Below are 112,824 nucleotides of genomic sequence, written 5' to 3' on the forward strand. Positions count from 1 at the left end.
ACGCCCGGTTACATTCCGAACCCGGAAGCTAAGCCTTACAGCGCCGATGGTACTGCAGGGGGGACCCTGTGGGAGAGTAGGACGCCGCCGAACAATCTTTGGAGGACCCCTGGTCACCAGCGTTCAGCTGGGACCAGGGGTCCTTTCGCTTTTCCCGTACAGAAGACAGGAGTCACCGATGTCCGCCAACTCTCCCGACGAGCGCCCGGAGCGCGATCAGCGCCGCCGGGACGGTGGTGACCGCGGTGACCGTGGCGGGTACCGTGGAGGACCGCGCCGTGGTGACGACCGCGGTGGCTACGGACGGCGTGACGACGACCGTGGTTACGGACGGCGTGACGACCGTGGTGGTTTCCGTCGTGACGACAGGCCCGAGCGGGGCGAGCGGTCCGATCGGGGCGAGCGCGGGGATCGTGGCGGCTTCCGCCGCGACGACCGGCGAGAAGGTGACCGTGGGAGCTACGGCCGTCGTGACGACCGTGACCGCGGCTTCCGCCGCGAGGGCGACCGCCCCGCCTACCGTCGCGACGACCGCCGGGACGACCGCCGCGACTTCGAGCGCGGCGAGCGCCGTGACGATCGGGGCGAGCGCCGCGACGACCGCCGCGACTTCGAGCGCGGCGAGCGCCGCGACGACCGCGGTGGCTACGGCCGTCGTGACGACGACCGTGGTTACGGACGGCGTGACGACCGTGGTGGTTTCCGTCGTGACGACAGGCCCGAGCGGGGCGAGCGGTCCGATCGGGGCGAGCGCGGGGATCGTGGCGGCTTCCGCCGCGACGACCGGCGAGAAGGTGACCGTGGGAGCTACGGCCGTCGTGACGACCGTGACCGCGGCTTCCGCCGCGAGGGCGACCGCCCCGCTTACCGTCGCGACGACCGCCGGGACGACCGCCGTGATGACCGCCGCGACTTCCGCCGCGAGGGCGACCGCCCCGCCTACCGTCGCGACGACCGCCGGGACGACCGCCGGGACGACCGCCGTGACGACCGCCGTGACGACCGCCGTGACGACCGCCGTGATGACCGCCGCGACTTCGACCGCGGCTTCCGCCGCGAGGGCGACCGCCCCACCTACCGCCGCGACGACCGCCGGGACCACCGGAGGGACGACCGTCGCGATGACCGCCGTGACTTCGAGCGGGGCGACCGCCGCGACGACCGCGGCGGCTTCCGTGGCCGTGACGACCGTGGTGGGCGCGGCCCGCGTCGCGACGACCGGGGCGGACGCCCGGGTGGTTTCCGAGGCCGTGACGACCGGCGCGGCGGCGAACGTTTCCGCGACGACCGGGACCGGGACCGTGAGCCGATCAAGCGGCTGCCGATCCCGGAGGATGTCACCGGCGAGGAGATCGACAAGGACGTACGGCAGGAACTGCAGAGCCTGCCCAAGACGCTTGCCGAGGACGTCGCCAAGAACCTGGTGATGGTCGCTCGGCTCATCGACGAGGACCCCGAGGCCGCCTACGGCTACTCCAGGGTGGCGCTGCGGCTGGCGTCCCGTGTCGCCGCCGTACGGGAGGCGGCCGGGTTCGCCGCGTACGCGAATCAGAAGTACGGCGAGGCGCTCGCCGAGTTCCGGGCCGCCCGACGGATGACCGGGAACGTGGACCTGTGGCCCGTCATGGCCGACTGCGAGCGCGGTCTCGGACGGCCCGAGAAGGCGCTGGACATGGCCGGGGCGCCAGAGGTGCACAAGCTCGACAAGGCCGGGCAGGTGGAGATGCGGCTCGTCGCGGCCGGCGCCCGGCGCGACATGGGTCAGCTGGATGCGGCCATCGTGACGCTGCAGAGCCCCGAACTGGCCGCCGGCTCGGTCCAGGCGTGGACCGCGCGGCTGCGGTACGCCTACGCCGACGCGCTGCTCGCCGTCGGCCGGGAGTCCGAGGCACGGGAGTGGTTCGCCAAGGCCGTCGAGGCCGACCGGGACGGCAGCACCGACGCTTCCGACCGGCTGGCCGAACTGGACGGCGTGGAGTTCACCGACGCCCTCGACGAGAGCGACGACAACGGCGAGAGCGGCCAGACGGGCGGGAGCGGCAACGCCGAAGCGGCCGGCCAGGACTGACGGACACCGCCAGCCGTCACTGGCAGAGGGCGGGCCCCGACATCCGGGGCCCGCCCTTCGCCGTTTCAGAGGTCCAGGGCCCTCAGTACCAGTCCCGACGCCGGCTTGGGGCCGAACGACGTCGACTTGCGGGGCATCGTGACACCCTGGCGGGCCAGGTCGCGGACGACCTCCTCGCGGACCGGGTGCATCAGGACGGCCGTACCGCCGTCGCGTTCGGCCTTCTCCACGGTGGCGACCGTGTCGTGGATGTAGGCGATGTGGGCCGGGGAGTCCTCGGGGACGTGCCAGACGTGCTCGAGGAGCGTGGCGTGCAGGACGGTCGCGTCGAGGGTGCGCCAGGCGGCGGGGTGCTCCGCCGGGATCGTGCGGGCCAGCAGGGCAGGGTCCGGGCGGTCCACGAGATGGAAGGCGCCGTCGCCGGCGAACAGGAAGGCGTTGCCCTCGCAGGCCGCGTCCGCGAGCGCCTCCAGCGCGTCCGCCAGGGGCATGTCCAGACGCCGTACGCGGAACAGGCCGTCCAGGGCGGACAACGCGTCGGCGACCGGCAGGCCGTGCAGCAGGCGGTGGATGGCGCGTACCCGGAGCGGGTAGCGGGCCGTGTCGACGAGGAGGACCAGACCGTAGTCCCAGGCGCTGGGGGAGGGGTGTTCGGCGCGCAGCCGGCGGTAGGTCGCCCAGCGGTGATGCCCGTCGGCGATCAGGGCTTGGTGCCGGGCCAGGTCCTCCTGGACGCGCGCGAGGTCGGCCGGGTCGGTGATCGCCCACAGGCGGTGGCTGAAGCCGTCCTCGGTGGTCGTCGACAGCAGCGGCGGCCGTTCGGCGACGCGTTCGATGATCATGGTGGTGGCGGCGGTCGAGCCGTCGCCGCGGTAGGTGAGCAGCAGCGGTTCGAGATTGGCGCTGGTCGCGCGCATCAGGGCGGCGCGGTCGGCGACCACGTGCGGCATGACGTCCTCGTGCGGCAGCACCACGCCCTCCGCCGGCTCCGACACGCGCAGCGCGCCGATCAGTCCACGTTGCAGCATGCCGTCGCCGTCGCGCTGCTCGTAGACGTACAGGGCCGGTTCCGGGTCGGCGGCCAGGACGCCCTCGGAGAGCCAGCGGCGCAGGGTTTCCGCCGCCTGCTTGTTGCGGGCACTGGGCGTGCCGGCCTGCGGCAGAATCAGCCGGACGATGTTGTACGGATCGGCCGACTGGAGGTGGTGCAGGCCGTCGGGCCGAACGACGACGTCGTACGGCGGAGACGTCACAGCGGCCAGGCTGCCGACCCGGTCGGGGTCGTAGCGCAGGCCGCGGAACGGGGTGAGTTCGAGGCCCGGGCGCGTTGTCGCCGGTGGGGGACCTGCTGTGTTCATCCCGGCATCGTACGTGTGTCAGTGGGGTGGGGGATGATCGGGGAAAACGGGTGTCATGAGGAGAGATGCGGAATGAGGCAGGGCGTCAGGACGAGGCCCGAGGGCAGTGCACAGGCCCTGAGCGAGGCGTACGACACGGCCCTGCTCGACCTGGACGGGGTGGTCTACGCGGGCGGCCACGCGATCGCGCACGCGGTCGACTCGCTGGGCACCGCCCGCGCGGGCGGGATGCATCTGGCGTACGTCACCAACAACGCCCTGCGCACCCCCGCCGCCGTGGCCGCGCACCTCACCGAGCTGGGCATACGGGCGGAGGCGGCCGATGTGGTCACCTCCGCGCAGGCGGTGGCGCGGCTGATCGCGGACCAGGTGCCGCAGGGGGCGCGCGTGCTGGTGATCGGCGGTGAGGGGCTGCGCACGGCGCTGCGCGAGCGCGGGCTGGAACCAGTGGAGTCGGCCGACGACGACCCGGCGGCGGTGGTGCAGGGCTACGGCGGTCCGGGACTGCCGTGGGGGCGTTTCGCGGAGGCGTGCTACGCCATCGCGCGCGGGGTGCCCTGGTTCGCCTCCAACACCGATCTGACGATTCCGAGCGCACGCGGGATCGCGCCGGGCAACGGCGCGGCGGTCGAGGTCGTCCGGATCGCCACGGGCGCGGAGCCGCAGGTGGCGGGCAAGCCGCTGCCGCCCATGCACCGCGAGACGATCCTGCGCACCGGCGCCGAGCGGCCGCTGGTGGTCGGGGACCGGCTGGACACCGACATCGAGGGCGCGTTCAACGGCGGGGTCGACTCGCTGCTCGTCCTGACCGGGGTGACCGACGGCGCGCGGCTGCTCGCCGCGCCCCCTCAGCACCGGCCGACGTATGTCGACGCGGATCTGCGCGGGCTGCTCACCGGGCAGCCGGGAATCACTCGTGAGGGTGACGGTTTCCGGTGCGGTGGGTGGACGGCGACGGCGAACACCAGCCTTGAGCTGCACGGCGACGGGGAGGCACTGGACGGGCTCCGCGCGCTGTGCGCGGCCGCGTGGACGGCGGGCGGCGAGAACGCGTGCGCGCTGGACGGGGGGAAGGCGCTGGCCCGGCTGGGGCTGTGAATCCGGTGGAACATCGGGAACCGTCGAACCGCTGGAGAGGGTAGGCTAACCTAACCTCGTGTTGGTCGACAGTCCCCCCGAAGAGCGCGCGGCGGCCGCCGCCGCGCCCCCAACCCGCCGAGGCCTGCGAGCCGTTGGGCTCCTCGTCTCCGTCGTGCTCCTGCTGCTCGTCGCCCTGGCGAGCATCGCGATCGGAGCGAAGGAGCTGTCCCTGGCCCAGGTCTGGCACGGCCTGTTCCAGGACTCGGGGACGTACGGCGACGTCGTGGTCGGCGAGCGGCTGTCCCGTACCGTCCTCGGCCTGCTCGCCGGATCGGCGCTCGGGCTGGCCGGGGCCGTGCTCCAGGCGCTGACCCGCAACCCGCTGGCCGATCCGGGCATCCTCGGCCTCAACGCGGGCGCGTCCGCCGCAGTCGTCACCGCCATCACCTTCCTGGGCGTGACCAGCATGAGCGGCTACGTCTGGTTCGCCTTCCTCGGCGCCGCGGCCGTGGGCGCCCTGGTGTGGTTCCTCGGCGGCAGCCGGGGCGCCACGCCCGTACGCCTCGCGCTCGCCGGCACCGCGATCGGGGCCGCGCTGTACGGTTACGTCCAGGCCGTGATGATCATGGACGGGGCTGCGCTGGGCAGGATGCGGTTCTGGACCGTGGGTTCGCTCGCCTCCGCCACGGCGGCGACCGTCACCCAGGTGCTCCCGTTCTTCGCGGCCGGCACGGTCGTCGCCCTGCTGCTGGCCCGGCCGCTCAACGCCATGGCCATGGGCGACGACACCGCCCGCGCCCTGGGCACCGACCTGAACCGCACCCGGGCGCTCGCCATGCTCGCCGCGACCGTGCTGTGCGGGGCCGCGACCGCCGCCTGCGGGCCGATCGTCTTCGTCGGGCTGATGGTCCCGCACGTCGTGCGTTCCTTCACCGGGCCCGACCTGCGCTGGGTCCTGCCCTACGCCACGGTCCTGTCCCCCGTGCTGCTGCTCGGCGCCGACGTCGTAGGACGGATCGTCGCCCGGCCCGCCGAGCTCCAGGTCGGCGTCGTCACCGCGCTCATCGGCGGCCCGGTATTCATCCTGCTCGTACGGCGGCGAAGGACGGCCCAGCTGTGAAGACCACCCGCACCGCCCGCCCCGTACGGGCCCTGCGCACCCCGGGCGGGCTGTCCCTGCGCCTGGACGGCCGCACGTGCGCGGTCGTCGCCCTGCTGGTGCTGGCCGCGCTCACGGCGAGCGTCGTGCTGATCGGCACCGGAGACTTCCCGATCCCGGCCTCCGACGTGCTGCGGACGCTCGTCGGCCAGGGCGGTCAGGGACAGGAGTTCGTCGTCCGCGAACTGCGGCTGCCGCGCGTCCTCGTCGGGCTCCTGGTCGGCGCCTGTCTCGGCGTCGGCGGCGCGCTGTTCCAGTCCGTCTCCCGCAATCCGCTGGGCAGCCCGGACGTGCTCGGCCTCTCCCAGGGCGCGGCCGCCGGCGCGCTCACCGTCATCGTCCTGTTCTCGGGCGGCGCCACCGCGGTCACCCTGGGCGCGCTCGTGGGCGGCCTGGTCACCGGCGCGGCCATCTACCTGCTGGCCTGGAAGCAGGGCGTGCACGGGTACCGGCTGGTCCTGGTCGGCATCGGCGTCTCCGCGGTGGTCACCGCCGTCAACGGCTACCTGATCACCAAGGCCGACTTCGTGGACGCGGCCCGCGCGGTGGTATGGATGACCGGTTCGCTGAACGGGCGCGACTGGACGCAGGTCGGGCCGCTGGCCGCCCTGTGCGCCGCGGTCCTCCCGGTTGTCCTCGCCAACGCGCGCGCCCTGCGGATGCTGGAGATGGGCGACGACGTCTCCTACGCCCTCGGGGTGCGTGTCGAACGCGTACGGCTGCTGCTGATGGGCTGTGCCGTCCTGCTGGTCGCCGCCGCCACCGCGGCCGCCGGCCCCGTGAGCTTCGTGGCTCTGACCGCGCCGCAGCTCGCCCGGCGCCTGACCCTCCCCCGCTGCCTGAACGGCGCGGGAGGTGCCCCCACCCCGGGCCCCAACCTGGTGCCCTCCCTGTGCATGGGCGCCGCCCTGCTGGTCACCGCCGACCTGGCCGCGCAGCGGGCCTTCGGCGCCGACAAGCTGCCGGTCGGTGTGGTCACCGGCGTGCTCGGCGGGGTCTACCTGCTGTGGCTGCTGGTCACCGAGCGAAGGGCCGGGCGGATATGAGCGCCCGCAGCAACGCAGTGAGCAACCGAAGGAGCACCGTGAACCGCCTGTCCGCCGACAACGTCACCCTCGCCTACGACCAGCGCGTCATCGCCGAGCAGCTGTCGGTGGAGATACCCGACGACTCCTTCACGGTGATCGTCGGCCCCAACGCGTGCGGCAAGTCCACGCTGCTGCGGGCGCTGTCGCGGATGCTCAAGCCCAGCCGGGGCCGGGTGCTGCTCGACGGACAGGCCATCCAGTCGATGCCCGCCAAGAAGGTCGCCCGGACGCTCGGCCTGCTGCCGCAGTCCTCGATCGCGCCCGACGGGATCACCGTCGCCGACCTCGTGGGCCGCGGCCGCTACCCGCACCAGGGGATCCTGCGCCAGTGGTCCGCCGAGGACGAGCGGGTCGTGCGCGAGTCCATGGAGCGGACCGGGGTCGCCCAGCTCGCCGAGCGGTACGTCGACGAGCTGTCGGGCGGCCAGCGGCAGCGCGTGTGGATCGCCATGGCCCTGGCCCAGCAGACGCCGCTGCTGCTACTCGACGAGCCGACGACGTACCTGGACATCCAGCACCAGATCGACGTCCTCGACCTGTGCGCCGAACTGCACGAGGAGCAGGGGCGCACGCTCGTCGCCGTGCTGCACGACCTCAACCACGCCGCCCGCTACGCCACCCACCTCGTCGCCCTGCGCGGCGGCCGGGTCATCGCCCAGGGCGCGCCGAACGACGTCGTCACCGCCGAGCTGGTGGAGGAGGTGTTCGGACTGCGCTGCCAGGTCATCGACGACCCGGAGACCGGCACGCCGCTGGTGGTGCCCGCGGCGCGTGCGGCCCGCGCGCGCGTGGCGGCGCACGCCACGGCCGCCGGCCCGGCCGCTACAGAAGCTTCGTGAGCCGCATCAGGTCGAACAGGCTCGCCTGGAGCTTCACCCGCCCCGACCCCCAGGCCTTGGCGAACGCCAGCTCCCCGCCGACCAGCGCGACCAGGTCGTCGCCGGTCATGGCGAGCCGGATCTCGGTCTTCTTGGGCGGCGGGCCCTTAACGGTGTCCCGCACCTCTATCCGGCCGTCGACGAGACGGCCCAGGAAGGTGACGTCGAGATCCTTGATGTGGCAGCTCACCGAGCGGTCCAGGGCCGCCGCCTCGCGGACGCCCCCTTCCGCTTCCGCCATGGTGTCGGAGAGTCTTTCGAGTGCGCTGCGGCACTCCTCGATCGTTGCCATCACCACCGACGTTACCCCAGGGCTTCGCGGTAGCGTCTGGGCATGAGCGACTCTGTGACCGGGACGGAGGTCCGGGAGGAAGCGGTGGATCCCGAGGGGGAGGCTTCACGGCCCGGCGGCGAGGCGGCCGACGCGACCGGCGAGCACGACCCCGCCGCCCCCGCCCCGCTGCTAGTGCCCCGCACCCCCACCGGCGACGCCCGCGTCGACGCGGCCCTGGAACGGCTCGGCGACGCCGACCACCTCGCCACGGACGGACACCTCGAGGTGTACGAGGATGTACACGGGGGGCTGCGCGACGCGCTCATCGCGCTCGACGCCCGTCCGGGACCTCCGGCGCCCCCCGCGCAGTCACCGCCGTACCGACACAGGAGCTGAACCGAACGTGGCAGGAGTCGCACGCCGCCGTCTCGACGCGGAGCTGGTCCGCCGGAAGCTCGCACGCTCGCGCGAGCACGCCGGCCAGCTGATCGCCGCCGGGCGGGTCACCGTCGGCAAGACCGTCGCGACCAAGTCCGCCACACAGGTGGAGACCGCCGCCGCCATCGTCGTCGCCGCCGACGACAGCGACCCCGACTACGTCTCCCGGGGCGGGCACAAGCTGGCCGGCGCGCTGAAGGCCTTCGTGCCGCGGGGGCTGGCCGTCGAGGGTCGGCGGGCACTGGACGCCGGCGCGTCCACCGGAGGCTTCACCGACGTGCTGCTGCGCGCGGGCGCCGCACACGTCGTCGCCGTCGACGTCGGATACGGACAACTCGCCTGGTCTCTGCAGAGCGATGAACGCGTCACCGTCAAGGACCGTACGAACGTACGCGAGTTGACGCTCGAAGCGATCGATGGGGAGCCTGTGGACCTTGTCGTGGGGGATCTGTCCTTCATCCCGCTCGGTCTGGTGCTGCCCGCCCTGGTGCGGTGCGCGAAGCCGGACGCCGACCTGGTGATGATGGTCAAGCCGCAGTTCGAGGTGGGGAAGGAGCGGCTGGGCAGCGGGGGTGTCGTACGCAGTCCGCAGTTGCGGGCGGAGGCCGTGCGGAGCGTGGCCGGGAAGGCGTGGGAACTGGGGCTGGGGGTCGAAGGCGTCACGGCCAGTCCGCTGCCCGGGCCCTCCGGGAACGTCGAATACTTTCTGTGGCTGCGTGCCGGGGCGCCCGCCCTGGACCCGGCCGATGTTGACCGCGCAGTGGCGGAGGGGCCGCGTTGACACAGACTCGAACCGTTTTCCTGCTGGCCCACACCGGGCGGCCGGCCGCCATCCGCAGTGCCGAGCTCGTGGTCAAGGGGCTGTTGCGGTCCGGCATCGGCGTACGCGTCCTGGAGGCGGAGGCACGCGACCTGCCGCTGCCGGACGAGGTGGAGCTCGTCAAGGAGGCCACCCCGCGGTGTCTCGACGGGTGCGAGCTGCTCATCGTGCTGGGCGGTGACGGCACGCTGCTGCGCGGCGCGGAGTTCGCCCGCGCCTCGGGGGTGCCGATGCTCGGGGTCAACCTCGGGCGGGTCGGGTTCCTCGCCGAGGCCGAGCGGGACGACCTCGACAAGGTCGTCGACCGGGTGGTCAGCAAGGCGTACGAGGTCGAGGAGCGCATGACCGTCGACGTGGTCGTGCATCGCAACGGGGACATCGTGCACACCGACTGGGCGCTGAACGAGGCGGCCGTGCAGAAGGTGTCCGCCGAGCGGATGCTGGAGATCGTGCTCGAGATCGACGGGCGCCCGGTGACCGGGTTCGGCTGCGACGGCATCGTCTGCGCCACCCCCACCGGGTCCACCGCGTACGCCTTCTCCGCCGGCGGGCCCGTGGTGTGGCCGGAGGTCGAGGCGCTGCTGATGGTGCCGATCTCCGCGCACGCGCTGTTCGCCAAGCCGCTGGTGACGTCGCCCGACTCCGTCCTGGCCGTCGAGGTGCTGCCGCACGTTCCGCCGGGTGTGCTGTGGTGCGACGGGCGGCGCACGGTCGAACTGCCGCCGGGCGCGCGCGTGGAGGTACGCCGCGGGGCGGTACCGGTCCGGCTGGCCCGCCTGCACCACGCGTCGTTCACGGACCGCCTGGTCGCCAAGTTCGCGCTGCCGGTCTCGGGGTGGCGCGGGGCGCCGCACTAGGTGTATTGCCCCGAGAGGTTAGGGACACCGGTGACGGCCTGCCCCCTCCACGGGTGGGGCGGCTCCAGGGATGGGGCGGCTTCGTGTTGGGGCGGCGTCGCACAACGCGACCAAAACCTCGTATGGTCGTGGTCGTGTTGGAGGAGATGCGGATACGGTCACTCGGAGTGATTGACGACGCGGTCGTCGAGCTGTCGCCGGGGTTCACCGCCGTCACCGGTGAGACGGGTGCGGGCAAGACCATGGTGGTCACCAGTCTGGGACTGCTGCTGGGCGGACGCGCGGATCCGGCGCTGGTGCGGATCGGCGCAGGGAAGGCGGTCGTGGAGGGCCGGGTCACCGTACCCGCGGACGCCTCCGCCGCCGTACGGGCCGAGGAGGCCGGCGCCGAGTTCGACGACGGGGCGCTGCTGATCAGCCGTACCGTCTCCGCCGAGGGCCGCTCCCGGGCGCACCTGGGCGGGCGGAGCGTACCGGTGGGGCTGCTCGCCGAACTCGCCGACGAACTGGTGGCCGTGCACGGGCAGACCGACCAGCAGGGGCTGCTCAAGCTGTCCCGGCAGCGGCAGGCGCTCGACCGGTACGCGGGCGACGCCGTCGCCGTGCCGCTGGCCAAGTACGCCGAGGCCTACCGCCGGCTCCGCGTGGTGACCGCGGAGCTGGACGAGATCACCACGCGTGCGCGTGAGCGGGCCCGGGAGGCCGACATGCTGCGCTACGGCCTCGACGAGATCGCCGGGGTCGAACCACGGGCCGGGGAGGACACCGAGCTGGCCGAGGAGGCGGAGCGGCTCGGCCACGCCGAGGCGCTGTCCTCCGCCGCGACGGCCGCGCACGCCGCTCTCGCGGGCAATCCGGAGGACCCCGAGGGCATCGACGCGGCCACCCTCGTCGCGGGCGCCCAGCGGGCCCTGGAGGCCGTGCGGTCGCACGATCCGGCCCTGGCCGCGCTCGCCGACCGCATCGGCGAGATCGGCATCCTGCTCGGCGACGTGGCCGGGGAGCTGGCGGGGTACGCCGACGACCTGGACGCCGATCCGCTGCGGCTGGCGGCGGTGGAGGAGCGGCGGGCCGCGCTCGGCGCGCTGACCCGCAAGTACGGCGAGTACGAGAAGGGCGTCGCCGCCGTGCTCGCCTGGGCCGAGCGGAGCGCCGCCCGCCTCACCGAGCTGGACGGCGACGACGAGCGGATCGGGGAGCTGACCGCGGAGCGGGACGCGCTGCGCACCGAACTGGGCGGTCTGGCCCAGGCGTTGACGGACGCCCGCACGGAGGCCGCGGAGCGGTTCGCCGCCGCCGTGACGGCCGAACTGGCCTCGCTGGCCATGCCGCACGCGCGCGTGTCGTTCGACATCCGGCAGGCCGAGGACCCCGAGGGCGTCGAGGTCGGCGGCCGTACGGTCGCCTGCGGGCCGACCGGCGCCGACGAGGTCGAACTGCTCCTCGCCCCGCATCCCGGGGCGCCGCCCCGGCCGATCGCCAAGGGCGCCTCCGGCGGTGAGCTGTCGCGCGTGATGCTGGCCGTCGAGGTCGTCTTCGCCGGGACGGATCCGGTGCCGACGTATCTGTTCGACGAGGTCGACGCGGGCGTCGGCGGCAAGGCGGCCGTGGAGATCGGGCGGCGCCTGGCCCGGCTGGCGAAGCGCGCGCAGGTCGTCGTCGTCACCCACCTGCCCCAGGTGGCCGCCTTCGCCGACCGGCAACTGCTGGTGGAGAAGACCAACGACGGCTCGGTGACCCGGTCGGGCGTGAAGGTGCTCGAGGGCGAGGACCGCGTCCGGGAGCTGTCCCGGATGCTGGCCGGCCAGGAGGACTCGCAGACGGCCCGGGCACACGCCGAGGAACTGCTCGCCGCGGCCCGGGCGGACGTCTAGGAAGCGCGTAGGGTGACGGGATGATCGTCCGTGCCGCCACCTCGCGCACCCAGCCCGCCACTCCCGCCCGGCCCGGCCCCGCCGGACTTCGCGCCGCGACGCCGGCCGGGCGCGAGTGCCGGGCACGGAAGAGTCACGCGGGGCGGTCCGTCGGGCCGTGGGCCGGGCCGGCGAAGGCCGAGGCAGCCGAGCGTGCAGAGCGCGGTACCGACCCGTTGGTTTCACTCCTGTGAGTGATCCGGGGTCAAGCCGGCGTACCGTCCCCGCAGGCGCCCGGCACCCCGTGCCGACCCGGAACACTCGTACGTACTGGCATCCTTGGACGCCGGGGGCAGTACGCCGGGACAGCACGTGCGGCTTTGTCCCCCGGCTCGATACCTTCAGTACGTTTCCCCGTGTCCGCCCGACGCCGAACCAGGAGCCCCGGCCGCGTGAGCCCCGTGAGCAGCCACGTATCGCACGGTCAGTCGACGCTGCGCACCGTGCAGGTGCTGGGCGGAGGCAGCGCCGGCAGCAGCGCGCACGTGCGGTCGCTGGCCGCGGGGCTGGTCGCCCGGGGCGTGCGGGTGACGGTGTGCGCCCCCGCCGAGGCCGACCGCGCCTACTCGTTCACCGGAGTCGGCGCCCAGCACGTGCACGTGCCGCGCAGCAGTGACCCGGTGTCCGTGGCCGCGCTGCGCACGGTCTGCGCGAACGCCGACCTGGTGCACGCGCACGGGCTGCACGCCTCCTTCCGCGCGGTGCTGGCGCTCAGCGGCCGCAGCACGCCCCTGGTGGTCACCTGGCACAACCACGCGCACGCCGAAGGGGCTCGCGCGCACCTGCTGCGGCTGCTGGAGCGCCGTGTGGTCAAGGCCGCCACCGTCGTGCTCGGCACCACCTCCGAACTCGTCGACCGGGCCCGCGGCAGCGGCGCGCGGGACGCCCGGCTCGCCGCCGTCGCGGTGCCCCGGCCGGCCGCCGGATACGAGCACCCGGACCGTCCGCGCTCCAAGGTGCGGGCCGAACTCGGCGCCACCGACCGGCCGTTGCTCATCACCGTCGCCTCCCTGGACCCGGGTCGCGGCCATGAACTGCTGCTGGACGCGGCCCGTGCCTGGCGCCTGCTGGAACCCGTGCCGTTGCTCGTCGTCGCGGGAGAGGGGCCACTGCGTACGGAGCTCCAGCGGCGGATCGAGGACGAGGAGCTGCCGGTCCGGCTGCTCGGGCGGCGCGACGACGTCGGCGAGCTGCTCGCCGCCGCCGACCTGGCGCTGCTGCCCAGGAGCTGGGAGGCCCGCTCCGTCCTCGCCCAGGAGGCGCTGCACGCGCGGGTGCCGCTCGTCGCGGCGCGGACCGGCGGCATCCCCGAACTCGTGGGCGACGCGGCCGAACTGGTACCGGACCAGGACGTGGAGGCGTTCACCGGTGCCGTCATACGGCTGCTCGGCGACCCCGAACGCCGCGAGGCGCTGCGGGACTCGGGCACCCGGCAGGCCGCCACCTGGCCCACCGAGGACGACACGGTCGCCCAGGTGCTCAGCGTCTACGACGAGTTGACCCGGCCGCGGCCGCTGACCTGACGCTCAGGGCACGTGCCGGCGGGCCCGCAGGGCCAGGCTCAGGGCCAGGACGGTCTGCGGATCGTCGAGGTCGGTGCCCAGCAACTCCCCGATCCGGGCCAGGCGGTTGTAGAGCGTCTGCCGGTTCAGGTGCAGCTCGCGGGCGGTCTCCGCCTTGCGGCCCGCGTGCGCCAGATACGTCTGAAGGGTGGGCAGCAGCGGCGGCTTCGAGCGCCGGTCGTGGTCCCGCAGCGGGCCGATCGCACGGTCCACGAAGGCCGCCAGGTCGGGATGGTCGCGCAGCCGCCACAGCAGCAGGTCGATGTCGAGGCGGCGGGCGTCGTACCAGGGCCGGTCCGGCAGTCCCTGCGCAGCCGTCGCCGCCTCGGCCGCGTGCCGCAGGCCCGCCGAGGCGGCCGCCCAGCCGCCCGCCACACCGACCACCACCACCTCCGGCTGCCCGCCCGGCCGCCGCATCCCGGCCCGCTCGACACCCGCCCGCAGCGCCGCCGCGACCCGGTCCGCGACGGTGGGCCGCTCCGCCTCCGAGCGCAGCCCGACCAGCAGCGGCACCCGCCCCTCGACCGGCCGCACGCCCAGCAGCACGGGCACGCCCACCGAGGCCAGTTCCTCGGCGACCGCGCGGGCCAGCACGGCCCAGCCCCCGCCGCTGGCGACCGCGCTCGGCCGGGCGGTGCCCCCGGCGGACGCGAGTGCGTCGCCGAGCCGCATCACCACGGGCAGCAGCGGGCTGTTGCCAGGTTTGAAACCGAGGACCCGGGCCTGCGCGGGTGCGTCCTCGGCGGCGATACGCCCCTCGGCGAGGTCGGTGAGGAAGTCGCCGCGGCCGCGCGCCGCCAGCTCCTCCTCCTGGCGGGCCTGCATCAGCACCACGGCCAGGAGGCCCGCCGCCCGCTCGGCGGCCATGCGGTGCACCGGGGCCAGCGGCGAGCGGACCGGCAGCAGCACGAGCCGGGCGCGCACCGAGCCGGTGCCGGGGCCGCCGCCGGGCACGTCCACGACGACCGAACCGGCCGGCGGCGCGGCGTCCTTGCGCTGGCCGCGCAGTCCTTCCCACACCTGAAGCGGATCGGCGCCCTCCGGGCCGGAGCCGGCCGCGTACAGCAACTGCCCGTCCGGGGTCTCCAGGAAGACCGGATTGCCCGCGAAGTCGGCCAGGATGCCGAGCACCTGCGGCACTCCGCCGCCGCCGAGCAGTGCCTGAGTGCAGCGGCGGTGCACCTCCTCGGCCTGCTGGAGCAGCGCGTAGTGGCCGTTGACGATCTCCGTGTGGATCTCCTCGGTGACCGCCACGAACGGCACCTCGCGGTGCAGCTGGACGAGGGGGAGTCCGGCGGCCCGTGCGGTCTCGACGAGGGCGGCGGGCAGGCGGGTGAAGCGCGGGCCCAGCTCCACCACCAGGGCCGCGATGCCGCGGTCGGCGAGGGTGCGCACGAAGGCGCGCTGGTCCGCGGGGCGGGTGCCGAGGCCGTAGCCGGTGGTCAGCAGGAGTTCGCCGCCCTTGAGGAGGGAGGCGATGTTGGGGACCTCGCCGGCGTGCACCCAGCGGACGGTGCGGGTCAGCTTGTCGGCGCCGGCGAGTACCTCGGGGAGGCCGCTGCGGAGGCCGGGCAGTTCGAGGGCGCGCCGGACGGTGATGCCGGTGCCCTCGGTGTCGAATCTGCGGTCCATGAAGCGGACGCTACCCGTGCCCGCGACGTGGCGGCAGCGTCGGGTGGCCGGAGCGGTCCGGCCACCGTGAGCTGGGGTGACCACCGGGCGGGCGCGCTCGCCCGCCCGGCGCCGGGTCAGCCTCCGTAGGCGCCGCTCGCCGTCAGGCGCAGGGCCGTGTCGATCAGCGGCACATGGCTGAAGGCCTGGGGGAAGTTGCCCACCTGGCGCTGGCGGCGGGGGTCCCACTCCTCGGCGAGGAGGCCCAGGTCGTTGCGGAGCGACAGGAGCTTGTCGAAGAGCTTGCGCGCCTCGTCCACGCGGCCGATCATCGCCAGGTCGTCGGCCATCCAGAAGGAGCAGGCGAGGAAGGCGCCCTCGTCGCCGGGCAGGCCGTCGACGCCCGCGTGGTCGCCGTCGGTCGGGTAGCGCAGGATGAACCCGTCCGCGGTGGACAGCTCGCGCTGGATCGCCTCGATGGTGCCGATGACCCGCTTGTCGTCCGGCGGCAGGAAGCCCATCTGCGGGATGAGCAGCAAGGACGCGTCCAGCTCCTGCGAGCCGTAGGACTGCGTGAACGTGTTGCGCTCCTTGTCGTAACCCTTCTCGCACACCTCGCGGTGGATGTCGTCGCGCAGCACCTTCCAGCGCTCCAGCGGGCCGTCCGCCTCACCGGACTCGATGAGCTTGATGGTGCGGTCGACGGCGACCCACGCCATGACCTTGGAGTGCACGAAGTGGCGGCGCGGCCCGCGCACCTCCCAGATGCCCTCGTCCGGCTCCTGCCAGTGCTTCTCCAGGTACTGGATCAGCTTGAGCTGGAGCAGGGAGGCGTAGTCGTTGCGGGCCAGGCCGGTCATGTGGCCCAGGTGCAGTGCCTCGGTGACCTCGCCGTAGACGTCCAGCTGGAGCTGGTGCGCGGCGCCGTTGCCCACCCGGACGGGCGCGGAGTTCTCGTAGCCGGGCAGCCAGTCCAGCTCCGCCTCGCCGAGCTCGCGCTCGCCAGCGATGCCGTACATGATCTGAAGGTTGTCCGGATCGCCGGCGACGGCCCGCAGCAGCCACTCGCGCCAGGCGCGGGCCTCCTCGCGGTAGCCGGTGCGCAGCAGCGAGGACAGGGTGATCGCCGCGTCGCGCAGCCACGTGTAGCGGTAGTCCCAGTTGCGCACACCACCGATGTCCTCCGGCAGGGAGGTGGTGGGGGCCGCCACGATGCCGCCGGTCGGGGCGTAGGTCAGGGCCTTGAGCGTGATCAGGCTGCGGACCACGGCCTCGCGGTAGGGGCCGTGGTACGTGCAGTGCCCGACCCACTCGCGCCAGAACTCCTCCGTCGCCTCCAGCGACTGCTCCGGCTCCGGCAGCGGCGGCGGCTCCTTGTGCGAGGGCTGCCAGGAGATCGTGAACGCGATCCGGTCACCGGGAGCGACGGTGAAGTCCGCGTACGTGGTCAGCGACTTGCCGTAGGTCTTCACCGATGTGTCGAACCACACGGAGTCCGGACCCGCCACCGCCACCGTGCGCCCCTCGTGCCGGTGCACCCACGGCACGACCCGGCCGTAGGAGAAGCGCATGCGCAGCGTCGAGCGCATCGGCACCCGGCCGGTGACGCCCTCCACGATGCGGATCACCTGCGGGGCGCCGTCGCGCGGGGGCATGAAATCGGTCACGCGGACCGTGCCGCGCGGGGTGTCCCACTCGGATTCCAGGATCAGCGAGTCGCCGCGGTAGCTGCGCCGGGCCGCCGCGGGCGGCTGTGTTCCGGCCGCGGACGCCGGGCCGATCCGCCAGAAACCGTGCTCCTCGGTACCCAGCAGGCCGGCGAAGATGGCATGCGAGTCGAAGCGGGGCAGGCACAGCCAGTCGACCGTCCCGTCCCGGCAGACCAGGGCAGCGGTCTGCATGTCTCCGATGAGTGCGTAGTCTTCGATGCGCCCGGCCACGTGCAACTCCAGTCGAACGGCCACGTCACACCCCGCGAAGGGGCTGTCGCTAGTGCGGTCAAGGGGTGGTTGTAATGCGTCGTCGAGCGGTGGGGGAACCGCCGGTCGGCCGCGGGGGCAGAACGACAACCCTTTCTCAACGAACTGACGAGCTCTTGTTGTTCCGGGTCATACGGACGGGGGTGGTGCCGTGTTGCCGGCCGGGCTCCTCAGCGAGTGTCCGAGCAGGATACGACGCACGTAGATGATCTGCGTGCCGCTCCGGGCAACCCGGGTGCGCCGAACGAGTGAGCCATGGGTGAGGGACCTGTGAGTGGTACGCGCACGTGTCGGGGCGTGCGCGGAGCGTGGCCGGGAGCCACGCCCGTCAGGCGCTGATACCCTGGTAGCCCGTGGACCGGTGGGCTCGAAACCCCCGAACCGCAGCGACGGCGCCTCAGCCGGACACCCGGGTTCCCCGGACCGGCCAGCCGTACCGCACGACAGACCGCGACCACGGGAGCCCCCTCTTGGCCATGCCGCCCGCTGCTTTCCGAAACAGCACAGCCACGACGACCAAGCACATCTTCGTCACCGGGGGTGTCGCCTCCTCGCTCGGCAAGGGCCTCACCGCCTCCAGCCTGGGCATGCTGCTGAAGGCCCGGGGCCTGCGCGTCGTGATGCAGAAGCTCGACCCGTACCTCAACGTCGACCCGGGCACGATGAACCCCTTCCAGCACGGTGAGGTGTTCGTCACCAACGACGGCGCCGAGACCGACCTGGACATCGGCCACTACGAGCGCTTCCTCGACCGCGACCTGGACGGCTCCGCCAACGTCACCACCGGCCAGGTGTACTCCACGGTCATCGCCAAGGAGCGGCGCGGCGAGTACCTGGGCGACACGGTGCAGGTCATCCCGCACATCACCAACGAGATCAAGCACCGCATCCGGCGCATGGCCACCGACGAGGTGGACGTCGTCATCACCGAGGTCGGCGGCACGGTCGGCGACATCGAGTCGCTGCCGTTCCTGGAGACCGTCCGCCAGGTCCGCCACGAGGTCGGCCGGGACAACGTCTTCGTCGTGCACATCTCCCTGCTTCCCTACATCGGTCCCTCCGGGGAGCTGAAGACCAAGCCGACCCAGCACTCGGTCGCCGCGCTGCGCAACATCGGTATCCAGCCGGACGCGATCGTGCTGCGCTGCGACCGCGAGGTGCCCACCGCGATCAAGCGCAAGATCTCCCTGATGTGCGACGTCGACGAGGCGGCCGTGGTCGCCTGCCCCGACGCCCGGTCGATCTACGACATCCCGAAGGTCGTGCACGCCGAGGGCCTGGACGCCTACGTCGTGCGCAAGCTGGACCTGCCCTTCCGCGACGTGGACTGGACGACCTGGGACGACCTGCTGGACCGCGTCCACAATCCCGACCACGAGATCACCCTGGCCCTGGTCGGCAAGTACATCGACCTGCCCGACGCCTACCTGTCGGTGACCGAGGCGCTGCGCGCGGGCGGCTTCGCCAACAAGGCCCGGGTGAAGATCAAGTGGGTCACCTCCGACGACTGCAAGACCGCGGCCGGCGCCGAGCAGCAACTCGCCGGCGTCGACGGCATCTGCATCCCGGGCGGCTTCGGCGACCGCGGCGTGCTCGGCAAGGTCGGCGCCATCCGCTACGCCCGCGAGAACGGGATCCCGCTGCTGGGCCTGTGCCTGGGCCTGCAGTGCATCGTGATCGAGGCCGCCCGCAACCTCGCCGGTGTCGCGGACGCCAACTCCACCGAGTTCGACCCGGCCACCGGCCACCCGGTGATCTCCACCATGGCCGAGCAGCTGGACATCGTCGCCGGCGAGGGCGACATGGGCGGCACCATGCGGCTCGGCATGTACCCGGCGAAGCTGGCCGAGGGCTCGATCGTGCGCGAGGTCTATGACGGCAAGGAGTACGTCGAGGAGCGCCACCGCCACCGCTACGAGGTGAACAACGCCTACCGCGCCGAGCTGGAGAAGAAGGCGGGCATCGTCTTCTCCGGCACCTCCCCGGACGGCAAGCTCGTCGAGTACGTGGAGTACCCGCGCGAGGTCCATCCCTACCTGGTCGCCACCCAGGCGCACCCGGAGCTGCGCTCGCGCCCGACGCGTCCGCACCCGCTGTTCGCGGGCCTGGTGAAGGCCGCCGTCGAGCGGAAGAATTCCAAGTAGCACACCCGGTTGTACGGTTGCGGGGGTGCGTACCGTCGAAGGTGCGCACCCCCGCTTCTGTTTGCGCACGTCGGAAAGGTCAGGGGCATGACGATCAAGGACATCCCGGAGGACTGGGAGATCCGGGCCACCAGCACCCCGTTCGTCGGTGGCAAGACCTCGATCCGCACCGACGACGTGGTCATGCCCGACGGCTCCGTGGTCACCCGGGACTACCAGGTGCATCCGGGTTCCGTGGCCGTCCTCGCCCTCGACGAGGAGGACCGGGTGCTGCTGATCCGCCAGTACCGCCACCCGGTGCGGCAGCGGCTGTGGGAGATCCCGGCGGGCCTGCTCGACGTGCCCGGCGAGAACCCGCTGCACGCCGCCCAGCGCGAGCTGTACGAGGAGGCCCACGTCAAGGCCGAGGACTGGCGGGTGCTGACCGACGTCTACACCACCCCGGGCGGCTGCGACGAGGCCGTGCGGATCTTCCTCGCCCGGGGCCTGTCCGAGGCGGTCGGCGAGCGCTTCGCGGCGGAGCACGAGGAGACCGACATGGAGCACGCGCGGATGCCGGTGGACGAACTGGTCCGGGGTGTGCTCGCGGGCGAACTGCACAACAACTGCCTGGTGGTGGGCGTCCTGTCGCTGGTCGCCGCGCGCCAGGGGGAGGGGCTGGACGCGCTGCGCCCGGCCGAGGCGCCCTGGCCGGCGCGCCCCTTCGCGTCCTGAACGCACCACCGACCCGCGCGGTGTGACCATCGCCTGATCCGATCGGGCGACGTGTCCGCCCTGCTCCGCACGGTACGTCGCAGAGCGTGAACTAGGCTCTGGAAGCGCCCGGACCGGAGTCCCGGCGGGCTTGCACGTGCGGTGGGACGGGAGTGTGGCCCGTGACGGATCAGGCGGTGGACGCAGGCGGCGTGAACCTGTCCGGCGGGGATCGGTCCCCCGCGGCCGTGAAGAGCCTCTTCCTGGGCCGCACATGGGAGTTGAAGGAGCTGTGCGCCGACATCGAGCGGGCCGGCCTCGACACCCTGGCCGGCCGCAAGGAGCCACGCGCGCGTGTACTGCTGATCGCGGGCAGGCCCGGCTCCGGCCGTACGGCGCTCGCCGAGCAGCTGGTGGAGCAGGTCGCGCAGCGTTACCCCGGCGGTGTGCTGCGCGCGGGGCTCTCCGAGCCCGACGGCACCCCCGTGCCGGTCGAGGCCGTCGCCCGTGACCTGCTCACCGCCCTCGATCTGCCGACCCCGCCCGGCGCCGCCGAGGACGACCTGACCGAGGCCCTGCGCACCGCGCTCGCCGGGCGCCGGGCGCTGCTCCTGCTCGACGACGCGGCCGGCGCGGACCAGGTCGACGCGCTGCTGCCGGAGAACGCCGACTGCCTGCTCGTCGCCGTCTCCCGGGGCCCGCTCACCGGGATCGCCGACGTCCGCCCGTGCACCCTGGGCGGCCTGGACACCAAGTCCGGCGTGGAGCTGCTGGCGCAGCGCATCGACCCGGTGCGCATCACCGTCGACCCGCGCGCCGCCGAGAGCCTGGTCGAGGTCTGCCAGGGCCAGCCCGCGGCGCTGACCCTGGCCGGCGGCTGGCTCGCCGCCCACCCCCAGGCGGCCGTCGCCGACCTCGCCAAGCACTTGCGCGCCGACCCCGACGAGGGCTCCGTCCTCGCCCGGGTGCTGCGGTTCGTGCACGGCACCCTGCCGGGCCCGGCCGCCCGGCTGCTGCGCCTGCTCTCCCTCGCCCCGGCCGGTGACGTCGACCCGCAGACCGCCTCCGCGCTCGCCGGCTGCTCGGTCGAGGCCGCCCGCGGCTTCCTCGACGACTTCGCCGAGCTGGGCGTGCTGCGCGCCGTCCCCTCGCCGCTGCCGTGCTACGAGGTCCCCGGCTGCCTGCACCCGCTGCTGACGGAGCTCGCCGAGCGCCAGGACCGACCCGCCGAGCTACGGCTCGCCCGCGCCCGGATGCTGGAGCGGACCGTGCGGCTGCTCCAGTCCTGCCGGGCGATCACCGAGACCGACAGCCCCGAGACCAGGGAGAAGCTGAGGAGCCTGCCTCCCGGGCTGCGCTTCGCCACTCCGCGGGCCGCCGAGAAGTGGCTGCGCGCCCGCAGGCCCGCCCTGCTCGCCGCGGCCCGGCTCGCCGTCGCCGACGGCGAACTGGACACCCTGGCCCGCCGCTTGATGTCCCAGTTGGTGCGTGCCATGGTGGCGCACATCGGCACCCAGGCCGCCGCCGCCGACCTCTACGGCATCCACCGGCTCGTCCTGGACGTGGCCGAGCGGCGCGGGCTGCCCCGGGAGAAGGCCGCCGCCCTGCTGAACCTCGCCGACCTGGACGCCCGCACCGGGCGTACGGCGGGGGCGCTGGCCCGCTACCGGGCCGCGCTGGACGCCGGACGGGAGGCCGACGACCCATATGCGATCAGCCGCGCCATGGAATCCGTAGGCAGCGCCCACCAGGAGCTCGGGGACTACGACCGGGCTGCCGACTGGTTCGGCCGGGCCCTGGCGCAGCGGCTCGCGCGCGAGGAGCGCGAGGACGCCGCCCGCCTCTACGGCCGCATCGCCACCGCGCACACCTACACGGGCCGCTACGGCGAGGCCCTGCGCAACTGGCGGGCGGCCGCCGCCGTGCACCGCAAGGCGGGCGATGTCGCCGCCCACGCACGGGCGTTGAGCGAGCTGGCGCGCGTCCAGGAGTACGCCGGGCGGCCCGAGGACTGCCTGCGCACCTGCCAGGAGGCGGTCGAGTGGGCCCGCCGCGCCGAGGACGTACGGCTCCAGGCGGCGCTCCAGCTGCGGCTCGCCGACACCCTGGAGCGGCTGGGCGATGCGACCACGGCGGCCCTGCACCGCGGAACGGCCCGGCGCCTGCTCGGCGACGAGGTCCCTGCGGCCGAGGACGGCGGCCCGGAGGGACCCTTGACGGAAGAAGACGCCGATGCCTGCGAAATCCGTAGTGCACCCACTGAAGATTGATGCAATGAAAGGCTAGACAGACAGACGGCCTTCATTAGACTGGTTCTGCCGCTCGTTCTCCTGCGGTGTCGCCTGGTATGCCCCCGCATGCCGGGGTACGTCTGATATTGCCCCACATTCTCTGAGCCAAGGACCGTGATCGACGTGAAGGTCGGCATCCCCCGCGAAGTCAAGAACAACGAGTTCCGGGTGGCCATCACCCCCGCCGGCGTGCACGAACTCGTGCGTAACGGCCACCAGGTCGTCGTCGAGCGGAACGCGGGCGTCGGCTCCTCGATCCCGGACGAGGAGTACGTGGCCGCCGGCGCCCAGATCCTCGAGACCGCGGACGAGGTCTGGGCCGGCGCCGACATGGTGCTGAAGGTCAAGGAGCCGATCGCCGAGGAGTACCACCGCCTCCGCAAGGACCAGATCCTCTTCACCTACCTGCACCTGGCCGCATCCAAGGAGTGCACGGACGCCCTGCTGCAGTCCGGCACCACGGCGATCGCCTACGAGACCGTCGAACTCCCGAACCGCGCGCTGCCGCTGCTCGCCCCGATGTCCGAGGTCGCGGGCCGCCTCGCGCCGCAGGTCGGCGCCTACCACCTGATGCGCGCCGTGGGCGGCCGCGGTGTGCTGCCGGGCGGCGTCCCGGGCGTGCCGGCCGGTGAGGCGGTCGTCATCGGCGGTGGCGTCTCCGGCTGGAACGCCGCGCAGATCGCCATCGGGCTGGGCTTCCACGTGACCCTGCTCGACAAGGACATCAACAAGCTCAAGGAGGCGGACCGGATCTTCGGCACGAAGATCAAGACCGTCGTCTCCAACGCCTTCGAGCTGGAGAAGGCCTGCCTGGAGGCCGACCTCGTCGTCGGCGCCGTGCTCGTCCCGGGCGCCAAGGCCCCGAAGCTGGTCAGCAACGAGCTGGTGTCCCGGATGAAGGCCGGAAGTGTCCTTGTCGACATCGCGATCGACCAGGGCGGCTGCTTCGAGGACTCCCACCCGACCACGCACGCCGAGCCGACCTTCAAGGTCCACGAGTCGGTGTTCTACTGCGTCGCCAACATGCCGGGCGCGGTGCCCAACACCTCCACCTACGCGCTGACCAACGCCACGCTGCCGTACATCGTCGAACTCGCCAACCGCGGCTGGGCGGAGGCGCTGCGCCGTGACCCGGCGCTGGCCAAGGGCCTCAACACCCATGACGGCAAGGTCGTTTACCGCGAGGTCGCGGAGGCGCACGGCCTGGAGCACGTCGCGCTGGAGTCCCTGCTCGGCTGAGCGGGTCGCCAAGTCGCCAAGGTGTGAAAGGCGATACGTCAACACGTGTCGTCAACCTCGCACGACCGGCCGGACCTTGTCCCACAAGGTCCGGCCGGATGTGTGTATGGTCACTTCGCCGCACTCGGTCAACTCGCCTCGAACGCAACCATTCGACCGATTCACGCACCGGTGAAACCTGCCGTGCGACGGTCGTACGCCCTTGACAGAGGGATGTTCCATTACCGACACATCGGGCCGGGTCCGGCGGATTGTGTTGCTGCGGACCGCCGACACGCCATAGAGTCGCCAATCGTCGGCATGGTGCCACGCTGACCTGTCTAGAAGTTCCCTGGTCACCAAGGAGGTAAGACGACTTGTGAATGAGTCGACATTTTCTCCCGGGGGTGGTCAACCAGGAATGCCTGCGCCGGGCCAGGGCCCCACGCGGCTCGAGGCTGTCGGCTCCGTCGCTGTGCGCACCTTCGCAGCCCACCAGAGTCACCGGACATCAGGAGTGACTCAGCCAGCACCCCCAAGCATGGATGGCCATCACGTGAACGCCATGGCCGGCGACGGAAGTGGCGCGCCCCACAACCACTTCGCCGACTACGACGAACTGCCCGACGGGCACTTCTACGACCCCGACGCCGAGTACGAGCCCGACCCCGAGTACGCGGCCACGCTCGCGCCCGACGCGGCCCGCCAGCGCCGTGAACGCATCGGCCCGACCGGACGCCCGCTGCCGTACTTCCCGATCCCTGGTCCGCTGACCGACCACGGCCCCGCGAAGATCATCGCGATGTGCAACCAGAAGGGTGGCGTCGGCAAGACCACGTCGACCATCAACCTGGGTGCCGCGCTCGCGGAGTACGGCCGCCGGGTGCTGCTCGTGGACTTCGACCCGCAGGGCGCGCTGTCGGTGGGTCTCGGCGTCAACCCCATGGAGCTCGACCTCACCGTCTACAACCTGCTCATGGAGCGGGGCATGTCCGCGGACGAGGTCCTGCTGAAGACGGCGGTCCCCAACATGGACCTGCTGCCCAGCAACATCGACCTGTCGGCCGCCGAGGTCCAGCTCGTGAGCGAGGTCGCCCGAGAGTCGACGCTTCAGCGCGCGCTGAAGCCGCTGATGGACGACTACGACTACATCGTCATCGACTGCCAGCCCTCGCTCGGCCTGCTCACCGTCAACGCCCTCACGGCCGCCCACAAGGTGATCGTGCCGCTGGAGTGCGAGTTCTTCGCGCTGCGCGGTGTGGCACTGCTGACCGAGACCATCGAGAAGGTCCAGGAGCGCCTCAACCCGGAGCTGGAGCTCGACGGGATCCTGGCCACGATGTACGACTCGCGCACCGTGCACAGCCGTGAGGTGCTCGCGCGTGTCGTCGAGGCGTTCGACGACCACGTTTACCACACGGTCATCGGACGCACGGTCCGCTTCCCGGAGACCACGGTCGCCGGTGAGCCGATCACCACGTACGCCTCCAACTCCGTCGGTGCCGCCGCCTACCGCCAGCTCGCCAGGGAGGTGCTCGCCCGGTGTCACGCCGAGTGAGTCTGCCGGGGGCCGACGAACTGTTCCGTACGACAGGGGGAATGGCGCTCCAGCCGTCCACTCCCCGACGCCAGGCAGGCGGCGAGGCCCGGGTGCCCGCCCCCGCGGCGGAGGGCGACACGGCCGCCTCGGCGGAGGACGCGCCGCAGTCGGTGCCCGCGCAGGGCGGCGACGGAGAGGGCGCGGAGCACGTGGCGGTCGAGGCGGGACCGACGGACGCGGGCGAGTCCCGCAGCCGGTCCACGACCGCGGAGCGCCCGGCGCGGCGCTCGGCGGCGGCGCAGGAAGGTTCTGCCGCCGCGCAGCCGCGCAAGCGGGGCCGGGGCGCGGCGCGCCGGCCCAGCGGACGGGAACGGCACGACGAGAAGATCACCGTGTACGTTTCCGCCGAGGAGCTCATGGACCTCGAGCACGCCCGTCTGGTGCTCCGCGGCGAGCACGGACTCGCCGTGGACCGCGGGCGCGTCGTCCGCGAGGCGGTCGCCGTGGTGCTGGCCGACCTGGAGTCCCGGGGCGAGGCGAGCATCCTGGTACGGCGGCTGCGCGGCCGTTAGCCGTCCGCGCGGGCGGTAAGCGGTAGCCTGCGACGGCCATGACCTCGAACGACGCTCCCACCCCCACCGGCCGCAGACGCGCCCTCGGCCGCGGCCCGGGAACGGCATCCCCCTCCCCGGCTCACCCACCCGCACCGCCCGCGGACGAGCGTCCCGAACCACCGGCCGCGTCCCCGGAGCCCACGCCCGCAGCCGCGGCTGCCGAGCCCCCGGCGGATCTCCCCGGGGGAGGGCCGGCGGTCCCGGTCGCCGAAGAGGCCGCCGAGCCCGCGATCGGCGTCGCCGAGGGCGTGACGGCCGAGCCAGGCGGCTCGACCATGCCCCGCGCCGGTTCGGACCGCGGCGGCTCCGGCGCGCCCATCCCGGAGGCCGGCCCGGTGGCCGGAGCTGCTTCGCGGCCGGAGGCCGCAGGCGGTTCCCGAACGGAAGCCGCGGAAGCCGATGAGGGGCGCCGGGCGGAGGCCGCGCCGGGGCCTGGAGCTCCTTCCCAGTCGGCGGTCGCATCCGATTCGCGGGCCAAGGCCCGCGTTGCCCTCGGACCAGAGGGCGGTGGAAGGCGCCGGGCGGAGACTGTGCCGGGGCCTGCGGCTTCCACGCAGTCGGCGGTCGCAGGGGCGGAGGCTCGTGCCTCTTTCGCGGCGGAAGCCGATGAGGGGCGCCGGGCGGAGGCCGCGCCGCGGCCCGGGGCTGTGGTCGATGTGGGGCCGCGGTCGGCGGGGGCCGACGACGGGGCCGGTGGGACCGGGGACGGGGCTGTCGGTGACGGGGTGTTCAAGGTTCGGCTGGCCAACTTCGAGGGGCCCTTCGATCTGCTGCTCCAGTTGATCTCGAAGCACAAGCTCGATGTCACCGAGGTGGCCCTGTCCAAGGTCACCGACGAGTTCATGGGGCACATCCGGGCCATGGGGCCCGACTGGGACCTTGACCAGACGACCGAGTTCCTGGTCGTGGCCGCCACCCTGCTCGACCTCAAGGCGGCCCGGCTGCTGCCCGCGGCCGAGGTGGAGGACGAGGCCGACCTGGCACTGCTCGAAGCACGCGACCTGCTGTTCGCCCGGCTGCTCCAGTACCGCGCGTACAAGCAGATCGCCGACATCTTCAGCCACCGGCTGGACGAGGAGGGCCGACGCCACCCCCGTACCGTCGGGCTGGAGCCCCACCACGCCGAGCTGCTGCCCGAGGTCGTCATCAGCATCGGCGCGGCGCGCTTCGCCGAACTCGCGGTCAAGGCGATGCAGCCCAAGCCCAAGCCGCAGGTGTACGTCGACCACATCCACGCGCCGCTGGTCAGCGTGCAGGAGCAGGCGGGAATCGTGATCGCCCGGCTGCGGGAGCTCGGTGAGGCGGGCTTCCGGGAGCTGGTGGCGGACACCGACGACACGCTCACCGTCGTGGCGCGCTTCCTCGCCCTGCTGGAGCTGTACCGCGAGAAGGCCGTGGCCCTGGACCAGGAGACCGCCCTCGGCGAGCTGATCGTGCGCTGGACCGGCGGGGACGGGGACGAGACGCCCACGGTGACGGACGAGTTCGACCGCCCGCCCGAGGTGACGGAGGAGCCCGAGGAGCCCAAGGAGGAGAAGAAGGCGTGAGCGAGGAGACCACCGACCCGTCCGCGGGCCCGGCCACCGTCGCCGGCCTCGACCTCAAGCCGGCCCTGGAGGCCGTCCTCATGGTCGTGGACGAGCCCGCGACCGAGGAGCACCTGGCGAAGATCCTTCAACGGTCCCGCCGGCAGATCGCGGACGCGTTGCGCGAACTGGCCGACGAGTACACCGTGCAGGGACGCGGCTTCGAGCTGCGGCTGATCGCCGGCGGCTGGCGTTTCTACACCCGTCCCGAGTACGCGGCCGCCGTCGAGGGCTTTGTGCTGGACGGCCAGCAGGCCCGGCTCACCCAGGCCGCCCTGGAGACCCTCGCCGTGGTCGCCTACCGCCAGCCGGTCAGCCGCAGCCGCGTCTCGGCCGTCCGCGGAGTCAACTGCGACGGCGTCATGCGCACCCTGCTCCAGCGCGGTCTGGTCGAGGAGGCGGGCGCGGAACCCGAAACAGGTGCGATCCTGTACAGGACGACGAACTACTTCCTGGAGCGGATGGGCCTGCGCGGTCTGGACGAACTCCCGGAGCTCGCGCCCTTCCTCCCGGAGGCGGAGGCGATCGAGGCCGAGACCCAGGAGGGCGTACCGTCGTTCGACCCGGACGCTCCCGATGACGCGCCGGGCGCAGACGGCGACCACACGACGAACACGACGACGGAACTTTGATGCGAAGCAGCGGCAGCGGCAGGAACGGCGGGCGCGGCAACCACCGCGGTGCCGGCAACAACAGGGACGAGCGGCAGGGGCAGGGCCGCCCCCGCAAGCCCCGACCCGAGGAGCGCCGCTACGACGTCGGCCCCGGCGCGACGAAGGACGGCCCCAAGTCCGGGCGCGGCGGATCCGCGCGCGGTGGCGCCAAGGGCGGCCCCAACCAGTCCCAGCAGCGCGGCCGTACGGCTCCGGCCCGCTCCCGCGAGTACGAGACGCGGATCGAGGAGCGCAACCGCGAGCGGTACGCCGGCAAGAAGGACGTCAAGCTGCCCAAGACCTTCCCGGGCGCCGAGCAGGAGGGCGAGCGACTGCAGAAGGTGCTCGCCCGCGCGGGATACGGTTCGCGGCGCGCCTGCGAGGAGCTGATCGAGCAGGCCCGGGTCGAGGTCAACGGCGAGATCGTCCTGGAGCAGGGCCGCCGGGTCGACCCGGAGAAGGACGAGGTCAAGGTCGACGGACTGACCGTGGCCACGCAGTCGTACCAGTTCTTCTCGCTGAACAAGCCCGCCGGTGTCGTCTCCACCATGGAGGACCCGGAGGGCCGCCAGTGCCTCGGTGACTACGTCACCAACCGCGAGACGCGCCTCTTCCACGTCGGCCGGCTCGACACCGAGACCGAGGGCGTGATCCTGCTCACCAACCACGGCGAGCTGGCGCACCGGCTGACCCACCCGAAGTACGGCGTGCGCAAGACCTACCTCGCGCACATCGTCGGCCCCATCCCGCGGGACCTGGGCAAGAAGCTCAAGGACGGCATCCAGCTGGAGGACGGCTACGCGCGCGCGGACCACTTCCGGGTCGTAGAGCAGACCGGCAAGAACTACCTCGTGGAGGTCACCCTCCACGAGGGCCGCAAGCACATCGTGCGCCGCATGCTCGCCGCCGCGGGCTTCCCGGTCGACAAACTCGTCCGCACCGCCTTCGGCCCCATCACCCTGGGCGACCAGAAGTCCGGCTGGCTCCGCCGCCTGTCGAACACCGAGGTCGGCATGCTGATGAACGAGGTCGACCTCTAGTCCCTCCAGGCCCTTCAGGCCCCTCCAGGTGGCCCCGGCCGCGTCCGGGCGGACGGCTCAGACGCCTCCCTGGCAGGCCGACGCGTGGCGGACACGGCGCAGGAAGTCCGCCACGCGTCGGTGATCGGGCTCCGCGGGGAGCGGGGTGCGGTCGGCGGCCCGTTCGGTCTCGGCGGCCAGGCGGGCCATCCAGGACTCGACCTCGGGCCACGGGACCTCGCCCCGCCTCACCTTCAGGAGCGGTTCGCGCCGGTCGCCGACATCGACCGTCAGCGTGCCCGTGCGCAGCAGGTCGCGGGCGCTGGTCAGCAGGCGCAGCAGGTGCATCGCGTGCTTCCAGCGCGGGGCGCCGTGCGTGCGGACATCGGCCTCGAGCTTCCTGCGCTGACTCAGCGCGTAGCGGGTGAACGTCTCGCACACCTGCCGGGAGAGGAACGCGCCGCGCAGGGACAGCAGTTCGCGGCCGGTGTGGTCCACGTGCTCCACCAGGGGCGAGTGCAGGCATTCCAGGACGCTGGGGTTCGCGCGCAGCGCCAGCGCGCAGAAGCGCTCCAGCTCCCAGCTGAACTGCTCATCGAGGGGCCCCTCCACATGCGTCGGCGGCTTCTCGAAGCTCCAGAACAGGGGAGTGGGCGCGACGAACACGCCCCTGCGGTCCGTGTCGCTCTCGTCCGTCGCCAGCCCAAAGGCCCGCGACCCCATGACACAGGCGTAGATGGTGTGGTCACGCACCAGGTCCTCGGGCTGCATGCCCGGGAGCGTACGCGGATCCTCACAGCAGGTGGATGGAATTTCCCTCCACCTTGATCTGCTTGGCGTCCAGCGGGCGGACCGATGGCCCCTGGGCCACCGAGCCGTCGGCGATGCGGAAACTGCTGCCGTGGCAGGGGCAGTCGATCATGCCGTTGGCGACCTTGCCCACCGTGCAGCCCTGGTGCGAGCAGATCGCCGAGAAGGCCTTGAACTCACCCTTCTTCGGCTGGGTGACCACGACCTTCTGCTCCGCGAAGACCTTGCCCCCGCCTTCCGGGATATCGGCCGTGCTCGCCAGCACCGGCCCGGCGGTGGTCCCCTCCGTGGCGCCGGCGGCCGCCGAGGGGTGGGACGTCGCCGAGGGGGAGGTCTCCGAGGCAGGTGACGCCTCGGAGTTGCTGCTGCTGTTGGTGCCGCAGCCGGCCGCCACGAGCGCCACCGCACTCGTGGCGAGAACCGTGCGCCGCGTCGAGCCCTGGGTCATGTCATCACTCCGGGGGTTCCGGGGGAGGGGGAGGAGCTCCGAACGGAGCAGCAGCATCTTCGCATCGAATGCGGTGAAGTCGAAGCAAATCGTGTCAGCGCGCGATAAACCACCCGTTTCCCCTGTCGTCTCAGCGGGCGGGCGCCGCCCACTCCTCCCACGCGGTCTGACCAGTGCCCCGGCAGGCGACGTTCGCCCCGTCGCGACGCCCGGCACGCTCCCCCCGAGCTCTTCGAGCAGGGGGGAGACCCCCACTCGCCGCACCGGGCGAAAGCCCAAGTACGTCCAGTACGAGGACTTTCGGCCGGCACTCCCCCGAGCTCTTCGAGCAGGGGACCCCCAGAGCACGCACCGGACGCCGCTCCTTGACGGGCGAACGTTGCCTGCCGCGGCACTAGGCTGGATGTCCGAGACCCGATTCACCTCAGCAAGGAGCAGCGCCGTGGCGGTACGAGCGGTCCGGGGGGCCGTCCAACTTCAGCGGGACGAGGCCGGCCACATGGACGAGCAGGTCGGGGCCCTGCTCACCGCCGTCCTGGAGCGGAACGGCCTGACCGCCGACGACCTGATCAGCATCTGGTTCACGGCCACCGCCGATCTGCACAGCGACTTCCCGGCCGCCGCGGCCCGCAAGCTCGGCATCGTCGACGTACCGCTGATCTGCGCCCAGGAACTGGACATCGAGGGCGCCATGCCCCGCGTCGTCCGCGTCCTCGCGCACATCGAGTCCGACCTGCCGCGCGCCGAGATCGCGCACGTCTACCTCGGCGCGGCGGCCGCCCTGCGCAAGGACATCGCCCAGTGAGAAACGCACTCGTGATCGGCACCGGGCTGATCGGCACCTCCGCCGCCCTGGCCCTCGCCCAGCGCGGGGTGGTCGTGCACCTCTCCGACCACGACCCGGAGCAGGCCCGCACGGCGGCGGCGCTCGGCGCCGGCACGGACGAGGCCCCGGACGGCCCGGTCGACCTCGCCATCGTCGCCGCGCCGCCGGCGCACGTGGCGGGAGTACTCGCCGACGCCATGCGCCGGGGCGTGGCCCGCGGCTACCTGGACGTGGCCAGCGTCAAGGGCGGCCCGCGCCGTGAGCTTGAGTCGATGGGCCTGGACCTGTCCGCCTACATCGGCACGCACCCCATGTCGGGCCGCGAGAAGTCGGGTCCGCTGGCGGCGACCGGTGACCTCTTCGAGGGCCGCCCCTGGGTGCTCACCCCCACCCGGGACACCGACACCGAGGTCCTCAACCTCGCCCTGGAGCTCGTCTCGCACTGCCGGGCCGTCCCGGTCGTCATGGACGCCGACGCCCACGACCGTGCCGTGGCCCTCGTCTCCCACATGCCCCACCTGGTCTCCAGCCTGGTCGCCGCGCGCCTGAAGAACGCCGAGGAGGCGGCCGTACGGCTGTGCGGGCAGGGCATCAGGGACGTGACCCGGATCGCGGCCTCCGACCCGCGGATGTGGATCGACATCCTGTCCGCCAACCCGGGACCGGTCGTCGATCTGCTCTCCGACATCTCCACCGACCTGGAGGAGGCCGTGCAGGCCCTGCGCGCCCTCCAGTCCTCCGACGAGGCCAAGCGCCGCGAGGGCGCCGCAGGCATCGAGGACGTGCTGCGGCGGGGCAACGCCGGCCAGGTCCGGGTCCCCGGCAAGCACGGGTCCGCGCCGCGGGTGTACGAGGTCGTCGCGGTCCTCATCGACGACCAGCCCGGCCAACTCGCCCGCATCTTCGCGGACGCGGGGCTGGCCGGGGTCAACATCGAGGACGTGCGCATCGAGCACGCCACCGGGCAGCAGGCAGGTCTGGTGCAGCTCATGGTCGAGCCGAAGGCGGCACCGGTCCTCACCTCCGCCCTGCGGGAACGGGGCTGGGCCATCCGCCAGTAAGAGGGCGTCCGGGAAGCCAGTAACCTTGTGCGGGGCGCCCTCGCGCCCCGCACACCACCCGCCACCCTTCACCAGGAAGGTGCCCCGCTGTGGAAAACGGCGCCGCCCGGACCGCCCAGCCCGTGATCGTCGCCATCGACGGCCCCTCCGGCACGGGCAAGTCGAGCACATCGAAGGCCGTGGCCGCGCAGCTCGGCCTGAGCTACCTGGACACCGGTGCCCAGTACCGGGCGATCACCTGGTGGATGGTGACCAACGGGATCGACATGGACGACCCCACCGCGATCGCCGCGGTGGCCGGCAAGCCCGAGATCGTCTCCGGCACCGACCCCGCCCACCCGACGATCACCGTCGACGGCGTGGACGTGGCCGGACCGATCCGCACCCAGGAGATCACCGCCAAGGTCAGCGCGGTCAGCGCCGTACCGGAGGTGCGGACCCGGATCACCGAGCTCCAGCGCTCGCTGGCCATGTCCACCGAGACCGGGATCGTCGTCGAGGGCCGCGACATCGGCACCACCGTGCTGCCCGACGCCGACCTGAAGATCTTCCTCACCGCCTCCCCGGAGGCCCGCGCCGCCCGGCGCAGCGGCGAACTCAAGGGCGCCGACGTCCACACCACCCGCGAGGCCCTGATCAAGCGGGACGCGGCCGACTCCAGCCGCAAGACCTCCCCGCTGGCCAAGGCCGGCGACGCGGTCGAGGTGGACACCACCGAGCTGACGCTGGCACAGGTCATCGAGTGCGTGGTCACCCTCGTCGAGGAGAAGCGGGCCGCGAAGTGAGCCGTCCGGCGGAGCCTGCGGCAAGCCCTCCGTCGGAGCGCGGTGCCGACGTCGGCCGGCGGATCGGCGTCGGGCTGATGTACGGACTGTGGCGCCCGCGCGTGCTGGGTGCCTGGAAGGTGCCCGCCACCGGCCCGTTGATCCTCGCGGTCAACCACGCGCACAACGTCGACGGCCCGATGGTCATGGGCGTGGCACCCCGGCCGGTGCACTTCCTGATCAAGAAGGAGGCGTTCGTCGGCCCGCTCGGCTCCTTCCTGACCGGCATCGGCCAGCTTCAGGTGGACCGGCACGCAGCCGACCGTTCGGCGATCACGCGGGCGCTCGGCGTACTGAAGCAGGGCGGCGTCCTCGGAATCTTCCCCGAGGGCACCCGCGGCGAGGGCGACTTCGCCTCCCTGCGGGCCGGGCTCGCCTACTTCGCGGTCCGCAGCGGTGCCCCGATCGTCCCGGTGGCCGTGCTGGGAAGTTCCGAGCAGCGCGGACGGTTGATAAAGGGGCTGCCTCCGCTGCGCCACCGGGTCGACGTCGTCTTCGGCGACCCGTTCGAAGCCAGCGGCGACGGCGGGCGGCGCACGCGCGGGGCCCTCGACGAGGCGACCGAGCGCATCCAGAAGCAGCTCACCGGCCACCTGGAAAACGCCAGGCGACTGACCGGGCGCTAGGCGACACTTGAGTAGTGGATCACCGCGAACCGGTGGTGGTTCACCGATCACCACGATGAACGACGAGGTACGGACTTCATGAACGACGACATCCAGCCCGACGGCTCGGCCGAGCACGAGTACGAGCACGGGGCGCTCGGCGAGGCCGAGTACGCGGAGTTCATGGAGCTCGCCGCGGAAGAGGGCTTCGACATCGCGGACATCGAGGGCGCCATCGAGGCCGCCGGACACGGCCCGTTGCCCGTCCTCGCCGTCGTCGGCCGCCCCAATGTCGGCAAGTCGACTCTGGTGAACCGCATCATCGGCCGCCGCGAGGCGGTCGTCGAGGACAAGCCGGGCGTCACCCGCGACCGCGTCACCTACGAGGCCGAGTGGGCGGGCCGCCGTTTCAAGGTCGTCGACACCGGCGGCTGGGAGCAGGACGTCCTCGGCATCGACGCCTCCGTGGCCGCGCAGGCCGAGTACGCCATCGAGGCCGCCGACGCGGTGGTGTTCGTCGTCGACGCCAAGGTCGGCGCCACCGACACCGACGAGGCCGTCGTACGGCTCCTGCGCAAGGCGGGCAAGCCGGTGGTGCTGTGCGCCAACAAGGTCGACGGCCCGAGCGGCGAGGCGGACGCCGCGTACCTGTGGTCGCTCGGTCTCGGCGAACCGCACCCGGTCTCGGCGCTGCACGGCCGCGGTACCGGCGACATGCTGGACCGCGTCCTGGAGGTGCTCCCCGACGCGCCGCGCGAGACGTTCGGCGGGGGCGGCATCGGCGGACCGCGCCGCGTGGCCCTGATCGGCCGCCCGAACGTCGGCAAGTCCTCGCTGCTGAACAAGGTGGCTGGCGAGGAGCGCGTCGTCGTCAACGAACTGGCCGGCACCACCCGCGACCCGGTCGACGAGCTGATCGAACTGGGCGGCAAGACCTGGAAGTTCGTCGACACCGCCGGCATCCGCAAGCGTGTCCACCTCCAGCAGGGCGCCGACTACTACGCCTCGCTGCGCACCGCGGCCGCCGTCGAGAAGGCGGAGGTCGCCGTCATCCTGATCGACGCCTCCGAGTCCGTCTCGGTGCAGGACCAGCGGATCATCACCATGGCCGTGGAGGCGGGCCGCGCGCTCGTCATCGCCTACAACAAGTGGGACACCCTCGACGAGGAGCGCCGCTACTACCTGGAGCGGGAGATCGAGACCGACCTCGGGCAGATCGCGTGGGCCCCGCGCGTCAACGTCTCGGCGCGCACCGGACGGCACGTGGAGAAGCTGGTCCCGGCGATCGAGACGGCGCTGGCCGGCTGGGAGACCCGGGTGCCGACCGGCCGCCTCAACGCCTTCCTCGGCGAGCTGGTCGCCGCCCACCCGCACCCGATCCGGGGCGGCAAACAGCCGCGCATCCTGTTCGGCACCCAGGCCGGCACCAAGCCGCCGCGGTTCGTGCTGTTCGCCTCCGGGTTCATCGAGGCCGGCTACCGGCGGTTCATCGAGCGACGGCTGCGTGAGGAGTTCGGCTTCGACGGGACGCCGATCCACATCTCGGTGCGGGTGCGCGAGAAGCGCGGCGCGAAGAGGAAGTAGCGGCGACGGCGAAGGGGCGGCCCCGAACAGGGGCCGCCCCTTCGCCGTCGAGCGGATCAGATTCCTCGGCGCGGAGCGGGCGGCAGGGCCGCCGGAACGTGGTGCATCCCGGTCTCCTGCCGCCCGATCGTCCCGACCCGCTGCCACTGCGACTGCTGCCGGCCCGTGACATGGCGGGTGCTGTAGGCCCCCAGGCTGTAGGCGCCGTACACGGTGGAACCCGTGTCGTGCGGCAGGTTCCCGAAGGCTACGAAGCCGAGATCCTCCTCGCCGCTGCGGTCGCCGGGCAGGGTCCGGTAGGACTTGACGTACTCGGCGTAGAGCGCGTCGTAGATCGGCGTGGCCGATGGGCCGCCGTGAGGATCCTGGGGCGCCCGCGCGGAGGGGATCGGCGGGTAGGACTGGCGGCGGGGAACGTCATATGCGTGCACGTATCTCCAAACGACCCCGAACCGGAAGAGATGCGGCTCAGGTCCCGGCGAGCGGCAGCGTCGCCGCGACCAGCCTTCCGCCCGCCGCGGCCTTGTCCAGCGCGTCCCGCAGCAGGTCCTCCCGCGGCTGACGGCCGATGGACCCGACCGGCGCGGCGAACATGATCACCTGCTGGTGCTTGTTGGCGGCCGCCCGCCAGCCGTCGGTGACCTGGAGCGGCTGGTGTGCCTGCCACCAGGCCACCGGCTGCCCGCCGTTGCCCTGGGGCTGGAGGACGGCGTGCAGCTGACCCGTGGCGAGCAGCACCGACCAGCCGTGCAGCACGGGTGGCACGCCGGCGAGTTCGGTCACCGGGACGTAGCCCTGCTCGATGAGCAGCGGCAGGAACTCGTCGCCGGTGCCGAGCGAGCCCGGCCGCATGATGGGCGCGGTCGGCTCGACGACCAGGGCGGGGTGCAACTCCCCTGCGATCAGGACGAGTCCGCTGGTCACCCCGAGCACGGCCTGCTCCGGCACCACCTTCTGGGGCACGGCCTGCTCAGCCGCGCTCCACTGGGGCGGGGCCTGCTCAGCCGCGCTCCACTGGGGCGGGGCCTGCTCCGGCACCCTGCCGGAGGGGTTCGTGTCCGCGTTGATGGAGCGGACCGCGCCCCGCAGCTGCTCCTCGGTGACCTGGACGACCTGGGAGGGCAGGCAGGTGGCGTGGGCGAAGGCGAGGACGGCGGTCTCGTCCCCGACGAACAGGACGGTGCTGGTCCGCTCCTGTTCGGAGTCGCCGGGGGTGCGGCAGGACGTGCAGTCGTAACTGCCCGGGGCGTTCTGTCCGGCGAGCAGCCGGTCGGCTTCTTCGTCGCCGATCTCGGCGCGTACGGCGTCGCTGACGTCGAGCATGCGCGGCACGGGTGGCTCCCTCGGGATGCGGTGCGTGGCGGAGCCGGGTGGCTCCCGGCCCATGAACCAGGAGGGACCCGGCTCATGAAGAAGACAACGGGCGATCTGTGGCGGGAGTCACGCCCTCCGGCGAACGGAATCCAACCATCCCGTGCGGAGGGTGACGTCCGGTGCGGAATCCGGCACTCACGGTCAACTCCCCGCAACTGCAACGGGGTTGGGTGGGTGAAGTGAGTCACAGATCGTCGGTGTCGGTGGTCGAAAAATCAGGAAATCAGCGAATGAAGTGGGTGGCCGAAAAGAGACGATACCACCGGTAACGGCGAACTGGCCTGGCAGAACGGGCAGTTGGTTGATCCGGGCTCCGCCCGCTCCTTACATTCCTCAGCCGTGTGCAGCGAGCACCGCTCGGGTACGTCCGCCGACCGCACCGGGCCGAGCACGGCTCGGCACGACCTCGTGCGGCGGACGGGGCGAGCGCGCCGACCGCGTCCACGCGCGGCGGGCGCGCCCCGCCTGGGGGACCCCGAGTCCTTCGAGAGGGATCCATATGTCCGAATGTGCCGACAAGAGCCACGACACCACGCGCGACAACGCCCGCAGGGGACGGACGACGGCGGCTCTCGCCGGGGCGGCCCTGCTCGCCCCGCTCGGGCTGCTGGCCGCCACCGGCAACGCCCACGCGGCGGACGGCGGCGTGTGGGACCGCATCGCCCGGTGCGAGAGCGGCGGCGACTGGCACATCAACACCGGCAACGGCTACTACGGCGGGCTCCAGTTCGCCGCCGGCACCTGGCGCGCCCACGGCGGCACGGCCTACGCGCCCACCGCCGACCGGGCCTCCAGGGCCCAGCAGATCGCCGTCGCCACCAGGGTCCAGCAGGCCCAGGGCTGGGGCGCGTGGCCGGTCTGCTCGGCCCGGGCCGGGGCGTACGGCAGCGCACCCGCGGCCGGATCGGGTACGGCGAGGACGGCGACGACCGGATCGGCGCACAGCACACACAAGCCGGCGAACAAGCCGGTCCAGGAGGGCGGTCGGCAGAAGGCACGGGAGGCGGCTACGCCGCCGCGGCCGTCGACGGCGCCGGCGCGCGAGGCGGGCCACACGAACCGCGGTGCCTCCCACGGCGAGTACACCGTGCGCGCGGGCGACACGCTGAGCGGTATCGCCGCCCGGCACGGGACCACCTGGCAGTGGCTCCACTCCGTCAACAGGTCCGTCATCGGCGATGATCCCGACCTGATCGTGCCCGGTCAGCGCCTCCAGCTCTGAGCCGCTCCGGCCCACACCACGGATAGCGGGCCCCGTCCGGTCCGCCGACCGGGCGGGGCCTGCCGCCGTCCGGCCAGGCGCTCACGCGGGCGGCGGAACCGGAATTCCCATGCCGTGTCAGCTCCGGGAACCGCCGCGGATTCTGAATGTGCGCGCGCCCCGGCGAGGTTCGGAAACGCTTCTCACGGCGCATTCGGCCGGAGTTTCCCGGGCGGTGTTCCGGCCGGTGGGAATTGCGTTCGCACGACCGCGGAAGAGGGGCGGAACCGCCCATACGTGTGACGGAGTGACACCCTTCCGGAGGCCCGGGCCTGTGACAGTAATGTGACAGGAGGGGGTGGAGTGACCCCAGTGAGGCCACGTGCCGGGGCGGGCTTTCCCCGCAGCGGGCCGGCACCTAGCGTGGCGGTATGGCACCGATTCCCACTCCGCCGGCGGAACCCCAGGACAACCCCGACGCATACGTCGGCCTCGAGGCCGGACAGGCCGAACGGCTCGCGCGCGAACGGGGCTGGAGCACGGTCCGGTCACTGCCGCCGGGCGCGATCATCACCATGGAGTACTTGTTCGGACGGCTGAACTTCGAGGTCAGGGACGGCCGCGTGGCACGGGCCTGGAAGGGCTGAACCGCCGCCGGGGCTCCCGGCCCCCGCGGCGGCCCGTCGTCAACTGCCCGTCAGGGGCGGGCCGCCGAGGCCGTGCCGCGCGGGACGCGGTCGGGGTGCGGCGGTCTGCGGCTCCCGGCCGGGGTGACCGGAGTGCGGTCAGAACGGCTCGTGTGCCGGCCCGGGGCGAGGTGGGGCGGTGTCCGGGACGTGCGTCCGGCGCCCACCGTCTCGCGGGCCGCCGGGGTCTCGTCCGATACGGAGGCGCGTGGGGTGAGCACGACGGGGGCGCCGACGGGTGCGGCGGGTGCGGCGGGTGCGGGCACCGGTGTCCGGCGGCCGAGACGGGCGCGCCAGCGGTCGCGCAGGTCGAACAGGGCGACCTCGGCCCGGGCGATCAGCGGCTCGAACCACGGCAGCGCCAGCAGGATCAGCAGCCCCGCGGCCCAGCCGAGGAGCACGTCGCTCAGCCAGTGCGTACCCAGGTAGACCGTGGTCAGGCCGACGCCGAGCGCCGTCACCGCGGACAGCGCCGACAGCCAGCGGCGCGCTCTCGGGGTGGAGGCCAGATAGGCCAGGATGCCCCAGGTCACCACGGCGTTGGCGGTGTGGCCGCTGGGGAATATATCGCCGCCCAGGCCCATCTCGTTCGAGCCGATGACGGTCGCGTAGTGCGGTCCCAGACGCCCCATGCCGATCTTCGCGGCGCCGACCGTGACGTTGAGCAGCAGCAGCGAGGTGGCGAGGGTCAGCAGCGGGCGCAGCGTGTGCTGCCGCCACGACCGCCAGCCCAGCCACGCGGAGACCATCACGGCCGTGGGGCCGCGCTGGCCGAGCACCACGTAGTAGTCGAGGAACGCGTGGATCTGCGGCCACTGCTGGTACGGCCGGAAGAACATGACCTGCCAGTCGAGCCGGACCAGCCACGAGGTGGTGACCACGGCCCAGACGATCGACAGGTAGAAGGCCAGGGTCGCCGAGAAGAGCACGAACCGGTGGCGGCTCATTCGCGGCGTGTCGATGTGCGCCGGCCGTTGCGGCTCACGGTCCAGCCTGGCGAACACCCGGTCCAGGCGGGTGAGGGTTCGTTCGGTACGCACCCAATCGACGTTACAGCGAGTGAGCTGTGTTCCCGGACGAAGCACGTGTTTTGTGATGACGACGTGATGTGGGATTGCTCTCAACGGGGCTTTATATTCACGGAATCCGCAATCACGGCCGAACCCGTCCGGCATTTCCTTTGATCATTCCGCTGGACACTTATGCGGCGCTTATGAATGCGTTAACCGAACGCCCGGATGGAATTCCGTGCGCCCTCGGCCGGTCGGAGCCGGTCACGGGGGACCGGAGCCGTTCAGCCAGAACGCCCCGTAGAGCGCCGAGGCCACCGCGACGCCGCCCACGATCAGCGCCGACCGGGCCACGCGCGGCCGGGCGAGGGCCGACGCGAGCGGCAGCAGCAGCGGGAAGGCGGGCAGCAGCAGACGCGGCTTGGAGCCGAAGTAGCTCGACGCGCACAGGGCGAGTGCGGTCACGACACCCGAGTACACCAGCAGCGCGAGCGGCTGCCGCTGCCGTACGCCCGTGACGTACAGCCAGATGACCCCGGCGGTCCCGGCGATCAGCCCGATCCCGGCGAGGGCCGAGGGGAAGGACGTGAACTTGTCGGCGACGAAGCGGGCGAAGGCGTACCCGCCGTCGAAGCCGTTGCGCCAGCCGGCCTGGACGTCGAGGTACCCGAAGGGTCCCTTGCCGGTGCGGTGGCCGACCCACAGGACGTAACCGGCGGCGCCGAGCGGGGCGAGCGCCATGCCGAGCAGGCGGCGGGCGGTGGCGTGTCCGGGGACGGCCGGGGCGCGGCGCGCGTCCCGTGCGCCGTCCGCCGCCATCGCGCTCCGGCCTCCCGCGAACGAGGCGAGGGCCGCGGCCCACACCGCCGCGACCACCGCGAGACCCACCGGCCGGGTCAGTCCCGCCAGCAGGGCCAGGGTGCCCGCCGTCACCCAGCGGCCGGTGAGCACGGCGTACAGCGCCCAGGCGGCGAGCGCCGTGAACAGCGACTCGCTGTAGGCCATCGACTGCACGATCCCGACCGGCAGCACCGCCCACAGCAGCGCGGCCCAGACGCCGACCCGGGGGCCGTACACGTGGTCGGCCACCGCGAAGATCCCCCAGGCCGCGGCGAGCGAGGCCGACAGGCTGACGGCGAAGCCCGCGTCGGCGTACGACAGCGGGCTCACCGCGGCGAGCAGCCGCTCCAGCCAGGGCAGCAGCGGGAAGAAGGCCAGGTTCGAGTGCACGTCCCCGTTCGGCAGGCGTACCTCGTAGCCGTAGCCGAGCCCGGCCACCCCGGCGTACCAGAGCGAGTCCCAGCGGGCGGTCAGCAGCGTGTACCAGCTCTTGCCGCGCTGGGCACTCCACAGCGCCAGGGTGATCAGGCCCAGAGCGCGCACGGAGGCATACCCGAGGAGCGCCGGGGCAGCCCGGCGCAGGGCCCCGGCACGTGCCACTGCCACGTGCGTCGCAAGATCGTTCACGGACTCGATTATCGGCGCTGCCGGGAACCGGAACGGCCACCGGGGCACGCTCACAGGCGACTGACAGGGGACTCACGGCAAAGGGAGTGGCGTACGCCACACGGGTTGAGCGCGTGCTCTGAGAGGTGAGCCACGCGTCATCCGGGCGAATGCGCGTACTCTGACGTGTCACTCGCATGTCGTCGCGCAGGTCGGGAGCCACCGCTCCGCTCCGCTCCGGCCGAGCCGCGGGGAGTCCCCACTCCGCGGGCCGCCGAACGCGAGGGCTCATCTGGGAGGTACGTACATGTCCGGGACGACCGCGGCCGGCGACCGGCTGCGCCGTCGGGCGGCCGGGGCCGGTGCCAACCGCTGGGTCGTCCTGGTCGTCCTCTGCGTCAGCCTGCTGCTGGTGGCGGTGGACGCGACCGTGCTGCACGTGGCGGTGCCCGCGGTCACCGAGGACCTCAGGCCCGGCGCCATCGAACTGCTCTGGATCGTCGACACCTATCCCCTTGTCTGCGCGTCGCTGCTGATCCTGTTCGGCACGCTCGGCGACCGGGTGGGCCGCAGACGGATCCTGCTGCTGGGCTACGCCCTCTTCGGCATCGCCTCCGCCGTGGCGGCCTTCGCCCCCAACCCCCAGATGCTGATCTCCGCGCGGGCGCTGCTCGGCGTCGGCGGCGCGATGATCATGCCGGCCACGCTGTCGCTCCTGCGGCAGGTGTTCCCGGACCGGCGCGAGCGGGCGCTGGCGATCGGGATCTGGAGCGCGGTCGCCGCGGTGGGCGCGGCGGTCGGGCCGCTGCTCGGCGGCTTCCTGCTCGAGCACTTCTGGTGGGGGTCGGTCTTCCTCGTCAACATCCCGCTGATGCTGGTCAGCCTGCCGGTGGGCCGGTTGCTGCTGCCCGAGTCGACCGGCGACCGGGACGGGCCCTGGGACGTGGTCGGCGCGTTGCTGGCGGCGGCCGGACTGTTCGGTGTGGTGCTGGGCGTGAAGCGGCTCGGCGGCGGGGAGACGGCGCTGAGCGCGCTCACCGTGGGGCCGCTGGTGGTCGGCACGGCGCTGCTGGTGATGTTCGTACGGCGGCAGCGGCGGCGGACGCATCCGCTGGTGGACCTCAGGATGTTCGCGCGCCCGGCGTTCAGCACGTCGGTGGGCTGCATCGTGCTGGCCATGCTGGCGCTGGTCGGGCTCGAACTGATCGCGGCTCAGTACCTGCAACTGGTGCTCGGGCTGTCGCCGCTCGCCACGGGGCTGCGGCTGCTGCCGCTGACGTTCGCCGCGATGGCGGCCGGACTGACCGGGGCGCGGATGCTGCGCAGGCTCGGGCCGCGACGAATGGTGTGCTTCGGGTTCTGCGTGACCGCCGCCGCGGTGGTGGTGCTCACGGCGATGGGCGGCCGGGACAACCCGGGGCTGCTCCTCGCCGGCTTCGCGCTGCTCGGCTTCGGCCTGGAGATGACGCTGTTCGGGGCGTACGAGTCGATGCTGAGCGAGGCGCCGCCGGCGCAGGCGGGCGGAGCGGCGGCGATCGGGGAGACGTCGTACCAGTTGGGCGCGGGGATGGGCATCGCCCTGCTGGGCACGGTGATGAACGCGGCGTACACGCCCGGGCTCGCCGATGTGCCGGGGGTGCCCGCGAAGGCGTCCGGAGCGGCGGCGCACTCGCTGGGGGAGGCGTACGGGGTCGCCGAACAGCTCGGCGGGCCGGTCGGGGCCGCCCTGCGGCGGGCGGCCCGGGACGCCTTCGTGCACGGGCTGCATGTGACGCTGCTGGTGAGTGCGGGGCTGTTGCTGCTGGGGGCGGTGATGGCGCTGCGGCTGCCGCGGGTGATGCACTGTGAGGAGCCGGCGGTCGAACTGCCCGCGCAGCGGGAGGCCGAGCGGCCGCGCGTCTCGGCGTGAGCGCCCTTCCTCTCCCGCGGCGGTGCCGCGGGAGAGGAGCACGCTGGACGTGGGCGGCTCCGCGTCGTAACGTCGGGCCGGAGTCGCACAACTAGCGGTGCTAGGTTTCAGTTGCCGTTGCCGGAGGGTGTCCTCATGTCCTCGCAGTCGTCCCCGTTGCCCCCGTTCGACCCCGCCGACCCCCTCGGGATCGACGACCTGCTGGACCCGGAGGACCTGGCCGTCCGCGACACCATGCGGCAGTGGGCCGCCGACCGCGTTCTGCCCCATGTCGCCGAGTGGTACGAGAAGGGCGAGCTGCCCGTCATCCGGGAACTGTCCCGCGAGCTCGGGACCATCGGCGCCCTCGGCATGTCCCTGACCGGATACGGCTGCGCGGGTGCCACCGCCGTCCAGTACGGGCTCGCCTGCCTGGAGCTCGAGGCCGCCGACTCCGGCATCCGGTCCCTGGTCTCCGTGCAGGGCTCGCTCGCCATGTACGCCGTCCACCGGTTCGGAAGCGAGGAGCAGAAGCAGAGGTGGCTGCCCCCCATGGCCGCCGGCGAGGTGATCGGCTGCTTCGGGCTCACCGAGCCCGACCACGGCTCCGACCCCGCCTCGATGCGCACCCACGCCAAGCGTGACGGCACCGACTGGATCCTCAACGGCCGCAAGATGTGGATCACCAACGGCTCCGTGGCCGGCGTCGCCGTCGTCTGGGCGCAGACCGAGGACGGCATCCGCGGCTTCCTCGTGCCGGCCGGCACCCGCGGGTTCTCCGCCCCCGAGATCAAGCACAAGTGGTCCCTGCGGGCGAGCGTCACCAGCGAGCTGGTCCTGGACGAGGTACGGCTGCCCGCCGACGCCGTACTGCCGGAGGCCACCGGGCTGCGCGGACCGCTCGGCTGTCTGTCACACGCCCGCTACGGCATCGTCTGGGGCGCCATGGGCGCGGCCCGCTCCAGCTTCGAGGCCGCCCTCGACTACGCGACGACGCGCGAACAGTTCGGCAGGCCCATCGGTGGCTTCCAGCTCACCCAGGCCAAGCTCGCCGACATGGCGGTCGAACTGCACAAGGGGATTCTGCTCGCCCACCACCTGGGGCGGCGCATGGACGCCGGCCGCCTGCGTCCCGAGCAGGTCAGCTTCGGCAAGCTCAACAACGTACGAGAGGCGATCGAGATCTGCCGCACGGCGCGGACGATTCTCGGGGCGAACGGGATCTCCCTGGAGTATCCCGTGATGCGCCACGCGACCAACCTCGAGTCGGTGCTCACCTACGAGGGCACCGTCGAGATGCACCAGCTCGTGCTGGGCAAGGCGCTCACCGGGCTCGACGCCTTCCGGTGAGCCCCGGACGGGGCAGGGCCGGTGAACGGCCCTGCCTCAGCTCTGGTTGAAGAACCCGTCGGAGCGGTGCACCGCCGGGTCCCCGTTGACGATCTCGGTGTCGGCCGGGGACAGCAGGAACACCCGGGTGGACACGCGGTCGATGGAGCCGCGAAGACCGAAGACGAGCCCGGCCGCGAAGTCGACCACGCGCTTGGCGTCGGAGGATTCCATGGCTGTCAGGTTCATGATGACGGGCACGCCCTCCCGGAACAGCTCGCCGATGGCGCGGGCGTCCCGGAAGCTGTCCGGGGTCACCGTGCCGATCCGGCGGCCCTTGTCCTCTGCCGTGTCCGTCGCCACCTTCACCCGGGGATCGGTGACCCAGGCGTCCCCGGACTCGGTCCCCTCCGTGTAGTCGTCGTCGTAGTAGCGCTCGTCATCGTTGTCGTCGACGAGGCCGAGCCACGCACTCGCCTTGCGTACCGATCCCATGGACGCCTCCTCTCACAGCGGTCTTTTCTGCATTCCGCATCCCTATGGTCATCCATGATGCTGACAACGCGCCAAGTGAACAGACGCCGCACGGGGGGTTTGTGACGGTACTGGTGCACGGCGAATACGTCGAGAGCCCGTGTGCCCCAAGGGTTCTGCCGTACACGGCTGCTGACGGGGAGTGAAATATGATTGTCCTCGGCACATGGGTGATGGACGGTGCGTACGGGTGAACGAAGTGGTCGGTACGATGCCGCGACTCAACGTCCTGCACACCAAGGGGGATGGTCGTGTTCGGAATCGTCAGGCCCTGCCGCCACCGGCTCGGGGAAAGGCTCGGCGCCGAGTGGATGGCCCACTTGTGCGGGCTGTGTCTGGCCCTGCGTGGTGACCACGGGCAGTTCGCGCGGATCGTGACGAACTATGACGGGCTGCTCATCTCGGTCCTGACGGAGGCTCAGGTCGAGAAAGCCGGCCGGGCCGGTGGCCTGCGGCGCACCGCCGGGCCGTGCCCGCTGCGCGGGATGCGCGCCGCCTCCGTCGCCCTGGGCGAGGGGCCGCGACTCGCGGCGGCCGTCTCGCTGGTGCTGGCCTCGGCCAAGGTGCGCGACCACGTCGCCGACGGCGACGGACTGCTGGCGCGCCGGCCGGTGGCGCTCGCCGCGCGCCGGGTCGCCGACAACTGGAGCCGGGCGGGCGCCCGTACCGGGGCCGGTGTCGGATTCGACACCGCCGTCCTCCTGGACGCGGTGGACCGGCAGACCGGCATCGAGGCGCTCGCGGGCCCCGGGACGCCGATCCTGGTCGTCACCGAGCCGACCGAGACCGCGACCGCCGCGGCCTTCGCGCACACCGCGGTCCTCGCCGCGCGGCCGGGCAACGCGGCTCCGCTCGCCGAGGCCGGGCGCCTGTTCGGGCGGCTCGCGCACCTTCTGGACGCCGTGGAGGACCGCGAGTCCGACGCCGCCACCGGCGCCTGGAATCCGCTCACCGCCACCAGAACGCCGCTCGGCGAGGCACGCCGGCTCGCCGACGACGCGGTGCATGGCATCCGGCTCGCCCTGCGCGAGGTGGAGTTCAGCGACGGACAACTCGTCCATCGACTGCTCGTGCACGAACTCCGGCGCTCCGTCGACCGCGCCTTCGGTACTGGGTCCTGCGGGCACGCGCCCGAGGAGGCCTTCGGCCCGCCGCAGGGGCCGTACGCCCCGCAGGCTCCGTACGATCCGAACCATCCCGACCACCCGTACGCCGGGGGCGGTGAGCCGCCGCGGCCCGGCGGGCGCGGATTCTGGGCGGGGTGCGCGGCGGCCGTCGGGCTGTGCTGCACCTGCAAGGTGTGCTGCGCCAACGAGTTCGAGGGTCCGTGGTCGCGCAAGAAGCGCTCGGGCTGCTGCAACTGCGACTGCTCGTGGTGCGAAGGCTGCGACTGCTGCGAAGGGTGCGAGTGCTGCGACGGCTGCTCGTGCTGCGACTGTTGACCGGGGCCGCGGCCGGCCGCCCACGGGCTACGGGTCCGGGCGGTGGGCGGCGGGGTTTGGCCGCCGGGCCGCGCATGGAAGGGCTCATCTCATGATGGACCTATCCGACCAGTGGAAGCAGGGGTGCGGGCACCGTACCGAGACGGTGCCCGCGCCCCGCGCCCCGCTCGCCCGGACCCGCGCGTACGGGCTCGGGGACTATTCGGAGCGTCGAATTCCGGACATCCCCCGAGCCTGGACGGCCGAGGGCGAAGCGGGCGCGGTCACCGCTGCCGAGGCGGACGAACCGACCGTCGGTGAGCGGCCTTTCGGCGGCCGGATGCGGCTCGCCGCCGGCGCCGGACCGGCGTCGGCCCCCCGGGCCGACCTGGGCGAGTGCCCGGCCGGACGGCGCCGCGAGGGCATATGGGGTGCGGGGGCCACGACGTCGTGACAGCGCCGGGAGGGCGCGCCCGGCCGAGGCCGTCTTCCCGCCGATGACCGCACGTCAATTCGACCTGATCACGCACAGTTCACTCGAAGCGCTCATGGTCGCACGGCCGAAAGGCGCCCTTGTGCCGACCGGTCGTTCGGCCGAATACTCCCCCACAGCGCTTGTCAGGGGCACAGCATGTTCGGAATCCGAACAGTCGTCCCCTGACTGCGCCTCACGGGCCCCGACCCCACGCGGGCCCCCGACTTCCTTTGTGGAGGAACGAAAAGTGAGGATCAAGCGCACCACCCCCCGCGGCGGCATCACGAGACGGACCCGGCTGATCGCCATCGCCTCCGGCCTCGTGGCCGCAGCCGCGTTCGCGGTGCCCAGCGCGAACGCGTCCGACACCCCCACCACCTTCAGCGCGGCCCAGCTCGCCAAGACGAGCGACTCCGTGCTCAAGGCCGACATCCCGGGTACGGCCTGGGCGGTCGACAGCAAGACCAACCGGGTTGTCGTCACCGTCGACAGCACGGTCTCCCAGGCCGAGATCGCCCGGATCAAGCAGCAGGCGGGGGAAAACTCCGGCGCCCTGACCATCAAGCGCACCCCGGGCAAGTTCACCAAGCTGATCTCCGGCGGCGACGCCATCTATGCGAGTAGCTGGCGCTGCTCGCTGGGCTTCAACGTCCAGGACAGCAGCGGCAACTACTACTTCCTGACCGCCGGCCACTGCACCGACGGCGCGGGCACCTGGTGGTCGAACTCCTCGCACTCGACCACGCTCGGCAGCACCGCCGGCTCCTCCTTCCCCGGCAACGACTACGGCATCGTGCGCTACACCAACAGTTCGGTGACCAAGTCGGGCACCGTCGGCAGCGTGGACATCACCAGGGCGGCCACGCCGTCCGTCGGCACATACGTCACCCGGCGCGGCTCCACGACCGGCATCCACAGCGGCTACGTCCAGGCGCTCAACGCCACGGTCAACTACGGCGGCGGGGACATCGTCTACGGCCTCATCCAGACGAACGTCTGCGCCGAGCCCGGCGACTCCGGCGGCCCGCTGTACTCCACCAACGGCACCGCCTACGGTCTGACCTCCGGCGGCAGCGGGAACTGCTCCTCCGGCGGCACGACCTTCTTCCAGCCGGTCACCGAGGCGCTGAGCGTCTACGGCGTCCACGTCTACTGAGGTTCCCCCGCCGGGCCGTGATCCACACGGCCCGGCATCCGCCCCGCGCTCGACAGCGAAGAGCCCCCGTACGCAACCGGCGTGCGGGGGCTCGCCCTTGGGTGCGGCGCGGGTTACGGTCGAAGGACCGTGAGCCGGCGCGCCCGCGTCGGATTGGGGGGCCGTGATGATCGAGGAACTGGTGACGGCGGGGGTGGCGCTCGCGGCCGCCGGAGCGGTGGGCCTGATGGCGGCGGCGCGGGTCGTCAAGCAGTACGAGCGGGGCGTGGTGTTCCGCCTCGGCAGGCTGCGTCCGCAGGTGCGCGGCCCGGGGCTCACGCTGATCGTCCCGTTCGTGGACCGGCTCCACAAGGTCAGCATGCAGATCGTGACGATGCCCGTGCCGGCGCAGGAGGGCATCACCCGGGACAACGTGACGGTGCGTGTGGACGCGGTCGTCTACTTCAAGGTGACCTCGCCGGCCGAGGCGCTGGTCCAGGTGGAGGACTACCGCTTCGCGGTCTCGCAGATGGCGCAGACCTCGCTGAGGTCCATCATCGGCAAGAGCGAACTGGACGATCTGCTGTCCGACCGCGAGAAGCTGAACCAGGGCCTGGAGCTGATGATCGACAGCCCGGCCGTGGAGTGGGGCGTCACGATCGACCGGGTGGAGATCAAGGACGTGTCGCTGCCCGAGACGATGAAGCGGTCCATGGCCCGGCAGGCGGAGGCCGACCGTGAGCGCCGGGCGCGGGTCATCAACGCGGACGCGGAGCTCCAGGCGTCCAAGAAGCTGGCCGAGGCCGCCCAGCAGATGGCCGACACGCCCGCCGCGCTGCAACTGCGGCTGCTCCAGACGGTGACCGCGGTCGCCGCCGAGAAGAACTCCACCCTCGTTCTGCCCTTCCCGGTCGAGCTGCTGCGGTTCCTGGAGAAGGCGCAGCAGCAACTGCCCGCCGCGGCGGCCCCGGCGTCCGAGCCCCGGGTGGATCCCGCGCCCGGGGGGTCGAGTTCGAGCCAGGGCTAGACCTCGCGGAACGTGGGCAGGTCGTCCGCACCTGGTGTTTGCGCTGTGAATGTTGCGTGAACGCCTCTGTGGTGACTTTGGACGGCAGGCCGATACGCAGGGGGAGTACGCCGGTTGACGTACACGCGTCCAGAGCTCGACCTTGTGTGCTCCCTGGGGGCATCGGAATAGTGGGCGCCGTTCAACCGCCTTCCGGCTCGTCGGGCCCCCAACTGCCTCGCGGGCCGATCCCCCCACAGGAGGACGTCAGTTGAAGCATCGACGCATACCCGGACGCCGTGCGGCCGCGGCGGGTGCGGGCATCGCCGCCCTGATCGCCGCGGGAGTCACCTTCCAGAGTGCGAACGCCAGTGAACCCGCGAAGGCCCCCGAGGTCCGGACCCTTTCGTCCGCGGCGGCCGGAAAGCTCGCCTCGACGCTCGTGCGGGACCTCGGCGCCGACGCCGCGGGCACGTACTACGACGCCAAGACGAAGAGCCTCGTGGTGAACGTGCTCGACGCGAGCACCGCCGAGACCGTCGAGCGGGCGGGCGCCACGGCGAGAGTCGTGCGGAACTCCCTCGCCGAACTGGCCGGCGCCCGCACCACGCTGGAGAAGGGCGCGGCCATCCCCGGCACCTCGTGGACTACGGACCCCGTGACCAACAAGGTCGTCGTCACCGCCGACGGGACGGTCTCCGGGGCCGAGTGGGCCACGCTGAGCGAGGTCGTCGACGGGCTCGGCGCCAAGGCCGAACTCAGGCGGTCAAAGGGGGAGTTCAAGCCCTTTGTCGCGGGCGGTGACGCGATCACCGGCGCAGGCGGCCGCTGCTCGCTCGGCTTCAACGTGGTCAAGGACGGCCAGCCGTACTTCCTCACCGCCGGCCACTGCACGGAGGCGATCTCCACCTGGTCGGACGCCGGCGGCGCGGTGATCGGCGAGAACGAGCGGTCCAGCTTCCCGGGCGACGACTTCGGTCTGGTCAGGTACACCGCGGGCGTCGACCACCCGAGCGCGGTGAACCTCTACAACGGTTCGACGCAGACGATCACCAGGGCGGGCGAGGCGACCGTCGGCGAGAAGGTGACCCGCAGCGGCTCGACGACCCAGGTGCACAGCGGTACGGTCACCGGTCTGAACGCCACCGTGAACTACTCCGAGGGCACGGTCAGCGGCCTGATCCAGACCGATGTGTGCGCCGAGCCCGGTGACAGCGGCGGCTCCCTGTTCGACGGCGACACCGCGATCGGCCTGACCTCCGGTGGCAGCGGCGACTGCGCCTCGGGCGGTGTGACCTTCTTCCAGCCGGTCACCGAGGCCCTCTCGGCGACCGGAGCCCAGATCGGCTGACTCCCGGCCCGGCCTCCCCGAAGCCGACGAAAGCCCCGCCCTCGCGAGGGCGGGGCTTTCGTGTGGCCGTCGCGTCCCTCGCACTCCGGGCGCCGGGTGTTTGCGCAGGTGGGACACGCTCGAACGGATGTCGCACAGACGTTCGGAAATTGGTTTATGGTGGGGGTGGGAGAGATGGGAACGGATGTTCGATAGCTTAGAGTGCGGGAGGTGCGGATGCCGGACTTCACGCATCTGCACACCGTCTCCGGGTTCTCCCTGCGCTACGGCGCCTCGCACCCGGAGCGGCTGGCCGAGCGCGCCGCGGAGCGGGGCATGGACGCGCTCGCGCTCACCGACCGCGACACCCTGGCCGGCTCGGTCCGCTTCGCCAAGGCCTGCGCGGCGGCGGGTGTCCGCCCGCTGTTCGGCGTGGAGCTGGTGGTGGAGACCGCGGAGCCCGTACGGCGGGACCGGCGCCGTACCCCCGTGCGCGGAGGCGCCTTCGTCGACGAGTCGGCTCCCCGCGCCACCTTCCTCGCCCGCGCCGGCGCCCGCGGCTGGGCCGATCTGTGCCGCCTGGTCACCGCCGCCCACTCCGGGCTCACGGCGTCACGCGAACAGGGGGGACCCTCCTCTCCGGGCACCCCGCTGCTGCCCTGGCCCGGCAACCACGCCGACGGCCTGACCGTCCTGCTCGGCCCCGACTCCGACGTCGGCCGCGCCCTCGCCGCCGGCCGCCCCGACCGGGCCGCGAAACTCCTCGTGCCCTGGCGTGAGACCTACGGCGACGCCCTGCGCCTGGAGGCCGTCTGGCACGGTCGCACGGGCACCGGACCCGGCTCGCTGCGCCTGGCCGCCCGCACCGTCGGCTTCGCCGCCGAGCAGCGGATCCGGCCCGTGCTCAGCAACGCCGTCCGGTACGCCGACCCGGGCCAGGGCCCGGTCGCCGACGTGCTGGACGCCGCCCGCCGGCTCGTCCCCATCGACCCGGCCAAGGAGCTGGACTCCGGTGAGGCCTGGCTGAAGGAGCCGGACGCCATGCTGCGCGCGGCCGAGCGAATCGTGGAGGCCGCCGGCTTCCGCCCCGAGGCCGCCCACCGTCTGCTGGAGCAGACCCGGGCCACGGCCGCCGCGTGCCTGGTCGACCCCGAGGACGACCTCGGCCTGGGCACCGTCCACTTCCCCGAGCCGCACCTCGTCGGCGCCGGCCGCCGCACCGCCCAGCGCGTGCTCGCCTCCCGGGCGGCGGCGGGCATGGTGCTGCGCGGCTATGCCGGCCGCCGGGACTACTGGGAGCGGATGCACCGGGAGCTGGACATCATCGCCCACCACGGCTTCGCCACCTACTTCCTCACCGTCGCCCAAGTCGTCGACGACGTACGGAAGATGGGCATCCGGGTCGCCGCCCGCGGCTCCGGCGCCGGCTCCCTCGTCAACCACCTCCTCGGCATCGCCCACGCCGACCCGGTCGAGCACGGGCTGCTGATGGAGCGCTTCCTGTCCAAGCGGCGCACGGCCCTGCCCGACATCGACATCGACGTGGAGTCCGCGCGCCGGCTGGAGGTCTACCGCGAGATCATCGGCCGGTTCGGCACCGAGCGGGTCGCGACCGTCGCCATGCCGGAGACGTACCGCGTACGGCACGCCATCCGCGATGTCGGGGCCGCCCTGTCCATGGACCCCGCCGACATCGACCGCATCGCCAAGTCCTTCCCGCACATCCGCGCCCGCGACGCCCGCGCGGCACTCGACGAACTGCCCGAACTCAGGGAGCTGGCGGGGGAGCGGGACAGGTACGGCAGGCTGTGGGAGCTGGTCGAGGCCCTGGACGCCCTCCCGCGCGGGGTCGCCATGCACCCCTGCGGGGTCCTGCTCTCCGACGCCTCCCTGCCGTCCCGTACGCCGGTCGTGCCCACCAGCGGCGAGGGCTTTCCCATGTCCCAGTTCGACAAGGACGACGTGGAGGACCTCGGGCTGCTCAAGCTGGACGTGCTGGGCGTGCGGATGCAGTCGGCGATGGCGCACGCGGTCGCGGAGGTGGAGCGGACCACGGGGGAGCGGATCGACCTGGACTCCCTGCCGGACGGCGACCCGGCGACGTACCGGCTCATCCGCTCCGCCGAGACGCTCGGCTGCTTCCAGATCGAGTCCCCGGGCCAGCGCGACCTGGTCGGACGCCTCCAGCCGACCGGCTTCCACGACCTGGTCGTCGACATCTCCCTGTTCCGGCCCGGTCCGGTCGCCGCCGACATGGTGCGGCCGTTCATCGAGGCCCGGCACGGGCGGGCGCCGGTGCGCTATCCGCACCCCGACCTCAAGGAACCGCTGGAGGAGACGTACGGGGTCGTCGTCTTCCACGAGCAGATCATCCACATCCTGCACCTCATGACCGGCTGCGGACTCGACGAGGCGGACCGGGTGCGGCGCGGGCTGTCCGACCCGGAGTCGCAGGGGCGGATCAAGGTGTGGTTCGCGCAGCACGCGGCGGCGAAGGGATACGACGCGGAAACGATTCACCGCACCTGGGAGGTCGTCGAGGCGTTCGGCTCCTACGGTTTCTGCAAGGCGCACGCGGTCGCCTTCGCCGTGCCGACGTACCAGTCCGCGTGGCTGAAGGCCCATCATCCGGCCGCCTTCTACGCCGGGCTGCTCACACACGACCCCGGGATGTACCCGAAGCGGCTGCTGCTGGCGGACGCGCGGCGGCGCGGGGTGCCGATCCTGCCGCTGGACGTGAACAGGTCGGGAGTCGCCCACCGTATCGAACTGGCGTCTGAGTCGAAGCCTGGTTCTTCCGGAATGTGGGGACTTCGGCTGGCTCTCTCCGACGTGCACGGCATCAGCGAGGCCGAGGCGGAGCGGATCGCGGTCGGACAGCCCTACGCCTCGCTGCTCGACTTCTGGGAGCGGGCCCGGCCCAGCCGCCCGGTCGCCGCACGGCTGGCCCAGGTGGGCGCGCTGGACGCGTTCGGCGCCAACCGCCGCGACCTGCAACTGCACCTGACCGAGCTGCACCGCGGCGCCCGCGGCGCGGGCGGCGGCCAACTACCGCTGGCCGGCGGGAAGAAGACGGCCGCGGCCGGGCTCCCCGATCTGTCCGAAGCCGAACGGCTCAGCGCCGAGCTGGGCGTGCTGTCCATGGACGTCTCGCGGAACCTGATGGACGACCACCGGCGGTTCCTCGACGAGCTGGGCGTGATCCCGGCACGCCGGCTGCGCGAGGCCCGGCACGGCGAGACGGTACTGGTCGCGGGCGCCAAGGCGGCCACCCAGACCCCGCCGGTCCGGTCCGGCAAACGGGTCATCTTCACCACGCTGGACGACGGCACCGGACTGGTCGACCTCGCCTTCTTCGACGACTCCCACGACGCCTGCGCGCACACCGTCTTCCACTCCTGGCTGCTGCTGGTGCGCGGTGTGGTGCAGCGGCGCGGCCCGCGCAGCCTCAGTGTGGTGGGCGCCGCCGCCTGGAACCTGGCCGAACTCGCCGAACTGCGCGCCGAGGGCGGGCTCGACGAAGTGGCGGCGCGCCTGGCCGAACCGGCGCCGGAGGAGTCCGGCGACGGCGCCCCCGCGCGCGGCCGGACGATCCGCATGCCCACGGGGTACGAGATGCACCCCTGGGCCGATCTGCGTCCCGCGGGCGAAGGCCCGCCGGGTGGAAGGAAGTTGTGGCACCAGAGTCCGGGGAGTGCGGGATGACGGTTCTCTGCGTACGTTTCCAGCTGCCGTCGATGTACGAGGCCGCCCTGCCGGGGTTGCTCGGGCTCCTCGAGGAGTTCACCCCGGTCGTCGAGGCGCTGCCGCCGGACGGGGCGCTGGCCGATCTGCGGGGCGCCGAACGGTACTTCGGGCGCGGCGCGGTCGAGCTGGCGTCGGTGATCCGGGTCCGTGCCCTCGCGCTGCACGGGGTGGACTGCGTGATCGGCGCCGGGCCGGGCCCGATGCTGGCCCGCATGGCCCTGCGCGACGCCCGGCCCGGACTCACGTGCGCGGTGCCCGGCGAACCGGACGCCGTGGCGGGGTTCCTGGCCGAGCGGCCCGTCACCGCGCTGCCCGGCGTCGGCGCGGCGACGGCCCGCACCCTGGGCGAGTACGGCCTCGACACCCTGGACCGGGTCGCCGCCGCGCCCCTGCCGACCCTCCAGCGCCTGGTCGGCGCGAAGGCCGGCCGCGAACTGCACGAGAAGGCGAACGGGGTCGACCGGAGCCGGGTCGTACCGAACGCCGTCTCCCGGTCCCTGGCGGCGGAACGCCCCTTCGACCGGGACGAACTGGACCCCGACCGGCACCGCAGGGCGCTGCTGTCGGCCGCCGGAGAACTGGGCTCCCGGCTGCGCGCCCTGGGCAAGGTCTGCCGCACCCTGACCCTCACCGTGCGCTACGCCGACCTCTCCCACTCTCGAACAGGCTCGGGCGGGGGGACCACCATCGGCACCATCCGCAGCCGCACGCTGGCGGAACCGACCGCGCATTCGGCCGCGCTGACCGGGGCCGCGTACGCCATGTACGAGGCCCTGGGCCTCCAGCGTGCCCGGGTCCGCGCGCTCGTCCTGCGCGCCGAGGGCCTCGGGTCCGCCGAACAGGCCTTCCAGCAACTCACCTTCGACCCCGTCGACGAGAAGGCCCGCCGTATCGAGGAGGTCGCGGACCGCGCGCGAGCCCGGTTCGGCCCGCGGGCGGTGATGCCGGGCGCGCTGGCCGCGTGACTCCCGTTGCCCATTGCCGGAAATCCGAGGTCGTGGTGACGTTCCGTCAGGAGCGTTATCACGACCTCGGTTCATCGCTGGAAGTTTTTACTGACGCGTAACTTCACACTTGGACTACTCGTCCGTAACTTGACGGGTGAACAGCATCCCGTGATCCGGATCACAGGGCGTAGTGCCGTAGCACCTCCCTTGAGCCGCAAGGAGATCACCCGATGCTGCCCTTCAAGCGCGCCCTCAGACCACTGGCCGCCCTGCTGCTGGCCGCCGCCCTCGCCACCGCCCCCGCCGCCACCGCTCAGGCGGCCGCTGCTCCCAGCGGGTGGAACAACTACAGCTGCAAGCCCTCCGCAGCCCACCCCCGCCCCGTCGTCCTCGTCCACGGCACCTTCGGCAACTCCGTCGACAACTGGCTGTCCCTCGCGCCGTACCTGAGGGACCGCGGGTACTGCGTCTTCTCCCTCGACTACGGCCAGTTACCGGGCGTCCCGCTCTTCCACGGCCTCGGCCCCATCGACAAGTCGGCCGAGCAACTGTCCGCCTTCGTCGACGAGGTGCTCGCCGCGACCGGCGCCACCAAGGCCGACCTCGTCGGTCACTCGCAGGGCGGGATGATGCCCCGCCACTACCTGAAGTTCCTCGGCGGAGCCGCCAAGGTGAACGCCCTCGTCGGCATCGCACCCGACAACCACGGCACCACCCTCAGCGGTCTCACCAACCTCCTGCCCTACTTCCCCGGCGCGAGCGAACTGCTCAAGGCCGCCACCCCCGGCCTCGCCGACCAGATCGCCGGGTCCGCCTTCCTCACCAAGCTCAACGAGGGCGGCGACACCGTGCCGGGCGTGCACTACACGGTGATCGCCACCAAGTACGACGAGGTGGTCACGCCGTGGCGCAGCCAGTACCTGACCGGCCCCGACGTGCGCAACGTCCTGTTGCAGGACCTGTGCGCGGTCGACTTGTCCGAGCACGTGACGATCGGCACGATCGACCGCATCGCCTTCCACGAGGTGGCCAACGCGCTCGACCCGGCGCACGCCACCGCCACCACCTGCGCCTCGGTCTTCAGCTGAGGTGGCTCAGGGCCTGCCCGGCCTGAGCCGCCGGACAGGCCCCGCGTTCAACCGGCCGCGTCAGCGGCCTCGGTCCGCCGCCGGCCGCGGCGCGCCGGCGGACCGAGGCGAACAGGGCCGCCGAGCCGAGCGCCAGGGCGGCCGCGCCGCCGACCGCGAGGTACGGGGGTGCCGCCGGTCTCGGCCAGGTTCGCCGGGCTGCCGGCGGCCTGCGGCCGGTTCGGCCCGTCGGCGGCGGCCTGCGCGGCACGGTCCGCCGAGGCCGTGTCGCCGGCCGACCGCACGGCCGGGTCCGACACCGGGCTCGCGGCCGGGTCCGCCGACGCCGCGACGCGGGCGCCACCGGGTCCGCCGTGGTCCGGGCGTCGTCGTCCCCGTGGCCGTGGTGCCCGGCCGACGACCTGTCGGCACCGTCCTCGATCTGCCGCTCGGTCGGCGCGAAGTCGGCCGGCGCCGGGGCGGAGCCGCCGGACCTGGCGCGGCGGGACGGATCCCGTGGGCGGGAAGGGGCCCGTGGGGTGATCAGAAGCTTGCCGCAACGAACCGCGAAAACGCCGGTTGGAGGCGGTGCGGGGAGATCCTTATGCTCGCGTTGAGGGAGCGCTGAGGCTGCGCTCGGGTGGGTTCGGACAGGGAACCGGATGGGGGCGCACAGGGTATGGCGAACGAGGGGATCAGGGCGGCGTCCGCCGCCGACGTACCGGCCGTGACGGCGGTGACCGACGCGGCCTACCGCCCCTACATCGAGCGCATCGGAGTCGTCCCGGCGCCCATGGAGGCGGACCACGCGGCGAACGTGGCGGCGGGGAAGGTGTTCGTCGTCCGGGAGCCCGGAGCGGGCCGGGTGACGGGGCTCGTCGTGATCGAGGCGTGCACGGACCATCTCTTCCTCGACAGCATCGCCGTCCACCCCGACGCGCACGGCACGGGAGTGGGACGGCGGCTGCTGGAGTTCGTGGACACGCGCGCGCGTGCGCTGGGTCTGCCGGAGGTCAGGCTCTACACCAACGCGATGATGTGGGAGAACCAGAGAATTTATCCGCGGTTCGGCTACGAGGTCGTCGAGCGCCGCGTGGACGGGCCCTACGACCGCATCCACTACCGCAAGCGGCTGGTCTGACGCGTCTCATGGCCGGGCCGCCGGTCATGTGTCCGGCCACCACGTGCGTGCGACGTCCTTGCGGACCTCGGGTCGCCCGGCCGGACGCTCGTCGGCTTCCTCGCGGACGCGGCGGGCGTCCGTCTTCCTCAGGGGCTTCTGCACTGTCACTCGGCGCATGGCTGCCTCCTTCGAGGCCTTACCGGGTCCGTCTTCGTACGGAGCCAGGACCTTTCGGGCGAGAGTTGCTCATCGGCGCGGGTCTGTCTGTGGCGGCTGTCACCATTGGGTTGTCAGTGGCGGGTGTCACTCTGGGGTGCATGAGTGCGCATACGACGACCGACGGTGACGGGACGGCCCGGGCCGGGGTGGACTGGGACGCCCAGGCCGCCGTCTTCGACGAGGAGCCGGATCACGGGCTGCGCGACCCGGGGGTGCGCGCCGCCTGGGCCGAACGGCTGCGCGGCTGGCTGCCCGGGCGCCCCGCCGAGATCCTCGACCTCGGCTGCGGTACCGGCAGCCTGTCGCTCCTCGCCGCCGAGCAGGGGCACCGGGTGACCGGCGTCGACCTGTCCCCGGCCATGGTGGAGCGGGCCCGCGCGAAGCTCGCCGGCCGCGACGCGGCGTTCCTGGTCGGTGACGCGGCGGACCCGCCGGTGGGCGGGCAGCGTTTCGACGCCGTCCTGGTCCGGCACGTCCTGTGGGCACTGCCCGACCCCGCCCGCGCGCTGCGGCACTGGCAGGGGCTGCTGCGGCCGGACGGCCGGCTCGTCCTTGTCGAGGGTGTCTGGGGCACGCTCACCCCGGTCGGCATACCCCCGGACCGGCTGACCATGCTTCTTCGGCCACTCGCCTCCCACATCCACCTCGAGCCCCTGTCGGCCGACGCACGGCTGTGGGGCAGGGAGGTGGACGACGAGCGGTACGCGGTGGTGGCCTCGAACTGAGCCCGCGCGAGCCGCCGGTGCGGGATCAGGACAGCAGCGACTCGAAGCCGCCCTCGCGGGCCAGCCCCTCCAGCTCGTCGAGGGCGGCCAGAGCGGCGGCCGCGGCCCCGGGGTCGGCGTGTGCCAGACCGCTCGCCGCGAACTCGTCCTCGTCCAGACGCCGTACGTCCGTGCCGTCGGCGGAGCGCCACAGGTCCAGGTCGAGGTCCTCGACGACGAGGTCCGTGCCGGAGCGGGTGGCGGGGCGGGTGACGTCGCAGTACCAGCCCTTCAGCGCGCCCCCGGCGTCACGGACCTCCTTCACCGAGTACCAGCGGTTCCGCCAGTAGTGCTCGGTGAAGACGTCGCCCGGCTCGAAGCGTACGAAGCCGAAGTCGCGGGCGCCTTCGCCCGCCCACTCGGCCCGGACGGTGATGCGCGTGCCGTCGTCGGACACGAGCGCGCCCCGGTAGCGGATCTTGGTGCGGCCGCCCTTGACGAGGAAGACGTCCAGCTCCGTGGGCGCCTGCGGCCGGCCGCCGGTCTCAGCCGAGTTCGCGGACATGGCGCACCTCAGTCCCGCAGACCTCGTACCCGAACCACTCGTTGATCGCGATCATCGGCGCGTTGCCGGTGTCGTTGCCCGTGAACGCCTCCCTGTACCCGGCGGCCCGGGCGCGGTGCAGCGAGTCGTTCTTGGCGAGCTTGGCCAGGCCCCGGCCGCGGAAGGCGCGGGCGGTGCCCGTCATGGCCGTGCCGTACCGGGTGCCGCCGTCCGTACGGGCCGCGGTGAAGGCCACGGGACGGCCGTCGGCCACCGCCACGGACGTCAGCTCGGGGCTGAACAGCGGGTGCCGCCAGGTCTCCGCCAGCCAGGCCTCGTAGTCGGTGAACTCGTAGTCCACGTCGCTGGGTTCGTCCGCCACGGTCTCCGCGTCCAGCTCGAACAGGGGTCGCGGGTCGTCGGCGAAGTCCGTGCCCCGGCGCAGTTCCACGCCCGGCGGCGGGTCCTGCCGCGGCGGGAGGGCGCCGCCCGCCAGATCCAGCCGGAGGAAGTGCGCGCTCCGGCTCGCCCGGTAGCCGTGCCGCTCGGCGAAGGCGCGGTTGCCCGGCTCGTCCAGGACCCAGGAGTGCAGCCTGGTCGCCCCGTGCGCAGCCAGGTGTTCCTCGGCGGCCCGCACGAGGAGCGTGCCGGCGCCGCGGCGGGTGTGTTCGGGATGCACGTACACGTTGATGTTGCCCTGGCCGGGCTCGGTGCTCTCGTGGGACAGGTGCACCTGCGCGGTGCCGATCACCTCTTCGTCCGCCACGGCGACCAGGGGCCGGTAGTGGGCGTCGGGGTGCAGGTGGGTGAGTTCGTGGACGAGCGAGTCGGGGGTGACGAGTATGAACGGGAGCGCGAGGTGCCGTACGCGGGCGAAGCCCTCGAGGTCGGCCGGCGCGTCGGGGCGTAGGTCGCGAATGATCACGGTCATGGAGGGGCACGCTACGGCGGAGACCGGGCGGGGTGCCTCCCATTTTCCGCTGGGCCGTACGCGTACGCGTGCGGGACAATCACCCCGTGACCTTGAAGATCCACATCGAGGACGGCGCACCTCCCTACGAGCAGGTGCGGGCGCAGATCTCCGAGCAGGCGCGGTCGGGGGCGCTGCCGGTGGGTTACCGGCTGCCCACGGTGCGCGGGCTGGCCGAGTCGCTCGGGCTCGCGGCGAACACGGTCGCCAAGGCCTACCGGGCACTGGAGGCGGACGGCGTGATCGAGACGCGCGGACGCAACGGCACGTTCGTCGCCGCCGCGGACTCGGCGGCGGCGCGGGAGGCCGCGGCCGCCGCCCAGGCGTACGCCGAGCGGGTGCGACGGCTCGGACTCACCGAGGAGGACGCGCTCGCCGCCGTGCGGGACGCCCTGCGGGCGGCCTACGGGGAGCGGTAGGGAAGCGGCGGCCTCGACAGTCACCGGCCCGGCGGGACCTGCTGCCGGTCACCCGTGAGCGTCGGAGTGCGGGTCACCGCCAGGCCCGCGCTCCTGGCCGCCCGTGCGAACACCACCGCGTCCTGGACCGCCGCCCCCGTCGGGTCGTTGTTGAAGTAGGCGTACACGTCCCGCTCGCCCGGCCAGGTGGTGGCGATCCGGTCGACCCAGGTCTCCAGCGACCGCCGGCCGTAGTGCGGCCAGGCCCTGGCGCGGCCCACGTGGAAGCGGACGTACCCCCAGTCGGCCGTCCGCCACAGCGGTGTGACCGGGCGGGCGTGGGCGTCGGCCCAGCACAGGGCGGCGCCCCGGGCCTGCAGGACCTCGCGCACCCGTGGCGTCCACCACGACTCGTGGCGCGGCTCGACCGCGACCTGGGTGCCGGACGGGAAGCACGCCAGGCAGGCGTCCAGCAGTTCCGGATCCGCGCGCAGGGTCGGCGGGAGCTGGAGCAGCACCGGGCCCAGCCGGTCGCCGAGGCCCGCCGCGTGCGTCATCAGGCGGTGCACCGGCTCCTCGGGGTCCTTCAGCCGCTTGATGTGTGTGAGGTACCGGCTCGCCTTCACCGCGACCACGAAGTCCGTCGGAACCCGCTCCCGCCAGGCCTCGAAGGTCTCCCGCGCGGGCAGCCGGTAGAAGGCGTTGTTGACCTCCAGGGTGGCGAAGGCGGCGGCGTACTCCTCCAGCCACAGCCGCGTGGGGCACCCCTGCGGGTACAGCACGCCCCGCCAGTCCTTGTACTGCCAGCCCGACGTCCCGACGAACAGGGTCATAAGCCCATCAAAGCACCGGAGCCCGCACGGGGACCCGTCACAGGTACAGACCCGCGTCGGCACCCTCGCGCGGTTCCGGCAGCGCCGTCGGCGACGTGCCCCGCCGCAGCGCGTACAACTCGGCGAGGGTCGCCCCCTCGCGGCCCACCCCTTCCTCGGCGCCCAGCCAGTTCACCGCCTCCCGGCGGGTCAGCCGGCCCACCTCGATACGGGCCAGGCACCGGCCCGGGCGGACCACGGCCGGGTGCAGGCGCTCCAGGTCCTCGTTTGTCGTCACCCCGACCAGCACGTTGCGCCCCTGGCCGAGCAGGCCGTCGGTGAGGTTCAGCAGCCGGGACAGCGCCTGGCCCGCGGTGTGCTTGGCCTCGCCGCGGATCAGCTCGTCGCAGTCCTCCAGCAGGAGCAGCCGCCAGCGCCCCTTGCCCGCCGCGTCCTCCTCGCCGATGGCGATGTCCATGAGGTAGCCGACGTCGCTGAACAGCCGCTCCGGATCCAGTACGCAGTCCACCTGGCACCAGTCGCGCCAGGACCGGGCCAGGGTCCGCAGCGCCGAGGTCTTGCCCGTGCCCGGCGGGCCGTGCAGCAGGAGCAGCCGGCCCGCGATGTCCTCGGGGGTCGTCTTCATCAGCCGGTCCATGGCGTCCGCGACCGGGGCGGTGTAGTTCGGCCGGAGCTCGTCCCAGGTGCCCGCCGAGATCTGCCGGGTGGTGCGGTGCGGGCCGCGCCGGGGCGAGACGTACCAGAAGCCCATCGTCACGTTCTCCGGCTGCGGCTCCGGCTCGTCCGCGGCGCCGTCCGTCGCCTCCTCCAACACCTTCGCGGCCAGCTCGGCGCTGGTCGCGGTGACCGTGACGTCGGCGCCCCGGTTCCACCGGGAGATCAGCAGCGTCCAGCCCTCGCCCTCGGCGAGGGTCGCGCTGCGGTCGTCGTCGCGGGCCGCGCGCAGCACCCGGGCGTCCTTGGGCAGCAGAGTGGCGCCGGGGCGTACGCGGTCGATGTTCGCCGCGTGCGAGTACGGCTGCTCGCCCGTCGCGAAGCGGCCGAGGAGCAGCGCGTCGACGACGTCGGACGGCGAGTCGGAGTCGTCGACGGTGAGCCGGATCGGCAGAGCGTCGTGTGGGTTCGCGGACATGCCGCCATGATCTGTCACGCGGGCGCCCTGCGCACCCGGTTTCCCCCGCGCGCCATGTGCCCGGCGCTCCGGCGGAGTCCCGCGTGAGCCGAGCACGGCCGAACCCTGTCCCGCGGACGATTTCCGCCCTTACTGTTGTCCTTGATGAGACGTCATGGGGGGAATCCGAAGGCGGGGCGGTGGCGGCTCACCGCGCTGCTCGGCGTGGGAGTGACGGCGGTGGCCCTGGTCGTGGCCCTGCTCGGCACGCTTCCCGGCGGTGCGAGCACCGAGGGCACCACACGCGACGGCGACAAGGTGCACGGCACACCGGCGACCCCGCGGAACGCGGACGGGCCGGACGTCGGCTGGGGCTTCACCCACACCCAGTTCAGCGCCGACGAGGGCAGCGCCGCCGCGACCGGCCGGGTCGAGGGGCTGCTGTCGAAGGACGGCGGCCTGCCGCAGAACCAGGCGATCATGGGCTGGGGCGCGGACAACCCCGAGCCGGTCAGGGGGCGTTACGACTTCGAGGCGCTGGACCGGCGGATCGACTTCGTCCGCGCCTCGGGCGGCACTCCGGTGATCACGCTGTGCTGCGCGCCCGACTGGATGAAGGGCGGCCGGGCCGGCGTCGACAACACCGACTGGAGCCAGGCCGCCCTGGAGACCGCCCCGACCCGCGCCCACTACAAGGACTACGCGGAACTCGCCGCGACCGTCGCCAAGCGCTATCCGGACGTACGCCACTTCATCGTCTGGAACGAGTTCAAGGGCTTCTGGAACAACGCCGAGGGCCGCTGGGACTACGAGGGCTACACCGAGCTCTACAACCTCGTCCACAAAGCGCTCAAACAGGTCGATCCCAAGATCATGGTGGGCGGACCTTACCTGGTCATGGACAGTGTCGACCCGCGGCAGAAGCAGGACGCCTCGACCGTCCTGCGGGGCTCCTGGGGGGCCATGGACCAGCGGGTCCTGGACGCCTTCGCCTACTGGAACGAGCACAAGGCGGGCGCCGACTTCGTCGTCGTGGACGGCTCCAGCTACACCAAGGACGACGACCTGCTGCCCGACGAGTTCCGCGCCACCGACAAGCTCACCGACGTCGGCCGGTGGGTGCGGCGGCAGACGGGCGGCCTGCCGCTGTGGTGGGCCGAGTACTACGTCGAGCCCGCCGATCGCAACGACGACCGCAAGGAGTGGTCCGAACCGCACCGCGTCGCCGTCCAGGCCGCCGGCCTGATCGCCATGGCCAAGGGCGGTGCCTCCACCGGCTTCTACTGGAACCCCGAGAACCGTACGGGCGACTGCCCCGGCTGCCTGTGGACCCCGACCGACACCTCCGGCGGCGGCCGGGCGCTGCCCATGTACGACCTGGTCTCCCGTTTCAACCGGGCGTTCCCGCCGGGCACCAGGCACCAGCCGGTGTCCGTCGCCCCCGACGACGTGCCCAACGTGCGCGTCCTGGCCGACGACAGGACGGTCCTGGTGGTCAACACCCTGAACCGTACGATCAGCGCGCAGATCGACGGCAGGCGCTTCGACATGAAGGCGTACGAGGTGAAGTGGCTCCGGCGGTGATCCGCCGGAAGCGCTCCACCCGCCCTACGCTCAGCCGCCTCCCATCGTCAGGAACCGCTGCACCAGTGAGGCGAACAGCACCGCCAGCAGCGGCAGCGAGAACCAGAAGCTGCTCTGCAGCCACCGCAGCCGGCGCACACTGGGCCGTATCGCGACCCGGACGACCTCCCGGGCCGTCAGCATCACGGTCAGCGCCAGCGCCGCGAGCCCGCCGACGACCGACCACGGCGTCCACGTCACCCTCGGCCCGATCGGCCCCGGATCCGGCTCGGGCACGGGCCCGGCGGGCTGCTCGCGCAACTCGTACAGGGTCACGTCGCCGTTGCCGAGGACCTTCCTCAGCTCCCGACGGCCGTCGAGGTGGCGCACCAGCCGCGACTCCCAGGTGGCCGAGTAGCCCACGTCCATCCGCAGATACGTCACCTGACTGCGGTTGATCATCAGGTACGAGTTGGGCCCCGCGTCCTCGAGCGACTTGACCAGGCCGGAGACCAGCACCGGGTCGGTCGGTGCCAGGGTGGGCACATAGTCGACGCGCTCCATGTCCCGTGCGCCCCAGGGCATGGCCGGAGTGACGTTGGTGGCGGGGTCGTTGCTCAGCCACAACAGCCGTACCGTCGGCCTGTCGTGGGCGTACACGTAGTCCATGGCCGCGACCTCGCCGGGCCGGATCCGCTCGAAGGTCTCGTTGCCCCAGCGGGCGACCAGGAAGCCGCCCATGAGCAGCAGGCCCGCCATCAGCGCGGCCAGCGGCGCCAGGCTCACCCGGTCCCTGTCCCGTTCCTCCGCGGTGGCGCCGGTGCGTGGGAAGAGCGCGAGCGCGGCCAGCAACGCGGCCCCGGGCAGGGCGAACATGAAGACCCGCAGCGCCATCTCGCCGCCGTAGGACTGCATGCCGAAGCCGAGGAACGGGACGAAGGTGAGCACCAGCAGGGACCGCTCGCGGTACTTGTTCTCGCGCCGCCGCCACCAGCCCCAGCAGGCGAAGGCCATCACGGAACCGGCCAGCAGCACGCGTGCGTACAACACCAGTTCGTGGGTCGAGTCGCCGCCCTGGATCCGGCCCGAGACGGACGTCGAGACATTGCTGCCGACCCCGCCGACCCCGCCGAACAGCTCGTCGAAGTGCCCGGACCAGTACGGCTCGGCCATGAAGCCCAGCCAGAAGGCCGCCAGCACCGCGAACAGCACGGGCAGGCCGCGCAGTTCGGACCTGCGGACCAGAACCAGCACAGCCAGCACGCCCAGCATCACGAACGGGGTGAGCTGGTGCGCCGGGACGCTGGCTGCGAACAGGCCGATCACCACCAGGAGCAGCACCGTCCGCTGCCGTCGGCCGGCCGGCTCCACCTCCGCCTCGCCCGGCCGGACCTTGGTCCACAGCATCCGCGGCGCCCGGAACCAGACGAGGAGGATCGCCACGAAGGCGAGGTACAGCAGATAGGTGAAGCCCTGCGGGGAGAAGTAGTCCTGGCCCACCCAGCCGCTGAGCACGAAGATCCACACGCCGGTCCATCTGGCCCGCCAGCTCGCCCGCAGCGAGCGGGTCAGCAGGAACATGGGGGGCAGGTAGAGCAGTTGGATGGTCAGCGGCCACCAGCGGATGACCTCAGTGAAGTCGCTCAGACCGCACGCGCGGGCGACGAAGGCGGCCACCGCGAAGAACCCGGGCCAGCTCCACCGCGCGTCCAGGTCCGGTACGGCCGATCCGGTGCGGTCGATGAAGTCGATGAAGCCGAGGTGCTGCCAGGCGGTGGCGAAGCGCGGCTCGCTCTCGATCACCGCGGGCAGCGCGTGCAGGGAGACTACGGTGGTGACCAGGGTGACCAGCAGCAGCGCCCGGTGCTCGCGGCGCAGCCACAGCAGCGCGGCGAACACCCCGGTCAGCAGCGCGGCGCCGGCCAGGGTCGGCAGCGGCAGCACCGAGACGAGGCCGAGTCCGCCCATCCGGTCCAGGTCGGAGTCGTCCAGGCGCAGCGCGGGCACCCAGTACAGCAGCAGTGCCGTGGTCAGCAGGCAACCGAGCAGGACGCCGGCCCGGGTGGGCGCGAGACGCTCGCGCCAGGACCGCTCGGGCCCGCCCTGTGCGAGAAGGGCGTCCTCCGCCGCGGCCCCCTCCGCCGCGGCATCCCGCGCCGGGGCCGCCGCCTCCGGCATGACGGCCCGCTCGCCGGTGGTGTACGGACCGTCCGGTACGACGGCCCGCTCCTCCGCCCCGAACGGGGCGTCCACCTCCCGCTCGGCCGGCCGCAGCTCCTCCACCGGCAGCCCCAGCGGCTCCGGCCCGTGCGGCCCGGTGGGCGGTCGTCCGGGGTTCGCCCGGGCGGTGCCGGTGGGCGGGGTGCCCGGTCCGGGCCGTACGTCCGGCCGGCGTTCCACGTGGTCGAAGTCGACGTGGACGCCCAGGGCGAGGGTGTCGGAGTCCAGTGCCCAGGCGGGCCGCCGGTGCGGTGCGGCCCCGGCGGGGACCTCGCGCGCCCCCAGGTCGGCGAGGTCCCCGTCGGGTGCCGCGTCGTCGGGGACGTCGGCGGCGGGCGCTGCCCTGACGGTCCGGTACAGCTTCGGCGCGGCGATCGCGACGATCACGGCGAGGCTGGAGATCTCCGCGACGCCGGCGCCGGTCAGCCCCATCCGGGGGAGCAGCAGCACCGTCAGACCCAGCACCAGCACGCACAGCAGGCCCTGGAGCCAGGCCAGTCCGGCGGTACGGCTCTGGGCGCGCAGCACCGCGAAGTACGTCTCCATCACGACCCGCAGCAGCGCGCCGACGGCGAACCAGCGCAGCAGCGGGGTGGCGGCGTGCGCGTAGCCCTCGCCGAAGACGTGCAGGATGTACGGGGCCAGCAGGAACAGCAGCCCGCAGATGGGCAGCATGATGCGCACCATCCGCTTCAGCGCCGCGCGGGTGTTGGCGGCCAGCCGGGCCGGGTCGTGCGACCCCTCGACGGTCAGCGAGGCACCCATGTTGATGGCGAGCAGGTTGACCGTGCCGCCGATCGTGGTCGTGACGTAGAAGTACGCGTTGTCCGCGGAGCTGACCTGCGCGGCGATGATCACCGGCACCAGGTAGACGACCGCGAGGGAGAACAGCGAGCCGGTGTAGTCGCCCGCCAGGAACCGCCCGAGCTCCTTCGCCGTCGGCGGTGTGGCGTGGTCCTCGGTCGCCCGCACGTGCCGGGGCACCAGGCGCCGGAACACCAGCCAGCCCAGCGGCACGATGGAGAAGGCGATCGCCGCCACCCAGGAGACGAAGACGCCGGTCGTCGGGATCGCGGCGGCGAGCCCCACCAGCAGGGCCAGCTTCACCGCCGAGAACACGGTGTTGCCCACCGGGACCCAGGGCGCGCTGCGCAGCCCGGTGAGCACCCCGTCCTGGAGGGTGAGCAGGTTCCACGCCATGACGGCGACGACGAAGCCGAGGCCGTGGGCGAGGCCGTGCAGGAAGCGGTACGACGGCCCCCACACGTCGAGAGTGAGCAGGAACACTCCGGCCGCGCACGCAACGATCAGCGAACTGCCCACGTACGTACGGGCGATGAGATGCCCGGTGGCGCGGCCGGAGATCGGGATGAAGCGGGCCAGGGCCCCGGTGAGCGTGACCGCGGTCAGCCCGGCGAGGAGCTTCATGGCGGCGATGGCGGCCGAGCCCTGGCCGACCGCGTCATCGGAGTAGTAGCGGGCGGCGACCAGCCAGTAGCCGAGGCCCAGCACCGCGGAGATCCCGGTGTTGAGCATCAACGCGTAGGCGTTGCGGAACAGCGGGTTGCCGCCGGGGGACCGGCCCCGTCCGGGCAGCCGCAGACGGCGCCCCGGCTGCTCGGGCGCCTCGGGCCCGGTGGCCGATGCCTCGGTGGTGGTGGTCGTGTCAGACACGGGTACGGATGGCCTTCCGGCGGACCTGTCTGGCTCTGCGGACCATGGCGTAGCCCTTGGTGAGGGCGCGGTCCCTGGCGAAGTTCCGGGTGATCGCGCGGCCCTCGACGATCCGCTCGAACTCCTCGGTGGTGGTGCTGCGGCGCACGGTGAGCCGTTGCAGGGCGTACGGGCCCTGCCGCTGGCGGGCCAGGGCGTTGCCGACGGCGAGGGCCTGGGTGAAGCCCGCCGCCCGCACCCGGGCCCGCACCCGGCGGCTGGAGTAGCCGTAGGGATAGGCGAACGATTGGGGGACGGTGCCCAGTTCACCGGCGACGATCTCCTTGCAGCGGATCAGCTCCGACCACAGGGTGTCGTCGTCGAGCTGGTCGAGCTGCGGATGGGTGTGGCTGTGCCCGCCGATCTCGACCCCGCCGGCCGCGAGTTCGCGCACCTGGTCCCAGTCGAGCATGGTGTCCAGGCCCCCGCCGGTGTCGTGGGCGCCCCGGATCCAGCCCGTGGAGACGAACAGCGTGGCGGGGAAGCCGTAGTGGGCCAGCGTCGGCAGGGCGTAGCGGTGCACGCCCTCGTAGCCGTCGTCGAAGGTGATCAGGAGGGGGTCCGCAGGCAGCGGCGGCTGGCCCGTGCCACGCCAGTGCTCGGCCAGCCGGGCCGTGGTGACCGGCTGGAAGCCCCGGTCCTTGAGCACGGCCATCTGCTCCGCGAACGCCTCCGGTGTCACGGACAGCTCGCGGGTGGCCTCGTTGGGCTCCGGCGCGACCGCGTGGTACATGAGCACCGGCACGGGTGCGCTGGTACGGCCGTTCATGCGGTGCGTCCCCCCTCGTCCTGCCCGGTTCCCCCGCTCCTCCGGGTCTGCCCGGTCCTCCCGCTCCGCGGGGTCTGCGCGATCCTCGCCACCGAGAACGTCGCTCCGCCCCGCCGGGCCCTGACGCTGCCGACGGCATAGCCGCCCGCGGCCGTGAGCACACCGGCGACGATCGCGCCGGCCCGGCCCGCGCCGCCCGGCCGGGCCAGCAGCGCGTCCCGCAGCCCGCGGGCCACCCCGGCGGGCAGCACCCGGGTGCTGTAGCGGCGCTCGGACTCGAGGCCCCTCTGCGCGCCGACGCTCCGCGCGACCAGCGCCTTGGACAGGCCCTCGGCGTAGGCGCGGGTGCGGAAGTAGCGGAAGTGCTCGCGCGCCTCGGGCACCCGGTGGTGGATGACCGCCCGGTCGTCGATCAGGAGGACCGCGTCCGGCCGGGCCCGGGAGAGCCGGATGCACAGCTCCGTCTCCTCGCAGCCCAGCGGGCGCTTGTCGCCGTCGCGGCCGATACCGGTGGCGAAGCCGCCCGCCGCGTCGAACGCCGTGCGCCGGAAGGAGGCGTTGCCGCCGAGCACGTTGCGCACCCGGACCCGGCCGGGCGGCAGGCCGCGGTAGGTGCAGCCCACCACCCAGTCGAACTCCTCCGGGAACCAGGCCGGCCGGCGGCCCGACGCCCAGACCGGAACGGTCCGGCCGCCGACGGCCATGACCCGCGGGTCCGCGTACCCCTCGGCGAAGTGCCGCAGCCAGTCCCGCTCGGCCACGGCGTCGTCGTCGAGGAAGGCGATGATCTCGCCGCGGGAGGCGGCGATGCCCGTGTTGCGGCCGGCGGACAGGCCGCGCGGGCCCGCGTTGGCGAGCACCCGCACCTCGCCGCCGTCCTGGTACTCCTTGTACTCCTTGGCCAGCCTCTCCAGCAGCGCCGGGTTGTGGTCCACCACCAGGAGGGTCTCCAGGGCCGGCCGGGACTGCGCCCGCACCGAGGAGACCGCCGCGAGGATGTCCTCCCAGCGGTCCGCGGTGTAGACGCAGATCACGACGGAGACGCCGAGACCGCTCAAGACGCCTCTCCCCGCACCGCGTCGAGCATCGGGGACCGGCGGGCCTGGCGGCGCAGTTCACGCCGGTTGGAGCGCTCCTCGAGGATCACCTTCAGCACCCGCAGCCCGTCGCGCAGGGCGCGCAGATTGCTGGCGCCGTGGATGCGCAGGTACTCGTGGCTGGGAATCTCCTGCACCTTCAGTCCGGCCTTGACCACTCTGATGTTCATCAGCGTCTCGACCTCGAAGCCGGTGCAGTCCAGCTCGATCTTGTCCAGGCAGTGCCGCCAGAACGCGTTGTACCCGTAGCACAGGTCGGTGTAGCGGGCGCCGAACTTGCGGTTTACCACGGCGCACAGTGCCCGGTTGCCGAGCTTGCGGATGAAGGTCATGTCGTCGGTGCCGCCGCCGTTGGCGAACCGGGAGCCCTTGGCGAAGTCCGCGCCCGAGACCAGGGCGGAGACGTAGGAGACGATCTCGCCGCCGTCGGCCGAGCCGTCCGCGTCGACCATCACGATGATGTCGCCGGTGCACTCCTCGAAGCCGGTGATCAGGGCATCCCCCTTGCCCTTGCCGCGCTGCCCGACGACCTTCACCTTGGGCCACAGTTCCCGGGCCACTTCGACGGTGTCGTCGGTGGAATTGCCGTCCACGAGAACCACTTCGTGAATCCACTCCGGGAGCGTCTTGAAGACGTAGGGCAGATTCTCCGCCTCGTTCATGGCCGGGATCACCACGCTCACCGGCGGTGTGATGGCCAGGTGCGAGGAGATGGGCCGGTATTCCGCGGCGAGCGTCGGATCCTGTCCCGACGAAGGCGAGCGCAGAACGGAGCTCATGAGTCGTGTTCCCTCTCGTCCGGCGGACCGCCCGCCCCTCGGGCGGCCCGGCTGTGTATCCGGTTCGAAAGGGGGGTTGATCACCCGGGGCACGCCGGAACGGCTCTCCGAACACCCCGGGTGAGCTGGCAAAGCTGGCCGGCGTGCCGGAAGAACGGCAGCCGGTCGCGCGGCACGGCTCGGTCACACCTGCGGTCACCGAGCACGGCACCCCCCTACCGCGCTCCGCGCCGGAACGTCTCGGCCCTGAGCCCTCCCCTTGAGCCGCTTGCCGACGGTCCGATGCGGGTGAGATGTACGACGGTATTGACGATTGAACCAGTATGGCAAGACCTGCAACGAGGCCTCACGTTTTTGATGCTTTTGCCGTAACACAACCCTCTACGCACTGTTCATCGCCTGGAACGGATTTGTCCCATGCGTTTGAGGATCCTGTCCGCGGGCTCGAACAGTTCCGGCCGCGACTGCACCGCGTTGCGCAGCGCCCGGACCGGGGCGCGGCGCGCCCGGTGCCCGACCGCCACCGGGTGACGGCGGGTCACCCACCCTTCGGACACGCTGAGTTCGCGTGTCTTCAGGGAGTCCTTGTACTCCTTCTGGCCCCGGCCGAGATCCAGGTACGCGATGCCGTCGGCGGCGGCCGCCTCGGCCATGCGCAGATGCAGGATCAGCCCCGGGGAGAACTTCGCGAACGCCGGGTCGTAGGCCGGGAACCAGCAGGCCAGCACCCGTTCGGTGCGCAGCCCGAAGTGGGCGGCGGCCGGCCGGCCGTCCGCGTACAGCACCGACAGGATCCCCGCGAAGGGGTCGGAGCGGGTGTGGAACAGCTGGGTGACCAGGCGGGTGATCCAGTCGTGTGCGAAGCGGTCGCTGCGCCCGGTCCGCCGGTACTGCGCGGACTTCCAGGCCATCAGCCTGCGCAGCGCGGCGGGGTCGCGCTCGTCGTGGACGTAGCGCACCGGGCCCATGTCACGGCCCAGCCTGCGCTCCTTGGCGAGCGTGGTCCGGGTGAACTTCGGCGAGCGCGCGCGCAGTTCGCGCACATAGGCGTCGTAGCCCCCGTCGACGTCCATGACCGGGGACGGGAAGCTGCCGGAGGCTCCCGCCTCGAACGGCTCCTGGCCCGCCACCAGGTGGTCGAACTCCCAGACTGCCAGTGAGCAGGCCCGCAGCAGCTCACGGGCGTCCCAGGTGAAGCCGGGCCGGTGCACCAGGCCCTGGCAGTCGGAGACGCCGAGCCCGACGGCCCGGCCGACGCCGGTGGCCGATCTCTGGAACGGGAAGAACGCGGCGGGCTCGCCGTCCTCGCGCACCACGGCGATCCGCACCCCGCGTCTGCACCGGCCCACCGCGAGCGCGAACTCGGGGGACAGGAAGGGGTTCGCCAGCTCCTCCGCACCGTGCAGATGAGCCTTGGACTGCATCGCGGTCCACGCCGCCCGGTCGGCGGCGGTCAGCTCGCCGGGGCGGTACACGCTGATGTCCACGTCAGGAGCCCTGTCTTCTCGCCGTACGGCCGCGCTGCCGCCGCACCAGAACCAGCAGGAGAACGAGGGAGCTGAACGCGGTGACGGCCAGCAGTCCGCCGCTGACGGACCATCGGTGCACGGCCAGCAACCCCTGGGCCACCAGCATGTCGAGGGCGACCGCGCCCGCCACTGAGACGAGGGCGCGGCCGAAAGGATCCAGCCCGCGCAGCGCGGCGGCGATGGCCGCGGCCGGCGCCGCGAGCAGGAAGAACAGCGCCAGCGGACCGCGCAGAGGGGAGCCGGAGCCGGTCAGCGCGAGCACCGCACCGATCCCCCCGGCTGCCGTCGCGGCGCCCGCGAGCAGCGGTGACAGGTCCCTCCCCGGCCCTGGCCGCGCCCGCTGTGTGCCCGGTGTTGAAGCTGTCTTGATGCGTATGGTCTGCATTGGCGACTTTGCCCCCCGAAGCGCCGGATGCCGGGCTTCAATGTCGCGCAGCCCGCCGCGCCCGTCAAGATGCGGAAGCCGCCCGTACGGGTTCTCGCACGCCCGCGAACCCCTGTCGACTGGCCGGTTCTCGACCTCCCAAGCCTCTTGTGCCACAACGGATCTCGTTGATCGCTGGAAATTCTTGGCATGGACACTTCCCTGTCAACACGCGTAGCTGCTACGACGGTTACGGCAGAGATCCTGCTAAAGGGAGGTTCCATGAGACGAAGTTCCCGAATTTCCGCCTATATCGGTTCCCTCCTCCTGACCGTCTGCCTCGCCCTGACCGGGGCGGCGACGGCGCAGGCTTCCCAACTGGCGGCGAGCGGCCCGTATGTGGCCCTCGGTGACTCCTACTCCTCGGGGGTGGGCGCCGGCAGTTACATCAGCTCCAGCGGCAGCTGCAACCGCAGCACGAACGCGTACCCCTACCTGTGGAACGCCGCCAACTCCCCGTCGTCGTTCTCCTTCACCGCCTGCTCGGGTGCCAGGACCGACGACGTACTGGCCAACCAGCTCGGCCCGCTCAACTCCGCCACCGCCCTCGTCTCGATCACCGTCGGCGGCAACGACGCCGGGTTCTCCGACGTCATGACGACCTGTGTGCTCCAGTCCGACAGCGACTGCATCTCGCGCATCAACACCGCCAAGGCGTACGTCGACTCGACGTTGCCCGGCAAACTGAACAACCTCTACTCGACGATTCGCGCCAAGGCTCCCAACGCCCGCGTGGTCGTCATCGGCTACCCCCGCTTCTACCTGCTCGGACAGTTCTGCCTGGGCCTCAGCGAGGCCAAGCGCTCCGCCATCAACGGTGCCGCCGACTACATCGACGCCGCCACGGCCAAGATCGCCGCCAACCACGGCTTCGTCTTCGGCGACGTCCGCACCACCTTCTCCGGCCACGAGATCTGCTCCGGCAGCTCCTGGTTGCACAGCGTCAACTGGCTCAACATCGGCGAGTCCTACCACCCGACGGCGGCCGGCCACTCCGGCGGCTACCTCCCGGTGTTCACCAAGGCGGCCTGACCCACCGTCGTCAACAGGCCACCTGCCCCCTTCGCTCCCGAAGCGGAGGCCCCGCCCTCCCGGGGTCTCCGCCGCGCCGGCCCGCCCCGGACTCCTGGGTGACGGCCGCTCAGCCCCGCGTCGCTGCCGCCCCCCTGAACATCAGTCCGGCTCCCAGAGCGACGACCACGCACGCCGACGCGAGCGGCGCGGTCCTGCGTACCAGGCCGCCGCCGGGCCCGCGGTCCAGCGGGTGCGCCGGTCCAGCAGGCGGCTCACGCCGCTGCCCGGCCTGACCACGGCGAACCCGGCCACGGTGAGGGTCAGGGCGAGCCCGACGCCGTACGCCACCACGAGCAGCAGCCCGAACCGGCCCTCGTCGTCGCCGCGCTCTTCGCCGTCCAGGCGAACCGGACCCAGGACGATCCGGCGGCCCGGCGGGACCGGGCACGTGAGATCGCACACGTTCTCGCCCGGGACACCCGGGCCGCCGTCGGCCGGGACGCGGAGGGCCGCAGTATCGGAGTGATCGCTTCCGCTTCCCGGGGGGGGGGGCGGGCCGTGGTCACCGTGGGCGGGTACGCGGCCCCGCCCAGTGGCCGGGTGCGCCGGCTGTGACTCATGCGCCCCGGCGCACCACCGCACTGCCTCGGCCTGTCGCGGATGACGCGCCCCTGGTCGTCTCGGGTCTCACCCGATCGGCGACATCACTCGCCGTGACCGAAGAACCCGATGGAGGGTCACCTCTGCCCACTACGCCGCCAATTGTTCAACTCACCTTGAAAGCGGTCGGATTCGGAGGGTAATCGTCAACACCCCACCAGGGAAGGTGAATCCTGCCACCGCGATACACGAGTGCCCCAACGGGGCGATAGGGTTACTCTGCCCGGGCCGGGTGGACTCGTACGGGTGGGGAGTGACATGGAGCAGATAACAGTGCGCAGCAGGGCCAGGGTCCCTGCGATCACCTGCGGGAGCAGCGCGACCAGCTCGCGTCTCGACCGCCATCTGTCGGTGCTGGCCGGCCCCGCCGTGCCGCAGCGGGAGACGGTCGAGGCGACGTCGCTGATGCGCGAGCTGACCGCACGTGGCCCGCACGACCGCACGGGCAGGCGCGCCCGGGTCCACCGCGTGTCGCTGTTCGCGCCGCTGCGCCGACTGCGCCGCTCGCTGTTCGGCGCGCGCTGAGTCCCGACCGGCGTCTCCCCGGCCCGTTCACCTGACCCGCGCTCAGGCCACCACGCCGTCCCGGCGCAGCGCAGCGATCTCGCCGTCTGTCATTCCCACGGCACGCAGCAGCGCCTCGGTGTGCTGTCCGAGCGCGGGTATGTCCCCCATGTACGGCCCGGTCCCGCCCGGCAGCGTGATCGGCGGCAGCAGCGCCCTGAGCGGGCCGACCGGTGTGCCCACCTCCCGCCACCGCTCCCGGGCCGCCAGCTGCGGATGCTCCGCGAGCTCGTGCACGTCCCGTAGACGCGCGCAGGCGATGCCCGCGCCCTCCAGCCGGGCCAGCGCCTCGTCGGTGTCCAGCGCGCCGAGCACCTTGCCGACCAGTTCGTCGGTGCGTTCCCGGTGCGTGACCCGTGCCGCATTCGTCGCGAACATCGGATCCGTCCCCAACTCCGGGCGGGCCAGAACCTGTTCGGCGAGTCGGCGCCACTCCCTGTCGTTCTGCACCGACAGCAGCACCCGCCCGCCGTCCGCGGTCGGAAAGGCGTCGTAGGGGGCGATGACGGCGTGCGCCAGGCCGGTGCGCGCCGGGGCGGTCCCGCCGTGCATCGCGTGGTGCAGCGGGTGCCCCAGCCACTCTGCGAGCGCCTCCAGCATCGACACCTCCACCGGACCGCCGCACCCCGTCGTGCCGCGCCGCACCAGCGCCGCCAGCACGCCCGAGAAGGCGTACATGGCCGCCGCGATGTCCGCCGCCGGGATCCCCGCCTTCACCGGCTGCTCCGGCGTGCCGGTCACGGACACCAGCCCCGCCTCGCACTGCACGAGCATGTCGTACGCCCGCTTGTGCGCGTACGGACCGTCTGACCCGTAGCCCGAGATGTCCACGGCGATCAGCCGCGGGTGCCCGGCGCACAGCGTCGCCGAGTCCAGACCGAGCCGGGCCGCCGCGCCCTGGGCGAGGTTCTGCACGAACACGTCCGCGCGGGCGATCAGCCGCCGTACGACGTCCAGACCCCGCGGGTCCTTCAGGCCCAGCGCCACGGACTCCTTGCCCCGGTTGCACCACACGAAGTGCGAGGCGAGTCCGCCCGCCGCGGTGTCGTAGCCCCGCGCGAAGTCACCCCCGTCCACCCGCTCGACCTTGATGACCCGAGCCCCGAGATCGGCGAGCTGCCGGGTGGCGAACGGCGCCGACACGGCCTGCTCGACAGCGACCACGGTGATGCCCTCCAGGGGCGGCGGAAGCTGATCCATGCCCTGGATCATGACCCGCGCCCACCCCCTTTGTCACCGGCGCGGCTCACCCGCGCGGGCGGCCGGATCGCCACCCCGGCACCCGTCCGCGCGCGGCGGCATCAGATCAGGGCGAACTGGCCCTCCGGTCCCTCCTCGCGGTGATCGAGGACCGAGGCCGGCCGTCGGGCCGCGTCCGGTACCGGCAGGATCCCCGCGGACCGCAGTCCGGTCGCGGTGATCGGGTCCGTCACCGCCAACGCCTCCCGCCGTGGCCGCAGTTCCGCCAGCAGGGCGAGGACCGTGATCAGCTCCAGGAACTCGGACGTCCATGCCTGCGGCCAGGTCGCCGGGCCGAAGGCCGCGAGGGTGCCCGGTTCGCCCTGCGCGGTCCGGGCGGCGAACCACTGCTCCAGGACCCGCACCGAACCGACCTCGAAGTCCCAGGCCTGCGGCGGGACAGGGGAGATGCGGCCCTCGTCGAGGTGCAGGGTCTCCTCGTCCCGGTCGTAGCGCAGGGTCAACGGGCGCGCGGGCAGCGGGGCACGGACGTAGGGGCGGCGGCCGCCGGGGAGCTTGGGGCGCTCGCCGTCGCGGCGCATCAGCCACAGCGTCCGGCGGCCCAGCTCCACTCCGGCCGCCCAGACCCCGGCGTCCCCGGTGAGCGGGACCACCGGGCCGTCCGGACCGGGGCGCGCCGCCGCGAGTGTCCAGGCGAGGACGTCCACCGGGTCGGGGCGGTGCCCGAGCCGGGCGGCGAGGTGGTCCAGCAGGCCGGGCGCCAGGTTCGGTTCCGCCGCCGCCGGGCGGCGGTACAGGGGCCGGACACGGCCCGTGCGCAGGACGGGCAGCAGGGAGGTCGCCAGGAGGGGCGGTCCGGTGCCGGGCGCGGCGGCCGTCTCCGCCACGAAGACCTGCCGGGCGTCCGCCACCCGCCACAACTCGGGGCGGGCCGCGTCGATCAGACGGTGGTCGGGGATCAGCCACTGCTCGTCGAAGGGCGCCACGAGCACACGCACCGGCTCCGGGCAGGGACCCGAGGCGCGGACCAGCCTCTCGGTGCCGCCGGTCCGGCCCGGCAGCTGCCCGACGGCCGTGTACGGCGTGCGCGAGCGCGTCGGCTCGAACAGGGCCTCCCGGTCGGGGCCCTCGGCCTTCAGCAGGGCCTCCCAGCGGGCCCTGAGACAGCCCGCGTCGGGAGCCACCGGCCACCCCCGGCCCAGCCGCGGCGGTGCGACGGACCACGGCATGAGGTCGGCCAGCGGCGGAGCGTCGTCGTGCGTCACGCCGGGCATCGTACGACCTGACCCGGACGGCCGGGTCAGGTGGCGTCGAGGGTGACCGTGAAGGAGAAACGGTCCCCCCGGTAGTGGATCACCGCCACGTCCAGCGGCCGCCCCGCCGCGTCGTAGGTGATCCCCGTGTAGTGCAGGATCGGGCTGAGCAGCGGGACTTGAAGCAGCCGCGCCGTCTCCGGATCGGCCAGCCGGGCCTGGACGGTGTCCGTGATCCGGCTGATGTCCGCGCCCACCACGTCCCGCAGCACCTTGGTCATCGGCCACCGCACCAGATCCTCCGGCGCCATCCGGCGGGCCAGCTCCGGACGGACGTAGTTGCGGGCGTGGTTGGTCGGCTCACCGGTCTTCTCGTCGCCGCGCAGCCGGTGGTACGTCGCCACCTCGCCCAGATCCGGGAAGAACTCGGCGAGTTCGGCGGGCACCGCCACCGTGCCGTGGGCCAGCAGCTCGGTGGTCATGCCGGACTGCTGGGCCACGATGGCGTCCACCGATCCCAGCAGCCGCACCGGGGCGCCCCGCCGGGCGCCGGGCTCGATGAACGTGCCGCGCCGCCGGTGCCGGGTGATCAGACCCTCGTCCTCCAGCTCCTTCAGCGCCTGCCGCATGGTCAGCACGCTCACGCCGTAGTGCCCCGCCAGCTGTTCCTCGGTGGGCAGGCGCAGCGGGTCCTGGGGCGAGCGGCCGAGGATCGAGGCGCGCAGCGACTGCGACACCTGGTACCACAGCGGCAACTTGCGGTTCAGGACGATCGAATCCGGGGCGAAGGAGGTCACGGGTCATCCGTACCGGTAGGGAATCGATCAGGGCAAGGGGCGGAAGTGCCGCTCGAGCCCCTGCCACACGTCGTCGTACCGCCGCTGAAGGTGCTCGGCCCCTGCCGCGTGCGGCGTGAGCGTCAGCGGCCAGCGCGTCTCGAACATGAACGCCAGCCCGTCGTCCACCTTCTGCGGCCTCAGCTCCGCCGCGCTCGCCCTGTCGAAGGTCTCCCGGTCCGGACCGTGCGCCGACATCATGTTGTGCAGCGAGCCGCCGCCCGGTACGAAGCCTTCCGCCTTGGCGTCGTAGGCGCCCTCGATCAGGCCCATGTACTCGCTCATCACGTTCCGGTGGAAGTACGGCGGCCGGAAGGTGTCCTCGCCGACCAGCCAGCGCGGCGCGAAGACGACGAAGTCCACGCCGGCCAGGCCCGGGGTGTCGGAGGGCGAGGTCAGCACCGTGAAGATCGACGGGTCCGGGTGGTCGTAGGAGATCGTGCCGATCACGTTGAAGCGGCGCAGGTCGTAGACGTACGGCACGAGGTTGCCGTGCCAGGCCACCACGTCGAGCGGGGAGTGGTCGTAGGTGGCGGTCCACAGGTTGCCGCAGAACTTGTTCACCACCTCCACCGGGCCTTCGGCGTCCTCGTAGGCGGCGACCGGCGCACGGAAGTCGCGGGCGTTGGCGAGGCCGTTGGCGCCGATGGGGCCGAGGTCGGGGAGACGGAAGGGGGCGCCGTAGTTCTCGCAGACGTAGCCGCGGGCCGTGGCGTCGAGAAGCTCCACGCGGAAGCGCACCCCGCGCGGGACGAGCGCCACGTCCCCCGGCTCGGCGTGCAGCAGCCCGAACTCGGTGTGCAGCAGCAGCCCGCCGCGCTCCGGCACGATCAGCAACTCGCCGTCCGCGTCGCTGAAGACGCGCTCCATCGAGGAGTCGGCATGGTAAAGGTGCACGGCCACGCCGGTGCGCTGGGTGGCGTCGCCGTTGCCGCCCAGGGTCCACAGTCCGGCGAGGAAGTCCGTGCCGCGGGCGGGCTCCGGCAACGGGTTCCAGCGCAGCCGGTTCGGGTCGGGCGCCGTCTCGGTGAACGGCGCCGTGCGGATCGTGCCGTTGTCCGTCCGGGTGAACGCCGGGTGCGCGGCCGACGGGCGGATCCGGTACAGCCACGAGCGGCGGTTGTGGGCCCTCGGCTCGGTGAACGCCGTACCGCTGAGCTGCTCCGCGTACAGCCCCAGGGGGGCGCGCTGCGGGGAGTTGCGGCCCTCGGGCAGCGCGCCCGGAACCGCCTCGGAACTGTGCTCGTTGCCGAAACCGGAGAGGTAGGTCAGTTTCTCGGCGGTCTTGCGTGCGTCCCCGCTCATGATCGCTCCCTTGCAACCTGATTCCTATGGAACACCGTAGGATTGCGTTTTCCGGGGCGCAAGGCCCCCTACTCCGGGCGGAGGCAGGAACCCGACTCCAGGCGGATCCGGCGGGTCCGGCCGCTGCCCTACGCTTCCCGTCATGTCGTCGTGGACGCGGGGATCACTCGCTGCGCTCGCGGTCTGTGCCCTGTTGTTCGCCGGGCCGGCGGGCTGTGGACCGGAGGCCGCGCACGGGCCGGCCGACGGGAAACCGGCCGAGCCCGTGGGCAAGCTCCTCGACCACACCGACGAGGAGGGCCGGCACTACCGCGAGGTGAACGGGAAGACCGCCCCCGAGGTCCGGGTCGAGGTGCGGCCGGCCGCCGACGGCGACTGGGGCGTACGGCTGGTCGTGCGCCGCTTCCGCTTCTCCCCGGCCGGTGCGGCCGCCCGGGCGACGGCCGGTCGCGGCCTCGCCCATCTGCTGGTGGACGGCCGGCTCGTCGTCCGCCTGCGCGCCCCGGAGTACCGTCTCCCCGGCCGGCTCGTCCCCCACGGCACCCATCACGTCACCGTCCGCCTCTACGCCGACGACGGCACGGTCTGGGCGGTCGCCGGCAACCCGGTCCAGAGCACGGCCGACGTCACGGCCTCGTCCCCGGAGCCGCCTGAGCCGCCTGAGCCGCCGGAGTCGTTCCGGGCTGCGTTTCCGAAGGAGTCGCCCCAGGCCGTGTCTCCGCGGTCTTGACGCCCTCTCCTGCCCGAGGGCAGGAGATTCCGGTCCGCACCGCTACGCGGCGCCACCTCGGGTTCCTGCTTCACCGGCCCTTGCCGCTCTCCGGGGAGATCGGTCTTACTGGGGCCTCCACAGGCGTCACTTTCCGCCCGTCCGGCGGTAGACCCGACAACTCCGTCGTCGGATGACGCGGTCTCAGCCGTGCCGCTGCGGCCCTCCGGGCCGCAGGGGCAGGATGCCCTTCACCTCCACCCTGGGGGGAGCACTGGGCAAGTGCGGTAGCGGGGCGCGGTCCGGCCTGCCCGGAGGCGCGCTTCACCCGCTCGCCGGGGGAAGGCATGATGAAGCCGTGTCCCACCCGACCCCGCTTCGCCGTGCGCCTGTGCAGCGGCGCAGCGCCGAACGGCTGACCAGGATCCTCGACGCCTGCGCCGAGCTCCTCGACGAGGTCGGCTACGACGCGCTGACCACGCGCGCCGTCGCGGTGCGCGCAGGTGTGCCCATCGGCTCGGTCTACCGGTTCTTCGGCGACAAGCGGGCGATGGCGGACGCGCTCGCCCAGCGCAACCTCGACCGGTACACCGAGCGCGTCACCGAGCGGCTGAACAAGGCGGAGAAGGCGAAGAAGGCGGGGAACGGCGGGTGGCGTGTCGCCATGGACGCCGTGCTGGACGAGTACCTGGCCATGAAGCGGACCGCGCCCGGATTCTCCCTCGTCGACTTCGGCAACCAGATCCCCGTCGGCACCGGCGACTGCGAACCCAACCACCGCGTCGCCGACCGCCTCACCGATCTCCTGTCCGGCTACCTGCCCCGCCCGCCCGACGACGACCTGCGCCGCACCTTCCTGATCGCCGTCGAGACCGCCGACACCCTGGTCCAACTCGCCTTCCGCGTCGACGCGCAGGGCGACGAGCGGATCATCGAGGAGATGCGGCGGATGCTGCGTGCCTACCTGGCGCAGGTGCTGGACTGAGGCCGATCGCCGATCAGCCCGGTGCCGTGAGGTCCCCGGCGGGGAGGGGCGGGAAACGGTTGCGCCGGCCGGGGGAAAGCTGACGGCGCGTCGGGTGCCGGTTGCTTCTCGACGCAAGCGCATGTGAAAGACAGTCAGATGAAAGAGCGATTGTATGAAAATCGTCTGACTCGGAGGAACACGCATGCCCACCCTGACAAACCCACGCACCTTCGGCTCCCGCGTCGCCGCCGCCGCCCTGACGGCTCTGACCGCGGCCGGTGCCACGTGGCTGGCAGCGCCGACTGCCATGGCCCAGGGGGAAGCCGGCGACATCAAGATCCATCGAGTGGGCGTGCCCTTCGGCGTCTCGAAGGACGACCCCGTGGTCTGCCGGTTCTACCTGGACGCCGCCAACTTCGACGTCCTGCCCAGCATCGGCTACACCATCCAGGCGCAGCCACCGCTGCCCAACAGCGCCACCGTCACCGGCACGATCGCCCTGGGCGCCGGCGCGGGTCACACCGACCCGCTGGGGCTCGCCGACGGGCAGTACAAGCTCACCTGGACCGTCGGCGGCACCCCCAAGGAGAAGATCTTCCGCGTCAACTGCCGTGGGGGCAACGGCCGGCACCAGGGGGCGCATGGTCCGGGCCAGATCGAGGACCCGGGCCGCGGCCACGAGGTACCGGGCTCGGGCCGCGACGACCTCGGCGGCCCGCGGGGCGGCGTCCAGGCGGGCGGCGGGGCCCTCGCCTCCTCGGTCGCGGCCTTCTCGCCGGTGACGGGGGCCGCGGCCGTGGGGCTGGTCGCGGTCAGCGGGGTCGTGTACACGCGGCTGGTCCGCCGGCGCCCGCATGGCGCCGCGTAGGCGCAGACGCAGGCCCTGGTACCGGACCCGCGCCTACCGGCTGGCCAGGACGACCGTGCTCGCGGTCGTCCTGGTCACGGCCGGGAACCGGTGTGGTGGGCAGCACGACGGCACCGCCCATGAGCGAGCCGCCGGGCCGGGCGCCGTGGCCCCGGCCCACCCGGGTCCTTCCGGCGCGGACGGCGACGGGGAGGACGGCGGCAGGGCGGACGACCGCGGCCCGGACCGCGGCGGTGCCGGCGGAGACGCTTCGAACGGCGACGGCCCGGCCCGCGGGAAGTCGGCGGCGCCGCGGCCCGGGGCCCCCTCCTCACGCCCGCCCGCGCCGCTGCCCCGGTCCCGCGCGACCACCCTGCGCATCCCCTCCCTCGGCATCGACGCACCCATCATCGGGATCGGCCTCGACGGCGACCGGGAACTCCAGACACCACCGCTCGACAAGCCCAGGCTCGTGGGCTGGTACGACGGCGGCCCCACGCCCGGGGAGCCCGGCACGGCGATCGCGGTCGGGCACCGCGACACCAGGTCCGGCGCCGCCGTCTTCGCCGGGCTCGGCCGGCTCGGGCCGGGCCACCGCATCGAGGTCCGGCGCGAGGACGGCCGCACCGCCGTCTACACCGTCGACAAGGTACGGGTCTTCGACAAGGCCCGCTTTCCGGACAAGGAGGTGTACGGCACCTCCCGCCGCCCCGAGCTCCGCGTGATCACCTGCGGCGGCCTCTACACCCACAGAGCCGGCTACTCCAGCAACGTCGTCGTCTTCGCCCACCTGACCTCGACGAGCTGAGACCGCGCAGCACGGCGGGCGGGTGGCCCACGGCCGGTCGCCCGCCCCTGAACACGATCGTCCGCTTTCTCGCCCGGCGGACGGCGGCTCCCGATCCTGCCCGGTCTCTTCCCCCGGGCGCGCACCTTCCGTTAACTTCCGTGACTCATACGCCCCGTAGACCCGCACGAGGCGTTCGACCCGCGGAGCCTCAGTGCTCTGGTGAGTCCCGGGGGAATGTCCCATGACGCGCGCCATCTCTCTGCACGACGTGAGCAAGGCCTACGCCAAGGGCGTCCGCGTGGTGGACCGCCTCTCGCTCGACATCGCGCCCGGCGAGTTCCTGGTGCTGCTCGGGCCCTCCGGCTGCGGAAAGTCCACCGTGCTCAGGATGATCGCCGGTCTGGAGGAGATCACCGAGGGGCAGCTGCTGCTCGACGGCGAGTACGGCAACGACCTGCCGCCCTCCGGCCGGGACATGGCGATGGTCTTCCAGAACTTCGCGCTCTACCCGAACATGACCAGCCGCGACAACATCGGCTTCCCGCTGCGCATCGAGTCGCCCGGCGCGGACCCCGGCGGCCGGGTCGACGCCACCGCCCGGATGCTGGGCATCGAGGACCTCCTCGACCGCTTCCCCAGCCAGCTCTCCGGCGGCGAACGACAGCGCGTCGCCATGGGCCGCGCGATCTCCCGGCACCCCTCCGCCTTCCTGATGGACGAGCCGCTGTCCAACCTCGACGCCAAGCTCCGCAACCACCTGCGCGCCGAAATATCCAAGCTGACACGGGAGCTGGGCGTCACCACGGTCTACGTCACCCATGACCAGTCCGAGGCGATGTCCGTGGGCGACCGGGTCGCCGTCCTGCGCGGCGGCGTCCTCCAGCAGGTGGGCACCCCGCGCGCGGTGTACGCCCTGCCCCGCAACGTCTTCGTGGCCGCCTTCATCGGCACCCCGCGCATCAACCTGCTGCGCGGCCTGGTCCGCGCCCCGCTCGACGGCGCCATGACCATCAGCCTGGGCAAGCAGTTCCTGCGCCTGCCCGAACCGCTGTCCCTGGACCACCAGTTGCTGCGTGTGCAGCAGGGCCGCGAGGTGATCGTGGGGCTGCGCTCGGAGGCGGTTCGGATCGCCCCCGAGATCTCGGCGTCGTCCCGGCGAACGGGAGCTCCCGCGCCCGTCGCCCGGCCAGGGGAGGTGACGATCACCGGGCTGGTGGAGCACATGGAGTTCCAGGGCCACGAGATCCTCGTCCACTTCAACACCGGCTCCCGCCCCGCCGTCGTACCGGATCTGGAGGCCCCGCGCCCCACCCGGCGCCCGACCCGGCGGCGCCGGCGCGAGGGCACGGTCCTGAACCGGCTGCGGGACCGGGCGGGCGCCCTGCGTGCGGGTCCCGTGGTGGTGCTTGAGCACCCCGCCGGACCCGCGCCGGAACCGGTCGCCGCGCCCGAGCCGCGCCTGCCCGGCGACCTGGTCGTGCGGACCACGCCGGACATCGAGTTGCGGCACGGCATGCAAGTGCCGCTCCTGGTCGACCTCGCCCGCCTGTTCGTCTTCGACCAGCGCGGCGAGCGCATCTGCCCGGCCCCGGACCGGCTGCCCGACCTGGAGGAGTGAAGGCCGGGCCGGTGACGGGCCGGCCGGGCGCGCGGGACCAAAAGCTACCGGCGCTAGTTTATGGGCTGCCAGTAGCTTGTTCACGCGGACGAGAACGATGACGGCCCCCGCCCCGGAGGAGCACGATGAAGGCACACGACGGCATGTACATCGACGGCGCCTGGCGTCCCGCAGCGGGCCCGGACGTCATCGAGGTGGAGAACCCGGCCGACGAGCAGGTGATCGGCACCGTGCCCGCGGGCACCGAAGAGGACGTCGACGCGGCCGTACGCGCGGCCCGCGCCGCCCTGCCCGGCTGGTCCGCGACTCCGCCCGCCGAGCGGGCCGCCCGCCTCGCCGCCCTGCGGGACGTGCTGGCGGCCCGCGAGGAGGAGATCGCCGAGACCGTCACCGCCGAACTCGGCTCGCCGCTCGCCTTCTCCCGGACGGTCCACGCGGGCGTGCCGGTCGCGGTCGCCGGCTCCTACGCCGATCTGGCGGCGACGTACGCCTTCGAGGAGAAGGTCGGCAATTCCACCGTGTACCACGAGCCGGTCGGCGTGGTCGGCGCGATCACCCCCTGGAACTACCCGCTGCACCAGATCGTCGCCAAGGCCGCCCCCGCGCTGGCCGCCGGCTGCACCGTCGTCCTCAAGCCCGCCGAGGACACCCCGCTCACCGCCCGGCTGTTCGCCGCGGCGGTCCACGAGGCCGGGCTCCCGGCGGGCGTGTTCAACCTGGTCACCGGAGTCGGCCCGGTCGCCGGGCAGGCGCTCGCCGAGCACCCGGACGTGGACCTGGTCTCCTTCACCGGCTCCACGGCCGTCGGCAGGCGGATCGGCGCGATCGCGGGCGGCGCCGTCAAGAAGGTCGCCCTGGAGCTGGGCGGCAAGTCCGCCAACGTCGTCCTGCCGAGCGCCGACCTCGCCAGGGCGGTGAATGTCGGCGTCGCCAACGTCATGTCCAACTCCGGCCAGACGTGCAGCGCCTGGACCCGCATGCTGGTCCACCGCGACCAGTACGAGGAGGCGGTCGCCCTGGCCGCGACGGCCGCCGCCAAGTACGGCGAGCGCATCGGCCCCGTGGTGAACGCCAAGCAGCGGGCGCGCGTGCGCGCTTACATCGAGAAGGGCGTCGCCGAGGGCGCCCGCCTCGTCGCGGGCGGCCCCGAAGCCCCGTGCGAACGGGGCTACTTCGTCAGCCCCACCGTCCTCGCCGACGTCACCCCCGGCATGACCGTCGCCCAGGAGGAGATCTTCGGCCCGGTCCTCTCCATCCTCCGCTACGACGACGAGGAGGACGCCCTGCGCATCGCCAACGGCACGGTCTACGGCCTCGCCGGCGCCGTCTGGGCGGGCGACGAGGCGGAGGCGGTGGCCTTCGCCCGCCGGATGGACACCGGCCAGGTCGACATCAACGGCGGCAGGTTCAACCCGCTCGCCCCCTTCGGCGGCTACAAGCGGTCCGGAGTCGGCCGCGAACTCGGCGCCCACGGCCTCACCGAGTACCTCCAGACCAAGTCCCTCCAGTTCTAAGGGAGCCACGCGTCATGGCCGTACGTGCCGCCGTCCTGTCCGCCATCGGCTCCCCGCTGGAGATCACCGGGATCGAGTTGCCGGAGCCCGGGCCCGGGCGGGTCCGGGTCCGGCTCGCCGCCGCCGGTGTCTGCCACTCCGATCTGTCCCTGACCAACGGCACCCTGCGGGTGCCGGTGCCCGCCGTGCTCGGCCACGAGGGGGCGGGGACCGTCCTCGCGGTCGGCGAGGGTGTCACCCATGTGGCGCCGGGTGACGCGGTGGTGCTCAACTGGGCCCCGTCGTGCGGGAACTGCCACGCCTGCTCGCTCGGCGAGGTCTGGCTGTGCGCCAACGCGATGAACGGCGCCGCCGACGTCCACGCCCGCACCGGCGACGGCACCGAACTGCACCCGGGCCTGAACGTCGCCGCCTTCGCGGAGGAGACGGTCGTCGCCGCCTCGTGCGTGCTGCCCCTCCCGGACGGCGTCCCGGTCACCGATGCCGCGCTCCTGGGCTGCGCCGTCCTCACCGGCTACGGCGCCGTCCACCACGCGGCGAAGGCGCGTCCCGGTGAGACGGTCGCGGTGTTCGGCGTCGGCGGAGTGGGCCTCGCCGCCCTCCAGGCCGCCCGGATCGCCGGCGCCTCGAGGATCGTCGCCGTGGACGTCTCCCCGGAGAAGGAGGAACTCGCCCGCCGGGCGGGCGCCACGGACTTCCTCCCGGCCACCGGGGACACCCCCCGCGAGATCCGTGCCCTCACCGGGAAACAGGGCGTCGATGCCGCCGTGGAGTGCGTGGGCCGCGCGGTCACCATCCGCGCCGCCTGGGAGTCCACCCGCCGTGGCGGCCGCACGACGGTCGTCGGAATCGGCGGCAAGGACCAGCAGGTCACCTTCAACGCCCTGGAACTCTTCCACTGGGGCCGCACCCTGACCGGCTGCGTCTACGGCAACTCGGATCCGGCCAGGGACCTGCCCGTGCTCGCCGAACACGTGCGCATGGGCCGGCTGGACCTGACCGCCCTGGTCACCGACCGGATCTCCCTGGACGACATCCCGGCCGCCTTCGAGAACATGCTGGCCGGCAAGGGCGGCCGGGCGCTGGTGGTGTTCTGAGGGCCGCCCGTCGTGCCGTGGTCAGGACACGCGTTCCGGCCGGGGCTCCTCGTGTGCCGTCCGGGGGGTCCGGCGGTTCGGGCGGGAGCGGGAGACCGCCACTCCGGCCAGGCACAGGGCCCCGCCCACCAGGGTCACCGGCCCCGGCACCTCACCCAGCGCCAGCCACGACATCAGCACGACCAGGGCCGGTACGGCGTACGTCGTCGCGCCCATCCGGCTCGCGGTCGTACGGGACAGCGCGTAGGCCCAGGTCGTGAAGGCGAGCGCGGTCGGGAACACACCCAGGTAGACCATGTTGAGCGTGGCCGGCAGCGGGGCGCGGGCGGCCTCGTGGAGCAATTGGCCGGTGAAGGGGAGGCAGGCGACCGCACCGACCAGGCACCCGAACGTCGTCACCTGCACCACGCTCGCCCGGCCCAGCGCCGGCTTCTGGGCGACGACCCCGGAGGCGTACGCGACCGCTGCCAGCAGGCACAGCACCACGCCCAGCAACGAGGAGCCGTCCCCGCCCGACATCGACAGGCCCACGGTCACCGCCCCAGCGAACGACACCGCCATGCCCGCCAGCAGCCGCGGCGGCATCGGATCCCCCAGCAGCCGCGCCCCGAGCAGCGCGATCAGCAGCGGGCCGACATTGACCACCAGCGCCGCGGTACCGGCGTCCACCTGCTGCTCGCCCCAGTTCAGGGCCACCATGTAGAAGCCGAACCACAGCAGCCCGGATATCGCGATCCCGCGCCACGCCGCCCGCGGCGGCCACCCCTCCCGCCGTACCAGACAGATCGCACCCAGCGTCAGTGCCCCGGCCAGCAGCCGCCCGAGGGCGAGCGCGCCCGGCGAGTACGCGGCACCAGCGCTGCGGATCGAGACGAAGGCGGAGGCCCACAGCACCACGGTGACGGTGGCGGCCGCGGCGGCCAGGCGGGACGGGGAGACGTTCATCATGCTTCCTGAGGCTAGGCGGGCAGGGGAGGGTGGGGCTCGCGGATTTCGGACGGCCAGGGCCGGTCGGCGGCGCGCTCAGCGCAGCGCCGCCGTCTCGATCCCCAGCAGGTCGGACAGGGCGCGTTCGCCGGCCGGTGTGACCCCGACGGCGCGCTCCGAGCCGATGCGCACGCACCAGCCCGCGTCGAACGCGTGCCGGCACAGGGCCGCGCCGGCGGCCCCCGCGAGATGGGGGCGCCGTTCCGTCCAGTCGAGGCAGGCCCGGACCAGCGGGCGCCGTCCCGTGCGGTCCAGGCCGATGCCCACCGTGTCGAACCAGGTCAGCCCGGCGTCCGTGAGCGCGAAGCCGAGGTCCTGGCACAGCAGCCCGCGCGCGGTGAGCGCGTCGGTGAGCGCGATGCCGAGCCGCCCGGCGAGATGGTCGTAGCAGGTGCGCCCGCGGGCCATCGCCGACCCGGCGCTCGACTCCCGCAGCGTGCGCGGCCGGTGCGCGGCCCGCGGGGCGGCCTGGGCGGCCAGGTCCTCCACGAGCTGGGCCACCCGCGCGCCGGCCAGGCGTACGTACCGGTGCCGCCCCTGCCGCTCCTCGGTGAGCAGCCCACCCGCGACGAGCTTGCCCAGGTGCTCGCTGAGGGTGGACGCGGCGACGCCCGCGTGCCGGGCCAGCTCGCCGGCCGTCCATGCCCGCCCGTCCAGCAGCGCCAGCAGACACGCGGCCCGCGTCTCGTCGGCGATCAGCCCGGCGAGCGCGGCCAGCGGGGATGCCACGGGGTCCGCGCGCCGGGTCCGTGCCCGTTCTCCGGTGCTCATGAGGCCAGCATGGGACAGGGACGCTTCGGTCCCCGCCGAAGTGTGCTCACGTGCCCCGCTCCACCTGCTCGTACTGTCGTACCAGCCCGTCCAGCAGCGCCGTAAGACCTGTCTCGAAGGCCCGTTCGTCGATCTTCTCCTGCTGCTCGGCCAGCAGATGGGCCTGCCCGAGGCGCGGGTAGTCGGCCGGGTCGTAGGCGCCGGCGTCGTCCACGAAGCCCCCGGCGAAGGAACCGAGCGCGGACCCCATGATGAAGTACCGCATCAGCGCGCCGATGGAGGTCGCCTGCGCCGGTGGCCAGCCCGCGTCGACCATCGCGCCGTAGACCGCGTCGGCCAGCCGCAGCGCGGCGGGGCGGCGGCCGGGACCGCGGGCGAGGACCGGGACGATGTTCGGATGGTCGCGCAGGGCGGCCCGGTAGGACACGGCCCAGTCGTGCAGCGCGGTCCGCCAGTCCCGGCCGTCCCGGAACATCGACAGATCGACCTGGGCGCTCACCGAGTCCGCGACCGCATCCAGGATCTCGTCCTTGGTGCGGAAGTGGTTGTAGAGCGAGGGCCCGCTCACCCCGAGCTCGGCGGCGAGCCGGCGGGTGGAGACGGCCGCCAGGCCCTCCGCGTCCACGAGTTCCCGCGCCGTCGCGACGATGCCGTCGGTACTGAGGAGCGGGGTGCGGGGTCGGGCCATGGCGCACATCGTAGAGCCGCCGGATCGAACAGGCGGCGCCCGCGCGTGCGGGCGTTCCGGGCCCCCGCGCCGGTACCCGGAGTTCTGAGTACGCGAGCTGAGTATCCCGGCGGATGCGGCGGCGGGCCTGCGGGCCGACGCTGGTCGCCATGAGCGACACACCGATCAAGCAGCAGAACACCGCCGCCTTCTACGGCCAGGCGGTCGCCTCCTTCGGCATCGCCATGGCGGCCGCCACCATCGGCATCTTCAGACTGAACGCCGACGCATGGGTGCGCGCCTTCCTCGCCATCGCCGTCCTGTACCTTGTCACCTCCGCCTTCACGCTCGCCAAGGTGATCAGGGACCGCCAGGAGGCCGGGCGGATCGTCAGCCGGGTCGACCAGGCACGCCTGGAGAAGCTGCTCGCCGAACACGATCCCTTCGAGAAGCTGTGAGGCCGCGGGCCGCCGCGCGCTGCCGGCCGTGCAGGCTAAGCGAGCGCTCACCCTCGGCGGTATGGTGGATCCCCTGAAGCGAAAGAGGGGCGAGCGAGCGATGACTACGGCGGAGGAGACGGCCGGCGGTGACCCGCAGCCGTGGGGCGAGGTCACCCCGGACGCGGCCCGGCGGCTGCTCGTGGCCGCCGTGGAGGCCTTCGCCGAACGGGGCTACCACGCGACGACGACCCGCGACATCGCGGGCCGCGCCGGAATGAGCCCGGCCGCCCTCTACATCCACTTCCGGACCAAGGAAGAACTGCTCCACCGCATCAGCCGGATCGGCCACGAGAAGGCGCTGGAGATCCTGCGCACCGCCGCCCGGCGCGACGGTGGCGCGGCCGAGCGGCTCGCCGACGCCGTGAGCTCCTTCGTGCGCTGGCACGCGGGCGGGCGCACCACCGCCCGGGTCGTGCAGTACGAGCTGGACTCGCTCGGTCCGGACGCCCGTGCGGAGATCCTCGCACTGCGCCGTCAGGTCGACGCCGAGGTGCGCGGGATCATCGAGGACGGCGTGGCCTCGGGCGAGTTCGACGTTCTGGACGTGCGCGGCACCACGCTGGCCGTGCTCTCCCTGTGCATCGACGTCGCCCGCTGGTTCAACCTCGACGGCCCCCGCACACCCGACGAGGTCGGCGCGCTGTACGCCGACCTCGTGCTGCGGATGGTCGGGGCCGGACCGGACCTCCCCAAGGGGCCGGCCTACAGGTAGTACCGCACCACCGACTCCGCCACGCACACCGGCTTGTCGCCGCCCTCCCGCTCCACGGTGAAGGCGACGGTCACCTGCACGCCGTCCGGCACGTCGTCCACGCCGGTGATCAACGCGGTGGACCGCAGCCGTGAGCCGACCGGGACGGGAGCGGGGAAACGGACCTTGTTGGTGCCGTAGTTGACGCCCATCCTCACGCCCTGGACCTCGAGCAGCTGCGGCCCGAAGAGCGGGAGCAGCGACAGGGTCAGATAGCCGTGGGCGATGGTGGTGCCGAAGGGGCCGGCGGCGGCCTTCTCGGCGTCCACGTGGATCCACTGGTGGTCGCCGGTCGCGTCGGCGAACAGGTCGATCCGCTTCTGGTCGATCTCCAGCCAGTCGGTGTACCCCAGCCGCTCACCCACCGCCGCCCTGAGTTCGTCGGGGGACGTGAAGATCCTCGGCTCTGCCATGTGTCCGGCCTCCCGCCTCGCGAATGAAGTCTAAGCAACTGCTTAGCATGGTCGGCCGCGGGGCCCCTGTCAACGGGGTCCAGCCAAGGCGAGCTCGAAAGGGGCAGTGAGTTGGTCTTGGCGGCTGGAGCGCTCTGTCCTGTCGCCGGATGAGATCACCGCGAGTGAGGCGGGGCAACGCTGGATCAGCTGGTGCGCTTGGCCGGTGATGCGGCTTCGCGGGCGTCGATCAGCTCGTCCAGGTGTGCCTCTGCCCAGGAACGTGCCGCGTCCAGCAGGTCAAGGAGGCTCCGGCCGAGCGAGGTCAGTTCGTACTCGACGTGCCGGGCAGGTCCGGCATGGACCGTTCGGACGATGAAGCCGTCACGCTCCAGCGCCCGGAGTGACTGCGTGAGCACCTTGGGCGTGACGTTCCGCAGTGGGACCCGTAGTTCAGAGAATCGTCGGGGACCGCCCTCAAGGCACTGGATGATCATTCCGGCCCATTTGTCCCCCACGCGGATCGGCACCAGGTCAGAAGGGCAGAGGGGGTCGAACATCTCCGGGTCCAGGGGCTCGGTCACAGGGTCACCATAGTGCGGTATCCAGGAGGTAACCATGGGTGCGGCTACCTTGCTCAGGCACACCGACAGGCAGAGGTTCTTGAGAAGCGAGGCAGGTAGTCCATGAGCAAGATCATTGTTTTCGGGGCAGGCGGGCGCGTCGGACGGGCAGCTGCTGGCGAGGCGCTCCAGCGGGGGCACCACGTCACTGCTGTCGTCCGGAACCCAGCCAAGCACCAGGACCTTGAAGGTGCGGGAGTCCGCCTCCTGGCCGGTGATGTCACCGACACCGACGCTGTTGCCGAGCTCGCGGCCGGGCATGACGCCGCGATCATGGCCGCCTACGATGCCGGCGCCCAGCCGGGTGTCTTCTTCACCGCCGCTGCCCACGCTCTCCTCGATGGGCTGGCGCGAGCGGATGTGGGACGGTTGGTAGCCGTCGGCCTGGCGGCAACACTGGAGACCGATGACGGGATGCCTTTGATGGACACCCCGGGCTTCCCGCAGGAATACCGGCCCTTCTGCCTCGCTCATGCGGCCGGGACATCTGTGCTGCGTGCCTCGGTGACTGCTCTGGACTGGCTGATCGTCAGCCCAGCCGGTGACTTCGACAACGCCGGAGCGCGCTCCGGCCGGTACTCCGTGGCCGGTGTCAACATGGTCAGCCGTATCTCCCACAGTGACTTCGCGCTCGCCCTGCTCGACGAGATCGACGCCCCTCGTCACCACCACACGCACATTGGTGTTGAAGGAGCATGAAGGGGGCAGGCGGCCCGTGCACCAGAATTCGGCGAGGTCGACCGCCGCTGCGTGGACGGCGTGCTGCGTCAGATCCGAAACCGGACACCCGAGCACGGCACCGCGCTGGTACCCACCACCCTGGTGCCGAGGGCCAGCACCGCCACTCCGCCGCGCGTGTCGAGGTGACCGATCGTCACTTTCGTCGCGGATGTCATCAGCGTTCCAGCGTGCGGTGCGCAGCAGTCGCTGCATCGGCCCGGGACGGGCGTGGCCGGCCTGCTCGGCCAGTTGCCAGCAGTTCTCCCGCCGACGGCGGACAGCAGACCGTACAGGTACGCACGGGGCTGTCGCCCGGGGCTCGATCCGGCGGAACCTGCCCGCGATCCTTGACATCGCCTGGTCGAACATCGGCCGCCATCGGGCGGCGTCTATGCTGTGGCCCGCGGCCACCACACGATCATCATGAGTCCACACAGCCCTTGATGATCAGGCAATGGCCGTTCCCGTGCCCGTGCCGCTCCGACACCGGATCGCGAATCAGGCGAGATCAACCCCCGCGTACTCCAGCGGGGGCGCGATCGCCTGAGCATCCGCACCTTCACCCGCCCACAGGCCTATCAGGAGCGCGGCCGTCGCCTCCAGCAGGCCCGCCCGGCCGAGCCCCCCTCCGTTGACCGGCACACAGCCGAGGTCACGGACAAGGAGCCGTACTGTTTCGAGAGCCAGTGCATCGTCACCGCAGAGCGGCACCGCGAGAGGGCGTCCACCGAAGACCGGCGGGGTCAAACGCCACACGCTCTCATGGCAGAGATTGAATGCCTTGACCACGGACGCACCGGGCGCCGCAGCCGCGAGGCGCTCAGCCGCCGATGGCCCGCCCCAGGTCTCAAGGACGAAGCCCTGCGCCAGCGGGTTGGTGCAGTCGATCAGCGTCCGGCCTCGTACGGTGTTGGCCAGCTCGGATACCACGCTGATCGCCGCCGAGTACGGCACAGCCAGCAGTACCGCGTCCCGGCCGTGTTGAGCCGCCTCCCGCAGAGTCCCCGCCCGAGCGCCGATCTGGTCGGCCAGGGCCGCGGCGCGGCCGGCGTCCCGCCCACCCACCAGCACGTCGTGCCCGGCCTGCGACCACCGTGCACCCATCACCCGCGCCATGTTGCCCGCACCGGCAATCCCGATTCTCATCAGCCCAGCCTCCTCGTGGTGATCCCGTAAGTCGGAATTGGGACGACACTAGGAAGCCGCTCGGGCACCATCTGGTAAGTGACCACTGATCAGGGCTACATCGCCGACTGCCGTGCCCGCCTCGCATTCGATCTGCTGGCCAACACCTGGAACGCGGTGGTGGTGTGGGCGCTGCGCGATGGTCCCGCGCGACCCGGTGAACTGCGCGAACGGATCGGCGGGATCAGCCCCAAAGTCCTTACGGAGACGCTGCGCCGGCTCCAGTTCAACGGGTTGGTGAAGCGCCACGCGCACGCAGGGTCGCCGCCGCACGTGGAGTACACCCTCACTGGGTTGGGGCGAACGCTGCTGGAGCCCATCGAGGCATTCGGCGCCTGGGCCTTCGAACACAGCGAAGACGTGATGGCAGCCCGGGAGCGGGCTGAGGAAGCGGGGGCGTGATCGTGGTGGAGGCCCTCACGCCAGGCCACGGCGCGCAGTTATTGACCGATCGTTCTAGATACGTCTATGGTCTTCGGTGTGGGCAGGACCAAGGAATTCGATCCAGATGCCGCGCTGCAGTCGGCCCTTGAGCTGTTTTGGCGGCGCGGCTACGAAGCGACGTCGATGGCGGACCTGGTCGAGCACCTCGGCATCGGCCGCGCCAGCATCTACGCGACCTTCGGTAGCAAGCGCGAGCTGTATCTGAAGGCCATGGACCGCTACGCCGAGACGCGCGATCCGCTTCTTCTTGCCGAGTTGTCCCAGCCGGGCCCCGCACTGCCGGCGGTGCGGGCGATGGTGCGCCGCTTCGCCGCGGAGGCCGCTTCTCCGGAGAAGCGGCTGAACGGCTGCTTCGTCACCAATACCGCAGCCGAACTGGCCCCGCACGACCCCGCGGCGGCCCGCCGAGTCGAGATCAGCTGGGAGCACGTCGAGACCCCGCTGCACTCCGCGCTCGTCCGGGCCCAGGCTCAGGGCGAGCTGTCCAAGGACCGTGATCCGCGCGCGCTGGCCCGCATGCTTTTCGTCCTGCTGCAGGGCATGCGGATCGTCGGCAAAGCGTCGAACGATCCCGCCCGAGTGCGGGACGCGGCCGAGCAGGCTCTGGCCCTGCTGGACTGAATCACACTCATGCAGTCACCGGGACTTCCTTCAGCATGCCCAAATAACGAACCGATCGGTCAAGAACTAGGGGGGACATGACCGCCACGGAGGCCGCCCGCGTCGCCACCATGCAACACCGATCCGCCTTCGTCCTCCTCGGCAGTGTCCAGACCACACTGATCTTCACGCTTGCCGCGATCGCCGTGCCGCTGCCCCTCATCGGGCGCGAATTCGACCTGCAACGCGCCGACTTGTTCCTTCTCGGCACCGCCTATGGATTGACCTTCACCGGACTGCTGCTCTTCGGCGGACGCCTCGCCGACCGCTACGGCGGGCGGCGCGCCCTCAACGCCGGCCTTGTCCTCTTCACCGTCGCCTCGGCCACCGCCCCGCTCGCCCCCGGCATCGGGACGCTGCTCGCAGCGCGCTTCGCGCAGGGCGCGGGGGCGGCTTTGATCGCGCCCGCCGCCATGGCCGTGCTGCGCGCCGCCTTCCCCTCCCCTGCCGCCTACGGCAGAGCGATGGCCACCTGGGGCGGGCTCTCGGTACTCGGCGCGACCGCGGGCAATCTGCTCTCCGGGCTCATCTCAGCGCTGTTGTCCTGGCGTTGGACGTTCGCCGTACCGCTCGTGGTGGCGGGCGCAGCCCTCGCGCTCACGCCCCGGCTGCTGCCGGACACCACGCCGAACCGGGGCAGGACTCTCGACAGAAGAAGTGGCCGCCGCGGTGCTCTACCTCGCCTCGAGCGCGGCCGGCGCGGTGGTCGGCACCGACTTGGTCGTCGACAGTGGATCCTCAGCCTGAGCTTGTTCCTTGACCTCTCGCCTCGAACGGGACCGCGGACGTGATCACCCACAGTAGGTGATCACGACGCAGCCGCCCCCGCCGGGCAGCCCGGCGGACCAGGCACAACTATGGACCGCGACCCCGGGGATCAATCGGGCAGCACTTAGCGGTAAGCCTGCTTGGGTGCTTTTGAGGGCCGAGTTCCGTTGAGCTGACAGGGATCCCGGCAGTTCTCGCGAAAAGACAACGCTGAGCGGCTGCGGCCCAGCTCAGATGGTGGATCAGGGCAGCCGCGGCGGGGTTGACGGGCGGGTCACTGGCCGAGGGTGCTGACGCGGTTGGCGTACTCGCGGCGGGCCTTGCGCTGGGGCCGGGATCGTCGGGACGCCCTGGGCGCCGTCGAGGGGCTGGCAGCGGGCGAGGAGCCCGCGGTGCATGGCGGGCAGGGCGCTGACGCGCAGCGTGTAGCCCTGGCCGCGCCGCACGGTCACCCCGTGCTCGAGGGCGGCCCGCTCGGCGGGCTCCAGCTCGGTGGTGCGGAGGAAGTCGGCGACCTTGCCCGGCATGTCGAGGGTGACCGGCAGCTCCGGGGCCGGGACGTCCTCCTGCTCGATGGTCGTGTGGTCGGGCATGAGGTCGGCGACGGCGGTGCGGATGGCGCCGCGGCTGACGCGGTGTTCGCGGGCGAGGGCTGCGATGGACCGGCCTTCCAGGTACGCGGTGCGCACGGCGTCGGTCTTCTCGGCCGGGATGGCCGGGCGTCGGCCGCCCTTGCTGCCCTTGGCCTCGGCGGCCCGCAGCCCGTCCGAAGGCGTAACGGACCTCACCACTGGAACAACCCCGGCACGGTCACCCGCCCTCACCGGAGTCGTTACAAAGGAATTAGGCTCTGAGGGGTGCCCCAGATCCCCGAGAAGATCCACGAGCTGACCGTCGGCCAGGTGTCGGCGCGCAGCGGCGCCGCCGTCTCCGCCCTGCACTTCTACGAGTCCAAGGGCCTGATCAGCAGCCGCCGCACATCGGGCAACCAGCGCCGCTACTCCCGCGACACGCTGCGCCGGGTCGCCTTCGTCCGGGCCGCGCAGCGCGTGGGCATCCCGCTCGTCACGATCCGTGAGGCACTCGCCCAGCTCCCCGAGGAGCGCACTCCCACGCGGGAGGACTGGGCCCGCCTCTCCGAGGCCTGGCGCTCCGAACTCGACGAGCGCATCAGGCAGCTCAACCGCCTGCGCGACCACCTCACCGACTGCATCGGCTGCGGCTGCCTGTCCCTGGACACCTGCGTGCTGTCCAACCCGGACGACATCTTCGGTGAACGCCTGACCGGCTCGCGCCTGATCGCGGAGCGGGGGAGCGGCGTCAGCCGCACGTAGCCCCCGCGGGTTGGTGGCAGGGCATTCTCGCGGAACCGCCGCCGCCGCGCCGAACTCCCCGGTCCGCCCCGCGGGATGCGCCGGTCCGTCCCGTGCCGACGGGCCGCCGGTCCCCCGGCCGCCGGGCGGGCTTCGAGACGCCCCGCCGTCCGTCCGGCAGGACCGGCGCACCTCACCTCAAGGGCCTGCCGTCGTGGTCAGGCGGACATCAACAGCCGCCCCCGCCTGGCGTACGCCAGGGCCTCGGGCGTGAGAACGGGCAGCGGGACCAGGATCCCGCAGTCCGCGCAGACCGGGCCGGACGACGGCTCGTGATCAAGGTCGTACGTCCAGACCAGCCGCTCCCCGCCGCACACCGGGCACGCCGCGCCCGGTTCGCGCTCCAGTGCGGCGATCAGCCGGCGCAGCACCTCGGCCAGCGGTTCGCGCGGGTGCACCCGCGGGTCGTCGCACCAGGCGACCCCGAAGCCGCCCCAGGTCATCCGGTGCCAGTCGTCCACGCTGCCCGGCCTGCGCAGCCCGTCGTGCTTCTCCTGCTTACGGCGCCTGGCGAACCCGGCCTCGTAGTCGAGCCACACCGAACGCGCCTCCTCCAGCTCGTCCAGTGCGGCCACGAGCCGCACCGGATCGGGGGACCTGTCCTCGGGTCCGAACCCGGCCCGGGAGCACAGATGGTCCCAGGTCGCCCTGTGCCCATAGGGAGCGAACCGCTCGAGGCACTTGCGCAGCGAGTAGCGCCGCAGCGCCAGATCGCACCGCGGGTCCCTCACCTGTCTCGCCAGACTCCGGAAACCGGCCATCGCCCTGCACCTCCGTCACACCTGCATCCGCACTTCGGTCACTGCGGCGTCGTCGTACGGAGCCGCCGTGACGGCTCCGCCGGATAGACGTGCCGACGTCCGATCCGGCTCCATCCGTTTTCCGATGCCCGCCATAACGCCGCCCTGGTTGACCTTCACGGGGTGGCGCCAAAAGTGACGCATGTTCATCTTCCCCCTGAGGGATACCGGCGGTAACGTCCGGCACCACCCGTCGGGAGGAGCTGCCATGCCACAGCGCACCCCACACATCGCGCTCGACAGACTGAGAACTCCCCGCAGGTTCCACGGGTTCCTGAAGACCGCATCGGTATGCGTCCTCATTGCCGGTCTTTTGTCACCCTTTTCCCCAGCCGCGGCGGCCGGAAGGAATCGCGGCCGGCGGGGTGACCCGAGCCTCGCTGGTGAAGGCGATGGCGGACGCGGCCGTGGCCGACCTCAGGGCCGAGGGCGTGCTGCCGAACCTATTGAAGGTGATCAACAGCTCGCCGGTGACCGACTCCACGGCCGCGGCGGCGGTGGGCAAGCTCCAGGCGTGGCTGTCAGCGGGCGCCAAGCGCACCGAGACCTCGGCCGGCTCCAAGACCTACGCCAACGCCGAGGCCATCCGGATCCTGGACGCCTGGTGGCCGCTGCTGGTGAAGGCCGAGTTCGAACCGGGGCTCGGCAGCGACCTCTACGGCTCCTTCACCGCCAACCTGCCGGTCGACGAGTCCCCGTCGGCCGGACACGGCCCGACCGGCTCGCACGCCGGAAGCGCCTTCCAGTACGGCTGGTGGAGCTATGTCGACAAGGATGTCCGGGCGGTGCTCGGTGAGTCGGTGCGGGGGCCGCTGGCGCGGAAGTTCTGCGGCGGCGGCAGCCTCAGCGCCTGCCGGGACACCCTGGTCGGCACGCTGAAGCAGGCGGCCGGAGCGATCCCGGCCCAGGTCTACCCCGGCGACGACCAGTGCTCCGCGGGCGACCAGTGGTGCGCCGACTCGATCGTCCACCGGGCCCTGGGCGGCATCAAGCACGGCAAGACCTGGCAGAACCGCCCGACCTTCCAGCAGGTCGTGGAGTACACCAGCCACCGCTAGGGTCTTTTCGTTCGGATCGGGCCGGATCAGGGAGCGGGGTCTGGTGCTGGGGCACCTTCCACGCCCTTCAGGCGGTGGGGGAGCATCGCGAGGCGGAGGAGGTGGGGCGGGGGGGGGCCCGCCCCCCCCCCCCAACCCCGCGGGGGGGGGCCCCCCCGCGCACGGGGTGGGGGGGGGGGGGCCGGGGCCCCCCCCCCCCGACGACAACGCGGCTGGGGGGTCCCCCTGCTCGAAGGGCTTGGGGGAGCGGTGCCGGGGCCCGCGAGCCCGGCGTGATCCAAACGAGAGGCCCTGGGTGTGCTGTCCCGGCAGGTTGGTGACGCGGCCGGCTGGGGTTCGGCCGCCGATGCCGGTGTGGGGTCGGTGGTGGTTGTACCAGTCCAGCGAGTCGGGGAACGCCCCCTGCCGCTCGGGCTCTGAGGTGTAGGGCCGCTGGTGGGCCCATTCGTCGAGCAAGGTGCGGTAGAAGCGTTCGACCTTGCCTCATCCGAGGACCGCGTCAGGCGTGTCTTCTGTCACCGACGTCCCAGAACAGCACAAGGTCCTCCGAACGAGGGGCTTCAGCCAGGTGGCGCGACCGGGCGGCGGGCCGGTGTCAGCGGACACGGCCCGCCGCCAGCACCACCCGCGCCAGCTCCGGGTGCAGGATGTCGCTGTGCGCGCCGCACGGCGGGCCGCCGCGCCTGACCACCTCGGCCGCGTCCACGTTGACGCATCCCGACGCCGGAAACGGCCCCGCCAGGGCCGCGGAGAGGGTGCACGCGCGCGTGCCGGGCACCGCCTGCACCCCGTCGTGCCCCATCGCGCCCCAGGCGGACCCGAGCAGGGCGCCGACGTCGAGGCCGAGCACCGACCGGTCGTCGCCCGCCATCCGCGAGGCCAGCGGATACAGCGTGCCGAGGGCCGTGTCGAAGCGGGAGTGGCAGCACACCAGGGGGCCGTCGACACGGCGCTCGCGGCCCCGCAGCACCCCGCCCGTGCGCGGGTCGCCGGGCAGCCGGGGCGCGAAGGCGTAGTGGGAGAAGGCCCCTTGGAGCAGCGTCACGGACTTCACCGTCCGCACACCCTCGGGCAGCCCGCGCAGCGCGAACGACACCAGCCGGCCGCCGAAGCTGTGGCCCACCAGATGGACCCGCACCCCGGGCGCCGCCTGAGCGAGCCGCCCGAGCACCGGGCCGAGCCCCCGCTCGCCGACCGTGCCCGCGCGCCGCTTCATCGTGTAGTACGTCGCCTGCCTCAGCAGCTCCTTCGCGCCGTCCCACGGGTTCGGCAGCGTGAACGACCGCTGCCCGCCCGGGTCGTCGAGCCCGGCGAGGGCGCCGGCGAACTCGGCGCAGACCTCCTCCGCGGACCGTGCGAACATCGCGGGCTCGCGCTGCGGCACGCCCTCCGTCACGGTGTCCGCCGCGAACCGGGCCCTGGGCCCCGGCGACAGGTCCTCGGCCAGCAGCCGCACCAGCCGTCCGAACTCCTCCAGTGCGCCCGCCTCACGCGCGGGGCCGTCCAGCATCCGCGCGAGCGCGTCGACCACCGCGGCCAGCCCGGGGAAGGCGTCCCGCAGCGCCTTTTGGGTGTCCTTGTCGAGCGCCGCCGACGGCACCGGCCCGGCGGCGGTGGACCGGGGGAAGCCGGGGATGGGCTCGTCGCAGAACCGCATCGACGGCCACACCACTCCGACGTACCCGATCCGGGCCGCCGGAGCGAGCCGCGGGACGGGCGCGAAGAAGTGGCCGTAGAGCCGGGTCGCGCCCGAACGGTCGTTGTTCCAGCCGTGCGCGAAGACGATCAGGTCGCGCACCGCCCGCCGCTCGACTCCGGCGAGCAGCCGGTCCCGCTCGACGCCGTCCACGTCCCCGTCGGGGTCGAAGGTCAGCTCCCAGTAGGGAGCCACGCTGATGTCCGGATCCGCCATGACCGACCCCCTCGTCCCCGAAAGCGAAGCGATGTGTCGCGCATCGTCCTGCCAACGGGGGAGGCCGGCCAGGGGTCACGGCTCATCAGTAGAGGAGGTATTGCTTCCGTATCTCCCGGAACGCGTCCAGCTCCTGCCGCCAGCCCGCCACCACGTCGTCGGTGCCTGCCCCGGCGTCGATCATCGTGCGCACCTGGGTGGAACCGGTGAGCTTGTCGATCCAGTTGTCCGAGCGCCAGGCGAAGCCGCTCCAGACCCGCTTGGCGGTCACGAGCAGCGCGATCCCGGTCCGCACCGGATCGAAGGCGTCCCGGTTGTGCACGTGGATCTGCACCCCGCCGACGGTCGTGTTCTGGAACTTGGAGAAGGTGGGTGTGAAGTACGCCTCCCGGAAGTGCACGCCCGGCAGGCGCTGCGCGTTGGCCGCGGCCGCCCAGCGCCCGTCGAGGCCCGCCGCGCCCAGCAGCTCGAAGGGGCGGGTGGTACCCCGTCCCTCCGACAGGTTGGTGCCCTCGAACAGGCACGTTCCGGAGTAGACCAGGGCGGTGTCGGGAGTCGGCATGTTCGGGCTCGGTGGCACCCAGGGCAGCCCGGAGGCGTCGTAGAAGTCCGACCGCCTCCAGCCGGTCATGGGGACGGTCTCCAGCGGAACCGGCGTGGTCAGGAACTCGCCGTTGAACAGCCGTGCCAGCTCGGCGACGGTCATGCCGTGCGCCTGCGCGATCGGCTGCCGTCCGACGAACGTCGCGAACTCCTTGTGCAGCACCGGCCCCAGCGCCTCCCGGCCGCTGACCGGGTTGGGCCGGTCGAGCACCACGAACCGCTTGCCGGCGAGGACCGCGGCCTCCATGCAGTCGTAGAGCGTCCAGATGTAGGTGTAGAAGCGGGCGCCGGCGTCCTGGATGTCGAAGACGACCGTGTCCACGCCGGACGCCGTGAAGACGTCGGCGAGCGGCTGCCCGCTCTTGAGGTACGTGTCGTACACCGGCAGCCCGGTGGCCGGGTCGTCGTAGCGGCCCTCCGAGCCGCCCGCCTGCGCGGTGCCGCGGAAGCCGTGCTCGGGGCCGAAGACGGCGACCAGGTTCACCCGGCGGTCGGCGTGCATCACGTCCACGATGTGCCGCACGTCCCGGGTGACGCCGGTCGGGTTGGTGACGACCCCGACCCGCTGCCCGCGCAGGGAGGCGTAGCCCTCGGCGTCGAGGCGCTCGAAACCGGTGCGCAGTGGGCGGTTGCCTCCGGTGGCGGCCTGGGCCGGGGCCGCCACGGCTCCGGAGGCCGCCGCGGCGGCGGTGGTGGCGAGCAGGCTCCGTCTGGACAGCTTCATACAGTGACCTCCGTGATCGCTGCGGGTGTCATGTTCACGCACGCTAGCGTGCGCCCGTCCCCCAGGGAACGAAGCGGACGGCTCCTCGTCCGGAACTTCCCTTCCGACACCACATACCGACTGGTTAGTCTGATGCGGCGGAGTCGATCCGCGTCGTGTCGGAGCCATGCCGAGGGAGACCGATGGTGCAAGCCGTGAAGGGTGCGGGAGTGGTCGTCAGCGGGGCCGGGGGCGGCATCGGCGCCGCGCTGGCCCGCCGGTTCGCCGCCGAGGGCGCCCGCGTCGTCGTCAACGACCTCGATGCCGACCGGGCCGCGTCCGTCGCCGGGGAGATCGGCGGCATCGCGGTCCCGGGCGACGCCTCCGAGGTCGTCGCCGCGGCCCGCGACGCGCTCGGCGGCACGGTCGACGTCTACTGCGCCAACGCGGGCCTCGGCTCGGGCGGTTCGGAGGCGGCCGGCGAGGAGGTGTGGGCACAGGCCTGGGACGTCAACGTCATGGCCCACGTCCGCGCCGCCGAGACGCTGCTTCCCGCCTGGCTGGAACGCGGCAGCGGCCGGTTCGTCTCCACCGTGTCCGCGGCCGGGCTGCTCACCATGATCGGCGCGGCCCCGTACAGCGTCACCAAGCACGGCGCGTACGCCTTCGCCGAGTGGCTGTCGCTGACCTACCGGCACCGCGGGATCAAGGTGCACGCGATCTGCCCGCAGGGCGTGCGCACCGACATGCTGGCCGCCACCGGCAGCGCCGGCGACCTGGTGCTCCAGCCGACCGCGATCGAACCGGAGGACGTGGCCGAGGCCCTGTTCGAGGGCATCGCCGAGGACCGCTTCCTGATCCTGCCGCACCCCGAGGTCGCCGGGTTCTACCGGGCCCGGGCCGCCGACCCCGACCGCTGGCTGACGAACATGAACCACATCCAGCGGAAATGGGAGGCGACCCGGTGACACCGGGTGCGCGAGCGACCGGGTCCGAACGAGATCCTGCCGCACTTGCCGAGGACCGCAAATGGGAAGATCCTCCGTCGGGAACTGCGTTCCCGTAGGCAGCACAGCGAGCAGGACCAGGGAAGGCAGGTGGCGGCAGGTGCCCAGGACGACGGACTCAGGCGGCACTCCGGTGCCGCAGCGGCTCCTGGCCGCCGCCACCCGGCTCTTCGCCGAGCAGGGCTACGACCGCACCTCGGTGCAGGAGATCGTCGAGGCGGCCGGCGTCACCAAAGGGGCGCTCTACCACTACTTCGGCTCCAAGGACGACCTCCTGCACGAGGTGTACGCGCGCGTGCTGCGCGTCCAGCAGGAGCGCCTGGACGCCTTCGCGGACGCCGACGAACCGGTCGAGAAGCGGCTGCGGGACGCGGCCGCGGACGTGGTGGTCACCACCATCGAGAACCTCGACGACGCCATGATCTTCTTCCGCTCGATGCACCACCTCAGCCCGGAGAAGAACAAGCAGGTGCGCGCCGAGCGCAGGCGCTACCACGAACGCTTCCGCGCGCTCATCGAGGAGGGCCAGCGTACCGGCGTCTTCTCCACGGCGACCCCGGCCGACCTGGTGGTCGACTACCACTTCGGCTCCGTCCATCACCTGTCGACCTGGTACCGCCCCGACGGCCCGCTCAGCCCGCAGCAGGTCGCCGACCACCTGGCCGACCTGCTGCTGCGGGCACTGCGGCCGTAGTCGGCGCTCGTACGAGCGGGTGCGGGCGGTGCGAGGGGGGCGGCCCCCGGCGACCGCCCGGGACGACCGACCCGGGACGACTGCCTCGAGGCGACCGACCCCGTCGCACGCGCGCCCGTGCGGGTGCTCAGAGGTACTTCTTCAGCTCCCGCCGCGCCAGCGACCGCTGGTGGACCTCGTCCGGGCCGTCGGCGATCATCAGCGTGCGCGCGCCCGCGTACAGCTCGGCGAGCGGGAAGTCCTGGCTGAAACCGCCCGCGCCGTGCAGCTGGACCGCCCGGTCGAGGATGCCGACCACCGCACGGGGCGTGGCGATCTTGATGGCCTGGATCTCGGTGTGCGCGCCCTTGTTGCCGACGGTGTCCATCAGCCAGGCCGTCTTCAGTACCAGCAGCCGCAACTGCTCGACGGTGACCCGCGCGTCCGCGATCCAGTTGTGGACCACGCCCTGCTGGGCCAGCGCCTTGCCGAAGGCGTTGCGGGACACGGCCCGCCGGCACATCAGCTCGATCGCCCGCTCGGCCATGCCGATCAGCCGCATGCAGTGGTGGATGCGGCCCGGTCCCAGCCTGGCCTGGGCGATGGCGAAGCCGCCCCCCTCCTCGCCGATCAGATGGGAGACGGGCACGCGCGCGTGGTCGAAGACCACCTCGGCGTGGCCGCCGTGGGAGTGGTCCTCGTACCCGAAGACCCGCATCGCGCGCCGGACGGTGACGCCGGGCGTGTCGCGCGGTACGAGCACCATGGTCTGCTGGCGGCGGATGTCCGGGCCGTCCGGGTTGGTCTTGCCCATCACGATGAAGATCTTGCAGTCCGGGTTCATCGCGCCGGAGATGTACCACTTGCGGCCGGTGATGACGTACTCGTCCGAACCGTCGGAGGCTCGCTCGATGCGCGTGGTGACGTTGGTGGCGTCCGACGAGGCCACCTCCGGCTCGGTCATCGCGAACGCCGAACGGATCTCACCCGCGAGCAGCGGCTCGAGCCACTGCTTCTTCTGCCACTCGTCGCCGAACTGAGCGAGCACCTCCATGTTGCCCGTGTCGGGCGCCGCGCAGTTCAGCGCGGTGGGTGCCAGCTGCGGGGAGCGGCCGGTGATCTCGGCGAGCGGGGCGTACTGGAGGTTGGTCAGCCCGGCGCCGTACTCGGCGTCCGGCAGGAAGAGGTTCCACAGGCCCTGCCTGCGCGCCTCCGCCTTCAGCTCCTCGACCACGGCCGGGGTCTCCCACGGGGAGGCCAGCGCGGCTCGCTGCTCCTCGGCCACCGCTTCGGCCGGGTGGACGTATTCGTCCATGAAGGCCAGGAGCCTGGCGCGCAGCTCCTCGGTGCGTGCGTCGAACGCGAAGTCCATTTCCGGTCAGCCTTCCTGAAGAGTGGTCAGTCCGTGATCGATGAAGACGGGGACGAGGTCGCCGATCCGGTCGAAGCCGCGCCCGACCGTCCGGCCGAGCGTGTACCGGTAGTGGATGCCCTCCAGGATCACGGCGAGCTTGAACCAGGCGAACGCCGTGTACCAGGAGACGGCCGAGACGTCGCGCCCCGAGCGTTCGGCGTACCGCTCGACGAGCTCCGCCGCGGACGGGTGCCCCGGAGCCTCGGCGGTGGTGGACACCGGCGAGTCGGGCATGCCCAGCGGCGTGCTGTACATCACCAGCAGGCCCAGGTCGGTCAGCGGGTCGCCGAGCGTGGACATCTCCCAGTCGAGGACCGCCGTGATCCGGTCGTCCGGGCCGAGCAGCACGTTGTCGAGGCGGTAGTCGCCGTGCACGACGGCCGGGGCGGGGGAGACGGGCAGCGCGCGACCGAGCGCCGCGTGCAATTCGTCGACGCCGGCGAGTTCGCGGTTGCGGGAGGCCGCCAGCTGCTTGCCCCAACGCCGCAGCTGCCGGTCCAGGAAGCCCTCGGGGCGGCCGAAGTCGGCCAGGCCCACCTCGGCCGGAGCCGCCGCGTGCAGCTCTACGAGGGTGTCCACCAGGGACAGTACGGCGCCGCGGGTGCGCTCCTCGCCCAGCGGGGCGAGCTGCCGCGCGGTGCGGTACGGGGTGCCCTCGACGAACTCCATGACGTAGAACGGCGCGCCGAGCACGTCCTCGTCCTCGCACAGCAGCACCGGGCGCGGCACCGGCACGTCCGTCGGGTGCAGGGCGCTGATCACCCGGTGCTCGCGCCCCATGTCGTGCGCGGTGGCCAGGACGTGGCCCAGCGGGGGGCGCCGCACGACCCACCGCGAGGTGCCGTCCGAGACCGCGTACGTGAGGTTCGACCGTCCGCCCTCGATCAGCCGGCCGGTCAGCGGGCCCTGCACCAGACCGGGCCGCTCCCGGTCGAGCAGTCCGCGCAGCCGGTCGAGATCGAGTCCGGGCGGGTGGTCGGGGCTCATCGTCGCTCCTCGGGACAGGCGAACAGGTCTCCCTCATGATGCCGACCGGTCGGTATGCCGTCCAGTGCGCAAAGGGAAGACGACGGCCGCCACGCGGCGATCCCGTCACGCGGCGATCCCGCCGTGCGGCCACGCTGCCGCGCGATGATGCTGCCGTGCCTCGCTGCCGGGCCGCCGGGCGGCCACGCTGCCGGGCCGCCGTGCGGCCATGCTGCCGGGCCGCCATGCCGCCGTGCCGTGATGTCGCCGGTCCAAGGGGCCGCCGTGCAGCGATGTCGCCGTGCCGGTCATGCCGCCGCGCTGTGACGCTGCTGCCCGCCGTGTCGCCGTGCGGCCGCATTGCCTGCCGCCGTGTCGCCGTGCGGCCACACACTGCCGGGCCGCGGTGGCGCGATGGCGCCGGGCTGCCGGGTCGCCGGGCTGCCGTGTCGCCGTGCGGCCACACTGCCGGGCCGCGGTGGCGCGGTGGCGCGATGCCGCCGGGTCGCCGGGCTGCCGGGTCGCCGGGCTACCGGGCCGTCGTGCGGCCACACTGCCGGGCCGCCGGGCCGCCGGGCCGCCGGGCCCTGATGCTGCGCCGCCGCGCTGTGATGCTGCGCCGCGGTGCCCCGTGCGGCACAGCCGCCGCTGCCGGGCGGCCACGCTGTCGCGCGGTGATGCCGCGATGCGGCCGTGCGCCCACGCTGCCTGGCCGCCAAGCCGCCCTCCCTGCCGACCCGCAACGCTGCCATCCCCGCCGTGCGGCCATGCTGCCATCCCCGCCGTGCGGCCATGCTGCCGTCCCCGCCTTGCGGCCACGCGGCCATCCCCCCGTGCGGCCGTGTGGGCCGCGATGCTGCCACGCCGCCACGGGATACGGCGGCTCCCCGCGGCGACGCGCGGGGTGCCGCCACGCGGTACGCCAGGACCGGTTCACCCCGGTGACCGATGTGCCTTCAGGTGCTCGTAGGCGGCCAGGCCGTCCGGTACCCACTGCCACTCGGTCAGGCGGCGTTCCACCTCGTCCTCCGGCAGGAAGTCGTGCCAGGCGACCTCCTCGGCCTGCGGTCGTACCGGCAGGTCGCAGCGGACCTGGTAGACCGCCGACCACCAGGTGCGGCCGGCGCCGTCGTCGTAGAGGAACTTGAAGAGGTACTCGGGCCGGGGCAGCCCCGTCACCCCCAGTTCCTCCTCGGCCTCGCGCAGGGCCGCGTCGTCGTAGGCCTCGCCCGCGCCGACCACCCCGCCGACGAACATGTCGTGGAGGGAGGGGAAGACCAGCTTGGTGGAGGTGCGCCGGTGGACGAAGAGGCGGCCCTCCGCGTCCCGGGCCTGGACGAAGACGCAGCGGTGGCGCAGCCCCTTGGCGTACGCCTCGCCGCGCGGGGACCGCCCGACGACCCGGTCGTGCTCGTCGACGATGTCGAGGATCTCGTCTGCAGCGCTCATACCGCCATCCAAGCAGGCCACCGTCCAAGCAGGCCGCCATCCAAGCAGGCCGCCGTCCAAGCAGGCCGCCGTCCAAGCAGGCCGCCAGCGCGGCGGGCGCCCTCACCGCCCCCGTGGCACGCGGCCGCGGGCCCGGCCCGGCTCAGCGTGGTTGCAGGTCGCGCTTCCGCTCGGGCACCGCCCCGCACGGCATCGCCGGGTGCAGGCCGAGCAGGACGATGCCCGTCACGATCGCCGTGAGGCCCGACGCCTCCCAGGCCAGCGCCCCGGTATCGGTGCGCAGCCGGTCGCCGAGGAAGCCCACCCCGCAGGCGATCCCGGCCAGCGGCTCGGCCGCGGTCAGGGCCGGCAGGGACATGCGCAGCGGCGCCGTCTCGAACGCGCTCTGCACCAGGATCAGCCCGGTGACACCGATCACCAGCAGTCCGTACGGCTGCCAGCCGGTGAACAGCTCCGTCCAGCCGCCCGCCGAGAACCGCTGCCCGCTCACCCGGGTCAGCGCGTCCTGCACGCCGTAGAGCAGCCCGGCGGCCACCGCCAGCAGGACCGGTCCCCAGCTCAGCCGGGAGCGTTTGGCGTAGGCCGTCAGCAGCAGGGCCACGCCCACCATCACCCCGATGATCAGCCAGTGCCGCAGCGGGTCGGTGACGGCGCTGCCGCCACGTGGCCGGCCCGCCACGATGAACGCGGTCACGCCACCGGCCAGCAGGGCGAGCCCCGTCCAGCCCTGGCCACCCAGTGGCTGCCTGGTCTGCCGTCGGGACAGGGCGAGGGCGAACAGCAGGTTCGTGGCCAGCAGCGGTTCCACCAATGAGATCTCGCCGCGGCCCAGGGCGAAGGCGCCCAGCACCATGCCGCCGATCATCAGTCCCAGACCGCTCAGCCAGCGCGGCACCTTCATCAGGTCCAGCAGCAGCCGGGGCGAGAGGAAGTCGCTGAGCGGTGCCCGCTGGGCCGCGTTCTGCTGGAGCACGAAACCGAAGCCCAGGCAGCAGGCGGCGCTCACGGCGAGAATCACAACCAGAACCGACACGCTGCGTACCTCGATCATCCGGCCGGGCCACGGGGTGCGTAGTGGCCGACTGTAGCGTCCCGGGGCCCGGCCCGCTGCCGGGATGACCCTGTCCCGGGCGGTCGGCCCGGTCACGACACCCCGCGGTCGGGGGCGATGGCGCGGCCCTGGGCCGCGGTGGAACCCGGGTCACCGCCGCGCCATGGCGTACGCCACAGGAGTGACCCTCCCGCCAGACGGGCCGACGCACGGTCCGGCGACCGGACGTCTTCACAAGTACCGCCTGCGCAAGGGCAGTTGACGCGTGTAACGCGCGGCTGACCCTTGACGGAGCGTATTGGCTGAGGGTTTGCTGTCCGTGATCAGCCGATGGCAAGCCGATGACCGACGAGCAAGCCGAGGCCGGTGAACCGAACGGGGGGCCGCTCCCGGGGCGCACCGGGCCACGAACAAAGAGCGCGTGAGGAAGTTCCGCGGTGTCCCCACCCCCGCCTCCCCTCGGACGCGGCCGCAAGCGAGCCGCCCAGGCCTTCGACACCGCACTCGACGACACCGAACTCCGCGAGGCGCGCGCGGCGTTGGCGCAGGGGCGGTGGCAGGCGGTGCGCTCGCTGCTCGTGCGCACCAAGGACGACTGGGACCGCCGCGGACACCGCGTCACCGTCCTCGCGGAGGAGTCCCACACCGCGGCCTGGACCCGTGACTGGCTGCTCGCCGAGCCCGAGTCCGCCGACGCCTCCGTCCTGCTCGGCATGTCCCTGGTAAAGGGTGCCCTGTGCGGCAGGGAGAAGCCCGACCGGGCCCGCGAGGCCTGCCGGGCGGCGGCCGAGCTCGCACCCGTCGACCCCACGCCGTGGCTCGGCCTGCTCCTGCTGGAGCGGGGCCTGGGCGACGAGGAGGAGGTGGTCCGCCTCTTCGACAAGGTCCGCCACCGCCATCCGGACCACCACCACGCCCACCACCTGATGGTCGCCCAGCTGGCCGAGCGGCGCGCCGACGCCGGTCCGGACCCGCTGCACGAGGTCTACGACTTCGCCAACTGGGCCGCCGAGCAGGCGCCCGCCGATTCACCGCTCGCGATGCTCCCGGTCGTCGCGCACGCCGAGCGCTACCGCGTTCTGGCCGGCGCCGGCCAGGCGCAGGCCGACCCGGCCGCCTCCGGGCACTGGACGGGCCGCCGGGCCCGCCAGGTGATGAAGGCCGCCTTCGACTGGTGGCTGGAGTGGGAGCAGGAGGGCCATCCCCGCCGCCTGGTGGATCTGAACTTCCTCGCCCACGCCAAGCACTGCGAGGGCCGGGGTGCCGAGGCCGCCGCGCTGTTCCACCGCATCGGCGACCATCCCACCCAGTCGCCGTGGGCGTACCCCGACCGAGATCCGTACACCGCCTTCCGCATCGCGCGCGCCGGCGCGCTCGGTGCGGTGTAGTGCCCCGCAACCCCGTACGCACCACGACCCCGACGCCTGAAAGGACGAACCCCCGATGACGACGGGCAGTTCGAGCACGAGCAGAACCACCGCCGACGGCGGCGGCATCAGCACCTTCAAGGGGCAGGAGCGCGCCCTGCGTGCCGACCGCCTCGGCACGGGGGGTCTGCTGCTCTCCGTGCTCGCCGCGACCGCCCCGCTCATGGTGGTCGCGGGTGTCATGCCCACCACATTCGCGGTGATGGGGATCGTCGGGCAGCCGCTGCTCTTCGTGGTTCTCGGCACCGTGCTGATCCTCTTCAGCTTCGGGTACGCCGAGATGAGCCGCCACGTCCACAACGCGGGCGCCTTCTACGCCTACATCTCCCGAGGCCTGGGCGGCACGGCGGGCGCCGGCGCGGCGCTCGTCGCCCTCGTCGCCTACAACGCGCTCCAGGCCGGCATCTACGGGATCTTCGGCTTCGAGGTGTCCAACCTGTTCGCGACCTACGCCGACGTCACGGTCGCCTGGTGGATACCCGCGCTCGCGGCGGCGGCCGTCGTCGGTGTGCTCGGCTGGCTGAAGATCGACGTCAACGCGCGCGTGCTCGGTGTGCTGCTGGCCATCGAGGTCGTACTCGTCGTGATCTTCGATGTGGCGGCGATCGCCGACCCCGCCGAGGAGGGCCTGTCCCTGCACGCCTTCAACCCGGACACGCTCGCCGGCGCCGGCATCGGCACCGCGCTGTGCTTCTGCATCGCGGCCTTCCTCGGCTTCGAGCAGGCCCCGGTGTACGCCGAGGAGACCAGCCGCCCGCACGTCCTGGTCCCGCGCGTGATGTTCCTCGCGGTCGCGGGCGTCGCCGTCTTCTTCGCGATCAGCAGCTGGGCCCTCACCGTCGCCACCGGTCCCTCGGCGATCATCGGCACGGCGCAGAAGGAGAGCGCCGGGCTGCTGTTCACCCTGACCGAGTCGCGGCTCGGCGGCACCTTCACCGACGTCCTGCACGTCCTGTTCTTCACCGGCATGTTCGCGGCCATGCTGAGCTTCCACAACGTCGTCGCCCGGTACGCCTTCGCCATGGGCCGCGAGGGCCTGCTGCCGGCCGCCTTCGGGCGCACGTCCAGCTCCAGCGGCGCGCCCGCGACCGGGTCCCTCTCGCAGACGATCGTCTCGCTCGTCATCGTGATCGCCTTCGCCGTCACCGACGACAAGCCGACCGGCGACCCGACCGCGCCCGTGCTGCACCTGTTCACCTGGTTCGGCAACCTCGGCGCGCTGGGCGTGATCGTGCTGATGGCGGCGGCCGGCGTGTCGGTGATCGTCTTCTTCGTGCGGCGCGGCGCGGCGGCCGCGCAGGCCTGGCGGCTGGTCACCTCCGCCGTGGCCGTCCTGGCTCTGCTGGTGATCGCCACCTACACCGTCAAGGACTTCGACGTCCTCGTCGGCGCCGGCCCCGGCTCGGCCCTGAGCCGGGTGCTGCCCGGCATCATCGGCCTGGCCCTCGTCGTCGGCCTGGTCCAGGGCGCCGTACTGCGCTCCCGCCGGCCGGAGGCACACGCCCGCATCGGGCTGGGCAACGAGGCCTTCCAGCTGGAGAAGGCCGCCGAGGCGGGGGAGACCGCCGAGGCCAGGCCGTAAGCACGAACGATGACGGAAGTCTGACGAGCACCCGCGACCCCTGGCCCGGCCCGGGTCGCGGGTGCTCGAATGAAGACGTGAACCCCGAACTCCCGAAGGAGGAGGGGCGGCCCGAGGAGGAGGGCCGCCCCATGGGCCGCCGCATCTTCCTCGCCACCCTCGGCCTCGGCGCCCTCGGCGTGGCCACCGCGCCCACGCTGCAACGCGGCATGGAGGGCCTGCTCGGCGCGGTGTCCGGCAAGGACCCCACCGGTCTGACCGGCCTGCTGCCGAACGGCGGCGGCTTCCGCTACTACTCGGTCGCCGCGTCCGTCCCGCACAAGGACGCCACGAACTACCGTCTCACCGTCGACGGCCTCGTCGACCACCCCGCCACCTACACGCTGGCCGACCTCAGGGCCCTGCCCCGGACCCGCCTGGTCCGCGACGTCCAGTGCGTCACCGGCTGGCGGGTGCCCGGCACACCCTTCGAGGGCGTACGGCTCTCCCGGCTGCTCGACGCGGCCGGAGTGCGGGCGGGCGCCAGAGCCGTCCGCTTCACCTGCTTCGACGGCACCTACACCGAGAGCCTCACCCTCGCCCAGGCTCGCCGCCCCGACGTGCTGGTCGCGCTGCGCATGCAGGACAAGGACCTGGCCTACGCGCACGGCGGGCCGGTCCGCCTGTACGTGGCCCCCATGTACTTCTACAAGTCGGCCAAGTGGCTCTCCGGCATCACCGTCACCGACCGCGTCGAGCCCGGCTACTGGGAGAACCTCGGCTACGACGTCGACGCCTGGGTCGGCCGCTCGAACGGACGCAGCGATGTCCCTACGGGCTGACACCCCGGCCCCGCCCGGCACCCGTGTCCGCCGCTTCACCCGGGCCGAGCGGTGGGTGCACCGGACCACGGCCGCGCTCATGGGCCTGTGCGTGGTGACGGCGGCCTTCCTGTACATCCCCCAGCTCGCCGAACTGGTCGGCCGGCGCGAACTGGTCGTCCGCGTCCACGAGTGCGCGGGCCTCGCCCTGCCTGTACCGGTGCTGCTGGGCCTGGCCTCCCGCGCATTCCGCGCCGATCTGCGCTTCCTCAACCGCTTCGGCCGGCACGACCGGGTCTGGCTGCGCGCCGTACTACGCCGCGACCGCCGGCCCGCCTCCCGCCCGGCCGGAAAGTTCAACGCCGGCCAGAAGATCTACGCCGCCTGGATCGCCGGCGCCGGCCTGGTCATGCTCGGCACGGGTCTGATGATGTGGTTCACCCACCTCACCCCGGTGGCCTGGCGCACCAGCGCGACCTTCGTCCACGACTGGCTCGCCCTGACCATCGGCGTCGTCCTGGCCGGCCACATCGGCATGGCACTCGGCGACCCGGAGGCCCGCCGCGGTCTGCGCACCGGCCTGGTGACCCGCGAGTGGGCGACCGAGCAACACCCGCTGTGGCGCCCGTAGGGCAAGCGGCACACGCACGTACGGACGCGGCGGGGGGGGGGGGGGGGGGGGGGGGGGGGGGCCCGCCCGGCCCCCCCGCGACGGCGTACCCCTAGATCACCAGGGACAACAGCAGGACCAGGGCGCCCGCCACCACCGAGATGATCGTCTCCATGACCGACCAGCTCTTGATCGTCTGGCCGACGCTCAGCCCGAAGTACTCCTTCACCAGCCAGAACCCGGCGTCGTTGACATGGCTGAAGAACAGCGAACCGGCGCCGATGGCCAGCACCAGCAGAGCGGCGTGCGTGGTCGACATGTCGGCCGCGAGCGGGGCGACCAGACCGGCCGCCGAGATGGTCGCCACGGTCGCCGAACCGGTCGCGAGCCGGATCGCCACCGCGATCAGCCAGGCCAGCAGCAGCGCGGGGATCGACCAGTCCTTGGAGATGTCCAGGACCATCTGGCCCACTCCGGCGTCGATCAGCGTCTGCTTGAAGCCGCCGCCCGCGCCCACGATCAGCAGGATGCCGGCGATGGGCATGAGGCCCTTCTCGACGGTCGAGGAGATCCGCTCCTTGCTGAAACCGGCCGGCATGCCCAGCGTGAAGACACCGACGAGCACGGCGGCGAGCAGCGCGATCAGCGGGGAGCCGATGACGTCGAAGACACGCTGGGTCATGTTCGCCGGGTCGTCCACGACGATGTCGACCAGGGCCTTGGCCAGCATCAGCACCACCGGGAGCAGCACCGTGGCCAGCGTGGCGCCGAAGCTCGGACGCCGCTGAAGCTCCTCCGACGGGCGCTGGGGCAGCATCCGGTCCGGCACGGGGACGTCCACCCAGCGGGCCGCGACCTTGGCGAACAGCGGACCGGCGATGATCACCGTGGGTATGGCGACGAGGATGCCGAGCGCCAGCGTCACGCCCAGGTTGGCCTTGACCGCGTCGATGGCGACCAG

Annotated in this window: 106 protein-coding genes, 1 rRNA gene and 4 pseudogenes (1 of these 111 only partly in view); 66 read left to right on the plus strand and 45 right to left on the minus strand. The window is 72.5% G+C overall.

Going from position 1 to position 112,824, the window contains the following annotated elements:
• A 5S ribosomal RNA gene (gene rrf / locus ACFY4A_RS04835) occupies positions 1–93 on the plus strand; the annotation flags it as partial.
• A 79-nt stretch (positions 94–172) separates the two neighbouring features.
• Here rrf and ACFY4A_RS04840 read toward each other — a convergent pair.
• Entirely contained in the window at positions 173–1,102 is a 930-nt protein-coding gene (locus ACFY4A_RS04840; RefSeq protein ID WP_390828275.1) for a hypothetical protein, read from the minus strand.
• Positions 1,103–1,318: 216 nt separating this feature from the next.
• On the opposite strand from ACFY4A_RS04840, the gene ACFY4A_RS04845 reads away from it, so the two are divergent.
• Positions 1,319–2,068, plus strand: a complete 750-nt coding sequence (locus ACFY4A_RS04845; protein ID WP_390828260.1) for a hypothetical protein — start codon at positions 1,319–1,321, stop codon at positions 2,066–2,068.
• A 65-nt stretch (positions 2,069–2,133) separates the two neighbouring features.
• On the opposite strand, the gene ACFY4A_RS04850 is transcribed toward ACFY4A_RS04845, so the two are convergent.
• Positions 2,134–3,426 (minus strand): DUF1015 domain-containing protein, encoded by a 1,293-nt coding sequence (locus ACFY4A_RS04850; protein ID WP_390827959.1) that lies wholly within the window; start codon positions 3,424–3,426, stop codon positions 2,134–2,136.
• A gap of 72 nt (positions 3,427–3,498) precedes the next feature.
• On the opposite strand from ACFY4A_RS04850, the gene ACFY4A_RS04855 reads away from it, so the two are divergent.
• The 4 genes from ACFY4A_RS04855 to ACFY4A_RS04870 are packed head-to-tail and all read left to right on the plus strand — an operon-like array spanning position 3,499 to position 7,592.
• Positions 3,499–4,524, plus strand: coding sequence for an HAD-IIA family hydrolase (locus tag ACFY4A_RS04855; RefSeq protein WP_390827960.1), 1,026 nt, complete (start codon positions 3,499–3,501; stop codon positions 4,522–4,524).
• Between the two features lie 58 nt (positions 4,525–4,582).
• On the plus strand, positions 4,583–5,626 hold the full coding sequence (locus ACFY4A_RS04860; RefSeq protein ID WP_390827961.1) for a FecCD family ABC transporter permease: 1,044 nt from the start codon (positions 4,583–4,585) through the stop codon (positions 5,624–5,626).
• On the plus strand, positions 5,623–6,711 hold the full coding sequence (locus tag ACFY4A_RS04865; protein ID WP_390827962.1) for a FecCD family ABC transporter permease: 1,089 nt from the start codon (positions 5,623–5,625) through the stop codon (positions 6,709–6,711). The genes ACFY4A_RS04860 and ACFY4A_RS04865 overlap by 4 nt, the downstream gene beginning before the upstream one ends.
• Positions 6,708–7,592 (plus strand): ABC transporter ATP-binding protein, encoded by an 885-nt coding sequence (locus ACFY4A_RS04870; RefSeq protein WP_390827963.1) that lies wholly within the window; start codon positions 6,708–6,710, stop codon positions 7,590–7,592. Before ACFY4A_RS04865 ends, ACFY4A_RS04870 begins: the two co-directional genes overlap by 4 nt.
• On the opposite strand, the gene ACFY4A_RS04875 is transcribed toward ACFY4A_RS04870, so the two are convergent.
• Positions 7,576–7,923 (minus strand): sterol-binding protein, encoded by a 348-nt coding sequence (locus tag ACFY4A_RS04875; protein WP_390827964.1) that lies wholly within the window; start codon positions 7,921–7,923, stop codon positions 7,576–7,578. The two genes, ACFY4A_RS04870 and ACFY4A_RS04875, sit on opposite strands and share 17 nt — an antisense overlap.
• A 42-nt stretch (positions 7,924–7,965) precedes the next feature.
• On the opposite strand from ACFY4A_RS04875, the gene ACFY4A_RS04880 reads away from it, so the two are divergent.
• The 5 genes from ACFY4A_RS04880 to ACFY4A_RS04900 all read left to right on the plus strand — a co-directional run bounded on the left by ACFY4A_RS04880 (position 7,966) and on the right by ACFY4A_RS04900 (position 13,456).
• Positions 7,966–8,301, plus strand: coding sequence for a hypothetical protein (locus ACFY4A_RS04880; RefSeq protein ID WP_390827965.1), 336 nt, complete (start codon positions 7,966–7,968; stop codon positions 8,299–8,301).
• Between the two features lie 7 nt (positions 8,302–8,308).
• A complete protein-coding gene (locus ACFY4A_RS04885) occupies positions 8,309–9,124 on the plus strand; it encodes a TlyA family RNA methyltransferase (protein ID WP_390827966.1) in 816 nt (271 codons plus the stop codon).
• Positions 9,121–10,020: an NAD kinase gene (locus ACFY4A_RS04890; protein WP_390827967.1), complete on the plus strand. Its 900-nt coding sequence runs from the start codon at positions 9,121–9,123 to the stop codon at positions 10,018–10,020. The genes ACFY4A_RS04885 and ACFY4A_RS04890 overlap by 4 nt, the downstream gene beginning before the upstream one ends.
• A gap of 122 nt (positions 10,021–10,142) precedes the next feature.
• Positions 10,143–11,894: a DNA repair protein RecN gene (gene recN, locus ACFY4A_RS04895; RefSeq protein ID WP_390827968.1), complete on the plus strand. Its 1,752-nt coding sequence runs from the start codon at positions 10,143–10,145 to the stop codon at positions 11,892–11,894.
• A 431-nt stretch (positions 11,895–12,325) separates the two neighbouring features.
• Positions 12,326–13,456, plus strand: a complete 1,131-nt coding sequence (locus tag ACFY4A_RS04900; protein WP_390827969.1) for a glycosyltransferase family 4 protein — start codon at positions 12,326–12,328, stop codon at positions 13,454–13,456.
• 3 nt (positions 13,457–13,459) lie between these two features.
• On the opposite strand, the gene ACFY4A_RS04905 is transcribed toward ACFY4A_RS04900, so the two are convergent.
• Positions 13,460–15,127: a PucR family transcriptional regulator gene (locus tag ACFY4A_RS04905; RefSeq protein WP_390827970.1), complete on the minus strand. Its 1,668-nt coding sequence runs from the start codon at positions 15,125–15,127 to the stop codon at positions 13,460–13,462.
• 116 nt (positions 15,128–15,243) lie between these two features.
• The gene (locus ACFY4A_RS04910; protein ID WP_390828261.1) at positions 15,244–17,046 is read right to left on the minus strand and encodes a glycoside hydrolase family 15 protein; all 1,803 of its coding nucleotides are present in this window, start codon (positions 17,044–17,046) and stop codon (positions 15,244–15,246) included.
• Between the two features lie 515 nt (positions 17,047–17,561).
• On the opposite strand from ACFY4A_RS04910, the gene ACFY4A_RS04915 reads away from it, so the two are divergent.
• The 9 genes from ACFY4A_RS04915 (at position 17,562) to ACFY4A_RS04955 (ending at position 28,864) form a co-directional block, all read left to right on the plus strand.
• Positions 17,562–19,229, plus strand: coding sequence for a CTP synthase (locus tag ACFY4A_RS04915; RefSeq protein ID WP_390827971.1), 1,668 nt, complete (start codon positions 17,562–17,564; stop codon positions 19,227–19,229).
• 87 nt (positions 19,230–19,316) lie between these two features.
• Positions 19,317–19,943: an NUDIX domain-containing protein gene (locus ACFY4A_RS04920; protein WP_390827972.1), complete on the plus strand. Its 627-nt coding sequence runs from the start codon at positions 19,317–19,319 to the stop codon at positions 19,941–19,943.
• 161 nt (positions 19,944–20,104) lie between these two features.
• On the plus strand, positions 20,105–22,192 hold the full coding sequence (locus ACFY4A_RS04925; RefSeq protein WP_390827973.1) for a tetratricopeptide repeat protein: 2,088 nt from the start codon (positions 20,105–20,107) through the stop codon (positions 22,190–22,192).
• Positions 22,193–22,327: 135 nt separating this feature from the next.
• Positions 22,328–23,452 carry an alanine dehydrogenase gene (ald, locus tag ACFY4A_RS04930; RefSeq protein WP_390827974.1) on the plus strand — a complete coding sequence of 375 codons (1,125 nt, stop codon included), beginning with the start codon at positions 22,328–22,330 and terminating at the stop codon, positions 23,450–23,452.
• 400 nt (positions 23,453–23,852) lie between these two features.
• Positions 23,853–24,989, plus strand: coding sequence for a ParA family protein (locus ACFY4A_RS04935; protein WP_390827975.1), 1,137 nt, complete (start codon positions 23,853–23,855; stop codon positions 24,987–24,989).
• Positions 24,974–25,543 (plus strand): hypothetical protein, encoded by a 570-nt coding sequence (locus ACFY4A_RS04940; RefSeq protein ID WP_390827976.1) that lies wholly within the window; start codon positions 24,974–24,976, stop codon positions 25,541–25,543. Before ACFY4A_RS04935 ends, ACFY4A_RS04940 begins: the two co-directional genes overlap by 16 nt.
• 317 nt (positions 25,544–25,860) lie before the next feature.
• Entirely contained in the window at positions 25,861–27,132 is a 1,272-nt protein-coding gene (locus ACFY4A_RS04945) for a segregation/condensation protein A (RefSeq protein WP_390828262.1), read from the plus strand.
• Positions 27,129–27,803: an SMC-Scp complex subunit ScpB gene (gene scpB, locus ACFY4A_RS04950; RefSeq protein WP_390827977.1), complete on the plus strand. Its 675-nt coding sequence runs from the start codon at positions 27,129–27,131 to the stop codon at positions 27,801–27,803. Before ACFY4A_RS04945 ends, scpB begins: the two co-directional genes overlap by 4 nt.
• The gene (locus ACFY4A_RS04955) at positions 27,803–28,864 is read left to right on the plus strand and encodes a pseudouridine synthase (RefSeq protein ID WP_390827978.1); all 1,062 of its coding nucleotides are present in this window, start codon (positions 27,803–27,805) and stop codon (positions 28,862–28,864) included. The genes scpB and ACFY4A_RS04955 overlap by 1 nt, the downstream gene beginning before the upstream one ends.
• Positions 28,865–28,921: 57 nt before the next feature.
• Here the strand turns inward: ACFY4A_RS04955 and ACFY4A_RS04960 are convergent, their stop codons facing one another.
• Positions 28,922–29,614, minus strand: coding sequence for a DNA polymerase beta superfamily protein (locus ACFY4A_RS04960; protein WP_390827979.1), 693 nt, complete (start codon positions 29,612–29,614; stop codon positions 28,922–28,924).
• A 22-nt stretch (positions 29,615–29,636) separates the two neighbouring features.
• Positions 29,637–30,101 carry a Rieske (2Fe-2S) protein gene (locus ACFY4A_RS04965; RefSeq protein ID WP_390827980.1) on the minus strand — a complete coding sequence of 155 codons (465 nt, stop codon included), beginning with the start codon at positions 30,099–30,101 and terminating at the stop codon, positions 29,637–29,639.
• Positions 30,102–30,543: 442 nt separating this feature from the next.
• Here ACFY4A_RS04965 and aroH point away from each other — a divergent pair, with 442 nt between their 5' ends.
• The 5 genes from aroH (at position 30,544) to der (ending at position 35,001) form a co-directional block, all read left to right on the plus strand.
• Positions 30,544–30,906: a chorismate mutase gene (gene aroH / locus ACFY4A_RS04970; RefSeq protein ID WP_390827981.1), complete on the plus strand. Its 363-nt coding sequence runs from the start codon at positions 30,544–30,546 to the stop codon at positions 30,904–30,906.
• Positions 30,903–31,988, plus strand: a complete 1,086-nt coding sequence (locus tag ACFY4A_RS04975; protein ID WP_390827982.1) for a prephenate dehydrogenase — start codon at positions 30,903–30,905, stop codon at positions 31,986–31,988. The genes aroH and ACFY4A_RS04975 overlap by 4 nt, the downstream gene beginning before the upstream one ends.
• A gap of 89 nt (positions 31,989–32,077) precedes the next feature.
• Positions 32,078–32,773 carry a (d)CMP kinase gene (gene cmk, locus ACFY4A_RS04980; RefSeq protein ID WP_390827983.1) on the plus strand — a complete coding sequence of 232 codons (696 nt, stop codon included), beginning with the start codon at positions 32,078–32,080 and terminating at the stop codon, positions 32,771–32,773.
• Complete coding sequence (locus tag ACFY4A_RS04985) at positions 32,770–33,438, plus strand: lysophospholipid acyltransferase family protein (protein WP_390827984.1); 669 nt, start codon at positions 32,770–32,772, stop codon at positions 33,436–33,438. Before cmk ends, ACFY4A_RS04985 begins: the two co-directional genes overlap by 4 nt.
• A gap of 78 nt (positions 33,439–33,516) precedes the next feature.
• Entirely contained in the window at positions 33,517–35,001 is a 1,485-nt protein-coding gene (gene der / locus ACFY4A_RS04990) for a ribosome biogenesis GTPase Der (protein WP_390827985.1), read from the plus strand.
• A 56-nt stretch (positions 35,002–35,057) separates the two neighbouring features.
• Here the strand turns inward: der and ACFY4A_RS04995 are convergent, their stop codons facing one another.
• Together ACFY4A_RS04995 and ACFY4A_RS05000 are read right to left on the minus strand one after the other, a co-directional pair.
• Complete coding sequence (locus tag ACFY4A_RS04995; protein WP_390827986.1) at positions 35,058–35,432, minus strand: hypothetical protein; 375 nt, start codon at positions 35,430–35,432, stop codon at positions 35,058–35,060.
• Positions 35,433–35,469: 37 nt separating this feature from the next.
• On the minus strand, positions 35,470–36,333 hold the full coding sequence (locus tag ACFY4A_RS05000) for a hypothetical protein (RefSeq protein WP_390827987.1): 864 nt from the start codon (positions 36,331–36,333) through the stop codon (positions 35,470–35,472).
• A gap of 541 nt (positions 36,334–36,874) precedes the next feature.
• Here ACFY4A_RS05000 and ACFY4A_RS05005 point away from each other — a divergent pair.
• Entirely contained in the window at positions 36,875–37,597 is a 723-nt protein-coding gene (locus ACFY4A_RS05005) for a transglycosylase family protein (RefSeq protein WP_390827988.1), read from the plus strand.
• Positions 37,598–38,007: 410 nt separating this feature from the next.
• Positions 38,008–38,223: an I78 family peptidase inhibitor gene (locus ACFY4A_RS05010; protein WP_390827989.1), complete on the plus strand. Its 216-nt coding sequence runs from the start codon at positions 38,008–38,010 to the stop codon at positions 38,221–38,223.
• Positions 38,224–38,273: 50 nt separating this feature from the next.
• Here the strand turns inward: ACFY4A_RS05010 and ACFY4A_RS05015 are convergent, their stop codons facing one another.
• Positions 38,274–39,302 carry a phosphatase PAP2 family protein gene (locus ACFY4A_RS05015; protein WP_390827990.1) on the minus strand — a complete coding sequence of 343 codons (1,029 nt, stop codon included), beginning with the start codon at positions 39,300–39,302 and terminating at the stop codon, positions 38,274–38,276.
• 234 nt (positions 39,303–39,536) lie between these two features.
• The gene (locus ACFY4A_RS05020; RefSeq protein ID WP_390827991.1) at positions 39,537–40,739 is read right to left on the minus strand and encodes a hypothetical protein; all 1,203 of its coding nucleotides are present in this window, start codon (positions 40,737–40,739) and stop codon (positions 39,537–39,539) included.
• 286 nt (positions 40,740–41,025) lie between these two features.
• Here ACFY4A_RS05020 and ACFY4A_RS05025 point away from each other — a divergent pair, with 286 nt between their 5' ends.
• Both ACFY4A_RS05025 and ACFY4A_RS05030 read left to right on the plus strand, forming a co-directional pair.
• Positions 41,026–42,627: an MFS transporter gene (locus ACFY4A_RS05025; RefSeq protein WP_390827992.1), complete on the plus strand. Its 1,602-nt coding sequence runs from the start codon at positions 41,026–41,028 to the stop codon at positions 42,625–42,627.
• Positions 42,628–42,762: 135 nt separating this feature from the next.
• Positions 42,763–43,956, plus strand: coding sequence for an acyl-CoA dehydrogenase family protein (locus tag ACFY4A_RS05030; RefSeq protein WP_390827993.1), 1,194 nt, complete (start codon positions 42,763–42,765; stop codon positions 43,954–43,956).
• Between the two features lie 36 nt (positions 43,957–43,992).
• Here ACFY4A_RS05030 and ACFY4A_RS05035 read toward each other — a convergent pair whose 3' ends face one another.
• Entirely contained in the window at positions 43,993–44,430 is a 438-nt protein-coding gene (locus tag ACFY4A_RS05035; RefSeq protein WP_390827994.1) for a cell division protein SepF, read from the minus strand.
• 290 nt (positions 44,431–44,720) lie between these two features.
• Between ACFY4A_RS05035 and ACFY4A_RS05040 the strand changes: the two genes are divergently transcribed.
• From ACFY4A_RS05040 to ACFY4A_RS05080, 9 genes are all read left to right on the plus strand, one after another.
• A complete protein-coding gene (locus ACFY4A_RS05040; protein WP_390827995.1) occupies positions 44,721–45,911 on the plus strand; it encodes a DUF5685 family protein in 1,191 nt (396 codons plus the stop codon).
• 91 nt (positions 45,912–46,002) lie between these two features.
• Positions 46,003–46,344 (plus strand): hypothetical protein, encoded by a 342-nt coding sequence (locus tag ACFY4A_RS05045; RefSeq protein WP_390827996.1) that lies wholly within the window; start codon positions 46,003–46,005, stop codon positions 46,342–46,344.
• 268 nt (positions 46,345–46,612) lie between these two features.
• A complete protein-coding gene (locus ACFY4A_RS05050; RefSeq protein WP_390827997.1) occupies positions 46,613–47,521 on the plus strand; it encodes a S1 family peptidase in 909 nt (302 codons plus the stop codon).
• A gap of 166 nt (positions 47,522–47,687) precedes the next feature.
• Positions 47,688–48,527, plus strand: a complete 840-nt coding sequence (locus tag ACFY4A_RS05055) for a slipin family protein (RefSeq protein WP_390827998.1) — start codon at positions 47,688–47,690, stop codon at positions 48,525–48,527.
• Positions 48,528–48,777: 250 nt separating this feature from the next.
• Positions 48,778–49,857: a S1 family peptidase gene (locus ACFY4A_RS05060; RefSeq protein WP_390827999.1), complete on the plus strand. Its 1,080-nt coding sequence runs from the start codon at positions 48,778–48,780 to the stop codon at positions 49,855–49,857.
• 216 nt (positions 49,858–50,073) lie between these two features.
• Positions 50,074–53,541 carry a DNA polymerase III subunit alpha gene (locus tag ACFY4A_RS05065; RefSeq protein WP_390828000.1) on the plus strand — a complete coding sequence of 1,156 codons (3,468 nt, stop codon included), beginning with the start codon at positions 50,074–50,076 and terminating at the stop codon, positions 53,539–53,541.
• The gene (locus ACFY4A_RS05070) at positions 53,538–54,548 is read left to right on the plus strand and encodes a hypothetical protein (protein ID WP_390828001.1); all 1,011 of its coding nucleotides are present in this window, start codon (positions 53,538–53,540) and stop codon (positions 54,546–54,548) included. Before ACFY4A_RS05065 ends, ACFY4A_RS05070 begins: the two co-directional genes overlap by 4 nt.
• A 212-nt stretch (positions 54,549–54,760) precedes the next feature.
• Positions 54,761–55,618 (plus strand): esterase/lipase family protein, encoded by an 858-nt coding sequence (locus ACFY4A_RS05075; protein WP_390828002.1) that lies wholly within the window; start codon positions 54,761–54,763, stop codon positions 55,616–55,618.
• 658 nt (positions 55,619–56,276) lie between these two features.
• Complete coding sequence (locus ACFY4A_RS05080) at positions 56,277–56,738, plus strand: GNAT family N-acetyltransferase (RefSeq protein WP_390828003.1); 462 nt, start codon at positions 56,277–56,279, stop codon at positions 56,736–56,738.
• Positions 56,739–56,762: 24 nt separating this feature from the next.
• On the opposite strand, the gene ACFY4A_RS05085 is transcribed toward ACFY4A_RS05080, so the two are convergent.
• A complete protein-coding gene (locus ACFY4A_RS05085) occupies positions 56,763–56,897 on the minus strand; it encodes a hypothetical protein (RefSeq protein ID WP_390828004.1) in 135 nt (44 codons plus the stop codon).
• A 140-nt stretch (positions 56,898–57,037) separates the two neighbouring features.
• Between ACFY4A_RS05085 and ACFY4A_RS05090 the strand changes: the two genes are divergently transcribed.
• Positions 57,038–57,664, plus strand: coding sequence for a class I SAM-dependent methyltransferase (locus tag ACFY4A_RS05090; RefSeq protein ID WP_390828005.1), 627 nt, complete (start codon positions 57,038–57,040; stop codon positions 57,662–57,664).
• A gap of 25 nt (positions 57,665–57,689) precedes the next feature.
• Here the strand turns inward: ACFY4A_RS05090 and ACFY4A_RS05095 are convergent, their stop codons facing one another.
• Together ACFY4A_RS05095 and ACFY4A_RS05100 are read right to left on the minus strand one after the other, a co-directional pair.
• Positions 57,690–58,208 carry a DUF402 domain-containing protein gene (locus ACFY4A_RS05095; protein ID WP_390828006.1) on the minus strand — a complete coding sequence of 173 codons (519 nt, stop codon included), beginning with the start codon at positions 58,206–58,208 and terminating at the stop codon, positions 57,690–57,692.
• Positions 58,189–59,118, minus strand: coding sequence for a GNAT family N-acetyltransferase (locus ACFY4A_RS05100; protein WP_390828007.1), 930 nt, complete (start codon positions 59,116–59,118; stop codon positions 58,189–58,191). Before ACFY4A_RS05100 ends, ACFY4A_RS05095 begins: the two co-directional genes overlap by 20 nt.
• Before the next feature lie 86 nt (positions 59,119–59,204).
• On the opposite strand from ACFY4A_RS05100, the gene ACFY4A_RS05105 reads away from it, so the two are divergent.
• Positions 59,205–59,576 (plus strand): GntR family transcriptional regulator, encoded by a 372-nt coding sequence (locus ACFY4A_RS05105; protein ID WP_390828008.1) that lies wholly within the window; start codon positions 59,205–59,207, stop codon positions 59,574–59,576.
• Positions 59,577–59,596: 20 nt separating this feature from the next.
• On the opposite strand, the gene ACFY4A_RS05110 is transcribed toward ACFY4A_RS05105, so the two are convergent.
• A complete protein-coding gene (locus tag ACFY4A_RS05110) occupies positions 59,597–60,388 on the minus strand; it encodes a DUF72 domain-containing protein (protein WP_390828009.1) in 792 nt (263 codons plus the stop codon).
• Between the two features lie 37 nt (positions 60,389–60,425).
• Positions 60,426–61,520 (minus strand): DUF5925 domain-containing protein, encoded by a 1,095-nt coding sequence (locus ACFY4A_RS05115; protein WP_390828010.1) that lies wholly within the window; start codon positions 61,518–61,520, stop codon positions 60,426–60,428.
• A 144-nt stretch (positions 61,521–61,664) separates the two neighbouring features.
• Between ACFY4A_RS05115 and ACFY4A_RS05120 the strand changes: the two genes are divergently transcribed.
• Positions 61,665–63,083 (plus strand): xylan 1,4-beta-xylosidase, encoded by a 1,419-nt coding sequence (locus ACFY4A_RS05120; protein WP_390828011.1) that lies wholly within the window; start codon positions 61,665–61,667, stop codon positions 63,081–63,083.
• A gap of 30 nt (positions 63,084–63,113) precedes the next feature.
• Here the strand turns inward: ACFY4A_RS05120 and ACFY4A_RS05125 are convergent, their stop codons facing one another.
• The 6 genes from ACFY4A_RS05125 to ACFY4A_RS05150 all read right to left on the minus strand — a co-directional run bounded on the left by ACFY4A_RS05125 (position 63,114) and on the right by ACFY4A_RS05150 (position 71,431).
• Positions 63,114–66,956: a lipopolysaccharide biosynthesis protein gene (locus ACFY4A_RS05125; RefSeq protein ID WP_390828012.1), complete on the minus strand. Its 3,843-nt coding sequence runs from the start codon at positions 66,954–66,956 to the stop codon at positions 63,114–63,116.
• On the minus strand, positions 66,949–67,764 hold the full coding sequence (locus ACFY4A_RS05130) for a polysaccharide deacetylase family protein (protein WP_390828013.1): 816 nt from the start codon (positions 67,762–67,764) through the stop codon (positions 66,949–66,951). The genes ACFY4A_RS05125 and ACFY4A_RS05130 overlap by 8 nt, the downstream gene beginning before the upstream one ends.
• A complete protein-coding gene (locus ACFY4A_RS05135; protein ID WP_390828014.1) occupies positions 67,761–68,822 on the minus strand; it encodes a glycosyltransferase family 2 protein in 1,062 nt (353 codons plus the stop codon). Before ACFY4A_RS05135 ends, ACFY4A_RS05130 begins: the two co-directional genes overlap by 4 nt.
• Positions 68,819–69,640 carry a glycosyltransferase family 2 protein gene (locus ACFY4A_RS05140; RefSeq protein ID WP_390828015.1) on the minus strand — a complete coding sequence of 274 codons (822 nt, stop codon included), beginning with the start codon at positions 69,638–69,640 and terminating at the stop codon, positions 68,819–68,821. The genes ACFY4A_RS05135 and ACFY4A_RS05140 overlap by 4 nt, the downstream gene beginning before the upstream one ends.
• Before the next feature lie 392 nt (positions 69,641–70,032).
• On the minus strand, positions 70,033–71,127 hold the full coding sequence (locus ACFY4A_RS05145; protein WP_390828016.1) for a GNAT family N-acetyltransferase: 1,095 nt from the start codon (positions 71,125–71,127) through the stop codon (positions 70,033–70,035).
• A 1-nt stretch (position 71,128) separates the two neighbouring features.
• Positions 71,129–71,431 carry a hypothetical protein gene (locus tag ACFY4A_RS05150; RefSeq protein ID WP_390828017.1) on the minus strand — a complete coding sequence of 101 codons (303 nt, stop codon included), beginning with the start codon at positions 71,429–71,431 and terminating at the stop codon, positions 71,129–71,131.
• Between the two features lie 384 nt (positions 71,432–71,815).
• Here ACFY4A_RS05150 and ACFY4A_RS05155 point away from each other — a divergent pair, with 384 nt between their 5' ends.
• Positions 71,816–72,625 carry an SGNH/GDSL hydrolase family protein gene (locus ACFY4A_RS05155; protein ID WP_390828019.1) on the plus strand — a complete coding sequence of 270 codons (810 nt, stop codon included), beginning with the start codon at positions 71,816–71,818 and terminating at the stop codon, positions 72,623–72,625.
• A gap of 141 nt (positions 72,626–72,766) precedes the next feature.
• Here the strand turns inward: ACFY4A_RS05155 and ACFY4A_RS05160 are convergent, their stop codons facing one another.
• Entirely contained in the window at positions 72,767–73,069 is a 303-nt protein-coding gene (locus ACFY4A_RS05160; protein WP_390828020.1) for a hypothetical protein, read from the minus strand.
• Here ACFY4A_RS05160 and ACFY4A_RS05165 point away from each other — a divergent pair.
• Both ACFY4A_RS05165 and ACFY4A_RS05170 read left to right on the plus strand, forming a co-directional pair.
• A pseudogene (locus ACFY4A_RS05165) lies at positions 72,977–73,410 on the plus strand (anti-sigma factor); the annotation flags it as partial. The gene ACFY4A_RS05160 and the pseudogene ACFY4A_RS05165 overlap by 93 nt on opposite strands.
• A 115-nt stretch (positions 73,411–73,525) precedes the next feature.
• Positions 73,526–73,792 carry a hypothetical protein gene (locus tag ACFY4A_RS05170; protein WP_390828021.1) on the plus strand — a complete coding sequence of 89 codons (267 nt, stop codon included), beginning with the start codon at positions 73,526–73,528 and terminating at the stop codon, positions 73,790–73,792.
• A gap of 42 nt (positions 73,793–73,834) precedes the next feature.
• Here ACFY4A_RS05170 and ACFY4A_RS05175 read toward each other — a convergent pair whose 3' ends face one another.
• From ACFY4A_RS05175 to hmgA, 4 genes are all read right to left on the minus strand, one after another.
• Entirely contained in the window at positions 73,835–75,043 is a 1,209-nt protein-coding gene (locus tag ACFY4A_RS05175) for a CaiB/BaiF CoA transferase family protein (protein WP_390828022.1), read from the minus strand.
• An 89-nt stretch (positions 75,044–75,132) separates the two neighbouring features.
• Positions 75,133–76,305, minus strand: a complete 1,173-nt coding sequence (locus tag ACFY4A_RS05180; RefSeq protein WP_390828023.1) for a type ISP restriction/modification enzyme — start codon at positions 76,303–76,305, stop codon at positions 75,133–75,135.
• Between the two features lie 26 nt (positions 76,306–76,331).
• Positions 76,332–77,081 (minus strand): GntR family transcriptional regulator, encoded by a 750-nt coding sequence (locus tag ACFY4A_RS05185; RefSeq protein ID WP_390828024.1) that lies wholly within the window; start codon positions 77,079–77,081, stop codon positions 76,332–76,334.
• A 27-nt stretch (positions 77,082–77,108) separates the two neighbouring features.
• Entirely contained in the window at positions 77,109–78,425 is a 1,317-nt protein-coding gene (hmgA, locus tag ACFY4A_RS05190; protein ID WP_390828025.1) for a homogentisate 1,2-dioxygenase, read from the minus strand.
• A 142-nt stretch (positions 78,426–78,567) separates the two neighbouring features.
• On the opposite strand from hmgA, the gene ACFY4A_RS05195 reads away from it, so the two are divergent.
• The 7 genes from ACFY4A_RS05195 (at position 78,568) to ACFY4A_RS05225 (ending at position 85,967) form a co-directional block, all read left to right on the plus strand.
• Positions 78,568–79,155, plus strand: coding sequence for a hypothetical protein (locus ACFY4A_RS05195; RefSeq protein WP_390828026.1), 588 nt, complete (start codon positions 78,568–78,570; stop codon positions 79,153–79,155).
• Between the two features lie 337 nt (positions 79,156–79,492).
• Positions 79,493–80,119 carry a TetR family transcriptional regulator gene (locus ACFY4A_RS05200; RefSeq protein WP_390828027.1) on the plus strand — a complete coding sequence of 209 codons (627 nt, stop codon included), beginning with the start codon at positions 79,493–79,495 and terminating at the stop codon, positions 80,117–80,119.
• 184 nt (positions 80,120–80,303) lie between these two features.
• A complete protein-coding gene (locus tag ACFY4A_RS05205) occupies positions 80,304–80,969 on the plus strand; it encodes a hypothetical protein (protein ID WP_390828028.1) in 666 nt (221 codons plus the stop codon).
• Entirely contained in the window at positions 80,956–81,756 is an 801-nt protein-coding gene (locus ACFY4A_RS05210; RefSeq protein WP_390828029.1) for a class F sortase, read from the plus strand. Before ACFY4A_RS05205 ends, ACFY4A_RS05210 begins: the two co-directional genes overlap by 14 nt.
• Positions 81,757–81,979: 223 nt before the next feature.
• A complete protein-coding gene (locus tag ACFY4A_RS05215) occupies positions 81,980–83,356 on the plus strand; it encodes an ABC transporter ATP-binding protein (protein ID WP_390828030.1) in 1,377 nt (458 codons plus the stop codon).
• Between the two features lie 125 nt (positions 83,357–83,481).
• Positions 83,482–84,870, plus strand: coding sequence for an aldehyde dehydrogenase family protein (locus ACFY4A_RS05220; protein WP_390828031.1), 1,389 nt, complete (start codon positions 83,482–83,484; stop codon positions 84,868–84,870).
• Between the two features lie 14 nt (positions 84,871–84,884).
• Positions 84,885–85,967 (plus strand): Zn-dependent alcohol dehydrogenase, encoded by a 1,083-nt coding sequence (locus ACFY4A_RS05225; RefSeq protein WP_390828032.1) that lies wholly within the window; start codon positions 84,885–84,887, stop codon positions 85,965–85,967.
• 21 nt (positions 85,968–85,988) lie between these two features.
• On the opposite strand, the gene ACFY4A_RS05230 is transcribed toward ACFY4A_RS05225, so the two are convergent.
• The 3 genes from ACFY4A_RS05230 to ACFY4A_RS05240 all read right to left on the minus strand — a co-directional run bounded on the left by ACFY4A_RS05230 (position 85,989) and on the right by ACFY4A_RS05240 (position 88,413).
• Positions 85,989–86,915 carry a DMT family transporter gene (locus ACFY4A_RS05230; protein WP_390828034.1) on the minus strand — a complete coding sequence of 309 codons (927 nt, stop codon included), beginning with the start codon at positions 86,913–86,915 and terminating at the stop codon, positions 85,989–85,991.
• 75 nt (positions 86,916–86,990) lie between these two features.
• Entirely contained in the window at positions 86,991–87,725 is a 735-nt protein-coding gene (locus ACFY4A_RS05235) for an ArsR/SmtB family transcription factor (RefSeq protein WP_390828035.1), read from the minus strand.
• A gap of 46 nt (positions 87,726–87,771) precedes the next feature.
• The gene (locus tag ACFY4A_RS05240; protein ID WP_390828036.1) at positions 87,772–88,413 is read right to left on the minus strand and encodes a TetR/AcrR family transcriptional regulator; all 642 of its coding nucleotides are present in this window, start codon (positions 88,411–88,413) and stop codon (positions 87,772–87,774) included.
• Between the two features lie 149 nt (positions 88,414–88,562).
• Here ACFY4A_RS05240 and ACFY4A_RS05245 point away from each other — a divergent pair, with 149 nt between their 5' ends.
• Both ACFY4A_RS05245 and ACFY4A_RS05250 read left to right on the plus strand, forming a co-directional pair.
• Positions 88,563–88,850, plus strand: a complete 288-nt coding sequence (locus tag ACFY4A_RS05245; RefSeq protein ID WP_390828037.1) for a YiaA/YiaB family inner membrane protein — start codon at positions 88,563–88,565, stop codon at positions 88,848–88,850.
• Between the two features lie 100 nt (positions 88,851–88,950).
• Entirely contained in the window at positions 88,951–89,604 is a 654-nt protein-coding gene (locus ACFY4A_RS05250; protein ID WP_390828038.1) for a TetR/AcrR family transcriptional regulator, read from the plus strand.
• On the opposite strand, the gene ACFY4A_RS05255 is transcribed toward ACFY4A_RS05250, so the two are convergent.
• Together ACFY4A_RS05255 and ACFY4A_RS05260 are read right to left on the minus strand one after the other, a co-directional pair.
• Positions 89,595–90,056: a MaoC family dehydratase gene (locus ACFY4A_RS05255; RefSeq protein WP_390828039.1), complete on the minus strand. Its 462-nt coding sequence runs from the start codon at positions 90,054–90,056 to the stop codon at positions 89,595–89,597. The two genes, ACFY4A_RS05250 and ACFY4A_RS05255, sit on opposite strands and share 10 nt — an antisense overlap.
• Positions 90,057–90,241: 185 nt before the next feature.
• The gene (locus ACFY4A_RS05260) at positions 90,242–90,619 is read right to left on the minus strand and encodes a winged helix-turn-helix transcriptional regulator (RefSeq protein WP_390828040.1); all 378 of its coding nucleotides are present in this window, start codon (positions 90,617–90,619) and stop codon (positions 90,242–90,244) included.
• 102 nt (positions 90,620–90,721) lie between these two features.
• Between ACFY4A_RS05260 and ACFY4A_RS05265 the strand changes: the two genes are divergently transcribed.
• Complete coding sequence (locus tag ACFY4A_RS05265) at positions 90,722–91,357, plus strand: NAD(P)-dependent oxidoreductase (protein WP_390828041.1); 636 nt, start codon at positions 90,722–90,724, stop codon at positions 91,355–91,357.
• Positions 91,358–91,381: 24 nt separating this feature from the next.
• Positions 91,382–91,525, plus strand: a pseudogene (locus ACFY4A_RS05270) (LacI family transcriptional regulator); the annotation flags it as partial.
• A 351-nt stretch (positions 91,526–91,876) separates the two neighbouring features.
• Here the strand turns inward: ACFY4A_RS05270 and ACFY4A_RS05275 are convergent.
• On the minus strand, positions 91,877–92,524 hold the full coding sequence (locus tag ACFY4A_RS05275; protein WP_390828042.1) for an NADPH-dependent F420 reductase: 648 nt from the start codon (positions 92,522–92,524) through the stop codon (positions 91,877–91,879).
• 78 nt (positions 92,525–92,602) lie between these two features.
• On the opposite strand from ACFY4A_RS05275, the gene ACFY4A_RS05280 reads away from it, so the two are divergent.
• The 3 genes from ACFY4A_RS05280 to ACFY4A_RS05290 all read left to right on the plus strand — a co-directional run bounded on the left by ACFY4A_RS05280 (position 92,603) and on the right by ACFY4A_RS05290 (position 94,458).
• A complete protein-coding gene (locus ACFY4A_RS05280) occupies positions 92,603–92,965 on the plus strand; it encodes a winged helix-turn-helix transcriptional regulator (RefSeq protein ID WP_390828043.1) in 363 nt (120 codons plus the stop codon).
• Between the two features lie 78 nt (positions 92,966–93,043).
• Positions 93,044–93,628 carry a TetR/AcrR family transcriptional regulator gene (locus tag ACFY4A_RS05285; protein ID WP_390828044.1) on the plus strand — a complete coding sequence of 195 codons (585 nt, stop codon included), beginning with the start codon at positions 93,044–93,046 and terminating at the stop codon, positions 93,626–93,628.
• A 77-nt stretch (positions 93,629–93,705) separates the two neighbouring features.
• Positions 93,706–94,458 carry an MFS transporter gene (locus tag ACFY4A_RS05290; RefSeq protein ID WP_390828045.1) on the plus strand — a complete coding sequence of 251 codons (753 nt, stop codon included), beginning with the start codon at positions 93,706–93,708 and terminating at the stop codon, positions 94,456–94,458.
• Between the two features lie 219 nt (positions 94,459–94,677).
• On the opposite strand, the gene ACFY4A_RS05295 is transcribed toward ACFY4A_RS05290, so the two are convergent.
• Positions 94,678–95,226 (minus strand): resolvase, encoded by a 549-nt coding sequence (locus ACFY4A_RS05295; protein ID WP_390828046.1) that lies wholly within the window; start codon positions 95,224–95,226, stop codon positions 94,678–94,680.
• A gap of 66 nt (positions 95,227–95,292) precedes the next feature.
• Here ACFY4A_RS05295 and soxR point away from each other — a divergent pair, with 66 nt between their 5' ends.
• Positions 95,293–95,769, plus strand: a complete 477-nt coding sequence (gene soxR, locus ACFY4A_RS05300; RefSeq protein ID WP_390828047.1) for a redox-sensitive transcriptional activator SoxR — start codon at positions 95,293–95,295, stop codon at positions 95,767–95,769.
• A gap of 197 nt (positions 95,770–95,966) precedes the next feature.
• On the opposite strand, the gene ACFY4A_RS05305 is transcribed toward soxR, so the two are convergent.
• Both ACFY4A_RS05305 and ACFY4A_RS05310 read right to left on the minus strand, forming a co-directional pair.
• Positions 95,967–96,569, minus strand: coding sequence for a hypothetical protein (locus ACFY4A_RS05305; RefSeq protein ID WP_390828048.1), 603 nt, complete (start codon positions 96,567–96,569; stop codon positions 95,967–95,969).
• Between the two features lie 15 nt (positions 96,570–96,584).
• Entirely contained in the window at positions 96,585–96,758 is a 174-nt protein-coding gene (locus tag ACFY4A_RS05310) for a hypothetical protein (protein ID WP_390828049.1), read from the minus strand.
• 200 nt (positions 96,759–96,958) lie between these two features.
• On the opposite strand from ACFY4A_RS05310, the pseudogene ACFY4A_RS05315 reads away from it, so the two are divergent.
• Positions 96,959–97,666: pseudogene (locus ACFY4A_RS05315) on the plus strand (penicillin acylase family protein); the annotation flags it as partial.
• A 297-nt stretch (positions 97,667–97,963) separates the two neighbouring features.
• On the opposite strand, the pseudogene ACFY4A_RS05320 reads toward ACFY4A_RS05315, so the two are convergent.
• The 3 genes and pseudogenes from ACFY4A_RS05320 to ACFY4A_RS05330 form a co-directional block, all read right to left on the minus strand.
• A pseudogene (locus ACFY4A_RS05320) lies at positions 97,964–98,149 on the minus strand (integrase core domain-containing protein); the annotation flags it as partial.
• A gap of 112 nt (positions 98,150–98,261) precedes the next feature.
• Complete coding sequence (locus ACFY4A_RS05325) at positions 98,262–99,578, minus strand: serine-threonine protein kinase (protein WP_390828050.1); 1,317 nt, start codon at positions 99,576–99,578, stop codon at positions 98,262–98,264.
• A gap of 85 nt (positions 99,579–99,663) precedes the next feature.
• A complete protein-coding gene (locus ACFY4A_RS05330) occupies positions 99,664–100,905 on the minus strand; it encodes an exo-beta-N-acetylmuramidase NamZ domain-containing protein (protein ID WP_390828051.1) in 1,242 nt (413 codons plus the stop codon).
• Positions 100,906–101,087: 182 nt separating this feature from the next.
• Here ACFY4A_RS05330 and ACFY4A_RS05335 point away from each other — a divergent pair, with 182 nt between their 5' ends.
• Together ACFY4A_RS05335 and ACFY4A_RS05340 are read left to right on the plus strand one after the other, a co-directional pair.
• Entirely contained in the window at positions 101,088–101,852 is a 765-nt protein-coding gene (locus ACFY4A_RS05335) for an SDR family oxidoreductase (RefSeq protein WP_390828052.1), read from the plus strand.
• A 139-nt stretch (positions 101,853–101,991) separates the two neighbouring features.
• Positions 101,992–102,585 carry a TetR/AcrR family transcriptional regulator gene (locus ACFY4A_RS05340; RefSeq protein ID WP_390828053.1) on the plus strand — a complete coding sequence of 198 codons (594 nt, stop codon included), beginning with the start codon at positions 101,992–101,994 and terminating at the stop codon, positions 102,583–102,585.
• A gap of 127 nt (positions 102,586–102,712) precedes the next feature.
• Here ACFY4A_RS05340 and ACFY4A_RS05345 read toward each other — a convergent pair whose 3' ends face one another.
• The 4 genes from ACFY4A_RS05345 to ACFY4A_RS05360 all read right to left on the minus strand — a co-directional run bounded on the left by ACFY4A_RS05345 (position 102,713) and on the right by ACFY4A_RS05360 (position 107,444).
• Positions 102,713–103,936 (minus strand): acyl-CoA dehydrogenase family protein, encoded by a 1,224-nt coding sequence (locus ACFY4A_RS05345; RefSeq protein WP_390828054.1) that lies wholly within the window; start codon positions 103,934–103,936, stop codon positions 102,713–102,715.
• 6 nt (positions 103,937–103,942) lie between these two features.
• On the minus strand, positions 103,943–104,965 hold the full coding sequence (locus tag ACFY4A_RS05350) for a phosphotransferase family protein (RefSeq protein ID WP_390828055.1): 1,023 nt from the start codon (positions 104,963–104,965) through the stop codon (positions 103,943–103,945).
• Positions 104,966–105,877: 912 nt separating this feature from the next.
• Complete coding sequence (locus ACFY4A_RS05355) at positions 105,878–106,393, minus strand: NUDIX hydrolase (protein WP_390828056.1); 516 nt, start codon at positions 106,391–106,393, stop codon at positions 105,878–105,880.
• Between the two features lie 142 nt (positions 106,394–106,535).
• The gene (locus tag ACFY4A_RS05360; protein ID WP_390828057.1) at positions 106,536–107,444 is read right to left on the minus strand and encodes a DMT family transporter; all 909 of its coding nucleotides are present in this window, start codon (positions 107,442–107,444) and stop codon (positions 106,536–106,538) included.
• A 437-nt stretch (positions 107,445–107,881) separates the two neighbouring features.
• Here ACFY4A_RS05360 and ACFY4A_RS05365 point away from each other — a divergent pair, with 437 nt between their 5' ends.
• From ACFY4A_RS05365 to ACFY4A_RS05380, 4 genes are all read left to right on the plus strand, one after another.
• On the plus strand, positions 107,882–108,832 hold the full coding sequence (locus ACFY4A_RS05365; RefSeq protein WP_390828058.1) for a hypothetical protein: 951 nt from the start codon (positions 107,882–107,884) through the stop codon (positions 108,830–108,832).
• A gap of 55 nt (positions 108,833–108,887) precedes the next feature.
• The gene (locus ACFY4A_RS05370; protein ID WP_390828059.1) at positions 108,888–110,453 is read left to right on the plus strand and encodes an APC family permease; all 1,566 of its coding nucleotides are present in this window, start codon (positions 108,888–108,890) and stop codon (positions 110,451–110,453) included.
• Between the two features lie 77 nt (positions 110,454–110,530).
• The gene (locus ACFY4A_RS05375) at positions 110,531–111,274 is read left to right on the plus strand and encodes a molybdopterin-dependent oxidoreductase (RefSeq protein WP_390828060.1); all 744 of its coding nucleotides are present in this window, start codon (positions 110,531–110,533) and stop codon (positions 111,272–111,274) included.
• Positions 111,258–111,884, plus strand: coding sequence for a cytochrome b/b6 domain-containing protein (locus ACFY4A_RS05380; RefSeq protein WP_390828061.1), 627 nt, complete (start codon positions 111,258–111,260; stop codon positions 111,882–111,884). The genes ACFY4A_RS05375 and ACFY4A_RS05380 overlap by 17 nt, the downstream gene beginning before the upstream one ends.
• Positions 111,885–111,975: 91 nt before the next feature.
• Here the strand turns inward: ACFY4A_RS05380 and ACFY4A_RS05385 are convergent, their stop codons facing one another.
• Positions 111,976–112,824: the 3' portion of a GntP family permease gene (locus ACFY4A_RS05385; protein WP_390828062.1), read on the minus strand. The gene runs 549 nt beyond the window's last position; 849 of the gene's 1,398 nt are visible here — the last part of the coding sequence; its start codon lies off the right edge, out of view; it ends in the stop codon at positions 111,976–111,978.

Origin of the sequence: Streptomyces sp. NPDC001292, assembly GCF_042896465.1 — a bacterium.
Classification (GTDB): Bacteria; Actinomycetota; Actinomycetes; order Streptomycetales; family Streptomycetaceae; genus Streptomyces.

Coding starts and splice junctions, on each gene's coding strand:
- ACFY4A_RS04850 (WP_390827959.1), bottom strand. CDS start 3,426: ATGAACACAGCAGGTCCCCCACCGGCGACAACGCGCCCGGGCCTCGAA.
- ACFY4A_RS04855 (WP_390827960.1), top strand. CDS start 3,499: ATGAGGCAGGGCGTCAGGACGAGGCCCGAGGGCAGTGCACAGGCCCTG.
- ACFY4A_RS04870 (WP_390827963.1), top strand. CDS start 6,708: ATGAGCGCCCGCAGCAACGCAGTGAGCAACCGAAGGAGCACCGTGAAC.
- ACFY4A_RS04875 (WP_390827964.1), bottom strand. CDS start 7,923: ATGGCAACGATCGAGGAGTGCCGCAGCGCACTCGAAAGACTCTCCGAC.
- ACFY4A_RS04880 (WP_390827965.1), top strand. CDS start 7,966: ATGAGCGACTCTGTGACCGGGACGGAGGTCCGGGAGGAAGCGGTGGAT.
- recN (WP_390827968.1), top strand. CDS start 10,143: ATGGTCGTGGTCGTGTTGGAGGAGATGCGGATACGGTCACTCGGAGTG.
- ACFY4A_RS04905 (WP_390827970.1), bottom strand. CDS start 15,127: ATGGACCGCAGATTCGACACCGAGGGCACCGGCATCACCGTCCGGCGC.
- ACFY4A_RS04915 (WP_390827971.1), top strand. CDS start 17,562: ATGCCGCCCGCTGCTTTCCGAAACAGCACAGCCACGACGACCAAGCAC.
- ACFY4A_RS04920 (WP_390827972.1), top strand. CDS start 19,317: ATGACGATCAAGGACATCCCGGAGGACTGGGAGATCCGGGCCACCAGC.
- ACFY4A_RS04935 (WP_390827975.1), top strand. CDS start 23,853: ATGCCTGCGCCGGGCCAGGGCCCCACGCGGCTCGAGGCTGTCGGCTCC.
- ACFY4A_RS04945 (WP_390828262.1), top strand. CDS start 25,861: ATGCCCCGCGCCGGTTCGGACCGCGGCGGCTCCGGCGCGCCCATCCCG.
- ACFY4A_RS04955 (WP_390827978.1), top strand. CDS start 27,803: ATGCGAAGCAGCGGCAGCGGCAGGAACGGCGGGCGCGGCAACCACCGC.
- ACFY4A_RS04960 (WP_390827979.1), bottom strand. CDS start 29,614: ATGCAGCCCGAGGACCTGGTGCGTGACCACACCATCTACGCCTGTGTC.
- ACFY4A_RS04965 (WP_390827980.1), bottom strand. CDS start 30,101: ATGACCCAGGGCTCGACGCGGCGCACGGTTCTCGCCACGAGTGCGGTG.
- der (WP_390827985.1), top strand. CDS start 33,517: ATGAACGACGACATCCAGCCCGACGGCTCGGCCGAGCACGAGTACGAG.
- ACFY4A_RS05005 (WP_390827988.1), top strand. CDS start 36,875: ATGTCCGAATGTGCCGACAAGAGCCACGACACCACGCGCGACAACGCC.
- ACFY4A_RS05010 (WP_390827989.1), top strand. CDS start 38,008: ATGGCACCGATTCCCACTCCGCCGGCGGAACCCCAGGACAACCCCGAC.
- ACFY4A_RS05025 (WP_390827992.1), top strand. CDS start 41,026: ATGTCCGGGACGACCGCGGCCGGCGACCGGCTGCGCCGTCGGGCGGCC.
- ACFY4A_RS05030 (WP_390827993.1), top strand. CDS start 42,763: ATGTCCTCGCAGTCGTCCCCGTTGCCCCCGTTCGACCCCGCCGACCCC.
- ACFY4A_RS05035 (WP_390827994.1), bottom strand. CDS start 44,430: ATGGGATCGGTACGCAAGGCGAGTGCGTGGCTCGGCCTCGTCGACGAC.
- ACFY4A_RS05045 (WP_390827996.1), top strand. CDS start 46,003: ATGATGGACCTATCCGACCAGTGGAAGCAGGGGTGCGGGCACCGTACC.
- ACFY4A_RS05055 (WP_390827998.1), top strand. CDS start 47,688: ATGATCGAGGAACTGGTGACGGCGGGGGTGGCGCTCGCGGCCGCCGGA.
- ACFY4A_RS05065 (WP_390828000.1), top strand. CDS start 50,074: ATGCCGGACTTCACGCATCTGCACACCGTCTCCGGGTTCTCCCTGCGC.
- ACFY4A_RS05070 (WP_390828001.1), top strand. CDS start 53,538: ATGACGGTTCTCTGCGTACGTTTCCAGCTGCCGTCGATGTACGAGGCC.
- ACFY4A_RS05075 (WP_390828002.1), top strand. CDS start 54,761: ATGCTGCCCTTCAAGCGCGCCCTCAGACCACTGGCCGCCCTGCTGCTG.
- ACFY4A_RS05080 (WP_390828003.1), top strand. CDS start 56,277: ATGGCGAACGAGGGGATCAGGGCGGCGTCCGCCGCCGACGTACCGGCC.
- ACFY4A_RS05085 (WP_390828004.1), bottom strand. CDS start 56,897: ATGCGCCGAGTGACAGTGCAGAAGCCCCTGAGGAAGACGGACGCCCGC.
- ACFY4A_RS05090 (WP_390828005.1), top strand. CDS start 57,038: ATGAGTGCGCATACGACGACCGACGGTGACGGGACGGCCCGGGCCGGG.
- ACFY4A_RS05095 (WP_390828006.1), bottom strand. CDS start 58,208: ATGTCCGCGAACTCGGCTGAGACCGGCGGCCGGCCGCAGGCGCCCACG.
- ACFY4A_RS05100 (WP_390828007.1), bottom strand. CDS start 59,118: ATGACCGTGATCATTCGCGACCTACGCCCCGACGCGCCGGCCGACCTC.
- ACFY4A_RS05110 (WP_390828009.1), bottom strand. CDS start 60,388: ATGACCCTGTTCGTCGGGACGTCGGGCTGGCAGTACAAGGACTGGCGG.
- ACFY4A_RS05115 (WP_390828010.1), bottom strand. CDS start 61,520: ATGTCCGCGAACCCACACGACGCTCTGCCGATCCGGCTCACCGTCGAC.
- ACFY4A_RS05120 (WP_390828011.1), top strand. CDS start 61,665: ATGAGACGTCATGGGGGGAATCCGAAGGCGGGGCGGTGGCGGCTCACC.
- ACFY4A_RS05130 (WP_390828013.1), bottom strand. CDS start 67,764: ATGAACGGCCGTACCAGCGCACCCGTGCCGGTGCTCATGTACCACGCG.
- ACFY4A_RS05140 (WP_390828015.1), bottom strand. CDS start 69,640: ATGAGCTCCGTTCTGCGCTCGCCTTCGTCGGGACAGGATCCGACGCTC.
- ACFY4A_RS05155 (WP_390828019.1), top strand. CDS start 71,816: ATGAGACGAAGTTCCCGAATTTCCGCCTATATCGGTTCCCTCCTCCTG.
- ACFY4A_RS05170 (WP_390828021.1), top strand. CDS start 73,526: ATGGAGCAGATAACAGTGCGCAGCAGGGCCAGGGTCCCTGCGATCACC.
- ACFY4A_RS05175 (WP_390828022.1), bottom strand. CDS start 75,043: ATGATCCAGGGCATGGATCAGCTTCCGCCGCCCCTGGAGGGCATCACC.
- ACFY4A_RS05180 (WP_390828023.1), bottom strand. CDS start 76,305: ATGCCCGGCGTGACGCACGACGACGCTCCGCCGCTGGCCGACCTCATG.
- hmgA (WP_390828025.1), bottom strand. CDS start 78,425: ATGAGCGGGGACGCACGCAAGACCGCCGAGAAACTGACCTACCTCTCC.
- ACFY4A_RS05195 (WP_390828026.1), top strand. CDS start 78,568: ATGTCGTCGTGGACGCGGGGATCACTCGCTGCGCTCGCGGTCTGTGCC.
- ACFY4A_RS05205 (WP_390828028.1), top strand. CDS start 80,304: ATGCCCACCCTGACAAACCCACGCACCTTCGGCTCCCGCGTCGCCGCC.
- ACFY4A_RS05210 (WP_390828029.1), top strand. CDS start 80,956: ATGGCGCCGCGTAGGCGCAGACGCAGGCCCTGGTACCGGACCCGCGCC.
- ACFY4A_RS05215 (WP_390828030.1), top strand. CDS start 81,980: ATGACGCGCGCCATCTCTCTGCACGACGTGAGCAAGGCCTACGCCAAG.
- ACFY4A_RS05220 (WP_390828031.1), top strand. CDS start 83,482: ATGAAGGCACACGACGGCATGTACATCGACGGCGCCTGGCGTCCCGCA.
- ACFY4A_RS05225 (WP_390828032.1), top strand. CDS start 84,885: ATGGCCGTACGTGCCGCCGTCCTGTCCGCCATCGGCTCCCCGCTGGAG.
- ACFY4A_RS05230 (WP_390828034.1), bottom strand. CDS start 86,915: ATGATGAACGTCTCCCCGTCCCGCCTGGCCGCCGCGGCCGCCACCGTC.
- ACFY4A_RS05235 (WP_390828035.1), bottom strand. CDS start 87,725: ATGAGCACCGGAGAACGGGCACGGACCCGGCGCGCGGACCCCGTGGCA.
- ACFY4A_RS05240 (WP_390828036.1), bottom strand. CDS start 88,413: ATGGCCCGACCCCGCACCCCGCTCCTCAGTACCGACGGCATCGTCGCG.
- ACFY4A_RS05245 (WP_390828037.1), top strand. CDS start 88,563: ATGAGCGACACACCGATCAAGCAGCAGAACACCGCCGCCTTCTACGGC.
- ACFY4A_RS05250 (WP_390828038.1), top strand. CDS start 88,951: ATGACTACGGCGGAGGAGACGGCCGGCGGTGACCCGCAGCCGTGGGGC.
- ACFY4A_RS05255 (WP_390828039.1), bottom strand. CDS start 90,056: ATGGCAGAGCCGAGGATCTTCACGTCCCCCGACGAACTCAGGGCGGCG.
- ACFY4A_RS05265 (WP_390828041.1), top strand. CDS start 90,722: ATGAGCAAGATCATTGTTTTCGGGGCAGGCGGGCGCGTCGGACGGGCA.
- ACFY4A_RS05275 (WP_390828042.1), bottom strand. CDS start 92,524: ATGAGAATCGGGATTGCCGGTGCGGGCAACATGGCGCGGGTGATGGGT.
- ACFY4A_RS05290 (WP_390828045.1), top strand. CDS start 93,706: ATGACCGCCACGGAGGCCGCCCGCGTCGCCACCATGCAACACCGATCC.
- ACFY4A_RS05305 (WP_390828048.1), bottom strand. CDS start 96,569: ATGGCCGGTTTCCGGAGTCTGGCGAGACAGGTGAGGGACCCGCGGTGC.
- ACFY4A_RS05310 (WP_390828049.1), bottom strand. CDS start 96,758: ATGAACATGCGTCACTTTTGGCGCCACCCCGTGAAGGTCAACCAGGGC.
- ACFY4A_RS05325 (WP_390828050.1), bottom strand. CDS start 99,578: ATGGCGGATCCGGACATCAGCGTGGCTCCCTACTGGGAGCTGACCTTC.
- ACFY4A_RS05330 (WP_390828051.1), bottom strand. CDS start 100,905: ATGAAGCTGTCCAGACGGAGCCTGCTCGCCACCACCGCCGCCGCGGCG.
- ACFY4A_RS05335 (WP_390828052.1), top strand. CDS start 101,088: ATGGTGCAAGCCGTGAAGGGTGCGGGAGTGGTCGTCAGCGGGGCCGGG.
- ACFY4A_RS05345 (WP_390828054.1), bottom strand. CDS start 103,936: ATGGACTTCGCGTTCGACGCACGCACCGAGGAGCTGCGCGCCAGGCTC.
- ACFY4A_RS05350 (WP_390828055.1), bottom strand. CDS start 104,965: ATGAGCCCCGACCACCCGCCCGGACTCGATCTCGACCGGCTGCGCGGA.
- ACFY4A_RS05355 (WP_390828056.1), bottom strand. CDS start 106,393: ATGAGCGCTGCAGACGAGATCCTCGACATCGTCGACGAGCACGACCGG.
- ACFY4A_RS05360 (WP_390828057.1), bottom strand. CDS start 107,444: ATGATCGAGGTACGCAGCGTGTCGGTTCTGGTTGTGATTCTCGCCGTG.
- ACFY4A_RS05370 (WP_390828059.1), top strand. CDS start 108,888: ATGACGACGGGCAGTTCGAGCACGAGCAGAACCACCGCCGACGGCGGC.
- ACFY4A_RS05380 (WP_390828061.1), top strand. CDS start 111,258: ATGTCCCTACGGGCTGACACCCCGGCCCCGCCCGGCACCCGTGTCCGC.